At 60.6% G+C, this 97,775-nt stretch carries 85 protein-coding genes and 5 pseudogenes; 31 read left to right on the top strand and 59 right to left on the bottom strand.

Translation table 11 applies throughout. From position 1 onward, the window contains the following. On the bottom strand, positions 1-524 hold a 524-nt coding region (locus tag PTE30175_RS20945; protein ID WP_150699002.1), incomplete at its 3' end, for an ATP-binding cassette domain-containing protein. Between the two features lie 287 nt (positions 525-811). On the opposite strand from PTE30175_RS20945, the gene PTE30175_RS29000 reads away from it, so the two are divergent. Further along, positions 812-943 (top strand): hypothetical protein, encoded by a 132-nt coding sequence (locus PTE30175_RS29000; RefSeq protein ID WP_263596293.1) that lies wholly within the window; start codon positions 812-814, stop codon positions 941-943. A gap of 97 nt (positions 944-1,040) precedes the next feature. On the opposite strand, the gene PTE30175_RS20940 is transcribed toward PTE30175_RS29000, so the two are convergent. Beyond that, positions 1,041-1,895 (bottom strand): AraC family transcriptional regulator, encoded by an 855-nt coding sequence (locus PTE30175_RS20940; RefSeq protein ID WP_150699001.1) that lies wholly within the window; start codon positions 1,893-1,895, stop codon positions 1,041-1,043. A 185-nt stretch (positions 1,896-2,080) separates the two neighbouring features. Between PTE30175_RS20940 and PTE30175_RS20935 the strand changes: the two genes are divergently transcribed. Both PTE30175_RS20935 and PTE30175_RS20930 read left to right on the top strand, forming a co-directional pair. After that, positions 2,081-3,403, top strand: coding sequence for a tetratricopeptide repeat protein (locus tag PTE30175_RS20935; protein WP_150699000.1), 1,323 nt, complete (start codon positions 2,081-2,083; stop codon positions 3,401-3,403). Positions 3,404-3,734: 331 nt separating this feature from the next. After that, positions 3,735-4,991 (top strand): MFS transporter, encoded by a 1,257-nt coding sequence (locus PTE30175_RS20930; RefSeq protein WP_150698999.1) that lies wholly within the window; start codon positions 3,735-3,737, stop codon positions 4,989-4,991. 294 nt (positions 4,992-5,285) lie between these two features. Here PTE30175_RS20930 and PTE30175_RS20925 read toward each other — a convergent pair whose 3' ends face one another. After that, a complete protein-coding gene (locus PTE30175_RS20925) occupies positions 5,286-6,527 on the bottom strand; it encodes a polyhydroxyalkanoate depolymerase (RefSeq protein WP_150698998.1) in 1,242 nt (413 codons plus the stop codon). 65 nt (positions 6,528-6,592) lie between these two features. Between PTE30175_RS20925 and PTE30175_RS20920 the strand changes: the two genes are divergently transcribed. Beyond that, a complete protein-coding gene (locus PTE30175_RS20920; RefSeq protein ID WP_150698997.1) occupies positions 6,593-6,802 on the top strand; it encodes a hypothetical protein in 210 nt (69 codons plus the stop codon). Here PTE30175_RS20920 and PTE30175_RS20915 read toward each other — a convergent pair. Further along, positions 6,780-7,007, bottom strand: a complete 228-nt coding sequence (locus PTE30175_RS20915; protein WP_224788903.1) for a tripartite tricarboxylate transporter substrate-binding protein — start codon at positions 7,005-7,007, stop codon at positions 6,780-6,782. The genes PTE30175_RS20920 and PTE30175_RS20915 overlap by 23 nt on opposite strands. 176 nt (positions 7,008-7,183) lie before the next feature. Between PTE30175_RS20915 and PTE30175_RS20910 the strand changes: the two genes are divergently transcribed. The 6 genes and pseudogenes from PTE30175_RS20910 to PTE30175_RS20885 all read left to right on the top strand — a co-directional run. Next, the gene (locus PTE30175_RS20910) at positions 7,184-7,621 is read left to right on the top strand and encodes a LysR substrate-binding domain-containing protein (protein ID WP_150698995.1); all 438 of its coding nucleotides are present in this window, start codon (positions 7,184-7,186) and stop codon (positions 7,619-7,621) included. A gap of 107 nt (positions 7,622-7,728) precedes the next feature. Then, the gene (locus tag PTE30175_RS20905) at positions 7,729-8,391 is read left to right on the top strand and encodes a GntR family transcriptional regulator (RefSeq protein WP_150698994.1); all 663 of its coding nucleotides are present in this window, start codon (positions 7,729-7,731) and stop codon (positions 8,389-8,391) included. Between the two features lie 597 nt (positions 8,392-8,988). Beyond that, a complete protein-coding gene (locus PTE30175_RS20900; RefSeq protein WP_150698993.1) occupies positions 8,989-9,984 on the top strand; it encodes a D-2-hydroxyacid dehydrogenase in 996 nt (331 codons plus the stop codon). After that, entirely contained in the window at positions 9,981-11,183 is a 1,203-nt protein-coding gene (locus PTE30175_RS20895; protein ID WP_150698992.1) for a mandelate racemase/muconate lactonizing enzyme family protein, read from the top strand. The genes PTE30175_RS20900 and PTE30175_RS20895 overlap by 4 nt, the downstream gene beginning before the upstream one ends. Positions 11,184-11,315: 132 nt before the next feature. Next, positions 11,316-12,626, top strand: coding sequence for an MFS transporter (locus tag PTE30175_RS20890; protein ID WP_150698991.1), 1,311 nt, complete (start codon positions 11,316-11,318; stop codon positions 12,624-12,626). 8 nt (positions 12,627-12,634) lie between these two features. Further along, positions 12,635-13,665, top strand: a pseudogene (locus PTE30175_RS20885) (transposase); the annotation flags it as partial. 318 nt (positions 13,666-13,983) lie between these two features. Here PTE30175_RS20885 and dsdA read toward each other — a convergent pair. The 4 genes from dsdA to PTE30175_RS20865 form a co-directional block, all read right to left on the bottom strand. Then, on the bottom strand, positions 13,984-15,345 hold the full coding sequence (gene dsdA, locus PTE30175_RS20880; RefSeq protein ID WP_150698990.1) for a D-serine ammonia-lyase: 1,362 nt from the start codon (positions 15,343-15,345) through the stop codon (positions 13,984-13,986). 7 nt (positions 15,346-15,352) lie between these two features. Next, positions 15,353-16,882: an amidase gene (locus tag PTE30175_RS20875; RefSeq protein ID WP_150698989.1), complete on the bottom strand. Its 1,530-nt coding sequence runs from the start codon at positions 16,880-16,882 to the stop codon at positions 15,353-15,355. 89 nt (positions 16,883-16,971) lie between these two features. Next, the gene (locus PTE30175_RS20870; protein ID WP_224788901.1) at positions 16,972-17,898 is read right to left on the bottom strand and encodes a LysR family transcriptional regulator; all 927 of its coding nucleotides are present in this window, start codon (positions 17,896-17,898) and stop codon (positions 16,972-16,974) included. A 61-nt stretch (positions 17,899-17,959) separates the two neighbouring features. Next, positions 17,960-19,195 carry an MFS transporter gene (locus PTE30175_RS20865; RefSeq protein ID WP_150698987.1) on the bottom strand — a complete coding sequence of 412 codons (1,236 nt, stop codon included), beginning with the start codon at positions 19,193-19,195 and terminating at the stop codon, positions 17,960-17,962. An 820-nt stretch (positions 19,196-20,015) separates the two neighbouring features. Between PTE30175_RS20865 and PTE30175_RS20860 the strand changes: the two genes are divergently transcribed. Then, on the top strand, positions 20,016-20,750 hold the full coding sequence (locus PTE30175_RS20860; protein ID WP_150699007.1) for an IS6 family transposase: 735 nt from the start codon (positions 20,016-20,018) through the stop codon (positions 20,748-20,750). Positions 20,751-20,920: 170 nt separating this feature from the next. Then, entirely contained in the window at positions 20,921-21,832 is a 912-nt protein-coding gene (locus PTE30175_RS20855) for a LysR family transcriptional regulator (protein ID WP_150698986.1), read from the top strand. Here the strand turns inward: PTE30175_RS20855 and PTE30175_RS20850 are convergent. The 16 genes and pseudogenes from PTE30175_RS20850 to PTE30175_RS20775 all read right to left on the bottom strand — a co-directional run. Beyond that, a pseudogene (locus PTE30175_RS20850) lies at positions 21,824-21,991 on the bottom strand (integrase core domain-containing protein); the annotation flags it as partial. The gene PTE30175_RS20855 and the pseudogene PTE30175_RS20850 overlap by 9 nt on opposite strands. A 234-nt stretch (positions 21,992-22,225) precedes the next feature. Continuing rightward, a complete protein-coding gene (locus tag PTE30175_RS20845; RefSeq protein WP_150698985.1) occupies positions 22,226-22,927 on the bottom strand; it encodes a DUF6781 family protein in 702 nt (233 codons plus the stop codon). Between the two features lie 15 nt (positions 22,928-22,942). Next, a complete protein-coding gene (phbB, locus tag PTE30175_RS20840; RefSeq protein WP_150698984.1) occupies positions 22,943-23,689 on the bottom strand; it encodes an acetoacetyl-CoA reductase in 747 nt (248 codons plus the stop codon). A 46-nt stretch (positions 23,690-23,735) separates the two neighbouring features. Continuing rightward, a complete protein-coding gene (locus tag PTE30175_RS20835; RefSeq protein ID WP_150698983.1) occupies positions 23,736-24,920 on the bottom strand; it encodes an acetyl-CoA C-acetyltransferase in 1,185 nt (394 codons plus the stop codon). 49 nt (positions 24,921-24,969) lie between these two features. Further along, the gene (locus PTE30175_RS20830) at positions 24,970-26,592 is read right to left on the bottom strand and encodes a PHA/PHB synthase family protein (protein WP_150698982.1); all 1,623 of its coding nucleotides are present in this window, start codon (positions 26,590-26,592) and stop codon (positions 24,970-24,972) included. 103 nt (positions 26,593-26,695) lie between these two features. Beyond that, positions 26,696-27,676, bottom strand: coding sequence for a lipoyl synthase (gene lipA / locus PTE30175_RS20825; protein WP_150698981.1), 981 nt, complete (start codon positions 27,674-27,676; stop codon positions 26,696-26,698). A gap of 4 nt (positions 27,677-27,680) precedes the next feature. Further along, positions 27,681-28,532, bottom strand: coding sequence for an alpha/beta fold hydrolase (locus PTE30175_RS20820; RefSeq protein ID WP_224788899.1), 852 nt, complete (start codon positions 28,530-28,532; stop codon positions 27,681-27,683). Positions 28,533-28,545: 13 nt separating this feature from the next. Further along, the gene (gene lpdA, locus PTE30175_RS20815) at positions 28,546-30,312 is read right to left on the bottom strand and encodes a dihydrolipoyl dehydrogenase (RefSeq protein ID WP_150698979.1); all 1,767 of its coding nucleotides are present in this window, start codon (positions 30,310-30,312) and stop codon (positions 28,546-28,548) included. 16 nt (positions 30,313-30,328) lie between these two features. Then, positions 30,329-31,906 (bottom strand): dihydrolipoyllysine-residue acetyltransferase, encoded by a 1,578-nt coding sequence (locus tag PTE30175_RS20810; RefSeq protein WP_150698978.1) that lies wholly within the window; start codon positions 31,904-31,906, stop codon positions 30,329-30,331. Positions 31,907-31,928: 22 nt separating this feature from the next. After that, positions 31,929-34,607 (bottom strand): pyruvate dehydrogenase (acetyl-transferring), homodimeric type, encoded by a 2,679-nt coding sequence (aceE, locus tag PTE30175_RS20805; RefSeq protein ID WP_150698977.1) that lies wholly within the window; start codon positions 34,605-34,607, stop codon positions 31,929-31,931. 98 nt (positions 34,608-34,705) lie between these two features. Next, the gene (gene pntB / locus PTE30175_RS20800; protein WP_150698976.1) at positions 34,706-36,121 is read right to left on the bottom strand and encodes a Re/Si-specific NAD(P)(+) transhydrogenase subunit beta; all 1,416 of its coding nucleotides are present in this window, start codon (positions 36,119-36,121) and stop codon (positions 34,706-34,708) included. Positions 36,122-36,153: 32 nt separating this feature from the next. Further along, on the bottom strand, positions 36,154-37,773 hold the full coding sequence (locus PTE30175_RS20795) for a Re/Si-specific NAD(P)(+) transhydrogenase subunit alpha (protein ID WP_150698975.1): 1,620 nt from the start codon (positions 37,771-37,773) through the stop codon (positions 36,154-36,156). 262 nt (positions 37,774-38,035) lie between these two features. After that, entirely contained in the window at positions 38,036-39,349 is a 1,314-nt protein-coding gene (locus PTE30175_RS20790) for an MFS transporter (protein ID WP_150698974.1), read from the bottom strand. Positions 39,350-39,527: 178 nt separating this feature from the next. Beyond that, entirely contained in the window at positions 39,528-39,992 is a 465-nt protein-coding gene (locus tag PTE30175_RS20785; RefSeq protein WP_150698973.1) for a RidA family protein, read from the bottom strand. Positions 39,993-40,012: 20 nt separating this feature from the next. Continuing rightward, on the bottom strand, positions 40,013-41,227 hold the full coding sequence (locus tag PTE30175_RS20780) for a MalY/PatB family protein (RefSeq protein WP_191629158.1): 1,215 nt from the start codon (positions 41,225-41,227) through the stop codon (positions 40,013-40,015). A gap of 316 nt (positions 41,228-41,543) precedes the next feature. Beyond that, on the bottom strand, positions 41,544-42,743 hold the full coding sequence (locus PTE30175_RS20775) for a M20 aminoacylase family protein (RefSeq protein ID WP_150698971.1): 1,200 nt from the start codon (positions 42,741-42,743) through the stop codon (positions 41,544-41,546). Positions 42,744-43,045: 302 nt separating this feature from the next. On the opposite strand from PTE30175_RS20775, the pseudogene PTE30175_RS20770 reads away from it, so the two are divergent. Beyond that, positions 43,046-43,288, top strand: a pseudogene (locus tag PTE30175_RS20770) (LysR family transcriptional regulator). 262 nt (positions 43,289-43,550) lie between these two features. Here the strand turns inward: PTE30175_RS20770 and PTE30175_RS20765 are convergent. From PTE30175_RS20765 to PTE30175_RS20750, 4 genes are all read right to left on the bottom strand, one after another. Continuing rightward, positions 43,551-44,276 (bottom strand): amino acid ABC transporter ATP-binding protein, encoded by a 726-nt coding sequence (locus PTE30175_RS20765; protein ID WP_150698970.1) that lies wholly within the window; start codon positions 44,274-44,276, stop codon positions 43,551-43,553. A gap of 56 nt (positions 44,277-44,332) precedes the next feature. Continuing rightward, entirely contained in the window at positions 44,333-44,992 is a 660-nt protein-coding gene (locus PTE30175_RS20760; protein ID WP_150698969.1) for an amino acid ABC transporter permease, read from the bottom strand. A 46-nt stretch (positions 44,993-45,038) separates the two neighbouring features. Further along, positions 45,039-45,836 (bottom strand): transporter substrate-binding domain-containing protein, encoded by a 798-nt coding sequence (locus PTE30175_RS20755; RefSeq protein WP_150698968.1) that lies wholly within the window; start codon positions 45,834-45,836, stop codon positions 45,039-45,041. Positions 45,837-46,281: 445 nt separating this feature from the next. Continuing rightward, positions 46,282-47,241, bottom strand: coding sequence for a LysR family transcriptional regulator (locus PTE30175_RS20750; protein WP_150698967.1), 960 nt, complete (start codon positions 47,239-47,241; stop codon positions 46,282-46,284). 231 nt (positions 47,242-47,472) lie between these two features. Here PTE30175_RS20750 and PTE30175_RS20745 point away from each other — a divergent pair, with 231 nt between their 5' ends. Then, positions 47,473-48,657 (top strand): MalY/PatB family protein, encoded by a 1,185-nt coding sequence (locus PTE30175_RS20745; RefSeq protein WP_150698966.1) that lies wholly within the window; start codon positions 47,473-47,475, stop codon positions 48,655-48,657. Positions 48,658-49,430: 773 nt separating this feature from the next. After that, positions 49,431-52,937: a pyruvate carboxylase gene (locus tag PTE30175_RS20740; RefSeq protein WP_150698965.1), complete on the top strand. Its 3,507-nt coding sequence runs from the start codon at positions 49,431-49,433 to the stop codon at positions 52,935-52,937. Between the two features lie 238 nt (positions 52,938-53,175). Here the strand turns inward: PTE30175_RS20740 and PTE30175_RS20735 are convergent, their stop codons facing one another. From PTE30175_RS20735 to PTE30175_RS20700, 8 genes are all read right to left on the bottom strand, one after another. Then, positions 53,176-53,967, bottom strand: coding sequence for a substrate-binding domain-containing protein (locus tag PTE30175_RS20735; protein ID WP_150698964.1), 792 nt, complete (start codon positions 53,965-53,967; stop codon positions 53,176-53,178). Between the two features lie 185 nt (positions 53,968-54,152). Further along, positions 54,153-55,505, bottom strand: a complete 1,353-nt coding sequence (gene gorA / locus PTE30175_RS20730; protein ID WP_150698963.1) for a glutathione-disulfide reductase — start codon at positions 55,503-55,505, stop codon at positions 54,153-54,155. Positions 55,506-55,508: 3 nt separating this feature from the next. Then, positions 55,509-56,534, bottom strand: a complete 1,026-nt coding sequence (locus PTE30175_RS20725) for an alcohol dehydrogenase (RefSeq protein ID WP_150698962.1) — start codon at positions 56,532-56,534, stop codon at positions 55,509-55,511. 52 nt (positions 56,535-56,586) lie between these two features. Then, positions 56,587-57,750 carry a flavin monoamine oxidase family protein gene (locus PTE30175_RS20720; RefSeq protein WP_150698961.1) on the bottom strand — a complete coding sequence of 388 codons (1,164 nt, stop codon included), beginning with the start codon at positions 57,748-57,750 and terminating at the stop codon, positions 56,587-56,589. After that, entirely contained in the window at positions 57,744-58,112 is a 369-nt protein-coding gene (locus tag PTE30175_RS20715) for a cupin domain-containing protein (protein WP_150698960.1), read from the bottom strand. Before PTE30175_RS20715 ends, PTE30175_RS20720 begins: the two co-directional genes overlap by 7 nt. A 76-nt stretch (positions 58,113-58,188) precedes the next feature. Continuing rightward, a complete protein-coding gene (locus PTE30175_RS20710; protein ID WP_150698959.1) occupies positions 58,189-58,533 on the bottom strand; it encodes a carboxymuconolactone decarboxylase family protein in 345 nt (114 codons plus the stop codon). A gap of 66 nt (positions 58,534-58,599) precedes the next feature. Then, positions 58,600-58,881, bottom strand: coding sequence for a hypothetical protein (locus tag PTE30175_RS20705; protein WP_150698958.1), 282 nt, complete (start codon positions 58,879-58,881; stop codon positions 58,600-58,602). A 24-nt stretch (positions 58,882-58,905) separates the two neighbouring features. Then, complete coding sequence (locus PTE30175_RS20700) at positions 58,906-59,682, bottom strand: SDR family NAD(P)-dependent oxidoreductase (RefSeq protein WP_150698957.1); 777 nt, start codon at positions 59,680-59,682, stop codon at positions 58,906-58,908. A gap of 442 nt (positions 59,683-60,124) precedes the next feature. On the opposite strand from PTE30175_RS20700, the gene gcvA reads away from it, so the two are divergent. Beyond that, entirely contained in the window at positions 60,125-61,042 is a 918-nt protein-coding gene (gene gcvA, locus PTE30175_RS20695) for a transcriptional regulator GcvA (protein WP_150698956.1), read from the top strand. A gap of 47 nt (positions 61,043-61,089) precedes the next feature. Here the strand turns inward: gcvA and dsbG are convergent, their stop codons facing one another. Together dsbG and PTE30175_RS20685 are read right to left on the bottom strand one after the other, a co-directional pair. Beyond that, positions 61,090-61,860 carry a thiol:disulfide interchange protein DsbG gene (gene dsbG, locus PTE30175_RS20690; RefSeq protein ID WP_150698955.1) on the bottom strand — a complete coding sequence of 257 codons (771 nt, stop codon included), beginning with the start codon at positions 61,858-61,860 and terminating at the stop codon, positions 61,090-61,092. Between the two features lie 599 nt (positions 61,861-62,459). Beyond that, a complete protein-coding gene (locus PTE30175_RS20685) occupies positions 62,460-63,779 on the bottom strand; it encodes an MFS transporter (protein ID WP_150698954.1) in 1,320 nt (439 codons plus the stop codon). Between the two features lie 159 nt (positions 63,780-63,938). Here PTE30175_RS20685 and PTE30175_RS20680 point away from each other — a divergent pair, with 159 nt between their 5' ends. After that, positions 63,939-64,613: an FAD-dependent oxidoreductase gene (locus tag PTE30175_RS20680; RefSeq protein ID WP_224788898.1), complete on the top strand. Its 675-nt coding sequence runs from the start codon at positions 63,939-63,941 to the stop codon at positions 64,611-64,613. Positions 64,614-64,644: 31 nt separating this feature from the next. Here the strand turns inward: PTE30175_RS20680 and PTE30175_RS20675 are convergent. The 5 genes and pseudogenes from PTE30175_RS20675 to cuyB form a co-directional block, all read right to left on the bottom strand. Next, positions 64,645-64,852 (bottom strand): annotated as a pseudogene (locus PTE30175_RS20675) (IS21 family transposase); the annotation flags it as partial. Then, entirely contained in the window at positions 64,849-65,832 is a 984-nt protein-coding gene (locus PTE30175_RS20670) for a M14 family metallopeptidase (protein WP_150698952.1), read from the bottom strand. The pseudogene PTE30175_RS20675 and the gene PTE30175_RS20670, both read right to left, overlap by 4 nt. Positions 65,833-65,898: 66 nt before the next feature. After that, positions 65,899-67,227 carry an MFS transporter gene (locus tag PTE30175_RS20665; protein WP_150698951.1) on the bottom strand — a complete coding sequence of 443 codons (1,329 nt, stop codon included), beginning with the start codon at positions 67,225-67,227 and terminating at the stop codon, positions 65,899-65,901. A gap of 152 nt (positions 67,228-67,379) precedes the next feature. Continuing rightward, entirely contained in the window at positions 67,380-68,417 is a 1,038-nt protein-coding gene (gene cuyA / locus PTE30175_RS20660; RefSeq protein ID WP_150698950.1) for a D-cysteate sulfo-lyase, read from the bottom strand. Between the two features lie 20 nt (positions 68,418-68,437). After that, complete coding sequence (cuyB, locus tag PTE30175_RS20655) at positions 68,438-69,175, bottom strand: cysteate racemase (protein ID WP_224788897.1); 738 nt, start codon at positions 69,173-69,175, stop codon at positions 68,438-68,440. A gap of 157 nt (positions 69,176-69,332) precedes the next feature. Between cuyB and PTE30175_RS20650 the strand changes: the two genes are divergently transcribed. Next, a complete protein-coding gene (locus PTE30175_RS20650; RefSeq protein ID WP_150698949.1) occupies positions 69,333-70,298 on the top strand; it encodes a LysR family transcriptional regulator in 966 nt (321 codons plus the stop codon). A 21-nt stretch (positions 70,299-70,319) separates the two neighbouring features. Here the strand turns inward: PTE30175_RS20650 and fba are convergent, their stop codons facing one another. The 12 genes from fba to PTE30175_RS20590 all read right to left on the bottom strand — a co-directional run bounded on the left by fba (position 70,320) and on the right by PTE30175_RS20590 (position 82,752). Further along, complete coding sequence (gene fba / locus PTE30175_RS20645) at positions 70,320-71,360, bottom strand: class II fructose-bisphosphate aldolase (RefSeq protein WP_150698948.1); 1,041 nt, start codon at positions 71,358-71,360, stop codon at positions 70,320-70,322. An 11-nt stretch (positions 71,361-71,371) separates the two neighbouring features. Beyond that, a complete protein-coding gene (locus tag PTE30175_RS20640) occupies positions 71,372-72,601 on the bottom strand; it encodes a phosphoglycerate kinase (protein WP_150698947.1) in 1,230 nt (409 codons plus the stop codon). 9 nt (positions 72,602-72,610) lie between these two features. Next, a complete protein-coding gene (gene gap / locus PTE30175_RS20635) occupies positions 72,611-73,621 on the bottom strand; it encodes a type I glyceraldehyde-3-phosphate dehydrogenase (RefSeq protein WP_150698946.1) in 1,011 nt (336 codons plus the stop codon). Positions 73,622-73,625: 4 nt separating this feature from the next. Then, positions 73,626-74,345 carry a phosphoglycolate phosphatase gene (gene gph / locus PTE30175_RS20630; RefSeq protein WP_150698945.1) on the bottom strand — a complete coding sequence of 240 codons (720 nt, stop codon included), beginning with the start codon at positions 74,343-74,345 and terminating at the stop codon, positions 73,626-73,628. Continuing rightward, positions 74,345-76,354 carry a transketolase gene (gene tkt / locus PTE30175_RS20625; protein ID WP_150698944.1) on the bottom strand — a complete coding sequence of 670 codons (2,010 nt, stop codon included), beginning with the start codon at positions 76,352-76,354 and terminating at the stop codon, positions 74,345-74,347. Before tkt ends, gph begins: the two co-directional genes overlap by 1 nt. Positions 76,355-76,365: 11 nt before the next feature. Then, positions 76,366-77,250, bottom strand: a complete 885-nt coding sequence (locus PTE30175_RS20620; protein ID WP_150698943.1) for a phosphoribulokinase — start codon at positions 77,248-77,250, stop codon at positions 76,366-76,368. Between the two features lie 10 nt (positions 77,251-77,260). Then, positions 77,261-78,337 carry a class 1 fructose-bisphosphatase gene (locus tag PTE30175_RS20615; protein WP_150698942.1) on the bottom strand — a complete coding sequence of 359 codons (1,077 nt, stop codon included), beginning with the start codon at positions 78,335-78,337 and terminating at the stop codon, positions 77,261-77,263. 37 nt (positions 78,338-78,374) lie between these two features. Then, entirely contained in the window at positions 78,375-79,073 is a 699-nt protein-coding gene (gene rpe / locus PTE30175_RS20610; RefSeq protein WP_150698941.1) for a ribulose-phosphate 3-epimerase, read from the bottom strand. 1 nt (position 79,074) lies between these two features. Beyond that, positions 79,075-79,839 carry an HAD family hydrolase gene (locus PTE30175_RS20605; RefSeq protein WP_150698940.1) on the bottom strand — a complete coding sequence of 255 codons (765 nt, stop codon included), beginning with the start codon at positions 79,837-79,839 and terminating at the stop codon, positions 79,075-79,077. Positions 79,840-79,842: 3 nt separating this feature from the next. Then, positions 79,843-80,754, bottom strand: coding sequence for a CbbX protein (gene cbbX, locus PTE30175_RS20600; protein ID WP_150698939.1), 912 nt, complete (start codon positions 80,752-80,754; stop codon positions 79,843-79,845). 62 nt (positions 80,755-80,816) lie between these two features. Continuing rightward, the gene (locus tag PTE30175_RS20595; protein ID WP_150698938.1) at positions 80,817-81,236 is read right to left on the bottom strand and encodes a ribulose bisphosphate carboxylase small subunit; all 420 of its coding nucleotides are present in this window, start codon (positions 81,234-81,236) and stop codon (positions 80,817-80,819) included. A 46-nt stretch (positions 81,237-81,282) separates the two neighbouring features. Beyond that, positions 81,283-82,752, bottom strand: coding sequence for a form I ribulose bisphosphate carboxylase large subunit (locus PTE30175_RS20590; RefSeq protein ID WP_150698937.1), 1,470 nt, complete (start codon positions 82,750-82,752; stop codon positions 81,283-81,285). Positions 82,753-82,864: 112 nt separating this feature from the next. Here PTE30175_RS20590 and PTE30175_RS20585 point away from each other — a divergent pair, with 112 nt between their 5' ends. Next, a complete protein-coding gene (locus tag PTE30175_RS20585) occupies positions 82,865-83,824 on the top strand; it encodes a LysR family transcriptional regulator (RefSeq protein ID WP_150699005.1) in 960 nt (319 codons plus the stop codon). 52 nt (positions 83,825-83,876) lie between these two features. On the opposite strand, the gene PTE30175_RS20580 is transcribed toward PTE30175_RS20585, so the two are convergent. From PTE30175_RS20580 to PTE30175_RS20565, 4 genes are all read right to left on the bottom strand, one after another. Continuing rightward, on the bottom strand, positions 83,877-84,179 hold the full coding sequence (locus PTE30175_RS20580) for a DUF2818 family protein (protein WP_150698936.1): 303 nt from the start codon (positions 84,177-84,179) through the stop codon (positions 83,877-83,879). A 38-nt stretch (positions 84,180-84,217) separates the two neighbouring features. Further along, positions 84,218-84,544, bottom strand: a complete 327-nt coding sequence (locus tag PTE30175_RS20575) for a c-type cytochrome (protein WP_150698935.1) — start codon at positions 84,542-84,544, stop codon at positions 84,218-84,220. A gap of 113 nt (positions 84,545-84,657) precedes the next feature. Further along, the gene (locus tag PTE30175_RS20570; RefSeq protein ID WP_150698934.1) at positions 84,658-85,371 is read right to left on the bottom strand and encodes a hypothetical protein; all 714 of its coding nucleotides are present in this window, start codon (positions 85,369-85,371) and stop codon (positions 84,658-84,660) included. Then, complete coding sequence (locus PTE30175_RS20565; RefSeq protein WP_150698933.1) at positions 85,368-85,931, bottom strand: RNA polymerase sigma factor; 564 nt, start codon at positions 85,929-85,931, stop codon at positions 85,368-85,370. The genes PTE30175_RS20570 and PTE30175_RS20565 overlap by 4 nt, the downstream gene beginning before the upstream one ends. 393 nt (positions 85,932-86,324) lie before the next feature. Here PTE30175_RS20565 and soxC point away from each other — a divergent pair, with 393 nt between their 5' ends. The 12 genes and pseudogenes from soxC to PTE30175_RS20505 form a co-directional block, all read left to right on the top strand. Continuing rightward, a complete protein-coding gene (soxC, locus tag PTE30175_RS20560) occupies positions 86,325-87,677 on the top strand; it encodes a sulfite dehydrogenase (RefSeq protein WP_150698932.1) in 1,353 nt (450 codons plus the stop codon). Between the two features lie 10 nt (positions 87,678-87,687). Continuing rightward, positions 87,688-88,749, top strand: coding sequence for a c-type cytochrome (locus PTE30175_RS20555; protein ID WP_224788896.1), 1,062 nt, complete (start codon positions 87,688-87,690; stop codon positions 88,747-88,749). A gap of 89 nt (positions 88,750-88,838) precedes the next feature. After that, positions 88,839-89,312: a thiosulfate oxidation carrier protein SoxY gene (gene soxY, locus PTE30175_RS20550; RefSeq protein WP_150699004.1), complete on the top strand. Its 474-nt coding sequence runs from the start codon at positions 88,839-88,841 to the stop codon at positions 89,310-89,312. Between the two features lie 27 nt (positions 89,313-89,339). Beyond that, the gene (gene soxZ / locus PTE30175_RS20545) at positions 89,340-89,651 is read left to right on the top strand and encodes a thiosulfate oxidation carrier complex protein SoxZ (protein ID WP_150698930.1); all 312 of its coding nucleotides are present in this window, start codon (positions 89,340-89,342) and stop codon (positions 89,649-89,651) included. A 79-nt stretch (positions 89,652-89,730) separates the two neighbouring features. Continuing rightward, positions 89,731-90,180, top strand: a complete 450-nt coding sequence (locus PTE30175_RS20540; RefSeq protein WP_191629156.1) for a DsrE family protein — start codon at positions 89,731-89,733, stop codon at positions 90,178-90,180. Positions 90,181-90,233: 53 nt separating this feature from the next. Continuing rightward, complete coding sequence (gene soxA, locus PTE30175_RS20535; RefSeq protein WP_150698929.1) at positions 90,234-91,049, top strand: sulfur oxidation c-type cytochrome SoxA; 816 nt, start codon at positions 90,234-90,236, stop codon at positions 91,047-91,049. A gap of 18 nt (positions 91,050-91,067) precedes the next feature. Then, entirely contained in the window at positions 91,068-91,685 is a 618-nt protein-coding gene (soxX, locus tag PTE30175_RS20530; RefSeq protein ID WP_150698928.1) for a sulfur oxidation c-type cytochrome SoxX, read from the top strand. 35 nt (positions 91,686-91,720) lie between these two features. Further along, positions 91,721-93,433 carry a thiosulfohydrolase SoxB gene (gene soxB, locus PTE30175_RS20525; protein ID WP_191629157.1) on the top strand — a complete coding sequence of 571 codons (1,713 nt, stop codon included), beginning with the start codon at positions 91,721-91,723 and terminating at the stop codon, positions 93,431-93,433. 130 nt (positions 93,434-93,563) lie between these two features. After that, entirely contained in the window at positions 93,564-94,091 is a 528-nt protein-coding gene (locus PTE30175_RS20520) for a thioredoxin family protein (protein WP_150698926.1), read from the top strand. A gap of 122 nt (positions 94,092-94,213) precedes the next feature. After that, positions 94,214-95,998 (top strand): protein-disulfide reductase DsbD, encoded by a 1,785-nt coding sequence (gene dsbD, locus PTE30175_RS20515; protein ID WP_150698925.1) that lies wholly within the window; start codon positions 94,214-94,216, stop codon positions 95,996-95,998. Positions 95,999-96,145: 147 nt separating this feature from the next. Continuing rightward, positions 96,146-97,279, top strand: a pseudogene (gene coxB / locus PTE30175_RS20510) (cytochrome c oxidase subunit II); the annotation flags it as partial. A gap of 53 nt (positions 97,280-97,332) precedes the next feature. Then, the coding region (locus tag PTE30175_RS20505; RefSeq protein ID WP_191629155.1) for a cbb3-type cytochrome c oxidase subunit I at positions 97,333-97,775 on the top strand (443 nt) is incomplete at its 3' end.

Genomic DNA, 97,775 nt, shown 5'->3' with positions numbered 1-97,775 from the left:
TGCCCCCCTGAGAGCTGGCTCGGGTATGTATGCAATTTGCTTTCGAGCCCAAGGCGAGCCAGGTACTTTCGAGCCCGCTCGGTCGCATCGGCCTTCGAGAGACCACCTACCTTCATCGGGGCGAGAATGAGATTGCCGAGTACCGACAAGTGGGGGAACAGCGTGTAATGCTGAAACACCATGCCGATCTGCTTCTGCAGCATCGCGTCGATGCGCTTGCCGCGGCCCGAGTCGGCGCCGGAGATGTATGGCTTGCCTTGGAATACGATCTCGCCCCCCTGAATGCCTTCGAGCCCCATCATCACGCGCAGGAGCGAGCTTTTGCCGCTGCCGCTCGGGCCAATGATCACGAGCCGGTCGTCCGCGCTCATGTCCAGGCTCATCCGGTCCATCACGACAAGGTTCTCGCCGTAGGACTTGTAGACCCGTCGAAATTGAACGAACTCACCGCTCGTGGCAGGCGGGACGTCACGGGTGTTCGTGCGATTGGTCAGACGGCTAACCCCGATTTGAGGTGACTGCATGGATATGTCTCCAGCGAAACTAATCTCAGGCACTCGATTGCCGAACCGGAACGTCACTACCCGCGGAATCTGCATGCCTGCACCATCGGTCACACTTGGTTTCTTGAGCACCAGTCGGACAATGCTGCCTACCATGTATGCAGCATTGCATACATGGTAGGCAGCCGGCAATGCGACTGTCAACGCTTCAGCATTCAATTGAGGGAAATCCCCAATGTTTGGGGAAGGGCAGCCTGAATGTCACGGAAGAATGAGTTCGCCGCGCGTCGTGCGAAGACGGAGTTGCGATGAAAAAAAGCCACGACACCTTCCACGGCCTGTCGCCGTTCGTCACCTTCCGTGCTCCTGATCACGTGTTCCAGCAGCATCCGGTGACCCGCCACGCGCATCGGACCACGGAACGCTTTCATTTCCGGTGAACACGGGTCGAACAGCTGTATCTGCTCACACAGGCGGCGTACAACCCGACGCGCATGCGCGCGCAACTGCTTCCACCGATCAGCTTTGAGAGATACTTCAACTCGTCGACGACTGTGGAATCGCCACGGAAATTCCGTCGGGTAGTGACTGCACGCGGACTCCGCCGTCCTCCCTGCGTCCGCGCATGTAAGTCTGCGGACTGCAACCCATTTCCAGGCGAAACGCGTACACGAAAGCCGACGTGGACCCGTAGCCGAGTTCCATCGCCGTTCGCGTCACCCCTAAGCCTCCACCCAACAACTCGATCGCCCTGAACAGCCGCATGCGCCGCCGCCAGGAGCGCAAGCTCATGCCGGTTTCGGCAACAAAGCGCCGAGCCAAGGTCCGCGCTGACATCCCAAGCATCAGGCCCCACTCCTCCGGCCCGCGAGGGTCCGCTGGATCCGCGTATAGCGCCTCACAAAGCGCTGCAAGGGCTCCGCCGCGCGGCCATGGCAACGCTGCGGGAAGGGGGCGGGCACGCCGAAGCTGATCGAGAATGAGATGCGTGATGCGCCCAGCGTAGCCGTCACGATCCTCCTCCCCCTCGATTTCGGCTGCTTCTATGATGAGTGCCTTAAGCAAAGGGGAAACCCCGAATACGGTCGGATTCGCGGCCGGCAGACCATCGCCAGCGTCTTCGGCAATCCAGAGGCTGCGGAACTCCGCGCCCAGCAGCGATCCGACCCGGTGTCGGAGGCCGGTCGGGAGCCACGCTGCCTGCTCCGGTGAAATCACGAACGAACTGCCTTCTGCGGTCACCGTCAGCACTCCCGAAATCGCGTAGACGACCTGATTCCAGCAGTGGGCGTGTTCGGGAAAGCAATGGCGCGCAGGGATGGATTGCGCGCGCACGGTCATCGGGTTAGGCGGCGCCAGACCGTGCGGCGCCTCGATCGTCTCCCACGTCATGGCAATTCTCCAATTGTCATTTATTCTACATCGAATGTCAGTTAGTCGAGATACAGCCATGACGTAATTCGGTTTAAATGTTCGGGTATGGCGATCCTCCTTGCCCTGCCTTCGTACCGGATGGGAAAAAGAAGAACCGCCGAGCAGTGAAAGTCTTCCGTATTCCCGTAGGAGTAACCTGTTTTATGGCTTATACCGACCGCTACAGTCTTCAACTCTCGACGACCTCTGACCATGCCGCGGAGCGCTACCGGGCGGGGATCGACCTCCTTCTGTCGTTGTGGCCCGGTGCCGCCGAAACGCTGGAGGAAGCCATTACGGCCGACCCGGACTTCGCCCTCGCCCATGCGGCGCGCGCGCGCCTTCACGCCATCGGCGCCGAAGCCACTGAAGCCCGGGCGAAAATTGCGACAGCGGTGGAGATCGTGGCGCGCAACGGGACGGAACGGGAGCGGAGTCACGTGGACGTTCTTTCCCTCGCGATCAACGGACAATCGGCAAAAGCGCTCGCCAGTGCGCTGGCGCACGCCGACCGCTGGCCGCGGGACATCCTGATCCTTTCGCTGCCACTCGGTGCATTCGGCCTCCTTGCATTCTCCGGAATGGCCGACCACGATCAGGCACGCGTGGATCTCTGCGAACGCCACGCCCGGCACTTCGACACGGACGACTGGTGGTTCCTCACCTACCGTGGTTGGGCCCATGGCGAAAACGGCAACCTCCTGCTTGGCCGCTCTCTGACAGAGCGCGCACTCGAGTTGCGCAGAAACAATGTGAACGCCGCTCACGCGGTCTCACACGTGATGTACGAGGCCGGTGCGGGAGACGAAGCGGAGGCCTTCATCACAGGGTGGCTGCCCGGATATGACCGCAGCGGCATCCTCCACGGCCACATCGCCTGGCATGCGGCGCTCATCGCGCTCGAGCGCGGCGACACTGACCGCGCGCTCTCGATTTACAACGAGCATGTCGCACCATCGGCATCGACCGCGGTGCCGATCAACGTGGTGAGCGACACCGCCTCGTTCCTGTGGCGCATGCAGGCCTATGGGCACGCCGTCCCGGCGGGGCTGTGGGACGAAGCGGCGACGTACGCTTCGCAATACTTCCGCCAGGCCGGCTTCCCGTTTGCCGATGTTCACATGGCCCTCGTCGCGGCTGCGACCGGGGACAAAATCGCGCTTGAGCAGCGCGCCAACGCTTTGACGAACCTGGTCGAGGCGGGCAACCTGCCCGCTGGCCCCGTCGTCCCGGCGATTTGTCGTGCGGCCCTCGCATTTGCCGAGGAAGACTACGTGGGCTGCGTGACTCTATTGGAACCCGTCGCGAGCGAAGCCGTGCGCATCGGCGGAAGCGGTGCTCAACGAGAAGTGGTGGAAGACACGCTTCTGGTCGCCCTGATGCGCAGCGGTGAGGCTGCCAAGGCACAAGCACTTCTCCACAGGCGGCTGCGTCGCCGCCCGTCGCCGCGCGACACGCGCTGGCGCGATCAGCTCACTTCCGTGTGAGTGCGATGTCACAGATATGACTCGGCCACCGCAACGCGGCGCCCGCTCGCGAGCCCCGTCCATACAGGGCTCGCGGGGTGTCCGCAGGAGGCCCGATGAGAGAGTGTGCCGCCCGGCACTGACGCTTGGCGTGAGCCACCCCGTTTCTGCCAGTCGCGTCAACCGTAGCGCGCGAATTGGCGCTTCCGATCGAAGTGCACGAACTCGTGCCGATGCTCGATCAACGCACCTGCGTGCGGTGTCCTATTTCGGAAAATGGTATGAACATAGCCTCATCCGGCAAGAGCCTTCGCTTCGTTGATCGCACGAGCGTCACAAGGATGCACACGAGATGAACTCGACCGTATCGGTAAAGCAGGCGGGTTTGCAGCGCCTGCTCGTCAACGGGCTCGGGCCGGTTGCGACGATCTCGATCGCGCAGCTTTTTGGCACCGCACTGTGGTTCAGCGCGAACAGTACCGCTGGCGATTTGATGCGCATTTGGCATGCAAGTGCGGCCGATATCGGCTGGTTGACCAATGCAGTACAACTCGGATTCATTCTCGGCACGCTCGGCATATCATTGAGCGGCGGCGCAGACCGCTTCCGTGCAAGCGGAATCTTCGTCTGCAGCGCTATCGCCGGCGCCTTGTTCAACGTATGTTTTGCGTGGCTCTCGACAGGCCTCATCAGCGGGGCGGTGTTTCGGTTCTGCGTCGGCGTGTGCCTCGCAGGCATCTATCCGATGGGCATGAAACTGATCGTCAGTTGGGCACCGCACCGAACGGGCCAGGCACTCGCGCAACTGGTTGCCATGCTGACGCTCGGAACGGCACTTCCTCACGCGATGCGCGTCCTTGGCGCAGGCCTTCCGTGGCAAATGGTCATCACTGCGTCGTCCTTGCTTGCCCTCCTTGGAGCGTGGTTGATCGGTGCGCTCGGTGACGGGCCGCACACGCGCGCAAAACCCCGTAGCACCACGGAATCTGGTGCGGAGTCCGCGCCCTCGCCTTCTGTCCTTGGTGCGTTTCGGATCCGCTCGTTCCGAGCGGCAACGTTGGGGTACTTCGGTCATATGTGGGAACTCTATACGTTCTGGACTGCCGTACCGCTGTTGGTCGCGCGTACGTCGCTCGCGTCGGATTTCCCGGGCATTGGCGTATCGGGATTGTCGTTTTGCGTGATTGGTATCGGTGCATTGGGCTCCCTGATCGGCGGCGCCATGTCGCGTCACATCGGTAGTGCGAAAGTGGCAGTGGGGGCGTTGGGGATATCCGGGCTCTGCGCCGTGGTCTTTGCGCTTGGCTGGCGCGACCTGCCCACCAGTGCACTGGTGGTACTGATGATCGTCTGGGGCGCCTCTGTCGTCGCTGACTCCCCGCAGTTCTCCGCCTTGGCCGCACAAGCCTGTCCGCCCGAGTTGGTGGGCAGTGCATTGGCAATCCAGAACTCGATCGGGTTCGCGATCACGGTCGTGTCGATCGCCGCGACAACTGCATTGTTCGAGCGCATCGGGCTCGACGCGATGTGGCTACTGACTCCGGGCCCGGTGCTCGGCTTGGTCGGATTCACGCTGACATCCCGACGTGCGGGCGCGACGTCACGCTGATCGATACAGCCCCACTGTTCGACTGAGTCCCGAGTTCATCCCATTGAATACGATTCGCGGCGTAGTGCTAAGTGCCACCGCATCAGACCGTGCGTCTGCGTCACTCCCGGACGGCCTCGGGATCATCGACGCTCACGTTTCGGTATCCGAATTTTTAATTACCACGTCGATGAACCGCTCCAAAACCGATGGCTCGAGGCGCTGATTCGCGCCATGCCGGAACGCGAAATAGTCTGACGCACAAGCTGACAGAAGGACGGAGGCTCGTCTCCGTCTGTCTTGTCCAGGCGGCATTTACCGATGGTTGGCAATAAAGGCACGCAAACGCGGATAGATCTCCTCTCGCCAGCGGCGCCCTGAGAAGATGCCATAGTGGCCGCATCCCGCAGCAGTGATGTGCTGCTTGCGCGCGCCGGGAATGCCCGAACACAGGTCGTGCGCCGCCGCGGTCTGGCCGGCCCCGGTGATGTCGTCCAGTTCTCCTTCAATGGTGAGCAGGGCGGTCCCGCTGATGTCCTGCGGGCGCACCCGCTTGCCCTCAATTTCCCAGATCCCCCTGGCAAGCCGGAATTCCTGAAACACGTCACGGATTGTGTCCAGGTAATACTCGGCGGCCATGTCGAGCACGGCGTTGTACTCGTCGTAGAAGCGCACATGTGCCGCCGCGTCGTCCAGGTCGCCATCGACAAGGTTGCGGTAATAGTTGTAGTGCGCCGACAGGTGCCGGTCGGGGTTCGTTGCCACGAAGCCGGCGTGCTGCAGGAACCCCGGATACACCTTCCTGCGTTGCCCGGGATAGTTGGCCGGCACGGTATGAATCACGTTGGACTCGAACCATTCGAATGACTTGTTGGTCGCCAGTGCGTTCACGGCAGTGGGGCTGCGGCGCGCGTCGATCGGCCCGCCCATCATTGTCATCGTTTTCGGCGTCGGCTCGCCGGCCGATGCTTGCAACGCGATCGCGGCAAGGACGGGTACGGCAGGCTGGCAGACGGAGACGACATGCAGGTTGTCGGCGCCGATGTGGCGGATGAATTCCTGGATGTAGTGCACATAGTCCGCGAGGCGGAACGTACCGTCTTCAAGCGGCACCATGCGGGCATCGACCCAGTCGGTCACGTAGACCTTGTGGTGCTGCAGCAGGGTGCGGACGGTATCGCGCAACAGCGTGGCATGGTGGCCGGACAGCGGTGCGCAGACCAGCACCACCGGATCGTCCTTTAGCAGCCGGATGGTGACAGGATCGTCGGCGTAGCGCTTGAACCGCAGCAATCTGCAGAAGGGCTTTTCGACAATGACTTGCTCCACGACGGGAACTTCCCGCCCGTGGCATCGCACCGACCTGATGTCGAAGGGCGGCTTCTTGTAGTCCTTGCCGAGCCGGTAAAGCAATTCATAGCCAGCCGCCAGGCTGGTCGCGCCGGGCATCCGAGAAAGGGGGCTGACGGGATTGGCGAAGGTGCGGGACGTCGCCTGCGCCAGGGCAGTGAGCGGCAGCAGCATTGCGCTCTTGAGTTCGTGGAGTTGGTAAAGCATGTCGAATATTCTGTGAAAGGATCTGAACAGCGGGCCTGAGCCGGGCCCGCGGGGGGCGCGAATGTGTGCACCCATCGGGCCTGCAAGCCCGCGACTTCGAAGTTGTGGCGCTTGAGTTCTTCCATGAAAACGACGCACTCGAACTGTTCGACCTGTTCAGGCGGGCTGATGCCGGGTTCACTGTGGCTGTGGTGCAAGTCGAAGTCATCGGACAGCAGTCCGAGCACGAAGCGGTCCACCACATTGCGCAGTTCACGCACATTGCCCGGCCATGAATGGGGACAGCAGCAGGTCGAACTGGGCGTTCGCGATCACCGGAGCCGGACGGCCGAACCACCGCTCAGGCGACATGACCGCCAGCATCTTGATTTTGCCGTTGGAGACGAAGCCGGTGGAGCTGGCCCCCATAGCTCCGACATAGATATCAATCTGGCCACTGACCAGATCCTGCGTCATAGGGCTCCCTCCTTTGTAAGGCACATGGCTTTACGGTTCTGTGTTCGTCGAAACCTAGTTCAGGGTTGGCGTGGATCTCTCGGCGGATCGCAAGATAAGTATCAAGAGCGGAGCGAATTTGGTCGACAATCATTTGCGACTCGGTCGGTTGGGTCCTGCTAACAGCTATATGTTTCTGGCATGCGTGAGCACGTAAGGGGATGGTACGAATCGCCCGCCATACTGTAAAATGCTGTTTGCTGATGTCAGCCATGCCAAAAGGGTATCTACATGGACCTTCGCCCCCCCAGGATCTCGTGGACGAGGAGCTGATCACGGTTCCTGTCAGCATTGAGCGTCTTGACATTTTTACGCAGTTCTTGACTCCCGCCCAATGCCGGCCGAGACGCCATAGAACGGCGGAGACCACGGATCTGATGTTGCAGCTCGTCGCCGCCGGACGAGGCGTTTCCGTCCTGCCCGATTGGCTCGTACTTGAAGACGGGGCAGACCTTCCAATCCGCACCGTGCAGTTGGGCAGGCGAGGCATCAGGAAAAGCATCAATCTCGGCGTTCGCCGTGGTGAAGACGGGGTAGAGTACATTGCAGGGTTTTTGACATTGGCTCAGGAGATGGGGGACAGAGTTGTGCGCCCCTAGTCCATACACTCTGTTAGTCTGACGCCCCTTCTCGACCTAGGCGCAAAGCGCGACGCCGGTATCGGAATGGCGGGGAGCATAGACAAGGGACGCACAGGAGGAAATCCGTGGAAAATCACGTCGTCCATAACCCAGAGTCGGCTGGGCTACAAGAGCGGATCAAGACCCTGATAGTCAGCGGCGAATTCGAAATGGGCGAAAAAATCAGCGAGGATCAACTTGCGAAGCGATTTGCTACCGGCAAGGCAACGATTCGCCATGCATTGGCGGGCCTCGCAGCCGTTGGTTTGATTCAAGTTAGACCAAGGATCGGAACTTTCATCTTCTCCCTGGACGCATCTGAATTTGATCGATTAAATGAACTTCGAGAAATCCTTGAATGTGCAGCCGTTCGGATCGCCATGCGGTCAAATCATCAAATGTTTCTCATCGATCTTCGCAAAAATGTCGATAGGGCCGGCGCACTTAATTTTCGAGACAACTACTATCAAGCATACCGAATTCTGGATAGAGAATTTCATCGACTCCCGTTCGCCCACGCCAAGAACAAGTACCTAACGGATGCTTATGAGGCCATAGAAATAAAGATATGGGCCATGCGCAGCCTACTGACCTTCCCCGACGATCATTTCGAGAAGTCACTAGATGCCCACAGAACCATTGTTACGCTTTTGGAAAGTGGCAGAGTTGAAGACGCTTGCCAAAGACTCCAAACGCACATACAGAAAAGTTTTTCTACAATAGAGAAAAATTTACTTGGCTCGAACTAGGGATAATTTGCATTCTCGCCGCTCGACATGAATCACACACGGAATGTGGGCGAAGGGGGCGAAACACCCAAGGGACTGTAGCGCGAGGTTCGGAGCGTGCGCTTCGCATCACGCGGACTGAAATCATCGTTGCGATGAATATCCGTTATTTCAGATCACGGATCCGCCCTCCCTCGGCCGAAGGGGCGACGCAAAGCGAACGTATGCGACGTCCACCCGGCCTCTGAGCGCCTCGCGTTATCGTCCTTGGCTACAGTAAGTATTACCCGGCCGGATAGCGTCGCGGACCATGCTCCAAGACGCTGCCAAATCGCTCCATCTTCCGGAGAGGGTCTCCCTCCTCCATTCTGCGCAACAGAACCTCTATCCGCGACCCGCCGCCGCAATGGCGCCGACTCAACTACAAGACCAAGAAATTCCTGTCAATAGAAAGTTACGACACCCCTGACCTGTCAGCTTTCAGGATCGTCCGTTGACGCCGCCTTGGGCGGATCCCTACACTTTCCCCGTACTTGAAATACCAAGCGCGAACGCCGCTTGCACGACGCTGCTTTCCGCCTTGAATGGCAATTATTAATAAATTAGGAGTACATTAAAATGAAGGTGGCTTACTTGGTGTCTTTGGCGCGATCACTGGTGCAGGAGGCGCTACAAGATGAGCCATTCGAAATCATGCCGGCGGACAACGCCGCGGAGTTGGCTGGAGTGATCGCTGAGGCTGATGTGTTTGTTACGGTCGGGCCAGCGTACACGAAGGAAGTGGCAGATATCGTTAAGCAAGCCAAGAACCTTCAGCTCATCCAACTTACGACGGCGGGTTTTGAGAATTTGGTGAAGTACGGTTTCCCATCGACCGCAAGAGTCTCGAATGCGGCCGATGCCTGGTCGATTGCTGTGGCCGAACACGCAATGGCGCTCATTCTCGCGCTGAGCAGGCGCATTCCGGACGCGTTGCGTCAACAGGTGGAGAAGCGGTGGGAGCGCACCTATTCGGAATCCTCGCTATCCCTCTATGGAAAAACAATGGCGATCGTCGGATACGGCCGTATTGGCAAGGCGATCGCAGTTCGAGCGAAAGCGTTTTCGATGCGCGTCATCGCGGTAAGCCGCACGATCGGACAGGACGCGACCGTCGACGAGATGGTGGATGCCGTGGACTTCTGCAAGGCGGTCTCGCGTGCCGATATCGTGGTTGCGGCAATGCCTTCGACGCCCGATACGGTGGGCATGTTCGATCGCGATGCATTCTCACAGTTCAAGCAAGGTGCGCTGTTCATCAATGTGGCCAGGGGAGACGTCGCAAATCAGGCAGACCTGGAAGACGCGCTTCGATCCGGGAAGTTGGTCGGAGCGGCGGTAGATGTTGCGAATCCGGAACCGTTGCCGGCGGACGATCCGTTCTGGTCGGCACCGAATCTGATCATCACGCCGCATGTCGCGGGCTTCGTGTCAGACCTTGTTCCCGCCAATATCAGAGATATCGTCTCGGACAATTTGCGCAGACTCAAGAACGGCGAGAGCCTTAAAAACCCGGTTGCTTTCAATTATGACGAATCACTCATGCGGAATCGTCAGACCCAGGAGATAAAGTGAAAATCACGAAGATTGAAATTTTCGATTGCGAGGTCAATCGAAAGGACCCATCCATGACCAAGTTCAATCCTGTCATGGTCCGCGTGCATACCGATGAAGGTATCAGCGGGATCGGCGAGGTAGGGCTTGCGTACGGTGCAGGGGCCAAAGCGGCCGTGGGCATCCTGCGTGACTTTGCGCCGTTCGTTATTGGCCGAGACCCGATGAACGTCGAAGCGCTGTGGGAGATGCTTTTCCGGGCCACCTACTGGGGCGCTGGCGGCGGTCCGGTGATTTATGGCGGCATCAGTGCGTACGATATTGCGCTCTGGGACATCCGCGGCCAAGTCATGGGGCAGCCCATTTACCAACTGCTCGGGGGCAAGACGAACGACAATCTTCGCACTTACGCCAGCCAGCTTCAGTACGGTTGGGGGGGCGTACACGTGCAGAACGTGACACCGGAGCAATATGCCGACAGTGCGCGGGCTGCTATCGCGGAAGGGTACGATTCAGTCAAGGTGGATCCGCTGCAGATTAGTCGTGATGGCATCAAAACTGGCACCGGCAGGCTCAATCCGAAGAGCTATGGAATTCTGAGTTACGACGACGTTCAAATGGGCGTCGAGCGTATCGCCGCGATTCGAGAGGCGGTTGGGCCGAGCGTCAACATCATCTGTGAAATTCACTCGCTGCTTGGAACGAACTCAGCGATTCAGTTCGCGCGCGCGATTGAGCCGTACAACATCTTCTACTATGAAGAACCCGTCAACCCGCTGAATTCGAAGAACTTCGAGAAGATCTCCGCCAAGACGAACATTCCGCTCGCGACAGGCGAGCGTTCATACACGCGTTGGGGATACCGAGAGCTTCTGGAAAAGCAGACGTTGGCTGTTGTGCAGCCCGATCTTTGCCTCGTCGGCGGCATTACGGAGGGGAAGAAGATTTGCGATATGGCAAACGTCTACGATGCCACGGTTCAGGTTCACGTCTGCGGAGGCCCGGTCTCGACCGCTGCTTCGCTCCATCTGGAAGCCGTTATCCCCAACTTCATTATTCACGAGCACCACACTTACGCACTGAAATCTTGCATTCGCGAACTGTGCGTGAACGATTATCAGCCGGACAACGGGCAATTCAAGGTTCCCGATGCGCCGGGCTTGGGTCAGGCGCTCAACGAGGAAGTGGTCAAAGACTATCTGGCCCATACGATCGAGTGATCGTTTATCGCGCCGTCCAGCAACGAACTGGATGGCATGATGGTCGCCACGGAACTCCCTAGCTAGGGCACCGTGGCGACGCGTTGATGGATTCGGATGTCACATTCGATCCATCTCGTGGAGAAGACGTATATGTTATCGAATGAAGTAGTTGTTATGCCCGCAAAGCGGCCAACGCGCCAGCGCTACGTGTTGGCCGCGATTCTACTTGCTGTGCTGTTCTTTTCCTATATAGATCGGGTCAATGTATCAATATTGGTTGTGGACCCGGAATTTCTCGCGGCAATGGGTATCGCCAACGATGCGGTCCGGAAAGGTCTTTTGATGACGGTGTTTTTGACCGCATATGGTATAGGAAATGTCGTTCTCAGCCCGATTGGAGACAAAATTGGTGCCCGCAAGGGGATGGCCTTATCGATCCTGTTCTGGGCTTTTTCGTTGTTGATTGGCGGCGTGGCGACTGCGTTCATGACGATGCTGGTCTCGCGCATGATACTCGGCATGAGCGAGGGGCTGCACTTTCCGCTCCAGAACAAGTACGTGAAGGATTGGTTCCCGGTTTCGGAGCGGGGCAAGGCCAACTCGGTGTGGCAGGCGGGTCTGTCGGTCGCACCAGCATTGGCAATGCCGGTGTTCACGTTCATCGTCCACACCAGTGGCTGGCGATCGAGTTTCTTTATTCTGAGTGCTCTTGGGTTGATTCCTTTAGCGCTTGTATGGTTCATGACCACTGATACGCCGCGAGAGCACAAGAAAGTTAACGCCTTGGAGCTGGCTCATATCGAGTCGAGCTTGCAAGCGGAGAACGGATCGCTGGAGAATCGCGGCTCGTTTACGGAGGGAATCAGATCGTTCGCTCGCAATTACCGGTTCTGGCTGTTGGTCGCATACTATTCGCTCCATGTGTCCGTCTTTTGGGGAGCCTTGACGTGGTTGCCTACGTATCTCAAGGAGGCCAAGGGATTTTCGTGGAGCGCAATGGGTGCCCTTTCATCGCTTCCGTGGATCATGGCGCTTGCTACAAAAATCGCCGCGGGGTACGTGTGTGACCGCACCGGACATCGAGCGTCCTTGATCTTCGCCTCGATGGTGGTGGTCAGCGTCGGCGTGTTTTTCGGCGCCACGCTGAGTGACCCGTTGGTGTCCACGATCTTGCTGTCGTTCGGTATCGGGGCACTCGGCTTCGCACTCCCGCCAATCTGGACCATGCTGCAAGATATCGTGCCAAGCAACGCAATCAGTGTGGGCGCTGGCGTGATGAACGGTGTTGCAAACGGGCTATCCGCTCTCGCTCCGATGGTGATCGGTTTTGTCATCCATATGACAGGGTCATATGCCGACGGCTTGTACTCGCTCGTTTGCTGCAGTGTGCTCGCAGCTTGCATCATGCTGATCATGATGATCAAAGGCACCCAGCGAGTTCTTCAACAACCCGCGCAATGAGCGCAGCCGGGGCTACGCCTTCGACCACGGGCCGGCCGTCCTACCGCCCGGCGGTACTGCTCAAAATCTACATCTATGGTTATCTCAATCGCGTACAGTCGAGCCGGCGTCTCGAGCGTGAGTGTCAGCGCAATATCGAACTGATGTGGCTGACCGGTCGGCTCGCGCCGGACTTCAAGACCATTGCGGAGTTCAGGCGCGGCAACGGTGCGGGCATTCGCAACGTGTGCCGACGCTTCGTGATGCTATGCCGTGATCTGGAGCTGTTCGCGCAAGCGGTTGTGGCCATCGACAGCAGCAAGTTCAAGGCGGTCAACAGCCGCGACCGTAACTTCACGCCCAACAAGATCGAGAAGCGCCAGCAGCAGGTCGAGCAAAGCATCCAGCGCTACCTGGAGTTGGCCGTGACCGGGCGCAGTTGAGCAAGATGGCACAAGCCGCGCGCGACGCCATGGGCAAGAAGAAGGTTAAGGCGCTGGCAGACCGTGGGTACTTCAATGCCCCCGAGATCAAGTCGTGCGATGACGCTGGCATGGCTGCATTCGTGCCCAAGTCGCTCACCTCCGGCGCAAAGGCTGACGGCCGATTCGATCGGGCCGACTTCATCTACATCGCCAAGGATGACCAGTATCAATGCCCAGCCGGGCAGCGGGCAATCTACCGATACACTTCAATTGAGCGTGGTGACATGACACTGCGAACCTACTGGAGCAGTGCCTGTCCGAACTGCCCGTTTAAGAGTCAGTGCACGCCGGCCGACTACCGGCGCATCCGACGATGGGAGCACGAAGCAGTACTCGAGGCGATGCAGCGCCGGCTAGATCGCCAGCCCAACGCGATGACGGTACGGCGCCGCACGTTCGAGCACGTGTTCGGCACACTGAAGCACTGGACGGGCTCGACGCACTTCCTGACGCGTAGGCTCCGCCACGTCGCTACCGAAATGAGCTTGCAGGTGCTCGCCTACAACCTCAAGCGCATCATCAGGATTCTGGGATTCGCAAAAACGATGCGTGCCATGAGGTTGGTCGGGGTCTGATCCCGCGCATTGATGCCGTGCCCCCCCCCGCATCGTGCGCTCACGCTCGTCCTCAATACTCCGTTGAAGCGCCGCAGCAGGCTCCACCTGCGGCATCGCACTCAATACTCAATCGGTGGAATTGGGTGTTTTTACACGGCCTCGGCCATAAGCAGCCCTCCGCGAAACTCGGACGAATGACCGCTTCGGGTCTGACGTCAGCCTCTTCATGCGACTCAAAAAAATTTACGGTCAATCGAAGACCAGCCTTTTTGCCCTCTGAACACGACTGACATTGGGGTAGACCCAACTTGTCAGGTTAAGGCGTCGAACCCGATTTCAGGCCCCAACTAGTGCCTGCCGGCCTGTCTCGAGATAAACGCTCATCTCCGCTTGCGGCACCATGCCGCCGCCCGTCGCCCAGATTACGTGTGTCGCATCGCGCATGGCTGCATCGTCGTGGTTCATGCGCGCGCGATAACCTTGCTGCTCCTTCGACACCCGCGCAAAGCCCGGTGCGCCCGCAAGCGCGGACGGCTCCAGCCGAATGTCCTGCGTCTCGGCCATCAGCGCGAGCAGCGCGTACAGTTCACGGTCATCGACGGTGTAATAGCCGTCGATCATCCGCTGCATCGCGCGGCCGACGAAACCGGACGGACGTCCGACCGCGAGGCCATCGGCGGCCGTCACGTTGTCGATGCCGAAATCCTGCACCGCGAGCTTTTCGTGCAGTCCGGTAAGCACGCCCATCAACATGCAGGGCGAATGGGTCGGTTCCGCGAAAACACAATGCACCGCGTCGCCGAACGCGAGCTTCAGGCCGAACGCGACGCCGCCTGGACCGCCGCCGACGCCGCACGGCAGATACACGAAGAGCGGATGCGCCGCATCGACGCGCACGTTCGTCGCATCGAGCTGACGCTTCAGGCGCTCTCCCGCAACCGCGTAGCCCAGGAAGAGCGTCGTCGAATTTTCATCGTCGACGAAGTGGCACATCTGATCGTTCGAGGCAAGACGCCGTCCACTTTCGATCGCTTCGCCGTAATCGCCCGCGTATTCCACGACCGCCGCGCCATGCGCGCGCAAGCGGTCCTTCTTCCATTGGCGCGCATCGGCGGACATATGCACGGTCGTCGTGAAACCGAGCGTCGTGCTCGCGATGCCTATCGACATGCCGAGATTACCTGTCGATCCCACCGCAATGCTGTGCTCGCGAAAGAGCGCCCGGCATGTGTCGCTGGCGAGCACGCGGTAATCGTCTTCTTCCTTCAACAGGCCGTGACGCATCGCGAGTTGCTCCGCATGAAAGAGCACTTCGTAGATGCCGCCCCGCGCCTTGATCGAACCGGAAATCGGCAGATGACTGTCCTGTTTCAGCAGCAAACGCCGTGGGGTTTCGACGTCGTAGCGCTGGCTCAATGCTTTCGCGAACGCGGGCACTTCAGTCAACGGCGACTCGATGACGCCGCCCGCCTCGCGCACATCGGCGAAGGCTTGTGCGAGGAGCGGCGCGAATCGTTGCAGACGCGCGCTCGCATCGGCGATGTGCGATGCATCGAGCGGAATGTCGTGGATGGCGTCGGCCAGCGGCGCGGCAGCCGGATTGAACCACTCGACGGGTTGAAGCGCCATAAGCTCACGCAGGAGCGGAAAGTCGCGAAGCCACGCGTCGAGCGGCTTGCCATAAATGGAATCGATCATGTGCGGGTCAGACAGCAGAAGCGGAAGCGTTGGAAGCCGACAGGGCGTCGAGCATCGGCGGATGCGTGACGATGGACTTCAGGTCCACATCCGATGCGCGCAGCTTCGCGGCATCGGGAATCGGGCGACGCGTTTCGTCGGACGACGCGAATAGCGTTTCGAACGCGCGCGCCGCTTCGAGCAATGCGAGATCGCCACGGAACGGGCCGATCATCTGCAACCCGAACGGCATGCCGCGGTGATCAACGCCGCACGGCAGCGACAACGCTGGATTCGTCGTGAGCGTCACGACATACGTGAGCGACAGCCAGCGATAGTAGTTCTCCAGCGCGACGCCGTTCACCGATTTCAGATACGGCTGCGCCCACGGAAACGGCGAGACGGGCGTCGTGGGAGAAAGAATCACGTCGTAGCGGTCGAACAGCGTCTGGAAGCGGCGGAACAAGCGCGTCTGGTCGCCATGTGCGCGCACGCAATCCGCGAGACCCAGGCCGATGCCCATCTTATAGTTCGCGCGCGGATTGGGTCCGAGGGAATCGGGATCGGTCTCATACGCCTTTTGCAGGCCCGCGACGAAGGCCTCCGCGCGCAGTACGTCGAAGCAGCGATGTGCGCCATCGAAGTCCACTTCGATCGGCTCGCATATGTCCACCTCTCGGCGCAGAAAATCAATCTTGCGGTGGAACACGGCGCGGATTTCGTCATCCACTTCGCAGACGCCGAAATCCTCCGTGTAACCGATGCGCAGTTTCGACACGTCAGTGGGCGCGCGGCCGTCCATCGTTGGGCTCATCGCGAAGGGATAGCCGAGCGGGTCGTTGCCCGACTGGCCGACCGTCGCCGCGAGTTGCAGCCACGCGTCTTCGACGGTGCGCCCCATCGGCCCAACCACCGCAATTGGCGTCCATCCGAGCGGCTTGCGATCGCTCGGCACGAGTCCCGGCGAGGTGCGCAATCCGACCACGCCACACTTCGCCGCCGGAATGCGCAGCGAGCCGCCAGTGTCGGAACCGCTGGCAAGCGGCACCATGTCGAGCGCGAGCGCGGCGGCCGAGCCCCCCGAGGAGCCGCCCGCGTTCAGGCGCGGATCGAACGGATTGCCTGTCGCGCCCCACACGGGATTGAAACTATTCGCACCCGCACCCATTTCTGGCACGTTAGTCTTGCCGACGACGATCGCGCCCGCTGCGCGCAGCCGGCGCACCAGCGTGTTGTCGTGCGTGGGCACGTTCGCGCGATAGAGCGGCGAGCCATACGTGGTCAGAATGCCTTCTGTCTCTTCGAGATCCTTGATGCCGATGGGCAAGCCGTGCAAGGGACCTACGGCATCGCCGCGTGCGAGGGCGGCGTCGGCGGCGCGGGCTTCAATGCGCGCGCGTTCAAAGCTCGTCGCCGTGATGGCGTTGACATACGGATTGAGCGCTTCGATTCGCGCGATGCAGGTATCGAGCAATTCGACGGCGGAGATTTCGCGCGCCTTCAATAGCGCACGCAGCGCGACGGCACTACGACGTGTGAGTTCGTGACGGTCGTTCATCGGGCAGTCCTTTAAGCGGCAATGCAAGAGTCCGCTCAATGTAGACGACGAGAAAAACGACCGCTAGTGATGTTTATCGAACGGTCAGTTCACTTTTGGTCAACGCGCACGGGCGGCGAGAGTTCGCCGCTCAGGCGTTCGATAAACGATTGCAGAAGAGGTGGCAACGCGCGCCGCGCGAGGGTTTGAATTTCGATGGCGCGTTCACTCGTCGTGAGTTCCGGCACGGGCAACGCGACGAGCTCGCCGGACGCGAGACGCGGACGCACGAAAAGCTCGCCGCTGAACGTGACGGCGTCACTTGCGAGCGTGAAACCGAGGAGCGTTTCGAGCGTCGCGCTGCTGAGCACGCTCTTGCAAGCGACGCCTTCGCGGCTGCAATAGATATCGATCAGCTTGTGCAGCGTCGAATGAATGCCCGGCAAAGCGAGAGGATACGCCAGCAACTCGCGAAACGACACCTGAGACGATTGCGCTAGCGGATGAGACGACGCGACGATCGCGAACACGGGTGAAGGCGCGGAAAACGTGACCTGAATGTCCTTTGCAGGACCGAAGCTGAACGTGAGGCCGATGTCGCATTCAGCTTCGCGCACGCGTTGTGTGACGCCGGCGGCCGTATCGACGACGACTTCGAACGATGCCGGCGCTACAGAGCGACGGAAATCCGCCATCGCGCGCGGCAGGAAGGTGGCCGAGAATCCTTCCGTGCATGCAATGCGGATTGTGCGCTCCGCTTCGCCGCGAAGCGCATCGATTTCCAGCGAAATCTGTTCTGCGTCTAGCTGCGACCGGCGCGCGTACGCGGCGAGCATTTCACCCGCTTTGCTCGGCACCATGCCGCGCGATTGCCGCACAAAAAGCGGCGCGCCAAGTGCGCCTTCGAGCCGCGCAATCTGGCGGCTCACGGCGGATGGCACGACGTTCAGCCGGCTGGCGGCATCGGCGACGGAGCCGGCGTTGACCACTTCAAGGAAGTAACGGACGGCAGCTTCCTGAAGAATGCGGGCGCTCATGATGGATCGATGGGAGGACGCGGAATGCCCCATCATAGCGCCTGTTTGCCTAATAAAGCGATCAGGCCTCTTCGGCGGCGCCGAGGCGCGCATCGGCTTCGGGCGACAGGCGGATCGACAGGCTGGTAACGAGCGCGAACGCCGTCGCCACGATCAGGAAGCCAAATACGGCGTTGTAGTTGCCCGTGATCGAGACGAGCAGGCCGATGACCGCTGGCGCGATGAATCCCGCGACCTGTCCGCCGAAGTTGACCATGCCCGCGCCCGTGCCGATGAGTTTTTGCGGCAGGAATTTGGCCGGCAACGCGAAAACACCGGCAAACACGAACGACTTGAAGAAGTAGACGATCGACTGATATGCGATGACGCCAGTCACCGTTTCGGCCGTGTACATCTCGTAGAGAAAAAAGCCGGAGATCGCGCAGCACGCAGCCATCAGCCACTTTTCGCGGCCATCGAACCAGCGAGTGAGAATCCACCCGCCGAGTGCCGTCGATACGCTCGCCGCGACGAACGGCAACGGCGTAAGCATGCCGACCGCTTTGAGATCGAGATGACGCTCGGTCAGGAGATACGCGGGCATCCACGCATCGAGTCCTTTGTTGACGATTCCCATGCCGAACCATGTCAACAAAATCTTCCACATGAGCGGCATCTTGAGGAGCGCGCGTGTTGCCGCGCCGTCGATGCGTACGGAACGGCCAGCCGAATCGCATTTCTGGTGCGTGTCCTTCACTGCGAACAGATAGAAGAGCGCGAAAACGAGCCCAGCGCCGCCTGCGACGACAAACGCATGACGCCAGCCGAAATACAGGATGAGAGGCGCGATGGCGAGCGGCGCGATGAAGCTGCCGACATAGTTCGACGACATCAGGAGCGCGGACATCTTGGGGCGATCCGCCCGCGCGCACGATTCGGTGACGCCCTTGACCGCTGCGCCTGGATAACCGCCTTCGCCGAGACCGAAGATAAAGCGGATCGCAATCAGTGAGGCTAGCGACCACGCGAGACCGGTCATCAACGTGAACAGGGACCAGAACGCGACCGATACGACGATGACCTTCTTGCTGCCCCAGCGATCCGCGATCCATCCGCCAGGGATCTGCATGGCAGCGTAGCTGATATAGAACGTGCTCATGACGACGCCGAGCGCGCCCGAGCCGACATGGAACTCCTTGCCGATGGCAACGAGCGACAGTGCGATCGCCGCACGATCGATGTACGAGATGCAGTAGCCGAGATAGAGCAACGCGGATACCACGAGGCTGGCGCGCCTGCTTTTATTGGGGTCGATCATGCTGAGCATCTGCCGATAGGGAAAAGACCGGGCTCGCGTCGGCCGTGCCGAGCGCTCCCACCGCGATTAGTCGGATTGATTTTAAGTAGCCGAAAATAGGCCGACAATTGACATATTCAGATTCCTCCGTTCGCGAAAACTCACCTGAGAAGCAGGATCGGCCGGGGGTCCTGGCGTAGTTTCGCTCCTGAATAAAAGTCACAGGAGCGTGCGCCGATGGTCACCTCTGCGTCGGCGTCATCAACGAGTCGCCCGATAGCACGCAGTTCGCGTCGTGTGCTGAATGCCATCGGGATCTGAATCGCGCGCCTCGCCAAAGCAGGCATGCTGGATGCCAGCGCAGCATGAGCGACGTCGCTTAACTGTTACCTAAATGCCGGATCGAGGGTGGACCATTTGTGGACGCTACTTTCCGGACGGGCACTCGCGACGTAGTTCGCCGGCCGGCTGCGGCGCTGAATCAAGGTACAGCCCGTTCGCCAGTGACAGACCTCGTGGGACGAGGCGACGCACGTGCAGCATGTCTTGGGACGCATGCTTAGCAGACGTTCGTTATTGGAGCCGAAAGGCTCTGATGGGTCGATTGTTGCCCCTCGAGCTCCTCGATCGCGAGTCCCATCGCGGCGCGACATGCCCCTGGGCGTCCACGTTCCGCGCGCGCCGGGCAGTTTCAGTAAATTCGCGTCCTTGCCACGCCGCAGCGCGTTCGCCGAATGGGAAGCGCGTCCTCGCGTTTCTGACGTCAGAAGGGCTAATACCCGTCGCAGGCTGCCAACGCCGGCACTGTCACATTGCTGAGATGGTCGGGTAATATCGTGTGATGAGGAATGCAAAATCGCTTTACCACGGTCATCGCTTTCCGGCGACGGTCATCAGTTACGCGGTGCGCTGGTATTTCAGGTTTCAGCTCAGCCTGCGTGATATCGAAGACCTGCTGTTCGAGCGCGGGGTTATCGTCAGCTACGAAACGGTCCGACGTTGGTGCGATAAGTTCGGTGCGTGCTTCGCACATCGTGTGAAAGCGGCGCGTCGCAAGCCCGGTACCGCATGGCACCTTGACGAAGTATTTGTGACGTTGCGCGGCGAGCCTTACTTGTTGTGGCGCGCCGTCGATCAGCACGGTGCGGAACTCGATATCCTGCTACAGAAGCGCCGCGATAAGGCTGCAGCGAAGCGGTTTTTCCAGCGCGTGCTTGCCTCGTGCGTTGAGGCACCGCGCAAGATCGTGACCGACCAGCTGCGCAGCTATCCGGCGGCGAAAGCCGAGATTCCCGCACTGGCTCACGTCAAGCACGTCTTCGTCAAAGCCAGAACGCGGATCAATAACTGGGCTGAAAACAGTCATCAGCCGACGCGAGAACGCGAGCGACGCATGCGTGGCTTCCGCGATCCTGAACGCGCGCAGGCTTTCTTATCGAGCTTCGGTCCGATCCGGCAGCACTTTGCACTCAAGCGACATCTGCTGCGCGCCGCGCTCTATCGCAAACAGCTCGCCAGACGCTTCGACGCCTGGCATCGCTTCACTGAAATCACCGGAGATCCGTCCTCTTTCTGAGCAAATGCGCATCCTCTCCGCTAATGCGTCGTGCGCTCCTTAACGTGACAGCGCCCTGCTAACAGCTATATGTTTCTGGCATGCGTGAGCACGTAAGGGGATGGTACGAATCGCCCGCCATACTGTAAAATGCTGTTTGCTGATGTCAGTCATGCCAAAAGGGTATCTACATGGACCTTCGCCAGATGCGCTATTTCGTCGCTGTTGCTGAATGCCGGAGCATCAGTGTGGCGGCGCGGCTCGTGCATGTGGCGCAGCCTGCGCTTACCCGGCAAATGCAGGCTCTAGAGGACGAGTTGGGTACGTCCTTATTCGATCGGACCACGCGTGGGGTCAATTTGACCGACGCAGGCAAGCAGTTGCTGTCGGACGCAACGAGGATCCTCGCCGACACTTCTGCTGCGATGGAGCGCGTCACGCGAGCCGGCCGTGGCGAGATTGGGCATCTTTCCATAGCACTGCCTGTAAGGCAGACGCTTACGTCGGAAATAGGGGAGATACTGAGGAGCTTTCGACAAGAAGTTCCAGGTGTCTCGATAACGTTGAGGCACCTCTTATCTGAAGCTCAACTGAAATTGCTCTCAGCCGGGCAGCTGGACGCTGGATTTCTTCTTTTCAGGGATCCGGCTGACCCAGCGTTTAGTGGGATTCCCGTATGTACTCAGAAGATATTGCTGGCGTATCCATCAGACTGGCAATGGGAGCGCGGCAAACCGCAATCATTGCGTGACCTCAACGGAGTCGATTTCATTTGGATAGAGCGCAATGCGGCTCCAAATTGGCATGATGAGTTGATCCATTGTTTCTTCAACGCAGGCTTTGTTCCGAAAATATCCGCACTTGGCGTTGACGCAGGCTCCATGCTTACGCTCGTATCGGCAGGCATGGGATGTACGGTTGTGCCGGAGACGGCGCGTAACCACGCTCCCAAAACGGTGGCGTTCATGGAACTTTCGGACCTGAACGTCGTACACAAGTGGGAGTTCGTATGGCGTGTCGACAACTGTTCATCGGTGTTGCAGCGGCTCGTCAACGTGGTCAGTGGATTTGCCCCTGTGCCTCCGGACACCGCCTCACACTAAGGTTGATGAATCGGTCCTGCGCCGGAACTCGCGTGGCGAGCGGTACATCAGCGCGCTATGAGGGTGCTGCTCGTTGTAATGCTCAAACGCAATGGCGAGATTGCGTGCGGCAGTCGCGGCATCGGGCTTCGGCATGAAGGCCACGTAATCGCGTTTCAGCAACGAATCCCAAGGGCCGATCAGATGTTTGTCCAAGTGGTTCCATTTTTGTCGTCGACGCTGGCGAAGTTTGTGAAATCCGTCATTCAGGCACGTAGCAGGGTCAAAAGGGTACTCGGGTCTGCCGAGTACCCTATACGGAATATTCATGCTGCACGCATGCGCTCGGCCAACGGACCGGAGTTCGTCAGCGCATCCTGGAGTGGATCGCACAGGCCGGTATCGCCACCGTGCTTAACGATCCTGGCAAGCCGTGGCAGTCGGCGTAACAGCAGTGTTTGTCTGTTGCAGAGCTTCAGACATGCCAATGAGAACGCCACTGACCAGCGTGGAATAGCTGTCAAACATCACCTGGGATGCGCGCAGACCCAATGCTTGCCCCTCCTTCAAGCTCTGTAGATTCTTCTGCGCGCTGTCCATCAGTTGCTGGATCGCCGCACTCGCCTGCACCCCGGTTCCGGTGCCCTTACTCTGAGTGGCCTTCAAGACCTGAGTCCACGATGCCTGCAACTGCTCGCCGGCACTCTCGGTGAATTTCCTCACTACTGCCAGCAACGTCCCCTCCAGCTTGTCGAGATCGGCCAGCGCCTTTTTGGCCTGCGACTCACGCAGGGTGGCGCCCTGCTCCACCATCTGGCCCAAGGCGCGGCGGTTGGCCTCGACGGCTTGTACCAGCGCGCTGTCCATGCCTGTCACGGCCTGGCCCAGCAAGGACTCCACGTCCACTCCCTTCAGAGGATTGACCGCCGCACCAGACGATGCGGCCTTGGCAACCGTGTTCACCACTTGCCTGATGTTGGTCAGCGTCAATTCGCGGCTTTGCAGAGCCTTCAGCGTCGCGTCATGCACCGCCTTGCGAATGGCCTCACCCTGCTTGGCGGTTGCTTCGCTGAACTTGTCGATCAGCGCATCCTGATCAATACCGTACTTGAACATGGTTGCTTTCTCCCCTTATTGCATGTGCTGCCCGCCATTGATGGCGATATTGGCACCCGTTACGAAGGCGGCTTCTTCCGAAGCCAGATAAATGATCAGGCCAGCGACCTCTTCCGGTTTGCCGAGCCGGCCCACCGGGATTTGCGGCAAGATCTTGCTGTCCAGCACTTCCTTCGGGATCGCGGTCACCATCTTGGTGCCGATGTAGCCCGGCGAGATGGTGTTGACCGTCACGTTCTTCTTTGCCACCTCAAGCGCCAAAGCCTTGGTGAAGCCATGCACGCCGGCCTTGGCGGCCGAGTAGTTGGTTTGACCGAACGCGCCCTTGGAGCCATTCACCGACGAGACGTTGATGATTCGCCCCCAGCCGCGTTCGACCATCTGGTCGGCCACCTGCTTGCTCATATTGAAGAGGCTGTCCAGGTTGGTGCGCATCACGTCGTCCCAGTTGACCCTGTCCATCTTCTTGAAGGTCATGTCGCGCGTGATGCCAGCGTTGTTGACCAGCACGTCCACAGCGCCGAGCGTGGCCCGCACGTCTTCAACCGCGGTGGCGCACGAATCGTAGTCGGCCACGTCACAAGGAACGGCGACGATGTCGTAGCCCTTGTCGGCCATCTGCGTCACCCATTCCTGATGGGTCTTGTTGCCGGGCGAATAGGTCACGGCGACCTTATAGCCCGCGTCGACCATCTTGGTCGAGATCGTTTCGCCCAGGCCGCCCATGCCTCCAGTGACCAATACCACGCGTTGATTGCTCATGTAATTTCTCCTTGTGTGTTGTGAAAGAAACCGATGCGACTTGGACTCAAGCACGCTCGAGGGCCAGCGCCACGCCCATGCCGCCGCCAATGCACAGGCCGGCCAGGCCTTTCTTGGCGCCGCTGCGCTGCATTTCGTGCAGCAGCGTCACCAGGATGCGGCAGCCGGAGGCGCCGATGGGGTGGCCGATGGCGATGGCGCCGCCGTTGACGTTGACCTTGGCTGGGTTGGCGTCCAGCAGCTTGTTGACGGCGCAGGCCTGCGCGGCGAAGGCTTCGTTCAGCTCGAACAGATCGACGTCGCTCACGTTCCAGCCGGCGCGCTTCAGGGCCTTCTGCGAGGCCGACACCGGGCCCAGGCCCATGGAGGCCGGATCCAGGCCGGTGGTGGCGAAGCTGGCGATGCGCGCGAGCGGCGTCAGGCCCAGGGCGGCGGCCTTCTTGGCGGTCATCACGACCACGGCGGCGGCCCCATCGTTGATGCCGGAGGCATTGCCGGCCGTCACGCTACCGGCCTTGTCGAAGGCGGGCTTCAGGCCCGCCAGGGCTTCGGCGTTGGTCTTCTTGTTGATGAACTCGTCGGCGTCGAAGACGACCGGGTCGCCCTTGCGCTGCGGAATGACGACGGGGACGATCTCGTCCTTGAACTTGCCGGCGGCCTGGGCGGCGGCGGCCTTCTGCTGGCTGGCCAGGGCCATGGCGTCCTGCATTTCGCGGGTGATGCCTTCCTGCTTGGCCACGTTTTCGGCGGTAATGCCCATGTGGTAGCGGTTGTACACGTCCCACAGGCCGTCGTTGATCATGGTGTCGACCATCTTCCAGTCGCCCATGCGCTGGCCGTCGCGGCTGCCCATCAGCACGTGCGGGCTGGCGCTCATGTTTTCCTGGCCGCCGGCGACGACGATGTCGCTGTCGCCCGCCAGCACGGCCTGGTAGCCCAGCATGACGGCCTTCAGGCCCGAGCCGCACACGGCGTTGATGGTGAGGCCCGGCACTTCCTTGGGCAGGCCGGCCTTGATGACGGCCTGGCGGGCCGGGTTCTGGCCCGCGCCTGCCGCCAGCACCTGGCCCATGATCACTTCGCCCACCTGGTCGCCGGTGAGCTTGGCGCGTTCCAGCGCGGCCTTGATGGCGATGCTGCCCAGTTCGGTGGCCGCGATCTTGGCCAGTGAGCCGCCGAACTTGCCCACGGCGGTGCGAGCTGCGGAAACGATGACGATATCGTCGGACATGGAAGTCTCCTTCTTCATTGAGGTTGGAATCAAAGAACTGCGACGCTGTTCACGTCGCCTTGGCTTTTACATAGCGCCCCGGTGCAGGTTCAATGGCGGGGAATTCGGCATTGCCGGCTTTTTTGGGGACCTTGACCTGGGAGCCGGCGCGCGAACTCAGCCATTCGCTCCACTCCGGCCACCAACTGCCTTCGATGCTTTGAGCGCCTTCCAGCCAGGACTCTGCGTCTGGCGCGAGGCTGCCAATCCAGTGGTTGCGCTTGCGCTTGGCGGGAGGGTTGATCACGCCGGCAATGTGGCCGCTGGCGCCGAGCACGAAGCGTGTCTCGCCGCCCAGCAACCGGGTGCTGGCATAGGCAGTCTTCCAGGGCACGATGTGGTCCTCGCGCGATGCGTAGACAAAGGCCGGCACATCGACGCGCGACAGATCCACTGGAATCCCGCACTGCACCGTGCCGCCGGGCTCCCGCAGCCGGTTCTCCAGGTAGGTATTGCGCAGGTACCAGCAGTACATCGGCCCCGGCAGATTGGTATCGTCTCCATTCCAGAACAGCAGGTCGAACGCGGGTGGCGCCTTGCCCTTCAGGTAGCCATTGACCACGTAGGGCCAGATCAGGTCGTTGGCCCGCAACGCGGCAAACACCTGGGCCAGCTCACGTCCATGCAGCACCCCGCCACCGCCAATGGCGGCCTCGCGCGCCGCCACCAAGGTCTCTTCGACCATCAGGCCGAGCTCGCCCGTGTCCGAGAAGTCGAGCATGGTCGTCAGCAAGGTGAGGCTGGCCGCGGGTTTTTGTCCGCGGGCGGCGGCGACGGCCAGGGCGCTGGCCAGCAAGGTGCCGCCGATACAGAAGCCCAGGGCATTGACTTGGTCGGCACGGCTGATCCGGCTCGCGACCGCCAGCGCCTGGAGCACACCATGCTCAACATAGTCGTCCCAGCGCAGATGACCCTGCTCTTGCGTGGTGCTGCGCCAGGAGACGAGAAAGACGGTATGTCCCTGTGCCACCGCATGGGCCACCAGCGAATTGTCGGGCTGCAGATCGAGGATGTAGAACTTGTTGATGCAGGGCGGAACGATCACCAGGGGGCGCTGGTGCACCTTGGCCGTAGTGGGCGCGTACTGGATCAGTTGCATCAGTTCGTTCTCGAACACGACGCTGCCCGGGCTGGTGGCAACGTCGCGGCCGACCTCGAAAGCCTGCTCGTCCGTCATGGACACCCTGCCTTTGGCCAGATCAGCGAGGAACAACTGCACACCTTCGACCAGGGAAGCGCCGCCGCTGTCGATCGCAGCCTTGATCGCTTCGGGATTGGTCGCCAGAAAATTCGCAGGACTCATGGCATCCACGACCTGGCGAAGCGCAAAACCGCACTGAGCCTTGCTACGCTCATCCATCGGGGCCGCATCCAGTGCCTTTCGCATTAAGGCGGCAAGTTGCAAGTAACCCTGCGAAAACTGCGCGAACCGGGGATCCTGCTGCCACGCATCGCCGGCGAAGCGGCGGTCAGGCCCAACGGATCCTGTTGGCATCAGAGCCGACGACCACAAATTTGCCATCTCCTGCATACCCTGCTGCCAGACCTGCAGCGTGGAAACGGCGTTCGCCTGCGCCTCGGTCCAAGCAGCTGGCCATTGTGCGGCGCCCGGGCCGGACTTGGGTTCATTCATGGTTGTACCTCCGTGGAGCTTGCCGTCGAGGGCTCACTGGGTTTGAGGATGAAGCGGCCCCACCTATCGAGCGCAGCTTTCGAGAATCCGTGGGGATCACCATTCAATTGACCTCCTCGGTTGCGCCTGCGTGCTCGCAGGCTGCAACGCCCACCGCATGGGCTTGCACATCGGCGTGGTAGCTGGATCGCACGAAAGGACCGCATGCGACACTGGAAAAACCCAGGGCACGGGCTTGCCCGGCAAGCGCTTCGAACTGCGCCGGCTCGACATAGCGTTCGACACGGAGGTTGCCAGGACGCGGTTGAAGGTACTGACCCACGGTCACCATGTCGATGCCGTGCAGGCGCATGTCCCGAAGAACATCCAGCACTTCGGCATCGGTTTCTCCCAGACCGAGCATCAGTCCTGATTTCGTCGGCACGTCGGGGCAGCGCGCCTTGAACGACCGAAGCAGTTGCAGCGAGTGCCTGTAGTCGGCGCCCGGCCGTGCCTGCTTGTACATCCGGGGAACCGTCTCGATGTTGTGGTTCATCACGTCCGGCGGATCGGCCGCGAGAATGTCAAGCGCAATAGTGGCGCGGCCGCGGAAGTCCGGGGTCAATACCTCGATGCGGGTATCCGGCGATTGCTGGCGTATGGCGCGAATGCACGCCGCAAAATGCGCAGCGCCGCCATCGCGCAGATCGTCGCGATCCACGCTGGTGATCACCACATATTTCAGCCTCAACCGGGATACGGTGTCTGCAAGGTGCTGGGGCTCCAATGGATCGGGCGGCATCGGACGACCATGTGCGACGTCACAGAAAGGACAGCGGCGTGTGCACAGGCTTCCCAGCACCATGAAGGTGGCCGTGCCCTTGCCAAAGCACTCGCCGATGTTGGGGCACGAGGCCTCCTCGCACACTGTGTTCAGCTCCGCCTCGCGAAGCATGCGCTTGACCTCGCGGAAGCGCTCGCTTTGCGAGACACGGACCCGAATCCACTCAGGCTTGGAAACGGATGGCCCTGCTTCCACTTTGATCGGGATCCACGCGGTCTTCGCGTCGCCGCGCTGCGCTCCCGTTGAGACATGGCTGTTCATTGTTCTAGCACTCCATTTTGGGCATTGACCACAAGACGGGCGGGCTCCCCCCTCCAGCCAGGTTCCCACCAGGCGGTGTATCCGGCAAGCTCAGTGCTGCCCTGATGCAATTGGTAAATGCAATGGGTTGGTCGGCATGAACCCAATGCCCGGCGTTCTCAACGACATCAACATTGACCTGCGGGAACATCGGCAGGAATTCGGATCCGTCGTGATGCACCACATAGTTCGAATGCTTGCCAGCAATGACAGTGGTGGGGCACTCGCAGCGCAGATCCAGGAGCTCTTTGGGAAAAGCACACAGCCCCGACATGGCCGCACTGATGCCCAGCAGGTTCAGGCGCCAGTCAAAGTGATCGCCGCTCACCATCAAGTTCTGCATCAAAAAGGGCGCCACGCTCGGATCGGGCACGAACTGCCCCAGGAGCCGCTGCACGTCGGCGCGGCCGGTCGCGACAGTCAGGTCGACCCTGCGCATGGCGTCGGCAAACGGTGTCAGGGTGTCGGCGTAGGACACGGGGGCGATATCGACGACGATCAGGCGATCCACCAGCTCGGGGGACGTCAATGCCAAGGCCATGGCAGTCTTGCCGCCCATGCTGTGCCCCAGCACCGCCGGTCGCTCCAATTCCAGGCGCTCAATCAACTGCTTCACGTCGTCGGCCATCGCCGGGTAGTCCATGGCACCCGACCACGGCGACGCACCGTGGTTGCGCAAATCCACGCTGACCACGGTGTGCGTTGCCGCCAGCTCGCGCGCAACGCGGCGCCAGTTGCTGCGCGACCCGAACAGGCCGTGCAGCAGTACCAGTGCCGGCCCGCTGCCGACGGTTTCGAAAGCCAGATCGAGTGCCACGCCGATGCTCCCCCTACTTCTTCTGAGGCGGCAGGTCAGTGCAATGACCTTCGAACACCTCCGCAGCCATACCGATCGATTCACCCAGCGTTGGATGCGGATGGATCGTCTTGCCAATGTCATCGGGATGGCAACCCATCTCAACCGCCAGACAGACTTCGCTGATCAGGTCGCCGGCATGCGTGCCGACGATGCCACCGCCGATCAAGCGGTGCGTCGCCTCGTCGAAGAGCAGCTTGGTGAAGCCCTCGTCGCGGCCATTGGCAATTGCGCGGCCCGAAGCCGCCCACGGGAACACGGCCTTGCCGAATTTGATGCCCTCGGCCTTGCACTGCTCCTCGGTCTTGCCCGCCCACGCGACCTCCGGATCGGTGTATGCCACCGACGGGATCTGCCGCGCGTCGAAGAAGGCAGCTTCACCGTGCGCAGCCTCGGCGGCCACATGCGCTTCATGCACCGCCTTGTGAGCCAGCATGGGCTGGCCCACGATGTCGCCGATCGCGAAGATGTGCGGCACGTTGGTGCGCATCTGCTTGTCGACGTTGATGAAGCCGCGATCGGTGACGGCCACGCCCGCTTTCTCGGCGCCGATCTTCTTGCCGTTCGGGCTGCGACCAACCGCAACCAGCACCACGTCATACAGCTGCGGCTCCTTCGGCGCCTTCTCTCCCTCGAAACTGACCTCGATACCTGCCGCCGTGGCTTTGGCGCCCACGGTCTTCGTCTTGAGCATCACATGCCCGAAACGAGGGGTATTGACCTTCTCCCACACCTTGACCAGATCGCGGTCGGCCCCTTGCATCAGACCATCGAGCATTTCCACGACGTCGATGCGCGCGCCCAGCGTCGAGTACACGGTGGCCATCTCCAGGCCGATGATGCCGCCGCCCACCACCAGCATGCGCCGGGGAATCGACTTGAGCTGGAGCGCCCCGGTGGAATCGACCACGCGCTCGTCCTCGGGCATGAAGGGCAATTTCACCGCCTGGCTACCGGCTGCGATGATCGCCTGGGCGAACTTGACCACCGTCTTGCCGCCATCGGCCGCGACCACTTCGACGTGGTGCGGATCGAGGAAGCTGCCGACGCCCGTCACGACCTCAACCTTGCGTGCCTTGGCCATACCGGCCAAGCCGCCGGTCAACTTCTTGATGACGCCATCCTTGAAGTCGCGCAGTCCATCGATGTCAATTTCCGGCGGGGTGTACTTGATGCCGTGGCGCCCCAGGTTCTTGACTTCGTCCATCACCCCTGCGGTATGCAGCAGCGCCTTGCTCGGGATGCAGCCGACGTTCAGGCAGACGCCGCCCAGGGTCTGGTATCGCTCGACGAGAACGGTCTTCATGCCGAGATCCGCGCTGCGAAAAGCTGCCGAATACCCACCCGGGCCCGCGCCGAGCACGAGCATCTCGCACTCCAAGTCGGCTTTGCCGCTGTATGTCGCAGCGCCGGGGATAGGCGCAGCAGGAGCCGGTGGCTGAGCCGCCTTGGCTGGCGCTGCGGCTGCCGGAGCTGGCGACGGTGCCGCCGCACCTGCACCGCTGGCTTCGACAACCAAGATCACTGAGCCTTCGCTGACCTTGTCGTTGACCTTGACCTTGATCTCCTTGACGACGCCCGCGTGCGTCGACGGAATCTCCATCGAGGCCTTGTCGGACTCCACCATGACCAGGCCGGTATCGACGGCGATCGTCTCGCCCGGCTTGACCATCACCTCGATCACCGCGACGTCCTTGAAATCACCGATGTCCGGTACTTTGACTTCCACGAGTTGTGCCATGGCTTACGGCTCCCGTTCAAAACATGATGCGCCGCATGTCGGCGAGAATATTGGCGAAGTGGACGTTGAAACGCGCGGCTGCCGCGCCGTCGATGACGCGGTGGTCCCACGACAGCGATAGCGGCAGCGTCAGCCGCCAACTCGACGTCTTGCCGTCGCTCGAGTGCTGCTTCCAGTAGCTCTTGCAGACACCCATGATCGCCACCTCAGGGGCATTGATGATCGGCGTGAAGTAGATGCCGCCGATGCCGCCCAGCGAGCTGATAGTGAAAGTCCCGCCGGACATCTGATCCGGCTTGAGCTTGCCGTCGCGTGCGAGCTTGGCCAGTTCCGACATTTCCTTGGCGATCTCGGGGATCGTCTTCTTATCGACGTCGCGGATCACCGGAACGACGAGACCGTTGGGCGTATCGGCGGCAAAGCCGATGTGCCAGTAGTTCTTCGTCACCAGCGCGTCGCCGTCGAGACTGGCATTGAACTCGGGGAATTTCTTTAGCGTCGCCACCGCCGCCTTCATCATGAACGGCAGCATGCTGACCTTGACGCCCGACTTCTCCAGCTCCTTGTTCATCTGCACGCGGAACTGTTCGAGGTCGGTGATGTCAGCCTCGTCGTGTGTCGTGACGTGCGGAATGACCACCCAGTTGCGGTGCAGGTTGGCAGCGCTGATCTTCTTGATGCGCGACAGCTCCTTGCGCTCGGTCGGACCAAACTTGGCGAAGTCGACCTTGGGCCAGGGCAACAGGTCGATGCCGCCAACGCCTGCGCCGGCCCCGGAGGACTTCGGCGCTGCCGATTCCGCGGCCTTGCCGCCGCCCTTGGCATACGCTTCCACGTCAGCCTGCACGATGCGGCCATGGTCGCCAGTGCCCTTGACCTTGCCTAGGTCAACGCCCAGCTCACGCGCCAGCTTGCGCACGGCCGGGCCGGCGTAGGCGAGTCCAAAGGCGGCTTCATCGATACCGCCGCTGGCGGCGGGTGCGGACGCATGCACGCTGGGTGCGGACGCCGCAACCGCTGCCGCCGCTGCGGGAGCCGGTGTCGTCGCACCGGTCGACAGCACGATGATCACGCTGCCCTCGCTGACCTTGTCGCCGAGCTTGGCGCGGATCTCCTGCACCGTCCCGGACAGCGGCGCGGGCACGTCCATCGTGGCCTTGTCGGATTCCAGCGAAACCAGCGGATCCTCCGCCTTCACGGTGTCACCGACCTTCACGAAGATCTCGATCACCGGCACGTCCTTGAAATCGCCGATATCGGGCACCCGTACTTCGGCGAGGCCCACCGGCGCGCTCACTGCTGCAGGCGCGGCGCTGACGCTCGGCTTGGCTGCCTCGGCTGGCGCGCCGGCGGCACCGGCATCGTCGAATCTCATGATGACGCTGCCTTCGCTAACCTTGTCACCCACCTTGACCGCGATCGACTTGACCACGCCGCCGCGCGGCGCGGGCACATCCATCGTTGCCTTGTCGGATTCCAGCGAGACCAGCGGATCTTCCGCCTTTACGGTGTCGCCCACCTCCACGAAGATCTCGATCACCGGCACGTCCTTGAAATCGCCGATGTCGGGTACTTTGATGTCGTTGTTGCTCATGTCGTAGTTCCTCGCAGCGGTATCAGACGGTCCAAGGGGCGGCGCACTCGGTGTCCAGCCCGTACTTGGCGATCGCCTCGGCCACCACCGCTGGCTTGATCGAGCCTTCGTCGGCCAGTGCCTTGAGTGCAGCCACCGTCACGTAGTAGCGATCGACCTCGAAGAAGCGGCGCAGCTTGACGCGGTAGTCGCTGCGGCCAAAGCCATCGGTGCCCAGCACGACGTAGCGCCGCCCGGCCGCCTGCACGTACTCGCGGATCTGGTCCGCGTAGTTGCGCATGTAGTCGGTCGAGGCGATCACCGGGCCCTCGTTCCCGTCGAGGCAAGCCTCGACCCAGCTCTTGCGGCGGGCCTCCGTCGGGTGCAGCAGGTTCCAGCGCTCGGTTGCCATGCCGTCGCGGCGCAGTTCGTTATAGCTGGTGGCGCTCCACAGGTCAGCGGTCACGCCCCAGTCGCTCTGCAGCAGTTCGGCCGCGGCGATCACCTCGCGCAGAATGGTGCCACTGCCCATCAGCTGCACGCGCAGGCCCTTCTTGGCTTTGCCACCCGCTTTGAGCTTGTAGAGCCCCTTGAGGATGCCTTCCTCGGCGCCCTCACCCGCGTCGGCCAGGCCTGGGTGGGAGTAGTTCTCGTTCATCAGGGTGACGTAATAGAAGACGTCTTCCTGCGCCTCGTACATGCGACGCATGCCCTCGCGGATGATGGTCACGACCTCGTAAGCGAAGGTTGGGTCGTAGGAAATGCAGTTGGGAATCGTGCCGGCCAGGATGTGGCTGTGGCCGTCCTCGTGCTGCAGGCCCTCGCCGTTGAGCGTGGTCCGCCCAGCAGTGCCACCCAGCAGGAAGCCACGGGCTCGGATGTCGCCCGCCAGCCATGCCAGGTCGCCCACGCGCTGCAGTCCGAACATCGAGTAGTAGATGTAGAACGGGATCATCGGCACGTTGTTGGTGCTGTACGAGGTGGCCGCGACGACCCAGCTGGACATTGCGCCGCCTTCGTTGATGCCCTCCTGCAGCACCTGGCCGTCCTTGGACTCGCGGTAGTACATCAGCTGGTCGGCGTCCTGCGGCTTGTAAAGCTGGCCCTGCGAGGACCAGATGCCCAGTTGGCGGAACATGCCTTCCATGCCGAAGGTGCGCGATTCGTCGGGGACGATCGGCACGATATTCTTGCCAATGACTTTGTCGCGGACCAGGGTACCCAGCATTTGCACAAAAGCCATCGTGGTCGAGATTTCGCGCTCGCCGGTACTGTCCAGCAGGCGCTGGAAGGCGGACAGCGGCGGGATCGTCAGCGCGCTCGACTTCTGGCGGCGCTGTGGCAAGTAGCCGCCCAGCGCGGCGCGGCGCTCGTGCAGGTACTTCATCTCGGGGCTGTCTTCCGGCAGCTTGATGAAGGGCACCTTGGGCAGGTCCTCGTCGCTCACGGGGATCTGGAAGCGGTCGCGGAACCCGCGCAGCGCGTCCTGCGTCATCTTCTTGGCCTGGTGGGCAATCATCTGACCCTCGCCCGACTCGCCCATGCCGTAGCCCTTGACCGTCTTGGGCAGGATCAGCGTCGGCTGACCGGTGTGCTTGACGGCCGCCGCGTAGGCGGCAAACACCTTCTCCGGATCATGGCCGCCCCGTGACAGGTTCCAGATGTCCTCATCGCTCATGTCCTCGACCAGCGCCTTGGTTTCCGGATAGCGGCCAAAGAAGTGCTCTCGCACATAGGCGCCGCTCTTGCTCTTGAAGTCCTGGTATTCGCCGTCGACGCACTCCTCCATGAGCTGGAGTAGCTTGCCGCTCTTGTCCTTCGCGAGCAGCCGATCCCAGCTGCTGCCCCACAGCACCTTGATGACGTTCCAGCCGGCGCCGCGGAAGACCGATTCGAGTTCCTGCACGATCTTGCCGTTGCCACGCACCGGGCCGTCAAGCCGCTGCAGGTTGCAGTTGATGACGAAGATCAGATTGTCGAGCCCTTCCCGGCCAGCCAGCGAGATCGCGCCGAGCGACTCGGGCTCGTCCATTTCGCCGTCACCCATGAAGGCCCAGACCTTGCGCGGCGCAGTATCGGCGAGGCCGCGGCCCTGCAGGTACTTGAGGAAACGCGCCTGGTAGATCGCCATCAGTGGGCCCAGGCCCATCGAGACCGTGGGGAACTGCCAGAAGTCGGGCATCAGCCACGGATGGGGGTAGGAGGGAATGCCCTGCCCGCCGGTCTCCTGGCGGTAGTTGAGGAGCTGCTGTTCGGTCAAGCGCCCTTCGACGAATGCACGGGCGTATATGCCTGGCGAGCAGTGGCCCTGGATATAAACAAGGTCGCCACCATGCGAGTCGGTGGGTGCATGCCAGAAATGGCCGAAGCCGATGTCGTACAGCGTGGCCGCGGACTGGAAGCTGGCGATGTGGCCACCCAGCTCGGACGATTCCTTGTTCGCGCGCAGGATGATCGCCAGTGCATTCCAGCGGATGATGGAGCGCAGGCGGTGCTCGATCGCGCGGTCGCCGCTGCTCTTTTCTTCCTGCGCGGGGGGAATGGTGTTGCAGTAGGCCGTCGTCAAGGAGCGCGGTATGTACACGCCGTCGCGCCGCGCTTCGTCCACCAAACGGTTGACGATGTAGTTGGCACGATTCGCCCCGCGGTGCGCCTGGACCGCCTTCAAGGCATCCAGCCATTCGCTGGTTTCTGGGATATCCGTATCGTCATTCAGGCTCATTGAAGTCTCCTACTTTGCTCGTACTGCTTTTGTATGAAAGGCTCTCTCTTGCGGCACCATGCCAATGTCCTGGCGCACGCTCTGGGCACACACAGCGTTTACGCCTTGAGTGCCCCCAGTGCTTCGTCCAGCATCTTCTTCGCATCGCCGAACAGCATGCGGTTGTTGTCCTTGTAGAAGAGCGGGTTGTCCACGCCTGCATAGCCCGAGGCCATGGAGCGCTTCATCACGATCGAGTGCTTGGCCTTCCAGACCTCCAGCACCGGCATGCCGGCGATGGGGCTGTCCGGGTCTTCCAGGGCGCTGGGGTTCACGATGTCGTTGGCGCCGATCACCATGGCCACGTCGGCCTCGGGGAAGTCCTCGTTGATCTCGTCCATCTCCATCACGATGTCGTAGGGGACCTTGGCTTCGGCCAGCAGCACGTTCATGTGGCCCGGCATGCGCCCGGCCACCGGGTGGATGGCGAAGCGGACATCCACGCCCTTTTCGCGCAGGGTCTTGGTGATTTCATAGACGGTGTGCTGGGCTTGGGCCACGGCCATGCCGTAGCCGGGCACGATGATCACGCTCTTGGCCTCGCGCAGCATCTCGGCCGTCTCGGCCGCGCTCACCGGCACCACTTCGCCTTGCGGTTCGGCAGCCTTGTCGCCCGTGGCCGCCTTCTTGGGCGCACCCGAGCCGAAGCCGCCCGCAATCACGCTGATGAAGTTGCGGTTCATCGCGTTGCACATGATGTACGACAGGATGGCGCCCGACGACCCCACCAGCGCGCCGGTCACGATCAGCAGGTCGTTGTTCAGCATGAAGCCGGTGGCGGCGGCCGCCCAGCCCGAGTAGCTGTTGAGCATGGACACCACCACCGGCATGTCGGCGCCGCCGATGGCCATCACCATATGCACGCCGAACAGCAGTGCAATCACGGTCATCACGACCAGGGCCGTCATGCCGGCGCCGGACGCATGCGCGTTCAGGAACTGCTTGCCGAACCAGATCACCACCAGCAGCGCGGCCAAGTTGAGCCAGTGGCGCCCGGGCAGCAGCAGCGGCTTGCCGCCGATGCGGCCGGCGAGCTTGCCGAAGGCGATGAGCGAGCCCGAGAAGGTGACCGCGCCGATCAGGATGCCGATGTAGATCTCCACCTCGTGGATGGCCTTCTCGGCGCCGCTGAACTGCACTGAGCTATCGACATAGCTGGCGAAGCCCACGAGGCAGGCCGCCAGGCCCACCAGGCTGTGCATGAGCGCGACCAGCTCGGGCATCTGGGTCATCTTGACGATCTTGGCGGCGTAGAGGCCGATGCCGCCGCCGATGACCAGCGCGATGACGATCCAGGTGATGCCCGAGGGGCTGACGCGCGGGCCGAAGACGGTGGCCAGCACGGCCAGCGCCATGCCGATCATGCCGAACAGGTTGCCGCGGCGCGAGGTTTCCGGGTTGGACAGGCCGCCCAGGCTGAGGATGAACAGAATGGCGGCACCGAGGTAGGCCACCGTGGCGAGACTTTGGGACATGTGCGTCTTTCCTTGCTTGTTCTTCTTATGGCTTATTTGCGGAACATGGCGAGCATGCGGCGCGTGACAGCAAAGCCGCCGAACATGTTGACGGCCGTGAGCACCAGCGCAGCGAAGGCCACCCACATGATCAGTCCGTCAGGCCGTCCATTCGCGCCGGCTGCACCTCCCATTTCAGGCGGCGCGATCTGCACCAGCGCACCGATGGCGATGATGCTGGAGATGGCGTTGGTCACGCTCATCAGCGGCGTGTGCAGCGCGGGCGTCACGTTCCACACCACCATGTAGCCGATGAAGCAGGCCAGCACGAACACCGTGAAGTGGCCCAGGAAGGCAGCGGGCGCATAGGCACCAATGCAGGCGAACAGCACGGCCGCTACCGCGAAGACGAAGACCAGCGACTTGACCGACATGGGCGCGCCGGCGCCATGGCCGTGGCCGTTCTTCTTCTCAGCCACCGGGGCGGCCGCTGCCTTGGGTGCGGGCACAGGAGCCTGCTTGAGCGGCGGGGCGGGCCAGGTGATGGCGCCGTCCTTGACCACGGTGAGGCCGCGGATCGCATCGTCCTCCATGTTGACCACGGCCACGCCATCCTTGGCCTTGCACAGCTCCTCGGTCAGGCGCAGCAGGTTGGTGGCGTACAGCGTGGACGACTGCTTGGCCAGGCGCGATGCCAGGTCGGTGTAGCCGATGATGGTCACGCCATGGCGCACCACGGCCTCGCCGGGCACGGTCAGCTCGCAGTTGCCGCCCTGCTCGGCGGCCATGTCCACGATCACGCTGCCGGGCTTCATGCTCTGCACCATCTCGGCGGTGATGAGCTTGGGCGCCGGCTTGCCGGGGATCAGCGCGGTGGTGATGATGATGTCGGCATCCTTGGCCTGCGCCGCATACATCTGGCGCTGCGCGGCCCGGAAGCCCTCGCTCATCACCTTGGCGTAGCCGCCGCCGCCCGAGCCGTCTTCCTCGTAGTCCACCTTGACGAACTCGCCGCCCAGCGACTTGACCTGGTCGGCCACCTCGGCGCGCGTGTCGTTGGCGCGCACGATGGCGCCCAGGTTGGCCGCGGTGCCGATGGCCGCCAGGCCCGCCACGCCGGCGCCGGCGATGAAGACCTTGGCGGGAGGAACCTTGCCCGCGGCCGTGATCTGGCCGTTGAAGTAGCGGCCAAAGGCATTGGCCGCCTCGATGACGGCGCGGTAGCCCGATACGCCAGCGGTGGAGGTGAGCGCATCCATCTTCTGCGCGCGGCTCAAGGTGCGCGGCAGGCAGTCGATGGCCAGCACCGTGGCGTTTTTGGCGGCGAGCTGCTGCATCAGCTCGGGGTTCTGGGCGGGCCAGATGAAGTCGATCAGCGTGCCGCCTTCGCGCATCAGCGCCACTTCGTCAGGGCACGGCGGGCGCACCTTGAGCACGATGTCCGAGGCGGCCCACACGGCTGCGGCGCCGTCTATGATCTCGGCGCCGGCGGCGCGGTAGGCGTCATCGCTGAAGTTGGCGGCCTCGCCGGCGCCGGATTCGACGGCGACCGTAAAGCCCAGCTTGATGAGCTTTTCGACGACGTCAGGGACCGTGGCGACGCGTTTTTCCAGCGGGAAGGTTTCTCTGGGCACGCCGATGCGCTGCCCCTCGGGCCGTGGCCTCGTCTCCATGAAATGTCTCCTATTACGCACCGATTGCACGATGCGTCCGGTTTTAGCAATCCAGCGCAGCACTCTTGGCGAGTACCTGGCCCCACGTCATTTCCGAACGCTGTATTCCAGCAGTTCGGAGAATGGCGAGTGGGCCGGCCATTTGCTCAGTATTTACCGGAATTATTTAGAATTCAAAGTCATTTACTTGACAAATGACTTTGACTGCAGCACGACGATTATTCCACCGCCATAGAGAGGACTGGGATGCAGTCCTGCAGATTTACAGCTTTTGCGCCGCAAGAATGCCAGCCAAGACACCCCCCATCAATATGATGCCCATGATGAAATACAAGGCGGAGCTGAAATTTCCAGTCACGCTGATGGAAAGCCCTATCAATACTGGCGAAAGTGCTCCAAAACCCACGGCAATGCCATTCAATGTTCCAGCCGCCGAAGACATTGCGGTCTTCGGAACCAATTTCTGAAGCAAGGTGAAAATACCCGGAATTTGCGCGGATGAAGCCCCAATGCCAAGTGCAATAACTATGGCGGCGGTGTAGTTATCCTGAATAGTCACCCCCAGGTACACTCCCGCAGCGCAGAGCAATGCCGACAATGCCATGACGGGCGCATTTCTTCCCGTGCGGTCGATGATTACGCCTGCGACGATCTTGAACAGAAAACCAAGAACGAATGGCAGCGACGATATCCAACCCATGGCTTCCCAGGAAAATCCACGCTCCTTGTTCAGATAAGTTGGGAGCCACGTCGCAATACCCCAAGACAAAATCGAATTTGAAGCAAGAATTAGCAGTAGCATCCAAAAGCGATAATTTGAGGCGTATGTTTTTGCCAACTTGAGAAACGGTTCTTTTACTGGCGCACCCTCGCTGCCGTCACCGTTCTCCTTAGCCAGATTTTCCTCTATGTATTTCCGCTCTTCCTCGTTCACTCGCTTGTGCGCGCGGGGCGTATCGGCCGTAAAAAACAACAGCAATACCAGTGGAATAAGACTGAGCGCTAAAGAAAAGTGGAAAGTTGATTCCCATGAGTGCGCTGCGACAAGATAGGTGAAAATCGGCAAGGCAGCCGCCGGAGCGAGCGACTGCCCAATAAGCCAAGCGGTATTTGCTCTGCCACGCTCTTTCGGTGGGAACCAATTTTTGACGAACGTGTTCTGCATGGGATAGTAGAGGCCCTCACCAATTCCCAATAGCACACGTGTGGCCAGCAAGATGCCAAAAGTACTTGCCATACCGCCGATCAATAGAGAAGCGCACATGATCACATAGGCAACCACCATGGCTCTGCGGGAACCTAAATAGTCGCCGAGCGGACTCAAGACAACATTGGAAATCCCATAGGCCCCCAGAAACAGACTCATCATCAGCCCAATTTTCACTGGCTGCCCGGCAATGCCCATATCGGCAAGAAACCGAGAATTCGCCGCAATGACTGCGATATTGACTCGATCCAGATAGGCAACTGAAATCCCGATAAACAGGATTACTACGAGGAAAAACCGTTGTCTTGTCGGTTTTCTCTGATCCAGAGCGGGCATGCTCGCTTCAGATATATGAAGATTCTGGCTCATATTTGTCTCCACTCCTGGTGATTCGTTCTGATCGCACTGGTCACAGAATCCGTGAGGGTTTGGAGCAAGCAATGCACGGATCCCATTGCTTGCTGTGCTGCTGCCTCTTATCCACGCCGCGGTTTTCGGCAGGGCAGCTATGCTGGTCTGGAGCGCTGGACTGCTCCATCTGGTCACATCAGGCGACTTCAAACGTCGCTTCGACTTCCACGGCCGCGTTCATCGGCAAGGCTGCAACGCCCACTGCAGATCGGGCGTGTTGACCCTTGTCCCCGAGCGCAGAGACGAACAGGTCCGAAGCGCCGTTGGCAACGACGTGCTGCTCGCAGAAGTCCGGAGCAGACGCGACGAAGACGGTGATCTTGACGAGGCGCTGGATACGCTCAAGATCTCCAAGAGCCGCCTTGGCCTGCGCCAGCACATTTGCCGCGCACCATTTGGCAGCGAGCTGCCCTTGCGCTACGTCGAGCTCGCTGCCAAGGAGGCCTCGCGACATCAACTGGCCATCCTTCAGGGGCAATTGCCCGGAGGTGACGAGCGTATCCCCCACGCGAATGACGGGCACGTAGCTGGCTACACCCTTGGCGGGCGTGGGCAGTTCCACGCCGAGCTGCGCCAGGCGCTTTTCAATCGTTTCGCTCATGCGATGGTGCTCCCGTCAGTTCAAAGCTCTGTAATCGCCTGGGTGATGCGGCGAATCGCCTCATCGACCGTGGAGCGCGGGCAGCCCAGATTGGCGCGCATGTAGCCGTGGCCTTCGGCACCGAACTTTTGCCCCTTGTCGAGCCAGACCCTTGCCTTGGTCAGCATGAACTTGTTGAGCACATCTGCGTCCATGCCGAGCCCGCGGCAATCCATCCAGGCGAGATAGAGCGAGTCCGTCGGCAAGACCTTGAGTTTCGACGTAGCGCCGTTGATCGCATCGCGGAAGTGCGCGTGGTTCCCACGCAGATACTCCAGCATGTCGTCCACCCAGGACGCGCCGTGCGCATAGGCCGCTTCCGCAGCTACCATGCCCAGGGTGTTGACCAACGGGAACATGTTCCGGTCGTATTGCCTCAGCAAGTCCTCGCGCAGGCGCCGGTTGGGGACGAAGACGTTCGCGCTTTGCAGGCCAGGCAGGTTGAACGTCTTGCTCGGCGCAGTGCAGGTGATGCTGTTCTGCGCGAATTCCTCGCTGAGAGAAGCAAAGGGAATATGCTTCTTTTCCGGATTGATGATCAGGTCCTGGTGAATCTCATCCGAGATCACGAGAATTCCGTGACGCCGGCAGATTTCGCCCATGGTTCTCAATTCGCTCTCAGACCAGACATTGCCCGTCGGGTTGTGGGGGTGGCTGAGAATGAAGATCTTCGTGTTGCCCTGAATCGCCGCCTCAAAAGTCTTTTCGTTGAAGCGATAGCCTGATTCCGTGCGCTCCAGCGGGGCATAGGCCAGATGACGACCATTCATCAAGACGTCGCCGTGGAAGTGGCCATAGACGGGCGGCTGGATCAGTACCGAATCGCCCGGCGCGGAAAAAGCCTGCATGGCAGTCTTCAGCGTCGTGATGATACCCGAGGTCTGAATGACCCATTCTTTCGGGACATCCCATCCGAAGCGCTTGGCCTGCCAGCCTACGACCGCTTCGACATAACTGGCAGTGGCACCGCCGGGATAGCCAAAGATGCCATGCTCCACTGCGTCATGGAGGGCGTCGATGACGGGCTGGGGAGCGCGGAAATCGGTATCGGCCACCCACATCGGCAGAGGATCGGCCGCAAATTCATCCGCGGAAAGAAGTTTCTGCCCGAAGGCCCACTTCATCGAGTTGGATTTCTTTCGATCAAAAACTTCGTCGAACACGCAGCTATTTCTTTGACCAGAATTGGTGGGCATAGCGAAAGAAAAAGAATTCACAATCACTCCATTTTTCAATGAAAAACCCATCCTTTTTTGCGAGGATAGCGGCGTTGCCTCATGGGAGGAATTGGTACATTTTCAGCGGGGTAGGACACCACAAGACTGACAAGCTATGTCGGAAATGTTTGCGCCCACGACATGGGGGGCCAGTGCGCAAGCAGCGATGGCGCCGCTCAGCGATTTGAGGATCAAACGCTTGTTCACCTTGCGAGTCATGTCCATGTCTCCTTCTGTTGTGGTTTCGTCGATATGCTCAGCGGGCTGCCGAATACGCCTTGCCGGGAAGCGCGCACTAGCGCTGCGCCTGGGTTTCAAACCAGCGGCGCGCCAGTCGATTCCAGAATCGGGCGCCTAAATCCAGGTTGTGGTCGTTGAAGTCATAGCCGGGGTTGTGCAAGCCCACACCTGGCTTGCCGTCCGCCCCATTGCCGATCCACCCATAGGCGCCAGGAACCTGCTGCAGCATGAATCCGAAGTCCTCTGCAGTCATTGCGGGAAGCACGTCGGTGTGCGCGTTATCGTTGCCCACCATCTCGCGCATGACCTCGCCCATGAACACCGCTTCCTTTTTGTGATTCGTCGTATTGGGGTAGCCACCAGACATCAGAACAACTTCGGCCGCAGCGAAATGCGCCTCGGCAATATGGCCCGAAATGCGATGCAGGCCGTCGATCAGGAACTGCTGCGATTCCTTGGTCAGATTGCGGCAAGTACCATAGATGCGTGCTTCATCCGGGATAATGTTCGGCGACGTGCCGGCGTCGATCTTGCCTACGGTGAGTACTGCTGCGTCCAGTGGATCGGTGCCGCGCGACACCAGTGTCTGCAACTGGGCAACGATGAAGCAAGCCACCGGGATTGGGTCGATCGTCGTGTGCGGCAGCGCTGCATGCCCTCCCTTGCCGCGCACAATGATCTCGAACTTCATCGCAGCGGCCATGATCGGGCCCACGCGCACACCCATCTGCCCCTGCGGTAGCGCGGGCCAGTTGTGCAGCGCGAAAACGGCTTGGCAGGGAAATTGATCGAACAGCCCCTCGTCCATCATTGCGCGCGCGCCTGCGCCGCCTTCCTCGGCAGGTTGGAAGATCAAGTGCACCGTGCCATCGAAGTCGCGGTTGGCCACCAGCAGTTCGGCCGCGCCCAGCACCATGGCGGTGTGTCCGTCATGTCCGCACGCGTGCATGCGGCCTTCATATCTGCTCGCATGCTCGAACAGGTTGATCTCCTGCAGCGGCAACGCATCCATATCAGCGCGAATGCCCAAGGCCGGGCCCGGATTGCCGGCACTGCGGCCCTTGCCGTGGATGCTGGCCACGATGCCAGTGGCGCCTAGGCCGCGCACCATCGGAATGCCCAGCGCTGTGAGGTAGGCAGCGATCCTGTCGGCCGTGCGGCTTTCCTCGTACTTCAGCTCAGGGTGCATGTGCAGATCGTGACGAAAGGCAGTGAGCTGATCGATGTTGAGGATGGCGTCTTTGTCGAGATACATGTGGCGATCCGCAGAAGGGATAGATTCAACGGCAGCGTTTAACGCAAACCGATCAACGCGAAGGCACAGCGCCTGACAGAGGACTCGATGCGAAGTCCTCGCGAACAGGTGTGTCGGGCTCGCGCGAAGCCGACAACTTCCATGCACATCTAGGCACTTGAATCATCTCCATCACTCCTTTTGCTCTAGGATCTGTCGAAGTTTTTCGACACTTTCCAAGGCATGACGCTGAATGATAGAAATTAGTCGGCATGTCGTAAAATACCTTTTTAACATCCAACCGATGCCGGGAAGGTATAGCGATGGATCTGCGCCAATTGCGCTATTTCCCTGCCGTGGCGAAGCATGGGAGCATCAGCATCGCGGCCCAGGCGGTGCACATTGCGCAACCCACCTTGACGCGTTAGATCCAAGGGCTCGATGACGATCTGGGCACGCGTTTGTTCGAGCGAACGACGCGTGGCGTGAAATTGACGGATGCTGGAAGCCAGTTGCTAGTAGACGCAAGCAAGCTACTTGACGATGCAACTGCAACAAGAGAGTGAGCGCAGCGCGCCGGCCGCGGGGAATTCCGGCATCCCACACACCTTGCCGATAAGTGGCAAAGAAGACTGCGTCCGGGCCTTGGCTGCAATCACACACTCGCAGCCAAGGCGCGGAAACGAAATGTCATTTCAGAGGAAGTGAATTTCGCACCCATTACAGTCGCCGGGAGTCCCGCCGCGACTCGCAGGTCAGCTCCACCGGGGCGTCACCTCGGTGCGACTCCGGTGGCGGAACGTCGGGAATTGCAGGATCTCGCTGATGTCAATGCAGGACCTTTGCCAGGAAGTCCCGGGCGCGCTCCGATCGAGGTGCACCGAAGAAACTATCCTTTTCACAGTCCTCCACAATTGCGCCCCCGTCCATGAAAAGGACCCGGTCTGCGACCTTTCGGGCGAACCCCATCTCGTGGGTCACGCAGACCATCGTCATCCCCTCCTGCGCGAGCTCGATCATGACGTCCAAAACCTCATTGACCATCTCGGGATCGAGTGCGGACGTCGGCTCGTCGAAGAGAATCGCCGTCGGATCCATTGACAACGCCCGCGCAATGGCAACACGCTGTTGCTGCCCGCCGGACATCTGACCGGGATACTTATTGGCATGCGCCTTGAGGCCCACCCGATCGAGCAGCGTCAGCGCCTTTTCGTCGGCTTCGCCACGAGACCTCCCCAGGACCTTGACCTGCGCCAGTGTGAGGTTCTGAAGGATGCTCATGTGCGGGAACACCTCGAAATGCTGAAAAACCATACCCACTCGCGCACGTAGCGACGTGAGGTTCGTTTTCGAGTGACCCACGCTGATGCCATCGACCGTGATAGTACCTTCCTGAAAACCTTCCAGGCCATTGATCGTCTTGATGAGCGTCGACTTCCCTGAACCCGATGGCCCGCAGACCACTACCACCTCACCCTTCTGAACAACTGTCGTGCAGCTATCCAGCACACGGAATTGGCCATACCACTTCGAGACGTTATTGATGTCGATCATATTGCATTACCCGATTCGAAAATTTGTTCAATTATCGACAGCAGCCCGTGTGCCGCCTAGTGTCGGGCCCGCAAAGCAAAATGCCCTTCCAACCGATGCTGAACGACAGACAACAGAGAGCTCAATACCCAGTAAAGTGCCGCCGCGGCAAGATACAGAGGCAATGGCTGAAACGTCGTCGCGATGACTTCCTGAGCGGAGCGAAGCAGCTCTGTCACCGTGATCACGGATACGAGCGACGTATCCTTGATCAGGCTGATCAGCGTGTTTCCCATGGAAGGAACAGCAAGACGTAGCGCTTGAGGTCCGATCACGTGCCGGAGCGTCTGGAAATAGCTCAGCCCCAAGCTATGCGATGCACTCCATTGTCCGCGGGGGATTCCGAGAATCGCACCGCGCATGCTTTCCGAAAGATATGCCCCCGCGTTCAATGTCAGCGTCAGAATCCCCGCCGTCGTTGGCGACAACGAAATGCCGACATCTGGCAGGCCGTAGTACACGACAAACATCTGCACCAATAGCGGCGTACCGCGCATGACACTCACATATGCCTGAGCAACTCGATCCAGCACGCGATTGCCGCTGATTCTCATCACCGCGGCGCAGACACCGACCACCAGCCCGAACACCATCGCCGCGACCGCGAACTTTATGGTCAACAGAGTCCCCATCAAGAGAACAGGGCCCGAATTGAACACCAGATTGAATCGTTCCATCTACGCTTTCTCCGACGTACGGCACGTCTTGCTGTTGGGCAATACGTCAGTTACCAAGCGGCTGCGTGACATCCGTGCCGAACCACTTCTTCGAGATTGCGGCGAGCGTGCCATCCTTCTTCATGGAAGCCACCGCGTCATTCACCGCAGCAGAGAACTTGGGATTTCCCTTCCGGTACGGGATGCCGATTTCATTGCTCGTATTCTTCAGGAGTCCACCGCCGCGCACGAGCACGGTCGAGGTCTTGATGAGATAGGGCACGAAGAGCCGGTCATTCAGGTAGGCGTCAGCCCGACCGTTCACGAGATCGCCAAGCGCTTCCGACATCCCCGGATACGTCTGCACAATGATGCCGGGAACCGACTTGGCCAGGTCGGCGAAGTTCGAACCCAATGTAACCGCCACGCGCTTTCCCTTCAGTTCTTCAAGGGTTCGGTATTCCTGCTTGTCGTCCTTCTTTTCCAGAACCTGGACTGCCGAGTAGGCGTAAGGGGGACTGAAATCGAGAGACTGACGTCGCTGCGGCGTAACGGATACCTGATTTGTCACAACGTCGAACTTCCCGGCCTGAAGGCCGCCGATCAGGCTCGACCATTCCGACGTAAAGAACTGCGGCTTGACACCCAGCTTTGCAGCCACCGCCTTGGCAACGTCAACGTCAAAGCCCTGCAACTCGCCATTCGTGTCGCGATAATTAAACGGAGGGTAAGTTCCCTCCATCCCGATCATCAGCACGCCTCGAGCCTTGACGGTGTCAAGCAGGTCTTCCGCATGTGCTCCGATCGAGGCGCACGCCGCAGTAACTGAAAGAATTGCGAAAAGAAGGGCCTTCTTAACCTTCATGGTCCTGTCTCCGGTGGTAACCTACTGAGGCTATCGATGAACGGTGAGTCCGTTACTGATCTATCAACCGAGCATTCCAAATGTCGCGTGAGATGTCCGGCCTTTCCAGGCAGGTCATCTCCGCTACTCGCAACATCTCCGTGTGATTCTTCGGATTCGATGTCCTGTTCGCGTTTCGCACTCTTCGCTGATGCCTAGATCTGGTCGCACCGCCTGACGCGCTTTCGACGCGAACTGGACGGTACGAACTAAGTATCACTAGCCATAAACTTCAAGGCAATTGACTTTTTCGCGCCTCAGCCGAGAGTTTTCTTCACAAATCGACCGCACCTCCAGCGATGTCCTTGACCTGCTTACGGCGCTTTGCGACACCAACGGCATGGCTCGCGCAGCGACGTGAGCGGAGGCCGAGAAGTCTGTCCAGACCGCGCGGAGTTTCGCTGACTTACGCCGCTTCGTCGTCGAACGGCGGAAGGTCAACCGCCTCCCGCAATGCCCTGTCCCAGTGGGGTACCGCGCCTACATCGTCGACCACAAAGTCGATAAAGCTCCGCACCAACGCATTCGCGTATTTCGACCGGTAGTACATCGCGTATAACGTATGCGTAATTGCCGACCGGTATTCGGGCACCACCACCCGCAGCGCACCTTGAATGATGTCGGGGGAAACGAGATAGGTTGGCAAACACGCCACGCCATGTCCATGCAGCGCAGCCTCACGAAGCGCCAGGCTGGAGTTCGATTCCAGCGCTGTCTTGACCGCTATTTGTTGTGTGTTTTCCCCTCTCCGAAACGACCATGCTCCACCCAAGGTCATTGTCGGATACACGAGGCATCGGTGCCGTACCAGATCAGTCGGTGCGCGAATCGGCTCATTCGAGTCGAGGTAATCGGGTGCTGCGCAGTAAACCCAGTGAATGGTTGCCAGCTTCCGCGCGGCGTATCCGAAATCGGTCCTGCTGGTTATCCGGGCCGCCAAGTCGTAATTTTCCTCAACGAGGTTGGACAGCCTGTCGTCCAATGCAATGGATGCGGTGACTTTCGGATTGCCATCGAGATAGCGGCCCAGTATCGGCGTGAGTTGCTTTGATCCAAAAGCCATGGAGCAAGTTATCCGCAGATTTCCCTCCGGATTCTTCGACTGGCGCGCTGCATCCAGCGTGGTTTCGAGATCAGCCAGGATGTCGTTGGCCCGCTCGAATATGATTCGACCGCTGTCCGTCAAGGTCAGATTTCGCGTCGTCCGCTTGACCAGCAGCACTCCGAGCTGATCCTCCAGTTGCGCCAGGCTCTTGCTGACAGCCGAAGGCGACAGATTCAAGTCTCGGGCGGCGGCGGAAAGACTCCCCAGCTCCGCAATCCGGACAAAGACGGCGATCTGCGTGAACGATGCGAAACGTTTCATGACTGCAGCCCGAATGAAATTCAGAAATACCCACACCAATAATCCGATGCGAACGCCACTTTCGAGCGCACGGACTTCCCGGCGATACAGGCAGGCATCCAGAGTAATCCTAGTTCACGCAAGTCCATTCGTGAAAATCCATCACAGGTGCTTGCACGCATCGGCGCTTATTTCCCTCTACACAAGTTGGCAGAATGCATATTCGTACTCCCGCCCCTACCCAATTCCAAGATGAGCAACTTCGACGAAATCATTGACCGGCGCCATAGCAACTCCACGAAGTGGACAGCCGGTCGGCTGCGCCTTACGGCTGATCAGGCCGCAGCTGACCCGCTGCCGATGTGGGTTGCCGATATGGACTTCCGCATTGCGCAGCCCATTGCGGATGCACTGCACCGTGAGGTCGAGATGGGCGCGCTCGGATATGGCGGCACCCCCGACTCCTATCTCGAAGCCGTTGTCGACTGGCAGGCTCGACGTTTCGGATGGCACCCGAAGCCGGAGTGGATCACCCGATCGCCCGGCGTCGTCAGCGCGCTCAACATGGCCATCCAGGCGTTCACGCAACCGGGTGACCATGTGCTGGTCCAGACGCCCGTGTATTTCCATTTCATGCACGACGTCGTCATCAACGGCCGGCGCGTTGCACGAGCACCACTCGCTCTCGACGCACAAGGCAGGTACCACTTCGATCCCGAGGTTTTCGAAGCGGCGCTGGTTCCCGGAACCAAGCTGTTCATCCTCTGCAACCCGCATAACCCCACCGGATATGTGTGGACACAAGATGAACTGATGACGATGGCCTCGATCTGCGAGCGCCATGGCGTTCTCATCGTCTCCGACGAAGTCCATCAGGACCTGGTATTCGGCGCAGGCAAGCGGCATATCCCTTTTGCGACGCTGGATCATGCTGCCGCCGAAAACTCGATCGTCTGCACGGCCCCGAGCAAGACATTCAATATCGCCGGCCTGCAGTGCGCGAACATCATCATTCCCAACCCGCGACTCCGCCACGCATACCAGGCTCAATGCGAAAAGAACGGCGTTTCCGGCGCGAACACCATGGGCACCGCTGCGTGCGAGGCCGCATACCGACACGGCGAGTCATGGGCGGACGCCATGCTCGCGTACGTGCGTCGCAACCAGCAGCACTTCGCGGCACGAGTCAAGGAAATCGGCCTGCCGCTGAAAGTTACTCCGACGGACGCGCTCTACCTCGCGTGGATCGACTTTCGGGAGCTCAACATGCCTCCCGCGAAACTGCACGATTTCCTGCTGCGCCAGGCACGACTGTGGCTTGATCACGGCCCGAAGTTCGGGACGGAAGGCGAAGGATTCATGCGCATCAATCTCGCGTGCCCCCTCAGCCTTGTCGACGAAGCCCTGCAGCGACTTTCCAGCGTGCTTTTGCGCTGAAGCAAATCCAGAGGCCGTGCGCCCCGCAAGGCGCATGAGTCTGCGCCGGGTCGTCAGCGTCAGAGCATCTTCCTGTCGGCCCGGCAACTCCGCTTGGCGCTATCGGTGCCGCCGTGAAGCACTTTCACACTGTGGCCAGCACATTTATGAACGACAAAATCTATTGCCTGAGCAGCCCCCATGTGCTGCGGCGCACGACCAACGCGCGCACTCCTTCTTCCGCATTTTTGCGCCATTGTAGTTAAGCGGCCCTTGGGATTCACGGTGGATTTTCTATCTATCCACCAAAGAAAAACTTTACTGCTCACATCCCTGTCGCTGTTCGCAGGTTCGAAGACTCGACGGCTTCGGTGCCAAGCACCCGGAAATAGAGACCGCCCAGCTGGAACCAAGGCGGCCCCGTACCCGGCGCGCCTGTGAAGATTATTCAAAAGTAATTGGACCACTTTTCATGGATTTATTGGGAAACCACCAATAGGATCCGTCCTGCAAGCCTGATTACACTTACAGGTTTGAGATGTGATCGCCCTTCACTAGACAGCCGCCCCCCACCAAACGGCGTATCAGCGCGAAGCATCCTGTCGCACAACCCGACAAGCACCGTCTGCACCGTTGCTGCGATCACGTCGACACGATTGGATCCGACACTGAAAGCACCGGGCAGGCCGTGATGAACGGGGCACGTCTACATCCACTTCGCCTGCTCGAAAGGGCCGCCGCCCATCGAGCCATCAACCCTTTCGCAGAACATCAACCTAATCGCAGAGGTGAACATGCAGCCTGTCGATCCGATTTCCTCTCAGCGGATCAAGTCCGTCCTGATTGCCAACCGTTCCGAGATCGCAATTCGTGTGATGCGCGCCGCAGCGGAGATGAATATGCGCACGGTCGCGATCTACTCGCGTGAAGACCGGCTGGCGCTGCATCGCTTCAAGGCGGACGAAAGCTACGTAGTGGGCGAAGGCAAGAAGCCGCTGCAAGCCTACCTGGACATTGAGGACGTGTTGCGCATCGCCCGCGCCGCCAAGGTGGACGCCATTCACCCAGGCTACGGCTTCCTGTCGGAAAACCCCGATTTCGCCGAAGCCGTGATGGCCGCCGGCATTGAATGGGTGGGGCCGCGCCCCGAAGTGATGCGCACGCTGGGCAACAAGGTGGCGGCGCGCAATGCCGCCGTGGCTGCGGGTGTACCCGTCATGCCCGCCACGCCGCCGCTGCCGCCGGATCTGGACGAGTGCAAAAGGCTCGCCGCCGGCATCGGCTACCCGGTCATGCTCAAGGCCAGCTGGGGCGGCGGCGGGCGCGGCATGCGCGTTATCAACAGCGAAGGCGATTTGCCCAACGCGCTCGCGGCGGCCCGGCGCGAAGCGCTGGCGGCCTTTGGCAACGACGAGGTCTACTTCGAGAAGCTGGTGCAGCATGCCCGCCACGTAGAGGTGCAAATCCTGGGCGATCGACACGGCAACGTGGTGCATTTGTTCGAGCGCGACTGCACCGTGCAGCGCCGCAACCAGAAAGTGGTGGAACGAGCGCCTGCGCCCTATCTTGATGACGCCCAACGCCAAGCCCTGTGCGACAGCGCCATCCGCCTGATGAAGTCCGTGAACTACACGCACGCCGGCACGGTGGAGTTCCTGATGGACGCCGACAGCGGGCAGTTCTACTTCATCGAAGTCAATCCACGCATTCAGGTGGAGCACACAGTGACCGAGCTGATCACTGGTGTGGACATCGTCAAGGCGCAGTTGCGCATCAGCGAGGGGGGGCGCATCGGCATTACCGACGACATCGGCGAAGACGACCCGGCGCACCGGGCCAGCGGCGTGCCGGAGCAGAGCCGGATCAGCTTCAACGGCACGGCGCTGCAATGCCGTATTACGACCGAAGATCCGGAGAACGGCTTTCTGCCCGACTACGGGCGCCTTTCGGCCTACCGAAGCGCCTCGGGTTTCGGCATCCGGCTGGACGCCGGCACGGCCTACGGTGGAGCGGTCATTACGCCGTACTACGACTCACTGCTGGTCAAGGTCACGGCTTGGGCACCGACCGCGCGAGAGTCGATACAGCGCATGGACCGCGCGCTGCGCGAGTTCCGCATTCGCGGCGTCGCCTCCAATCTGCAGTTCCTGGAGAACGTGATCAACCACCCGGACTTTGCCGCCGGCACCGTGACCACGCGTTTCATCGACAACACGCCGAAACTGCTCGAGTTCGCCAAGCGGCGCGACCGCGGCAGCAAACTGCTCGGCTTCATGGCAGGCATCACCGTCAATGGCCATCCGGAAATGGCTGGGCGCAAGATGCCTGAGCTGCCGTTTCCCAAGCCCGTGCTGCCGCGCGTGGACCAGAACGTCCCCATTCCGCCCGGCTCACGCGATCGGCTGAGAGAACTGGGCCCGCAGCGGTTCGCGCAGTGGATGCTGGACACCAAACCGGTTCTGATGACCGACACGACAATGCGCGATGCGCACCAGTCCCTGTTCGCCACGCGCATGCGCACGGCCGACATGCTGCCCATTGCGCCGTTCTATGCGCGTGATTTGTCGCAGTTGTTCTCCATGGAGTGCTGGGGTGGCGCGACCTTTGACGTGGCCATGCGCTTTTTGAAGGAAGACCCGTGGCAACGCTTGGCCCAGTTGCGTGAGCGCGTGCCCAATATCCTGTTCCAGATGCTGCTGCGCGGCGCCAACGGCGTAGGCTATACCAGCTACGCCGATAACGTGGTGCAGTTCTTCGTCAAGCAAGCGGCCTCGGCCGGGGTGGACTTGTTCCGCGTGTTCGACGCGCTGAACTGGGTCAGGAACATGCGCGTGGCCATCGATGCCGTGCTGGAGGCGGGGGCGCTGTGCGAAGGCGCCATCTGTTACACCGGCGACCTGTTCGATCCCGCGCGCGGCAAGTACGACCTGAAGTACTACGTGGGCATTGCCAAGGAGTTACAGCAAGCCGGCGTGCACATCCTGGCCATCAAGGACATGGCGGGTGTTTGTCGCCCGCGCGCCGTGGCCGCATTGGTCACGGCCCTGAAGGCGGAAACCGGTCTGCCCGTGCATTTCCACACCCACGACACCAGCGGGATCGCCGCCGCCTCGGTGCTGGCGGCTGTGGATGCCGGCTGCGATGCCGTGGACGGTGCGCTGGACGCCATGAGCGGCCTGACTTCCCAGCCCAACCTCTCTGCCATCGCAGCGGCGCTGGCACATACCGAGCGCGATCCCGGCTTGTCGCCCCACGCGCTGCACGCGGCATCCACCTACTTTGAGGGCGTGCGGCGCTTCTATGCGCCGTTCGAGAGTGATATCCGCTCCGGCACGGCCGACGTCTACCGCCACGAGATGCCCGGCGGTCAATACACCAACCTGCGCGAGCAGGCGCGCGCCATGGGGCTGGAACACCGCTGGACCGAGGTCTCACAGGCCTATGCCGACGTGAACCAGCTGTTTGGCGACATCGTCAAGGTCACTCCCACGTCCAAGGTGGTGGGCGACATGGCCATCATGATGGTGGCCAACGACCTCACGCCGGGCCAGGTGGCCGATCCGGCGCACGAGGTGGCTTTCCCGGAGTCGGTGGTGTCACTGTTCAAGGGCGAGCTGGGCTTCCCGCCCGACGGCTTGCCGGCCGCGCTGTCGCGCAAGGTGCTCAAGGCCGAGCCGCCAGCGGCCTACCGCCCGGGCGATCACCTGCCTCCCGTGGATCTCGAGGCCGCGCGTATCACGGCAGCGCAGGCGAGCGGCATCCCCGTGGACGAGATAGATGACCGGCAATTGGCCAGCGCGCTCATGTACCCCAAGGTTGCCAGCGAATTCCACCAGCATCTGCAAAGGCATGGCGACGTTTCCGTCCTGCCCACGCCCACTTTCTTCTATGGCATGAAGCCTGGCGACGAAGTGGCGCTGGAGATCGACGCGGGCAAGACACTCATGGTGAGCCTGCAGACCATCCACGAGGACAAGGGCATCGCCAAAGTGCAGTTCGAGATGAACGGCCAGTCGCGCATGACCAGCGTGGCACGGGCGGGTGCAACCGCTGCCGCCCAACGGGAGGTGGCCGAACCCGGCAATCCACTGCATGTGGGGGCCCCCATGCCCGGTGCCATCGTTACTGTGCCGGTGACGGCGGGGCAGACCATACAGGCAGGCGCCACGCTGCTGTCATTGGAAGCCATGAAGATGGAGTCTCATCTGGCGGCTGAGCGCGATGGCGTGATTGAGCGCGTCCTGGTCAAACCGGGTGACCGGGTGCAGGCCAAGGATTTGCTGATTGTGTGGAGAGCGTGAGTACCGCCGCGTGCACGCTCGCCTCCCCTGCATCCGCAATGCAACCCAAGAGGTAACTCCTGCCCAGGCCGGAACCACACAGGTCCGGTCTCGAGGGCAGGAGTTGCCTTCAAACGCTCAGGCAGCATGGGTATCGGGCCGTCTCGGCTCGATACCCATGCTGCCCCTCATCACGCAACGAACCCGCCAACAGCGTGTTCTTACTGTGATGCAAAGCTTCGCATGACCGCAGGAAAGGCTAGTTCTGCACCCGCTTGCTTTCGGCTTTCCGGCCGGTCATCCAGCCCCAGCGGGAAAAAATTGCCTCTCCCTCCTTGGCACGCAGGAAATCAACAAACTGCCGGGACGCGGGATTCTCCTCGCCGCGTTTGGTAACTGCCACGCCCGCATCGCGATAGATCGCGTAGCGCGGCTCGATCTGCACCGTCTCGGCAAGCGACGGATTGGACACCTGCCAGATATTCCAGATGAGCCACACGTCGATGTCGCGCTGGGAAATCCAGGTTTGGCGGGCAATCGCGCTGTTTCCCGCGTAGCTCACAATATTACGGCGCATCGCCGCGATGGTGTCGATGTCGCCGAGGCGGCCTGCCACGTCTTCCCACACGCCATTCTGTCCTGCGCCATTGACCACAAGCACCTTCACGCCCGGCTTGACCACGTCCGCCAGACCGCGGATATGGCGAGGATTGCCGGGACGAACGAGTATCGCCATTGGGCGCAGATACAGCGGCACGGGTGCTTGCGGCGTCAACTGGTCGCCCATGGCGACGACGAAGTCCGACATCATCGTCTCTGAACCGCTGAAGATCACATCGGCATCGGCGCGCGCGTGATCAATCCATGATGGCGTCGGTCCGGCTGTGACGTCGACGTGCGTGCCGGTCCGCTTTTCGAATGCCTCAGCGGCTTCCTTCATCGCCGGGGCTGGACCGCCAGGCCCATACACGTGCAATACGGATTGGGAAAATGCGTGCAGCGACGAGATTGACAATGCGAGGGCCGCAGCAGTGCGCACGACGATGTTCATGGTAAAAATTCTCCGCGTAGTTCAGTTGAACCGGCTCCGCTAGCCGGCTTAGGCGCCCGCTACAAGCGCGGCGCATTTCTTCGATACTCCTGACCATCAACACGCCCCGATTCCATCAACCGGGCATTTCAAATGCCGCGTGAGATGACGGTTCAAGAACAAACCAGAGGTGGGGACCGTTCCCACTACGTCATGGTCACAAACTCCTCTGCTGCTGTTGGATGAATGGCGACCGTGTTGTCAAAGTCCCTTTTCGTCGCGCCCATGTTCAGCGCTACCGCAAAGCCCTGCAGCATCTCATCCATGCCAAACCCGATACCGTGTATGCCGACGATCCGTTCCTCTTCTCCCACACATACGAGCTTCATGCGGGCCGGCTGGCGGCGTTGCGTCACAGCCGTGTACATCGCGGTGAATGACGATTGGTATACCGTGACTTCGGCATCACCATACTGCTCGCGAGCCTGAGGTTCGGTAAGGCCCACCGTTCCGATCGGCGGGTGACTGAACACTACGGTCGGGATGTTTTGGTAGTCGAGATGCTCGTCAGGCTTGCCGTTGAACAGCCGCTCCGAAAGGCGCCGCCCCGCGGCCACCGCCACCGGCGTTAGTTCGACCATTCCCGTGACGTCGCCGACCGCGTAGACACCCGGCACGTTCGTGTTCTGGTACTTGTCAACCGTCACGTAGCCACTTTCGTCCACCTCAATACCCGCCGCCTGCAGATTGAGGGCAGCCGTGTCCGGCTCACGGCCGATCGCCCATACGACGCAATCCACTGTCTGACAATCGCCGTTCTCGAGCTGCAGCGTCAGGCTGCCATCTGTGTTCTTGATGACGGCTGTCGGAACTGAGTGGGTGTGCAGCGTGGGCCCTTCCGACTTCATCACCTCCGCCAAGGTTTCGCGCAAGAGCGGATCGAAACGGCGCAGCGGCGTGTCCTTCCGCACAAAAAGGTGCGTCTCCGAGCCCAGTGCATTGAGCACGCCCGCCAGCTCGACGGCAATGTAGCCGGCACCCACCACTGCTGTGCGCTTCGGCAACTCAGTCAACTCGAAAAAACCATCCGAGTCGATGCCATGTTCTGCGCCGGGGATGTCGGGACGGGACGGTCGGCAGCCGGTGGCGATCAGGATACGGTCGGCGGTGATTCGCTCATGACCGACTTCAATGGTGCGGGCGTCGACGAATCTGGCGAAGCCCGTGATCACGTCCACCCTGTTCCTGTCCAGCGCCGTCTCGTAGGACGCATGGATCCGCCCGATGTAGGCGCTTCGGCGCCTCACCAGACCCGCCCAATCAAAGCGATTCACCGTGGCATCAAAACCGTAGTCCGGGCCGTAGTGGCGAATGGCTTCCGCAATTTGCGCGGCGTGCCACATGACCTTCTTGGGCACACACCCCACGTTGACACAGGTGCCACCAATCTCCTTTGCTTCGATCAATGCGCATTTTTTTCCATGCATGGTGGCCCGGTTGACGGAAGCGATGCCACCACTTCCACCACCGATCGCAATGTAGTCGTAGTGCTTTGTCATTGATTACTCCGACTTCATGGTCAACACCATGCGGAATTTGACGTCACCGGACCGCATTTTCTTGTAGGCGTCGAATGCCATCTCCAACGGCATGGTCTCGATCCGCGGGCGGATGCCGGCGAGGACGCTGAAGTCCAGCGTCTTCTCACTTTCGTAAGGCGAGCCCGTGACCGACCCCAGCACGCTGCGCTCGCCGACGACCAGATGGCCAGTCGATACAGGCAGCGGGTCTTTGCCCGCGCCCAACACGACCAGCCGCCCCTGCGGCGCCAGGCCGGGCACCAGGGCGGACACGGCAGCAGGGTTGCTGATGGTGGTAACGATGGCCTGCGCGCCACCCATGCTCTGAAGCCTGGCGGCGGCGTCCTCCTTGTGGGTGTCGATGTAGACGTGTGCCCCCAGCGCCAGCGCGTCCTCGGCGATGTCGGCGCCCCGCCCCACCGCGACGACCTTGAAGCCCATACGATACGCATATTGAAGCGCCATGTGCCCCAAGCCGCCGATCCCTAAGACGGCCACGATATCGCCCGCCTGCGCGCCCGACTTCTTGAGCGCGTTGAAGGTGGCGATTCCGGCACAGAGAATCGGCGCGGCTTCCTCGGCGTTCAGCTCGTCCGGGATAGAGACTAGCGCCGTGCTGCGGGCCAGCATCATTTCCGCATAGCCGCCGTCACACGTAGCGCCGACGAACGGCTGGTTCTGGCAGAGCTGGAATTGGCCCCGACGGCATTGCGCGCATTCGTTGCAGTGGCCGCCCAGACGCCCCACGCCCACGCGCTGGCCCACTTTCCAGATCGAAGGCGTACCTGAGCCGATGGCAGCGATGCGCCCGACGACTTCATGGCCGGGAACGCGCGGGGGCTGCAATGCCGGATCTGCGCCTTCGATATCTCCGGTGTCCGCGCCGCAAATACCGCATGCTTCCACCGCTATCAGCACCTCGCCGGCGCCCGGCGCCGGCGTCTGGCGATCCACCAGTTCGAGGAATCCGGGCTTCGTCACCTGCATGGCTCTGTAGGTTTTCTTCATGGTCCTATCTCCAAAATCGTCGGCGTTGCCGTCCGATCGCATCGGCAACTGATTATTGAATTGCGCCCGACAGCAGGCGGTCTTGTGGAGTGACAACTTCAAGCAATTCCCGCACGCCCAGGCTTGCAGCCTCGATAGCGCCTGCAACATAGCCGGGGAATTGTGGAGACCACTCGCTGGCGATGCCTGCGATCCGGCCCTGCCAGACTCCCTCTTTGGCGACGGTCGGCGGTGCGGTGCCGTGCTGGGCAATGGCGTCTAGATCGGTCGCGTTTGCCGTGTACGGGTCGCTCGCCCAATCCTTGATGAACTCGGCCTTTGGCGTAGCGGCCTGCGGGCCGAACAGCCGCGTGAGCTGCGTGCGGCAATGCGATCTCAACACGCCGTCGGGGATGGCGCTGCGAACACGAGCCGGAACACTGAAGAAGCCGAACAGCGCAGCGCTACCGTGAGCCGTCGAGGCGTCATGAATCTCCGAGAGCGGTCCCCTGGCGCTTCTGCCTTCACCGGAAAGCCCTTGCGCGCGCCAGAACGGGGTCTCGTAGACAGCAACGTATTTGGCGTGCCGCGCCATCCACGTCCCCGTGTCGCGCCATTTCCGCGCGAGCTTGTCCGGCAGCGCGGGCGTGAATCCGATGGTGGCGGTCACAAGTCGCGGCGGAACGGCCAACAGCACGTATTGGACACAATAGGACGTAAGCTGCCCGCAGGAGTCCTCGGCATCCAACTCGACGTGATGGTCGGCGCAGCGCAGGTGCCGCACCTGCCGGTCGCTCACGAGACGTGCTGGCGACAGTTCCCGGCGCAGGGCGTCGATCAGCGCTCCCATTCCGCCGACCAGGCGCATCGACCGCGGCGACGTGGTGTAGCCGTGCATGCGCGATGGCTGTTCGTGCGGCGATCGCTCGATCATCATGTCGCCGGTTTCGCACTGTTCGAAGCGCTCAAGGCCCAGGTTGCGGATGACGCGGTCCAACTGGGGTTGGAACGCAGGCCAGAACCACGTTGGCCCGAGATCGAAGCGATCAGGATCATCGGACGCATCGCAAACGCCAGAAACAGACACGCCGCTGACGGACATGGACTCGATGCGACCGCCAATCGTGTGGCGCGCCTCCAGGAGCACATAATCCTTGATGCCCTGCTGCTCAAGGAGGAATGCTGCGTACAGGCCGCTGAGGCCGCCGCCGCCGATCGCGATCCGAGCGGTCACCACGGGGCCACCCCTGCCACAACGCCGGCAAGATGGCCGGTGTTCAGGTACACAGTGGCTCCGTTCTCGGCGGCGACGATGTCCGGGTATTCACCTGCAGGCAGGCGTATCCAGCTACCGCGGATGTACCGCTGCCCATCGGCGAAAAATTCGCCGGCGAGCACCAGAATTTCTTCGCCGCCAGGGTGCTGGTGGCGAGGGAAACAGGAGGCGGGCGCGTACCGCACAATACTCGTGGCGCGCGCCTTCTCACCGCCCAATCGGTCAAGCAGTATGCGCTCAACGCCGCTCTGCGGAGAGTCAACCCACTCGTACTGGTCAGTCGCGACAACGGCCCGGCGCGTGAAGTCTGCATTGACGAACATGCCGTTTTTCCAGTTATAAATGGGAGACCGGCCGGCTTGTCATCAGCGGATGCTTGGCCGGCGGTCTCCGGGAAGGTTACTTGTTCGGCAGCGTAGCGTACGTATCGAGGACACGTGCCGAATAGGTCAGCGCCGCGCCAGCGTTCAGCGCAATCGCGACGCCCAGCGCTTCGGCGATTTCCTCCGCCGTGGCACCCAGTTCGGCCGCACTCTGAGTGTGAACGGAGATGCAGCCATCGCAGCGCGTGGTCACAGCCACCGCGAGCGCGATCAGCTCGTGGATCTTTGGCTCCAGCTTGCCGCGCTTCGCGGCAGCGTCGCTGACCGTCTTCAGCCCGCTCATCACATCGGGGTTGAGCGCCGCAAAGTCGCCCACACGCGCCCGCAGTGCATCGCGGTATTTGTTCCAGTCGTGCATCATGTTGGTAGCTCCGATTGACTACTGTGAAGCCGGGCGCCGTTGCCCGACGCCCAGCGAAGGATGGCGTCATACGGCCAGGTAGATGCGCACATCGGGCGCAGCGGCAAGCAGCGGCTTGAGCTCACCCACAACATCCGCGGTAAACAAATCGCTTTCCAGGTAGGCTTCCGCGCTTTTCACGCTATCGAAGCCATGCAGCACTTGCACGTCCTCATCACGCACCAGCAGTTCCTTCGATTTCGCGCCCGCGATCGTGTTGAGGAACGGGGCCTTGTACTTCTGATAGATGCCAGCGGCGGCGGCACGGTTGGCGGTGGCGATCGTCAGGATGATCTGCAGATAGACCATGAATTGGCTCCTATGGGTTGGGGGTTAAGCATGACGCCCGGCCATCACGCCGCCGTCAACTGGCAACACGGTGCCGGTGATCCACGAAGCGCGCGCGGAGGCCAGGAACAGGATCGCTTCGGCAACGTCGGCTGGCTGGCCATTGCGTCCAAGCGGATGGAAAGCGTTGAACGTCGGCAGGGTTTCCTTGACCTGCTCGGCAGTCATGAACGTGTTGTAGACAGGGGTTTCCACCACTGCTTGCGCGACGGTGTTGATGCGGATGTTCGAAGCGGCCAGTTCAATTGCCAGATTGCGCGTAAGGGCGTGCACACCCGCATTGGCGGCCGAATACGCGGCCGACGGCGTCGCGCCGATAGCCTGCAATGCCCAGAGCGAGCCGGTCTGCACGATGGCGCCGCCGCCGCGCTGCTGCATGGCCTTCGCGGCAGCCTGCACCATGAAAAACTTGCCCTTGAGAATCGTATCGAGGAACCAGTCGTACTCTGACTCATTCACATCGAGGAATGCCTTGGGCCGGAACACACCAGCGTTGTTGACGAGGATGTCGACGCCGCCGAACGCCTCGGTCGCCAGCGCGACCAGTGCGGTGGCCGTCGCAGGCTGCGCGATGTCGCCCACGTAGTAGCGCACCTTGGCACCGGCAGAATCGATGTCAGCGGCGGCCCGCTTGAGCTTCGCCTCGTCGCGACCGCCGATCACGACACTGGCACCAGCTTTCACGAGGCGGTCAGCCACTTCCTTGCCGATGCCGGAACCGCCTCCGGTGACGATGGCAACCTTGGAAGAGAAACTATTCATTAACACTCCTGTTGGCGACATTGAGCGGGTAGCTTCGCGTGGAAAGATCAAGAGTTCAGCTACACACGACAACGATATTCTTCGCCCGTTATCGCTAAGCCGCAAATGAGATAATCTGTGTAACGCGGAAATAAAATCTTTATCGCCCACCCGATCATGCAAGCGTTGGACTGCACGGTCCCGCTGGCGCCAATACAAGACGGAGTCGCACCTCGAGGACACCCCGACGCCTCACGTTCGCGAACGCAAAGACCTGGCAGTGAGATGCCACCCCAGTTAGTAGCAAATCTTTCCCGAAGCCCCCCCTCATTGCGCGGGACGCAAGCTGTCACCGTCGTCAGATTGGCTTAAAAATTGCCAATTCGATTGAAATTTTTAGTGTGGCCGCCGGTCCCGGCAATTGCTATATTCTTTGTATACGTCAAAGAAAATCTTTCTCGCCATGAAAGCGCCCATCTTTCTCAATGCGCTACGTGCGTTTGAAGCCAGTGCGCGTCACCACAGCTTCTCGTCCGCTGCTGCCGAATTGAACGTGACACCTGCCGCGGTAGGCCAACTCGTCCGCTCGCTGGAGGAGTGGCTGGGCACGCCACTGTTTCACCGCGGGACGAGCGGCCGCTCGCGATTGGTTCCGACCGAAGCGGCGGAACGCGCGTTGCCGGACATCCGCGGCGGCTTCGATCGGCTTTCCCTGGGACTACGGCAATTGCAAGAAGGATCGAGGGGCGGCGTGCTAACGGTCACAGCCAGCCCCGCGTTCGCCGCGAAATGGTTGCTGCCGCGGATCGACAAGTTCCATGCCCTTTGCCCGGAAACCGACGTTCGTCTGGATACGAACCTCAAGTTGATGGATTTCGTGGCTCAAGACATCGATATTGGCGTGCGATACGGCCGAGGCTCCTGGCCCGGCCTGGTGGCGGAAAAGCTAATGAATGAGCAGATCTTCCCGGTATGCTCTCCCGCATGGCTCGCCAGGAATGGCGGCCTTACATCACCGCATGACTTGGCCGGGAAGGCGTTGATACACGACCTGTCGGTGGACACCCACATTGGCTTTGCCTCATGGAATGACTGGCTTGTGCGGGCAGGCGCAGCTGAGGTGGACGCCAGTCGCGGCATGCAGGTTAACAACTCCGCCGCAGTCCTCCAAGCGGCCATTGATGGTCATGGCGTTGCGTTGGCTCGAAGCGTCATGGCTTGCGATGACGTGGCCTCGGGTCGGCTGATTCCCTTATTCCCTGAAATAACGCTGGCATCGGAGTTGGCTTACTACATTGTCTACCGAGGGGAATGCGCTTCGCTGCCAAAATTGGTGGCGTTCCGAGATTGGCTGTTGCAAGAGGCGGTATCTGAGTGCTGAGCATTTCACCCGTGCGCAGCATGGCGCAGCGACCTCAAGCACTGTTGCTATCGCGGGCCCATCACGGCCGAAAGTTGCGTGCCTTGGGGAAAGCCGCTCAACATTTCAACCTTCCCGTCAGCAGATTTGTAGATCACGCCGGGCGTTCCTTGAAATCCCAAGCCTTCCATGAGCTTGAGGTTCCCGCTCAACGTACGCTTTACGTCATCGGAAACCGTCGTGGCCGGGGAAACACCCCCTTTGTCAAAGTCGCGCTCATTTTGCTCGAGGGCAGCAGACGGATTACTGGAACTCAGGATAGTCGCCGCCTTACCTTCGCTATCGGGGCGGATCACGCCCACAAGCAGTTCGCGAAGCTGCACCTTGCCCGACTGCACCCAGGGCCGCGCAGCTTCCCACAAGCGATGGCACCACGGACAATTCGGGTCGGTGATGACATAGACCGTGCGGGGCGCGTCCTCGCGACCGTCACGAATCCACCTTGCCGACTCAAGCTGTCGCCAGGCCGCATTCCCCATCAGCCCGGCCACCAGTTCATCAACGACCTTCGTGTCCATGGGCTCCCCGTTGCGGTCAACGCGGGCGCCAATAATGACATCGCCATCCTTGGTAACGTACACCGCGACGGGATTCTGTCCTGCCACGCCAGCGAAACCGCGCAGGCCACCATTCACCTTGAACTCATGCAGGTTGCTGACCCCGCGCGACTCAAGCGCCGCTAGCACAGGGGGACGTCCACTACTTGCTGCATTCGACAGGAGTGCGACGAAAACCGCGATCGATCCACATAGGGCAACCGGAACTACATATCGATTCATGTTCATTTCTCGATGATGGGTTATTGATTCGCGCCGGCACGACAGAACCCACCCTGCAGCCGGGAACAGCGCAGGGACATTCGCGTAGAACTTGTGCCCCGTCGAGCCCCGGCTTAGTCCTGTACGCCAGCACGTCCGAATGGTGGCCGGATGCCACCGGTGGCGCATACGACTGTCGAATTGGCGCCGTCCGGCGCTTGTGCCATGGCTAGACGCAGAACGTGGCTATTGAGACCATTCATGGCCCGGTCCTGGCGATAAAGTGGATGGGGGATTGGCGGCAGAAAATTAATGCTGCCCGCACTACATAGATCACCATTGTTTCTGGTTTCCCCGGACAGCCGCAACCGAGATAAAGTATCCCCCATAGAAAGAAAAACTTTCCCTTTCAAAATTGCCTGTGAGACGGAGACTGTGCGGGGCGTTCGAAGCAGGCGGCCGCCAAAGATCGATCTCACGTTCCCACAGAATGAGATTAAACACGTCGCTCTCGCGTCATTCCGACGCTTATTCAACCTTCAGAAAGAATGGGGGCACTTAGCGGGACAGTGCCGGCGAAGCCGTGCTCCAAGCCGCTAATTGCCCTCGTTTAGTTACGGTCAGCTATGCGACGCGTCCCTCGAATATTCTCGCGGCAGCGCCAGAAGGATGAGAAGCGCGGCGATCAGGGCCACTCCGGCTATCGCATATAGCCCCAGAGTCGTGCTTCCGGTCATGACACGAATCTTCCCCACCAGGTACGGGCTGATGGCTCCGCCGAGGTTTCCAATGGAGTTGATCATTGCGATGCCGCCAGCAGCGGCCGGGCCGGATAGAAACTTCGGTGGCATCGTCCAGAAGACCGGGAGGCAACCGAAGACGCCCACCGCGGCTAGCGCCAAAGAGGCAATTGCCAACGACGTGGTGTCCCCAAAGTATCCGGACAGCACGTAACCGATGCTGGCAACCATTACGGTAAGTCCAAGGTGAAGTCGGCGCTCGCCGGTTCGGTCTGAGTGTCGCCCAACGATGACCATCGACAGCGTGCCAGCCGCGAACGGAAGTGCGGTAAGCAGCCCGATGATCATGGGGTCAGCGATGCCAGTATTCTTGATGAGTTCGGGCATCCAGAATGTGATTCCGTACATCCCGATAAGTATGAATAGAAAAATCACGGAGAGTAAAAGCGTGGCAGGTTGGCGAAGCGCAACCCGGAAATCGTGAGTGGCGTGAACGGGCGCCTCTTGTGTCAGCCGGCTCTTGACAGCGGCGCGCTCCTCAGGGGTTAGCCATTTTGCATTTTCCGGCCGGTCATCGAGCCAAACGAGAACAGCGAAACCGAGAAGTACCGTCGGCAGCCCCTCCAGGAGAAACAGCCACTGCCAACCTGCCCAGTTGAATACCCCATCAAACCTTGTCATGATGAAACCGGCAATCGGCCCACCCAATACCCCGGACACGGGGACCGACGTGAGGAACAACGCGTTGATCCTTGCACGACGTTTGGCAGGGAACCACCACGTGAAGTACAAAATAACGCCAGGAAGAAATCCGGCCTCGGTCGCCCCAATGACAAAGCGAAGTACGTAGAACCATGTCTCACTGGTTACCATCATCATCGCGGCCGAGGCCAGTCCCCATGAGATCATGATTCGAGCGATCCAGCGCCGCGCCCCGACACGCTCCAGAATGATGTTACTGGGTATTTCGAACAAAAAGTATCCGATGAAGTAGATCCCTGCCCCCAAGCCATTGGCCGCGTCAGACAATCCCAACGAGTTCTGCATCTGCAGCTTGGCGAAGCTGATGTTGACTCTGTCAAAGTAGGCAAAAAGGAAGCAGACGGCCAGGAATGGAATCAGCCGCCATGTTGCCTTCCTGTACGCAGACGCCTCGGGGGTTAGCGCATCTTCAGTTACAAGAGCTTCCGTTCGGATCATTGCTTGTCTCCTTGATATTTTCGAGTCACCGTGCCACTTGTTGGATTCGAAGGTGACCTCGTTACTGCATGCTTCCCGGATGAGATGAAGCTCGATGAATCCCGGAGTTATGGACCAGGTTCATTTCGCAGGGATGCAAGGGGCCAGTGCACTCAAGAAATGAGCGCACTGGTTGCCACCGGCGGCCGGCCGTCACCGCATCCGGCGCTTCCCGGCCACGAACATTGCATCACCTCCAACGAGGCGTTTCATCTGGAGGCCCTGCCAAAGTCGATCATGATCGGCGGCGGCGGCTATATCGCGGTCGAGTTCGCGAACATTTTCCATGGACTAGGCGTTAAAACCACGCTGGTCTATCGCGGGACGGAAATCCTGAATCGTTTTGACATGGATTTGCGCACCAGTCTGCATGAGGCCATGTCGAAAAAAGGCATCGAGATCGTCTGCTGCGCGGTTGCCGAAGAGGTGGTGCGTCGTGACGATGGCCGTCTCGATGTGCGGCTGAACAATGGCGAGACGTGCAAAGTTGACCAGTTCATGCTGGCCATGGGGCGTTCGCCCAACACAGAGGGGCTGGGGCTTGACGCCGTCGGCATTGAGACCTCGGCGACCGGTGCCATACTGGTCGACCGCTATTCGCGCAAGGCTGTCGGAGCCCACATCATGGGACCAGATGCCGGTGAGATGGCGCAACTACTCGGTATTCCGCTGAAGGCCGGCGTCACAAAGGACGATTTCGATCGCGCTATGGCGGTGCATCCGACTGCGGCCGAGGAACTCGTCACCATGTACAAGCCGAACTATCGGGTAAGAAAAGGCGAGCGGATCGACTGATCTAGTCCGCCGTACGCCCGCCGTAGCCCCCCGCGTTTGAGTCACTGTCGCGAACGTACGCCTCGAACGAACCAAGCTTCGTGGGCCGCGGCTCATGCCGTTTGTGGCGCGGTACCGCCTCGGCCGACAGATACCGCGCCACGGTGTTGCCGGAAATGCCCAGGTGCCGTGCGAGCGCTCACGCGCTCCGATAAACCTTGGGCGTTGTCCACATGAATTTCCGTGCACCGTTCGCTCAGCGTTCGATAAGACGCCCCAGTCGCATGACCGTAACATTGACGCCGAGGTGGCGCAGCGATGGCTGCACGACCACGCAGTTGTCATAAGGCGTGGCTATCACCTCGCCTCCGTCTCGGGCGATCTCAGTACCGGCCTTCTCAATGACTTCGAGCCCCGTGAATGGCTGTGAGAATCGGAAATCCATCGAACTGGCGACCACTGCCTGCGTGATCTCGATGAACTTCTGACGCGCCGGACGCGCCTGCGTCAGGTACTGCGCCAAATCGGCTTCGGCCACCACGCCCGCATGCAGCAGGAAACGCGACGCCGCATCGAGTGCGACCTCGCGCGAGACCGTGGCGAAGTGCTGCCCGGTCTCGATCAACAACGCATTGCGTGCACTGGCCGGATCACCGAAGCCGCCATAGTCGCGCATACGTGTGCCATTAGGGTGCCCCTTGTCGATGACCACGTGCTCAGGTAGACCGATCTCGGCCGCTAGCGCGATCGCTTTCTCGAGCGGCCCGGTCATCATCAGCGGCGCCGAGACCTCGTGCATCGAGTGAATATCGAGCAACAGATCGACCGTATCGAGCAGCGGACGCATGGCGCGGGCACGCGTCAATTCGCGGCTGTTGCGCGGGCCGTCGAGCGCGCGCATCGACCACACGCGGTTCATGTCCTCGTCGAGGTACCGGGTGGCATCGGCATTCTCGGCGCTGAATCGCTCATAGGCGCCGACATTGCCGAAGCCGAGCGAAAGCCGCCCGGCGACGGGCCGGATGCCGGCGGCGAGCAGCGTCTCCACTGCGATGGCGCCGCTGACCTCGTTGCCGTGCGTGAGCGCCAGCACCATCACATGCGGGCCCGGCAGGCCGCTGTCGAACGAATGCAGGTAGTCGATACCTGTGTTGCCTTCGCGCCAGCGCGCAATATCGGGAAAGGACACTTCGATCGGATAGGCCGGCAGCGCGGCGCGGATGGCTTCGATTGTGGTCATGGACGACTCCGTGGAACGCATTCAGGAGGGGCGGCTGCGGTAGTCGCGCGCCGCCCCGGACGAGGATTAGGCCGTGGCGGCGCTGCGCGCGACCGTCATGCGGCGGCCGAGCGCAACGACCGCGGCAACGCTCAACGTCGCAGTGGCCATCACGTAGAAGCTCGGCGCGAGCTTGCTGTGCGTGGCGTCGATGAGCCAGGTCACGATCAGCGGGGCGAAGCCGCCGAAAAGCGTGACCGAGAAGTTGTACGACAGCGCAAGGCCGGTGCCGCGCGTGCTGGTCGGGAAAATGTCGGCCAGCAGGGCCGGAACCGGCGCGAGGCTGGCGGTAATCAGCAGGCCCACCACCGTCTGCACTGCGAACAGCGCCCCGACCGTCGGAAACCGGTTGAGCAGCACGAACAGCGGATAGGTGGTTGTGCCTACGAGCAACAGCGCCCAAAGCATCACGCGCAGGCGGCCAAAGCGATCGGACATCGCTCCGACGACTGGCGCCGCAACCGTCTCAATCGCGCCGGTGACCACCGCGCCCAGGAATGAAAACGTGGCTGCGATGTGAAGCTGCTTTACCGCGTAGGTCGGCATGTAGACCTTGTGGACGTAGTTGAATGCCGTGGCGGCGGCCACCACGCCCGCGCCCAGCAGCAAGTTGCGGCGGTTGCGCACGAATACTTCGCGCAACGGCGACTTCTGCTTCTGTGCCGTGCCGAGCTTCTTGAAGTCGGCTGTCTCGTCGATGTTTCGACGGATGTAGAGGCCGACCGGGCCGATCAGCAGGCCGACGGCGAACGCCACGCGCCAGCCCCAGGCATTCAGTTGGTCGAGCGAGAGCAGCGCACTCAGCAGTGCCGCGACGCCGGCAGCGAGCACAGTGGCGAGGCCTTGGGTGGACATTTGCCAGCTCGCGAAGAAGCCACGGCGCTTCGGGTCGGCGTGCTCGACCATGAATGCCGTTGACGCACCGAACTCCCCGCCAGTCGAAAAGCCCTGCAGCATGCGCGCGACGATGATGATCAGGGGCGAGGCCAGGCCAAGCTGCTCATAGGTCGGCGCGAACACGATCATCGCGGTGCCGAGCATCATCAGGGAAATCGAGACGGTGAGCGAGGCCTTGCGCCCGGCGCGGTCGGCGTAGCTGCCGAGCACGATGGAGCCGAGCGGGCGGGTGACGAAGGAGATACCGAACGTGCCAACTGAAAGCAGCAAGGAGGTGGTGGCGTCGTGAGAGGGGAAGAACAACTTGCTGATCACGATGGCGAAATAGCCGTAGATCAGCAAATCGTAGAACTCGAGCGCGTTGCCGATGCTGGCGGCGCAGATCTCGCGCCATGGGCTGTGCGGCGCCGGAGCGGCCGCACTGATGTTATTCGTGCGGCCTGAACTGTTTAAATGCATTGTTGTCTCCTGGAATGGGCGCGCGCCTTCTTTTGAAGCGTGCGCCCGACCATTTCCGGGTACCTATGGCCCCGGCTATCTTATCGATTGCCGTTGCGTAGATCAGACCACGCTCGTACGGCTGGCGCTGAGAGCGGGTCGCGGCGATTGAATCATTGCCGGCTCACCCTAGTATCGGCAGAAGGGGCGAGCGTCGTTTCGAATGCGTCGATGTAGCCGAACAGCGCCGCGCTGCCGCCCGTGTGGACGAACACGATCGTTTCGTCCGATCCGAAGTAGCCTTGCCGAATCAAGTCGATCAGCCCTGCCATACCCTTGCCGGAATACACGGGATCCAGCAGCAAGCCCTCGGTTCGCGCGGCAAGGGTTACGGCCTCGACCATGCCCGCCGTAGGAATTCCGTAGCCGTCGCCTACATAGTCGCAGTTAGCCACGACTCGGTCGCGTCGAACCACATCACCCATGCCGAGGCGATCGGCCGTCTCGCAGGCGAGCTTGTACACGTTGGCTTCCTGCGCTTCTCTTGGCGCGCGCACGCCGATACCGAGGACATCGATACCGCTGCGCATGCCCTCGAAGCCTGCGACAAGCCCGGCCTGAGTGCCAGCGCTGCCGGTTGCGTGGACGACGCGATCGATCCTGAGTTGCTGCTCGTTCGCCTGTGCGACGATCTCCAGCGCGCAGTTCACGTAACCGAGCGCACCCAAGCTGTTCGATCCGCCACCGGGAATGATGTAGGGTTTGCCACCCAGCGCCAGGACCTCTTCGGCAACCTCTACCATCGCGGCATTCATGTCCGTGCCAGCGCCATACGTGCGCGTCGGCGCCCCTAACAATCGATCGAGAAACACATTTCCGGAATACCGGTAGTCGCGCGCCTCGTTTCCGGTGCGATCCTCGAGAAGAATGATGCAACGCATGCCAAGGCGGGCCGCTGCCGCAGCAGTCTGGCGCGCGTGATTCGATTGCGTCGCGCCTTGCGTGATGACAGTGTCCGCCTTCACCGCGAGCGCGTCCGCCATCAGGAATTCGAGCTTGCGTGTTTTGTTGCCACCGGTGGCCAGGCCGGTGCAATCGTCGCGTTTGATATACAACTTCGGTCCGCCAAGGATTTTGCTCAGCCTGGGCATCGGTTCGAGGGGCGTATTCAGGTGGCCGAGCTTTACGCGTGGAAATTTGGTGAGATGCATGAATTGCCTCTAGTGGTGGATCAATAGGTGGTTGGAATAGCTTCGATGCGACGCGCATACCGTACGCATCGCTCAGCCAGGTTCGACGTGGCGTCGACCATGGGAGCGCAAAGATCGCCGTCTTTCAGGGCGAGTGGGACTTCGGTGCATGCGGCGATGAGCACGTCCGCACCGGCCGCAATCAACGCACCGCCAAGCGCCTTCATGCCGGCCCGCACGGCGTCCGAGACGCCACTCGTCTTGATTTGGTAGAGCAGCGCCGCGAAATCGGCTTCGTAGTTTTCCGGTGGTTCGATGGTTTGCCTGCCGCGCCGTGAGAGCGCGGTCTGATAGAGGCCGGCATTCAGGCAGCCAGGCGCTGCCAGCAAGCCGACGCGACGGGCCGAAGGGTGCCTTCGAACACAAGCGTCGCTGGCCTCTTCGACCATACTCACAAATGGTATCGACACCGCGTCCCCTATGGCGCTTTCGAACGCGTGTGCGGTATTGCATGCCATCACGAGAAAATCTGCGCCGCTGCGCTGCAAGCCGCGCGCCGTCTCAGCTATGGCGCTCGCCGGAGATTCTCCTGTCCCGCGGATGGCGTGGTTGCGATCGGGAATCTTCGGGTTCGAATCGATGAGTACCCGCAGGTGATCCTGCTCCGTCGCCACAGGCGTGGCAGCCGTGAGTTTTGCGAGAAAATCGGCAGTTGCCATCGGGCCCATGCCGCCGATGACGCCGATCACGAGCTCGCGACTTTCGTTCATCTTCGCCATCTACGCCTCCATATTTCATGCATAGGGTTGATTCTATGCGTCGCCAGCGCGAGAATCCAATGACGCTTTTGGCGCGAACTATGCCGGAACCGAATAGTTTTCCGGACGCCGACAGAGCGTTCGCAAGCCCCTATTGACAACGGGCAACGGCATCGCAATGCTCGCCGCCTCCCGAACAGATCGCTTGAGTGTTCCCTATATGGAATTGAAATGGTTGGAGGATTTTCTGGCTGTCGCCAAATTGCGGAACTTCTCTCAAGCATGCGTGGCGCGGCACGTGACGCAGTCTGCGTTGAGCCGACGGATCAAGGCGCTGGAGGTTTGGTACGGCGTCCCGCTCATCGATCGCAGTTCGTACCCCGTCACGCTGACAAAGGAAGGAACGGCTTTCGCGGCGCTGGCGGAACAGATCGTGGCCGACCTGTACCGGAGTCGTCGTGAGGCGCTTGCCTCGCGCGAGGCAGCCGGACGGACGCTCAAGTTCGCCATGCCGCATTCACTGGCGGTCTATTTTTTCCCGATGTGGTGGCGAGAGCAAAGGCGCGACTCTGAACACCACGCGGCAGTCGTCGCCGCGGATCTGGACGAATGTATCGACTTGCTTTTGGGTGGCGCCTGTCAATTCGTCCTCTGCTATCGCCATCCTCGCGTCCCGAACCTGCTTGCCGAATCCTCGTTTCGAGGTGTGCGAGTCGGGGAAACCACCCTGGTACCGGTATCCGCAGTTGACGCCCATGGCAATTCCCGCTTCCTCTTGCCGCCGCGCAACGATGAAGCCATGCCGTTGCTCGCATACTCCAGGGAATCGTTTCTCGGCAAAGTCACTGCAACGTTGCACGCCGAATTGGAAGCGCATTTCCCGCTGGTTTTGCGTTATGAGAGCGCGTTGGTCGAAGCACTGAAAGTGGAAGCGTTGCTCGGTGAAGGTGTCGCATGGCTTCCAGAGGACATGATCGAGCCCGAGCTGCGCGCAGGGACGCTCCGTATCGTTGGCGACGCCGACAGCACAGCGCGGCTCGAAATCTGGCTGTTTGCCTCGAACGCCTCCGATTCAGTCAGCCTTGCCGATGAGCTTGCATTCCTGCGCCAGCTCAGGCGCGTCGACGATGCCGGCATTGCATGACATTGTCGTCCGTGGAGCAGATTACTTTTTGTAGCGGGACACCATCCTTTCGAGCGCAACAGGCTTGATTCGCGACGCTTGGGCCGCACAGCCAAATGCCTCAAACCGTGCTTTGCAAACATCTTTCGCCGCCTTCCTTGCAGCCGCGATGACCTTGCGCGGATCAAATTCGCTCCGGTCGTCCGTCAACGATTTTCGCATGGCGCCAGTCATCGCGAGACGGATGTCAGTATCGATATTCACCTTGCGCACCCCGTTCTGAATACCGCGCTGGATTTCCTCGACAGGAACGCCGTAGGTTTCCTTGATATCGCCGCCGTATTGACGAATGATCGTCAACCATTCCTGCGGCACGGAACTGGATCCGTGCATGACCAGATGGCTGTTCGGAATCTGCTCGTGGATAGCCCGAATTCGCTCAATGTCCAGGATATCGCCGGTCGGTTTGCGGGAAAACTTGTAGGCACCATGACTGGTGCCGATCGCAATGGCGAGCGCATCAACTCCGGTGCGGGCGACAAAATCCTTTGCCTGCGCCGGGTCGGTCAGCAACATGTCGTGTGACAGCGTGCCCACTGCCCCGGAACCATCTTCCTCACCCGCAGTACCGGTCTCGAGCGAACCGAGGCACCCCAACTCGCCCTCCACCGACACGCCCACCGCATGGGCCATCTCGCACACGCGACGTGTTACCTCGACGTTGTACTCGTAATCTGATGGCGTTTTCATGTCTTCGCAAAGCGAACCATCCATCATCACGCTGGAAAACCCGGAGCGGATCGAGGCTTGGCACACATCCGGACTGGCGCCATGATCCTGATGTACCACAATGGAGATGTCAGGGTGCGTCTCGGCGGCGGCCAACACCATGTGGCGCAAATATGCCTCGCCGGCATATTTGCGCGCACCGGCAGATGCCTGCAGGATCACCGGGCTGTCAGTTTCCTGTGCGGCCTCCATGATGGCCTGGATCTGTTCGAGATTGTTGATGTTGAACGCCGGCACACCGTAATTGAACTCCGCCGCGTGATCCAGCAGTTGACGCAATGAGATGATGGCCATGATTGCACTCCTTAACGTGATTGATGAGCGATCCGATGCTGTGCAGCGGCGGCACGATGCACGAGAATGTCAACAGCAGGAAGGGTCTTCCCTTCGAGGAATTCGAGGAAGGCGCCGCCACCCGTCGAGATGTAATCCACGCGATCAGCGACCGCGAACTTTGCGATCGCCGTCAGCGTATCGCCCCCGCCGGCAATCGAGAAAGCCGGGGAGTCGGCGATCGCTTGTGCCAACGCCCGGGTGCCATTGCTGAACTGGTCAAACTCGAACACCCCTAGCGGACCGTTCCATACAATGGTTCCGGCGTCCTCCAGGGGCTCGATCAACTTCGCCGCAGTCTTTGGGCCAACGTCGAGAATCATGTCGTCCGGTTCCACATCAGCAGCATCTTTGACGGTCGCAGTCGCCGTTGCGTGGAACTCCTTTGCGCAGATGACGTCCACCGGAATCGGCACCGAAGCGCCGCGTCGATCCATCATTTCGATGATGCGGCGGGCATCTTCTACCAGGCCGGTCTCGACCAGCGACTTGCCAACCCGGAGGCCGGCGGCCAGCATAAACGTATTGGCGATACCCCCACCAACGATCAGATGGTCCACCTTGGTGGCGAGCGACTCCAGAATGGACAACTTGGTCGAGACCTTGGAGCCCCCCACAATCGCCACCAGCGGGCGGATGGGTTGATTCAGCGCTTTGCGCAATGCTTCCAGCTCGGCCATCAGTAGTGGGCCAGCGCATACGGCCGGCGCATATTTCGCAATGCCGTGAGTGGTGGCTTCAGCGCGGTGTGCCGTCCCGAACGCGTCATTGACGTAGACATCGCATAGCCTGGCCATCTTTTGCGCGAGCTCATCGCTATTTTTCTTTTCCCCGGGGTTGACGCGGCAATTCTCCAGCAGCACCACCTGTCCCGGCGCGACCTCGAATCCGCCGGCCACCCAATTCCGGACCAATCTGACGTCACGTCCAAGCAATTCGGTCAACCGCGCGGCAACCGAGGCAAGAGAGTTTTCCGGCGCGGTATCTCCTTCTGCCGGACGCCCCATGTGCGAGGTCACCATCACAGCCGCGCCGGCTTCAAGTGCCACCACGATGGCCGGGACCGAAGCACGGATGCGTGTGTCGTCCGTGATGTTGCCTTTATCGTCCTGCGGCACATTCAGATCCGCACGGATGAAGACACGCTTTCCGGTGAGTTGCCCCTGAGAACTCAGCTTTTCGAGTGTATCGACGATCGGCATAAGGTTTTCCTATCGTGCGCTGGCAAATGCCGTCACCACATCGAGCATGCGATTCGAGAAGCCCCATTCATTGTCGTACCAGCTCGACACCTTGACCAAAGTGCCCGACACTTTCGTCAGGGATGCGTCGAATATCGACGATGCCGGATTGTGGTTGAAGTCAACCGAGACCAGCGGCGCATCGTTGTATTCGAGAATGCCGCTCAACTCCCCCTGCGCCGCGCCTTTCAGGATCGCGTTGACTTCCTTGACTGTGGTTTCGCGTTTAGCCACAAAGGAGAAATCGACGAGAGACACATTCAGCGTCGGCACCCGCACGGCAAAGCCGTCCAGTTTTCCGCTCAGTTCCGGCAGCACCAGGCCCACGGCGGAGGCAGCCCCGGTCTTGGTGGGAATCATCGACATCGTGGCCGATCGTGCCCGACGAAGGTCTTCGTGATATACGTCCGTCAGTACTTGGTCATTGGTATAGGAGTGCACCGTCGTCATCAATCCCGAGACGATGCCGAGAATTTCATGTAGTGGCTTGATCAGTGGGGCCAGGCAATTAGTAGTGCAAGAGGCGTTGGAAATCACGGTGTGCTCAGCCTTCAGAATCTCGTGATTGACGCCGTACACAACCGTAGCGTCAACATCCTTGCCGCCCGGCGCGGAAATCACGACCTTTCTGGCGCCGCCCGCCAGGTGGGCGCTGGCCTTGTCCTTACTGGTGAAAAGCCCGGTGCACTCGAGCACCACGTCAACCCCCAACGCCCCCCAAGGCAACTGGGCCGGATTGCGTTCGGCCAGCACGCGAATCCGATCGCCATTGACAATCATCGCGTCCCCGTCAACGGTCACGGTCCCTGGAAAGCGTCCGTGAGCAGTGTCGTATTGAGTCAGATGCGCATTCGTGCTCGCGTCGCCGAGGTCGTTAATGGCCACGATCTCGATATCATGCCGTTTGCCACCTTCGTAGTGCGCCCGCAGAACGTTACGTCCGATGCGGCCATAGCCGTTGATTGCCACCTTGATTGCCATACGTCTAATTCCTCCGAAGGTTATTGTGTCTGGAAGCCGTCAATGGGTTGCCCCAGGTCAGAAAATCCGGCAGATCTTCCAATGAACCCAGCACGCCGTCGCAGCCGAGGGATTCCGGGCCGCCCGGTCCCGCGTAGCCATAACGCATGATGAAGACTGGAATGCCAGCCGCACGCGCGGCAGCAACGTCGACACCGGAATCGCCCACCATTACGCTCCCGGCAACGCCGGATTCGAGCATGCGGCACGCGTGGTGGATGGGACCGGGATCCGGCTTCATCTGTGCGATCGTGTCGCCTCCGACAAGCACGTCAAACGCGTTCGCGAGCCCTGTCAGGTCAAGAAGTTGCGATGCGAGACGCTCCGGCTTGTTGGTCACGCAGGCGAGGCGGTAGCCACCTGCGCGCAAAGCGGCCAGCCCCGCCGGCACGCCGGGAAATACGCCGCTGAAGCGCCCGTTCAACACGCGGTAGTGCCGGTGAAACAACGCTTCGGCTCGATATTGCTCAACGGACGGTTCCAGCCCGCTGGCTTCGAGCGTGAGCCGGACCAGATTGGGAACGCCCCTGCCGATAAAGCCGGCGACCGTTTTGAACTGCAGTGGCTTCATGGACAGGTCCTCCAGCATGCGGCCGGCGGCTTCGACGATGTCCGGCGCCGTATCCACGAGTGTGCCGTCCAGATCAATCAGTACCGAATTGCATATCGTTTTGCCGCACCCCATCACGGCCTCTCTACAAGCGACCTGGCCACCTCGGCAACCCGGGCTGCCGTCAGGCCAAAGTGTTCGTATAGCTCAGCCGCTGGAGCGGACTCGCCGTAAGTGTCGATACCGAGCGAAGCCCCCCGACAACCAACCACACCGCGCCAGAACCACGTAACTCCGGCCTCCACGCTGACGCGCGGGATATCGACGGGCAGAACTGTGTCGCGGTAGCCAGTCTCCTGTGCGAAGAACACCTCCACGCACGGCATGGATACCACGCGTGCGCCGATGCCCGAGCCGGCAAGCACCTGCGCGGCCTGTGCGGCAATCTCCACTTCCGACCCGGTCGCGATCAATACCACGTCCACCCTGGCCGCATCGCGAAGCACATATCCGCCGCGCTTGACCGCTTCGATCTGCTCGGCGCTCCGTTCGAACGGTGTCAACGCCTGACGCGACAGGAGAAGGCAGCTTGGACCGTTATCACGCTGCACGGCTGCAAGCCATGCAATCGCCGTTTCCACCCCATCGCAGGGTCGCCATACCCGATTATTGGGAATCAATCGCAAGCTTGACGCATGCTCCACCGGCTGGTGCGTGGGGCCGTCTTCACCCAGTCCGATGGAGTCGTGCGTAAGCACATGAACCACGCGCTGTTGCATGAGTGCCGCCATACGAATCGCATTGCGCGAATAATCGGAAAACGTCAGGAATGTGCCACCGTATGGAATCAGACCGCCATGCAGTGCTATCCCGTTCATCACCGCTGCCATACCAAACTCGCGTACCCCATAGCTCAGATAGTTGCCTTTCCCATGATGGTTCACCCAGACTGAGGCCTCGACGTTGGTCAGATTGGACCCGGACAGGTCGGCCGACCCTCCGAACAGTTCTGGCAAGCCTTCCAGCAAAGGCTCCAGCACCAGTTGTGAAGCCTTTCGCGTAGCAATCTTCTTGCGCAGGGCAGACGATGGATCGCTCAGGAGCTGCATTACGCCATCCTCGAGATCGAGCGGGAGCGTCCCTTCGCACCGGCGCAACAACTCCGCCGCGAGATCGGGGTATGTCTTGCAGTAGCGGGAAAAGCGCTCACTCCAGGCGCTCTCCAACAAGGCGCCTTGCCCCCTGCCGTCCCATTCCCTGGCGATGTCGTCCGGCACATCGAACGGCGCAGCCGTCCATCCCAGTGCGCTACGCATGGCGGCGATTTCCTCGTCCCCAAGCGGGGCCCCGTGCACGTCATGCCCGCCCGCCTTTCCGGGCGCGCCGCAGCCGATCACCGTACGGCAGCAGATGAGCGAGGGTTTATCGCTCCCCTTGGCCTTGCACACGGCTTCGTTGAGCGCCAGCATGTCATGACCGTCCACGATCCTCACATCCCAGCCGTAGGCGGTGAAGCGCTGGGCGGTATCGTCGGCGAACCATCCTCGCGTCTGCCCGTCGATGGAAATCCCGTTGTCGTCGTACAGACAAATCAGCTTGCGAAGCCCGAGCGTACCGGCCAGCGAAGCTGCCTCATGACTGACGCCCTCCATCAGGCAGCCGTCGCCGAGAAACACATACGTGGTGTGGTCAATGATCTTGTGGCCTTCGCGATTGAAGGTGGCCGCCAACAGGTGCTCGGCAAGCGCCATGCCCACTGCGTTGGCCAATCCCTGTCCCAGCGGGCCTGTGGTGGTTTCCACGCCGGGCGTCACGCCCACTTCCGGATGCCCCGGAGTGCGCGCATGGAGTTGTCGAAAGCGCTGCAGTTCAGTGACCGGGAGATCGTAGCCGCTCAGGTGCAGCAAGGCGTAGAGCAACATCGAAGCATGACCGTTGGAAAGCACGAAGCGGTCGCGGTTGAGCCACTTCGGGTTGGCCGGGTTATGACGCAGGTGTCGACGCCACACCACTTCGGCCATCTCAGCCATACCCAGCGGTGCGCCGGGGTGTCCGGACCTGGCCTTCTCGACCGCGTCGGCAGACAGGATGCGCAAGGCGTTGGCGCATTGGGCCGCCATCGGTAAACGATTTGGGGCATTCATCGCGTGATTCCTCAAAGGGCGCCCAAAGCGCGCTTGCGGCGCTCCATCATGCGCAGTATGAACGGGGTGAAAATCAACTGCATGGCCAACTCCATCTTGCCGCCGGGCACGACGATTGTGTTGGCCCGCGACATGAAGGAGTCGTGCACCATGCTCAGCAAATACTGAAAGTCGATACCCTTCGGATTGGCAAAGCGGATGACCACCATACTTTCATCCGGCGCGGGAATTTCCCGAGCGATGAACGGATTCGATGTATCGACGCACGGAATGCGTTGAAAATTGACATGCGTCCGGGAGAACTGAGGGCAAATGTAGTTCACATAATCGGGCATGCGGCGCAGAATGGTATCCGTAACAGCCTCGGTCGAATAGCCACGCTGTGACTTGTCGCGCCACAGCTTCTGGATCCACTCGAGATTGATCACGGGAACCACCCCGATCAGAAGATCCGGATGGCGCGCGACGTTGACGCTTTCGGTCACGACTCCGCCGTGCAGCCCCTCGTAGAAGAGGAGATCGGTGTTGTCCGGCACAGGCTCCCATGCAGTGAACGTACCCGGCTCCTGTCCGTACGGCTCGGCTTCGCTGACAGTGTGCAGGTAACGCCGCTGCAAACCTGCCCCCGATTCTCCGTAGGTGCGGAACAAATTCTCGAGTTCGCCGAACAGATTGGTGTCAGGCCCGAAATGACTGAAATTCCTGTCGCCGCTTTCCTCCGCCTCGGCCTGCATGACCTTCATTTCCCGCCGGCCGTAGCGATGGAAACTGTCGCCTTCGATCACCACGGACTTCACGCCTTCACGGCGAAAGATGTTCGCAAAGGTGCGAGTCACCGACGTGGTACCTGCCCCGGAGGATCCGGTGATTGCAATGATGGGATGGCGTTCAGACATGGTTGTGATCTCAGGCAGGAAGACGGAACAAGCCTCGCTCGTTGAACAGCGGATTTTCTAATTCGCCGGCAAACGGTTCAGTGTGGTAGCGCTCAATGCGCTCAACCTCCTGCTTCGAGCCGAAGACGACACCAATGCGTTGATGCAGTCCTGTCGGCTCGACAGACAGGAGCGCTTGGCGGCCTGTGCTGGCGCGCCCTCCGGCCTGCTCAATGATGAAGGCGATCGGGTTGGCCTCGTACAGCAGCCGCAGTCTCCCCGGCTTTCCGGGATCCTTGGTGTCACGCGGGTACATGAACACTCCGCCTCGCATCAATATGCGATGAGCTTCCGCAACCATCGAGGCGATCCATCTCATATTGAAATCTTTCCCGCGGGGGCCCGCCGCACCCGCCAGGCACTCATCGACATAGCGCTTGACCGGCACTTCCCAAAACCGACTATTGGAGGCGTTGATTGCGAATTCCCGCGTTTCCTCGGGCACCCGCAGATCGGGATGCGTCAGCACGAACTCGCCAAGCATCGGGTCCAAGGTAAAGCCATGGACTCCTTCGCCGATGGTCAGCACCAGCATGGTGCTCGGTCCGTATATCGCATACCCCGCCGCCACCTGAGACGTGCCCGGTTGCAGGAAATCCTCCTCGCAAACGACATCGGTGCCCTCGGGCGCCCGCAGTATCGAGAAGATGCTGCCGACCGATACATTCACGTCAATATTCGACGAACCATCGAGCGGATCGAACGTCAGCAGATATCTGCCACGCGGATATACCTCGGGAATCTGATAAGGCTCCTCGAGTTCTTCCGAGGCCATACCTGCGAGATTCCCTCCCCATTCATTGACCTGCAAGAAGACATCATTGCTGAGTACATCGAGGTTTTGCTGCTGCTCCCCCTGCACGTTGAGTGCCCCGCCAGCGCTACCGTGCATATCGCCAAGCGCACCACAGGCGACCGTGCGCGAAATTCTCTTGCAGGCCACTGCGATATTGAGAATCAGGCTGTTGAAGTCGCCTGTCGCATCCGGATGGCGCCGGCGTTCCTCAATAAGGAACTGTGTCAGTGTGAAATGCTGAGCCAGTGACATGATGTGTCTCCAATTTTCCCGTTTCTTGTTCGCTCACTCATCGCGCAGCGATCGCTCGTTCGCGCAAATGTCGAATGACGGATTGATAGCCCCCGTCCGCGTCAGCAGCGCCGAATACCGCGCTGCCGGCCACGAACGTATCCGCGCCTGCGCGGGCAATGTCGGCGATGTTCTCGGCGTTCACACCGCCATCGACTTCGAGCAATACGGGATTCCCGCCCTGCATCAGATGCCGCACGATGCGCGAGCGGACCTGGCGCAATTTGTTCAATGTGCCGGGGATGAACTTTTGCCCGCCAAAGCCGGGGTTCACTCCCATGAGCAACACCATGTCCAGCTTCTCGAGCGTGTAGTCGAGGAATCCCAGTGGGGTGGCCGGGTTGAATACCAATCCCGCCTTGCACCCATGGTCGCGGATCAGTCCGAGGGTCCGGTCGACGTGCCGGCTGGCCTCGGGATGAAACGTGATGAAATTCGCGCCGGCCTTGGCAAACAGCGGGATCATCGCGTCGACCTGCTCCACCATCAGGTGCACATCGATGGGGATGGACACATGTGGCCGGATTGCCTCGCACACCAGCGGCCCGAACGTCAGGTTCGGCACGTAATGGTGGTCCATCACGTCGAAATGAACGAGGTCTGCGCCGGACGCCTCTATCGCACGGACCTGCTCGCCCAATCTGGAGAAGTCCGCAGACAGGATCGACGGTGCAATTCGAATCGATTCGCTGTTCATGTCAGGTCGCCTCGAAAAGCACGCCGTGCTGCCAGCGGCACAGGGCAGCAAGATCTACCCAGCGGTGGTCCATGCCCGGCAGATGCTCGCCCAGTGGTTGCTCCGGGTCACCCAGGTGGGGCAGCACCACCAGCGCCCCGTCAAAGCGTTGGTGTTCGGTGTATGCCGTCGGCGTGATGATGGTCGGAATGCCGGCGGACGTTGCCGCGCGCAGGCCGTTCCAGGAATCCTCGAGCGCAATGCACTCATTCCCCGACAGCCCGAGCTCGTCCAGCACGGCGTAGTAGACGTCCGGGGCCGGCTTCTTTCTCGGTGCAGTAACGCCATCGCAGATGGACACAAAGCGTCTGCGCCAATCGCGCCCTAACGGTTCGCATAGCAATGCGTCGAGATTGGCCGGCGTGGTCGTGGTCGCAATTGCAAGCGGCAGGTCCGCCGCGTTCGCTTCGTCGATCAACCTGCGAATGCCGGGTCGCAACGGCAATCCGAAACTGCGGACCCGATCGGCATAGTGACGCGTCTTGATTGCATGGACCGCATCGATGATTTCCCGGCACTTCGGGCCGAGCGCTTCCTCGGGCTCGATCGTGCGCCAGAAGTGCAGGACACGCTCCTTGCCGCCGGCCACGTTCAGCAGGCTCGTGTACAAGGCTTCGTCCCAGTACCAATCCAGTCCGACCTCAGCAAAGGCCGAATTGAAGGACTCGCGGTGTGCCGTTTCGGTATCCGCGAGTGTTCCGTCGACGTCGAAAATCAATGCCTGCATGTCTTACTCCTCCCTCTGCGCCCGCGTAAAGACGCGGCTGGCCAGCAGATCGGCCGGTGTGATCGTGGTGAGCGCCGAGTCGTCCGTTACCACATCGGAACTCCTGAGGAGCCGCGAAGCATGTCGCAGTCGAGCTCGATCCAGTGCGTTGCGCACGCTGCGGGCATTGGCGAAATGCGGCTGTGCCATGCGCCGCTCAAGGTAGTCGGCAAACACCATTCGGCTCCGCTCGTCAAACCGGTACTGCATGGACTCGAGCATCAGGTCGCTGATACGCAGCAGTTCATCGACGTTGTAGTCGGGAAAATCGATGTGATGTGCGATGCGGGAGGACATGCCTGGATTCGACTCATAAAAGCGGTCCATGCGGTCCTTGTAGCCGGCAAGAATGACCACCAGGTCCTCCCTGTTGTTCTCCATCACCTGCAGCAATATCTCGATGGCTTCCTGACCGTAGTCGCGCTCGTTCTCAGGGCGATAGAGGTAATACGCCTCGTCGATGAAGAGCACGCCCCCCATCGCCTTTTTCAGTACCTCCTTGGTTTTGGGGGCCGTATGGCCGATGTATTGCCCCACCAGATCGTCGCGCGTCACGGCGACGAGATGACCCTTGCGCACATAGCCCAACTTGTGCAGGATCGCTGCCATGCGCATGGCCACGGTCGTCTTTCCGGTACCGGGATTGCCGGTAAAGCTCATGTGCAGACTGGGCGTGCCCGCGCTGAAACCGCGCGCCGCCCGCAGCTTGTCGACCAGCAACAGCGCCGCGATATCGCGTATGCGGGATTTGACGGGTGCCAGTCCGATCAGCTCGCGGTCTAGACCGGTCAGCAACTCCGCAATTCCGGATGCCGCCAGCGATGCTGACAACGTTGCAGGCGGCTGTAGTTTCTCAATGGCTTCTGGCGCGGACATGCCCGCCTCCGTCGTGGACGATTGAACTCGGGATGACAATCACGGCCTTGACCAGCCGCCCCTCAATACCGCTCTCCCTCTGGCCGGGCTTGTACCGCATAGCTCTCGGCGGCGTACCGGATCCGGCGGCCATCGACCTCCTGACGCACGAGCCGGAATCCCGGTTCATGGGGCGGCCGATTGACGATGAACGACATCACCACGGACTCGACGGTGTGCGTCGCGTCGAATGCCGTCACCCGGATGTAATGGTTGGGAAAAGTTTTACGGGCGTTGTGAATCTCGAGGAGGATGCCCGCCGCGTCGCGCAAATCGAACATCGGCAAGCCGAACATCTCCCAGTAGGTATTTCGCGGGTGGGGATCGTCCGTGTATTCGATACCGACCGCCCAGCCTTTGTTGAGGCAATACTCCAGCTGACTGGAGATCTGCTCGTCCGTCAGGTCCGGAAGGAATGAAAACGTTCCCTGTGTGATGCGCATGATGTCCTCTCGTACGGTGTTCTTTCGATGGATTGCTTTCGCAGCGTCATGCGACCGATGCGGTCGGTACGAAATCCGACGTGTCCGTCGGCGTGTAATTGAAGGAAATGTCGCCCCAGGTGTCGAGCGCGGCTTTCAGCGGCGAGCACCACCGGGCGGCGTCCCGCAGGATCTCGGGCCCCTCGTTCTTGATGTCGCGCCCTTCGTTGCGTGCAAGCACCATGGCTTCGAGCGCCACGCGATTCGCGGTGGCACCCGCATGGATGCCCTGCGGATGCCCGATGGTGCCCCCGCCGAACTGCAACACCACATCGTCGCCAAACAGGTCGAGCAAGTCGTGCATCTGGCCGGCGTGAATTCCGCCCGACGCCACGGGCATCACCTTGCGCAGTGACACCCAATCCTGATCGAAGAAAACGCCTCTCGTCAGATCGGCCTTGGTGACGGCATCGCGGCACACGTTGTAGTACCCCTGCACAGTCAACGGATCGCCCTCGAGCTTGCCCACTGCCGTTCCCGCGTGCATGTGATCCACGCCGGCCAGGCGCAACCACTTGGCGATAACGCGGAACGACACGCCATGATTTTTCTGACGCGTGTACGTGCCGTGGCCCGCGCGGTGCAAGTGCAGGATCATGTCGTTCTGGCGACACCAGTTGCTCAGCGACTGAATGCAGGGCCAACCGACGATCAGGTCGACCATGATGATGATCGAACCCAGTTCCTTGGCGAACTCTGCGCGCCGGTAAATCTCCTCCATGGTGCCGGCGGTGACGTTGAGATAGCTTCCCTTGACCTCGCCTGTCGCCGCTGAAGCCTTGTTGACTGCATCCATCACGAAGAGGAAGCGGTCGCGCCAGTGCATGAAGGGTTGCGAGTTGATGTTCTCGTCATCCTTCAGGAAGTCCAGTCCGCCCTTGAGCCCTTCGTAGACCACACGCCCGTAGTTTCTGCCCGACAGTCCGAGTTTCGGCTTGGTCGTCGCGCCCAACAGGGGGCGACCGAACTTGTCGAGCCGCTCGCGCTCCACGATGATGCCGGTGGGCGGGCCTGCAAAGGTCTTGATGTAGGCTGCCGGGAAACGCATGTCCTCCAGGCGCGCCGCCTTGATTGGCTTGAAACTGAACACGTTGCCGATGACCGAAGCGGTCAGGTTGGCGACCGAGCCCTCTTCGAACAGCGACAGGTCATAGGCAATCCAACAGAAATACTGGCCAGGCGTATTTGGCACCGGATCGACGCGATATGCCTTTGCCCGATACATGTCGCATGCGGTCAAACGGTCGGTCCACACGACCGTCCAGGTCGCGGTGGACGATTCCCCGGCCACCGCGGCAGCTGCCTCCTCCGGCTCCACGCCTTCCTGCGGCGTAATTCGGAACAACGCAATGATGTCGGTATCCTTGGGTTCGTAATCGGGCGCCCAATAGCCCATTTCCCGGTACTTCAACACGCCCGCGTCATAACGCTTGCGCTGCTTGGCAGGTGTTACGTTGGTGATTTCCACAGCATTCATTTGGATGCCTCTCTCTCGAATTGAGTGGTTCGGTAAGCAAACATTAATGGAATTGAATCGCTGCGTGAAATCAGATATTCTTGCCTTCGATATAAGGAATGCCTTAATCGTTATGTCGCTCCTGCGCTCATTAACCCTTCGCCAGTTGCAGATCTTCGTCGCTGTTGCACGACACGCAAGCGTCGTGCGCGCAGCAGCGGAACTGCACCTGACGCAGCCCGCGGTGACGATGCAGGTCAAGCAGCTCGAATCCGTGGTCGGGTTTCCTCTGTTCGAGCGCGTTGTACGCCAAATGACGCTGACCGAGGCTGGCGAGCGAATGCTTCACCATGCGCTGCGCATTCTTGGCGAGGTCCGCGACGCCGAGGATGGCCTGCGCGCAATGAAAGGCATCGAGGTCGGTTCGGTGTCAATCGGCCTGATCAGCACTGCAAAATATTTCGCGCCGAAGCTCCTTGCTCAATACGCGGCACGCTACCCTGGCGTGGATATCCAGCTTTCCGAGGGCAATCGCGAGACGCTATTGCGCCTTCTGCAAGACAATGTGATCGATCTGGCGTTGATGGGTCGCCCGCCGCGCGAGCTCGATTCCGTGTCGGAACCGATCGCGCCACATCCTTACGTCCTGGTCGCATCGACCGGGCATCCTTTGCACCACGCAAAGCGTTTCGACTTGCAGGAGCTGCGAAACGAAACTTTTCTACTGCGAGAGCCCGGCTCCGGCACGCGCGCCGTTACCGAGCAGATGTTCAAACATCACCTTTTTTCTCCAGCGAAAACGGCCACACTCGGGAGTAACGAAACGATCAAGCAAGCCGTCATGGCCGGCATGGGAATCAGTCTGCTTTCGCTGCACACTTTGGGCCTGGAATTGCGCACTGACGAGATTGCGCTGCTCGACGTCAACGGCACACCGATCGAGCGCGTCTGGCATATCGTCCATATGACGAGCAAATGGCTGTCGCCGGCGAGCCAAGTTTGCCGTGCGTTCCTGCTGGAACACACAGCCGCGTACCTCGAGCACGAATTCGCCGGACTGCTGCCTGAGCGCGACAAAGGTTTGAGGGAGTGATCAATGCCGGCGACACCCGGTCCCGGAGCGAATTACCGGCACCTGATTACCATCACCTGCGCCGCCTGAGGTATTGATAACCGAAAGTGGGAAACGCGAAGGTCAAAAAAAGGCTCGCCGTGACAGCGTAAAACGCCCAATCCTGCGGAAACGCGTTACCCAAGCGGGATTCAATTACCCGGCCGAGTATCCCCACCGCGAAATAAGCGGCAATCAATTCCAGTAGCCGCAGCCAGATGCTTTTGATGGGCCGCCCGATTGGCAATACACCGAACAGACGCTGGTTCGCGAATGGCAGATTGGCTCCAACGAAAGCCAACAGGATCACGAACCACCCTCCTGCAGATAGATTCATGGCAGGTGTCATCAGCGACGCACCGACTTCGCCATCATCTATTTCGCGGACGCATCTGCCAGCACCCAATCGACCAGGGTCTTGGTGTCCGCGTCACTCAGTTGCGGATGGGCGGGCATGGGCACCGGGCCCCAGGCCCCCGAGCCACCGGACTTTACTTTCTTGATCAGCTTGTCCTCGGCGCTCTTGTCGCCTTTGTACTTCGCGGCAATCTCATGAAAGGACGGGCCGACCATTTTCTGATCCACAGAATGACATGCAGCACAGTCACTCTTGCTCATGATCTCTTTGGCCTTGGTTGCGTCAGCCGCGTGGGCGAGCGACAAACTCGTCATGAGCAACGATGCGATAACCGCGTATTTCATGTCTCCTGCTCCTTTCCTGGTAGGTCTCAAATGCAACATGGATGAAGAATCAGCTTCTGTCCTGCGCCGGCCGAAGCCGGATTCCGTGCTTCCTTCCGAACTCGCCGAACGCTCTATACCTTGACGTATTCCCAACCCTGCCTAAGTCGCATGACGACTTGATCTACCGCGGTCGGGGCGATTGCCGTACCAGGCAAAAGTTGGACCACAACGCCCTTGTTGTTCAAACTTTCAATAGCGTTTTCACAAGCGATAAACCTGAGATTCCGGTGCGCCTGTTGCATACCCCTGATGCGCGACGCGTAGGGAGAAACATCCGCCCTGAGCAAATCAAGCCCGTCTTTGTTGGCCAAAACTTCCACCTGAACCGCATGCGGAGACCGCCCCGCGTCGCTCAAAAGCAGTTCAGCCCTGTCCAGAACCGTCTTCAGCTTCGCCGGATCCGCCGAATCGACATGCAGTACGACTTTTTGATTCTCGACAACACTCGCGCTTCGCGCCGACAGCTGAAAACCTCCCGGCACATTCCCGTCGCCTGGTGGGCGGGCGAACCAACCGCCCGCAGCGCTGACCACGACGAGCAAGAGTGTGGCAACCGCGTGCTCCATCCGAAACGCGGGCCAGCGGGTGGTTCTGCTCTCTACACGCGGCGGCTTCTCGTCGCGAAAGGCATGTTGGACCATGGCCTTGACACGCCACAATTCGAAAATCCGCGCTTCAAGCGCCGGGTCCTCCTCCATCGCGGCGATCATCCTGCCGATTTCGACCGTATCGAGCTGATGGTCGACGAATGCGTTGAGCAACTCGTCTGAAATTTCGTGCGTCATTTGAACCTCACAATGTTCGCTGCCCTGCTCGTCGCGCTTGTCTGCGCCGTGCGCAACAGCTTCGTTGTCAGTGCCTGCCGCGCGCGGGACAAGCGGCTCATGACCGTGCCCACGGGGATATCAAGAATCTCTGCCACTTCCGAGTAGGAAAACTCTTCCAGGTCAACCAGGGTGAGAACCTGCCGCTGTCCGGGAGGCAAGGCAGCGACCGCCGCCCTCACCCTGTTGACGACTTCATTCTGGGCACACGCGTCTTCAGGCGTCAGATCGCTGGCTAGATTCAGCTCGTCGATCTCGTCGATGTCCTCCATATCCACGTGCTTGCGGAAATGGTCGCGCCAGCAGTTGGTGAGGATGCTGAAGAGCCAGCCATCCAACGCCTTCAAGTCGCGCAATTGACTCGACTTGCGCAGCGCCTTCGACAGAGTTTCCTGCACCAGATCCTCCGCCACAGTGCGATTACGGCACCAGGCAAATGCAACCCGGTACAGCCGAGCGCGGCTTTGCTCCAGTCTGTCGTGGAATTCCCTGGTACGGCCCAGGAGCCCAAGAATATTCATCGCTAGCGTCTCGCCCTGATGACGACCCCCTCCACTACTGAAGACGGGCGCAGGCGGCAAATTATTCCATGCAAATCGCCGGTTTCTTCGCCGAAAAAAAATGGAATAAGAAGAAAAATCCTGCCGTCTTATCGAGCAGGAGACATCAAAATGCGCCGCCGGAAAGGTAGGCCGCTGATACGTACAACGCCTTGCCAATAGTACTCCCTCGGGAGAACTCAAACGTATGGGGCGGCGTACGGCGCGGGTCGCAATGCGATGGCAACGAATTTGGCCGTGCTCGCCAAGACGAATTGCTGCGGCACAGCAAACAAGCAAAGAGATTGACACCCCGAACCTGGGTGGGGATGAAGCCCACCTTGGCCGGATGGCGCATGAACGAAAGGAGGAGCAATGTCAGACTTCAGTACGAGACCTGGTCGCCTTAAGCCCGCGCCAGAGAATTTCTTGTCGTCCGACGAGATCGCGCAGGTGCAGTCAGGGCGGCGGGATTTCTTGCGAAGGAGCTTGGTGCTGGCAAGCGGCGCGGCGGCCGCTGCAGTAGCCGGGGGTCCGGCAGCGGCTGAAGGCGGATCGGTTGAGGGAGATCCCGCGATTCTCAAGCTCCCGCCCTGGAGCACCACACTCGGCAAAGCCGTCGCCACCAACCCGTACGGCATGCCCTCACCCTACGAGAAGAATCTGGTGCGCAGGCAAAGTCCGGGGCTCACGCAGGTCTCGCAAGCTTCAGTCGCATTTACGCCTCTGCAGGGGTTGTTCGGGATCATTACGCCCAGTGGCCTGCACTTCGAGCGGCACCATCAGGGATGGGTTGACATCGACCCGAGCCAGCACCGGTTCATGGTCAACGGCCTTGTCAAGCGGCCGAAGGTGTATACGATGGACGATCTCATGCGATTGCCATCGGTCTCCCGCATCCACTTCATCGAGTGTGGTGCCAATAGCGCGATGAACTGGGGAAACGTGGCTGTGCCCACGGTGCAATACACCCACGGCATGCTCTCGTGCAGCGAATTCACCGGCGTCCCGCTGTCGGTGATCCTCGATGATTGCGGCTTCGATCGAAAGCGCGGGAAGTTCATTCTTGCCGAAGGCGCAGACGGCTCCAGTGAGACCCGCACCATTGCCATCGAACGAGCCCTGGACGACGTGATCGTGGCTTGGGGGCAGAACGGTGAAATGCTCCGCCCGGAGAACGGTTACCCACTTCGCCTGGTGGTGCCTGGCGTACAGGGGGTGTCCAACGTCAAATGGCTGCGACGCATCAAGGTCGGCGATATGCCTTTCGGCGCCAAGGACGAAACCGTCGCCTATGCCGATCTTTTGCCAAGCGGTCTGCAACGGCAATACACCTCGATCCAGGAATGCAAGTCGGTCATCACTTCTCCGTCCGGCGGACAGATATTGCTGGAAAAGGGGTACTTCAACGTCACCGGGCTCGCGTGGTCGGGTCGGGGACGCATCAAGCGGGTGGACGTCTCCGCTGACGGCGGTCGAAATTGGCGAACGGCGCGTCTTGAGACGCCCGTCCTGACCAAGGCACTCACCCGCTTCAACATCGACTGGGTCTGGGACGGCAAACCCGCCATCCTGCAAAGCCGTGCCATCGACGAGACCGGGTTTGTGCAGCCAACAATGAAACAGCTGCGCGAGGTACGCGGCACGAAGTCGACCTACCACAACAACGGCGTCCAGTCCTGGATGATCGCGGAGTCCGGCGAGGTGAGCAATGTCGAGGTTAGCTAATACCGGTTTCGTGTTTGCGCTGGCGCTGCCTGCGCTGACCCTTCTTGCCGGTTCTGCCGTCGCGCAAACGGCCCCCCATTCCGGGATCGGCCGCGCTGCCACACCAGCGGAGATCCAGGCGTGGAACATCGACGTGCGCCCGGATTTCGAGGGCCTTCCGAAAGGATCCGGCACAGTGGCCCATGGGCAAACCATCTGGGAAGGCAAGTGTGCCACCTGCCACGGCACCTTCGGCGAAAGCTCCGAGGTGTTCGGTCCGCTCGTCGGCGGCACGACCAAGGATGACATGAAGACCGGCCGCGCAGCAACGCTGGCAAGTCCTCAGCCGCTTCGCTCGACGCTGTCCAAGGACTCGACGCTCTCCACGCTGTGGGACTACATCCACCGTGCCATGCCGTGGAATGCACCCAAGTCCTTGAGTAACGATGACGTTTACGCCGTTCTGGCATATCTGCTGAATCTGGGTGACATCGTACCGCCCGATTTTACGTTGAGCGATCAGAACATCCGCGACGTGCAAAAAATGATGCCAAACCGAAACGGCATGACGCGCGATCACGGCATGTGGGACATCAAGGGCAAGCCCGATACACATAACGTCGCCTGCATGAAGGATTGTGCGACGGACGTGAAGATCGTGTCTTCCCTACCCGATTCGGTACGCAATTTCTGGGGCAACCTGGCTGATCAGAATCGTCCCTTTGGTGAGGCGCGTGGTGCGGAGACTACCAAACCGCCGGGCACGAAGCCGCCCCTGGTCTCACAGCTCTCGCCAGCCGCTGCAGCAGCAACATCGGGCGGTGGCTCGCCGGCGAAGGCCTCATTCAGCGACCTGGCGAGCAAATCCGGGTGCCTCGCCTGCCATGGTGTGAGCAACAAGATCGTAGGTCCGGCTTTTCAGGACGTTGCCGCCAAGTACAAAGGTGACACGAATGCCGAGGCACAACTGATCACCAAGGTCACGCACGGCGGGTCCGGCGTCTGGGGTGCGGTACCCATGCCCCCGCAAGGTCAGATCAAGCACGACGACATCAAGATGCTTGTCCAGTGGGTCTTGTCTGGCGCGCACTGATTGCCTTGCGCACCAGGTTTTCACCAGCGACTCGTGGCCTGCCATCCATCGGGATGCCGTTCCACGAACAAAGAAGGAGGAAGATGACGATGAATGCAATGCGCAGAAAGGCTCTCAAGACCACCGGGAGCATCACCCTGCTTGGAACGTTGCTGGCCGCAGGGGTGTTCAGGCCCGTAGTCGCGTTTGCGGCGGCAACCTGGAACAAGGCAGCGTTCGGCACAACCAGTGTCGACGACACCATCAAGCAGCTTGGTGGCACGAGCGCGGCTGAAAGCAAGGACATCACGCTGACCGCACCAGACATTGCCGAGAACGGCGCCGTAGTTCCGATCTCGGTGACAAGCATTCTGCCAAAGATTACGTCCATCTCGATCCTGATCGAGAAGAACCCGAACACGCTCGCAGCAAGTTTCAACATTCCGGAGGGAACCGAACCCAACGTCAACACGCGCGTGAAGATGGGTGAAACCTCCAAGGTTCACGCGCTTGTCCAGGCCGACGGCAAATTCTATGTGACGTCGAAAGAAGTCAAGGTGACCCTGGGCGGCTGCGGCGGCTGATCTGAAAAATTCGAGGAGAAATACATCATGGCAGATCCGATGCGAATTCGCGCGACCCTGCAGGGCGACGCGGTGGATGTGAAGGTATTGATGGGCCACATCATGGAAACGGGGCAGCGCAAGGACGCCAATGGCGCAGTGGTACCCGCGCACTTCATCCAGATGGTCACCGCCACCTGCAATGGCAAGACAGTGCTTTCTGCGCAGTGGGGACCGGCAGTGGCCAAGAACCCGTACCTGGCGTTCAAGTTCAAGGGCGCCGCCAAAGGGGACAAGCTCCAGGTCACTTGGGTCGACAACAAGGGCGAGACGAGAACCGACGAAGCCGCGATCAATTGAAGCGGCACGAAGCGTGGGCCGCACCGCAGGCTGACTCTCGAAGCGTCCCGGGATCAGACACATCCGGAAGGAGAATGCAATGGGCGATTTCTTCAAGATTTTTAGGGCTGCGTTGATTGGCTGCCTTGTCATCCTGGCGGTGCCCGCCTCGCAATCTGCTGCAGGCCTGTCAAACAAGCAGGTGAAGGTTGTGTACCACCTGAGTGAAGGCATCGATCAAGCCGCGTCCGCTTTGCACAAGATCCGCAATCATTTAGACGTCGATCCCAACGCAAAGATCACAGTGGTCGCCGTCGACTATGGCGTGGACTTCCTTCTGGAAGGCGCGAAAGACAAAAACAACAACCCGTTTGATGCCACGGTTCAGACGCTGGTGAGCCGAGGTGTGGATTTTCGCGTTTGCAACAACACGCTGATCGGCCGAAATATCGACAGGCACAAGGTGATCCCCGAGGCGAAGATCATCCCCGCCGGCATGCCGGAGATCGCCAGGCTGGAGGCTGAAGGTTACGGGTACATCAAGCCGTGATCGGGTAATCATGCGCTACATACGTTGTCTGCATCATTGAGGAGGGAGATTTCATGCGCAAACCAGGCTTCACCCTCGTGGCCTTCGCCGCACTTGGCGTGTTCACCTGTATTGGAACGGCCATGGCCCAAGACTCATCAGGGGACGCCACCGCCCAGTATCGCGAGATGCTTGAGGACGGGAATCCCGCAGACCTTTGGGTAACACGTGGTGAGGGATTGTGGAAGGAGAAGCGCGGGCCGAAGCAGGTGAGTCTCGAGCATTGCGACCTCGGGCTGGGTCCGGGCGTAGTCAAAGGCGCATATGCGCAACTGCCCCGCTATTTCAAGGACACCGACAAGGTACAGGATCTCGAGTCTCGCCTGGTGACCTGCATGGTGACGCAGCAAGGTTATTCGGAAGCGGAAGCCAAAAAGAATCACTTTTCCAAGGAAGACGGCCAGTCGGACATGGAGGCGTTGGTAGCCTACATCGCCGACACATCGCGTGGCGCAAAAATAAACGTACCGCAATCCCACCCGAAGGAGCGGGAGGCTTACCGCGTCGGTGAGCAAATCTTCTACTACCGGGCCGGGCCGCATGATTTTTCCTGCGCCACGTGTCATAGCGAATCCGGCAAGCGGATCCGCCTGCAGAGCCTCGCCAACCTCACGGACCCCAAGGAGGCGGCGCCAGTGTTCGGCGCCTGGCCGGCATACCGGGGTTCGCAAGGTACGGTGCGCTCCATGGAGCATCGCATCTATGACTGCCTGCGCCAGCAGCGCATGCCGCCCGTCGAATACGGATCCGATCTGGTCACGGCGCTCACCGTCTATCTGGGCAAGAACGCGAACGGCGGAATGATGAACGCGCCTGGAATGAAGCGCTAAGGAACGGAGATCGATGCGATGAACAAAGCACTCATGCATGCGCTTGCAGCGTGCGGAATCGCCCTGGCCTGTGCGACCACCGTGCACGGTGAAACCAGTCTCGACCCATCTGCCGAAAAGGTGGTGAAAGCCGGATTCGCCGAAGCGTCCCCGGAATGGCAGGCGCGCCTCACGCAAGACCAGGTCCAGGCGTTGTGCAGCAAGAGCCATAACAATTTGCCTTCCGAGGTCGCAAAGAAGCTCGAAAAGGCCCAGCTTGCCACTATCGTGTATCCGACGTCCGGCAAGCTTCTAGGAGATTGGCGCGAAGGCGAAAAGATTGCACAGGAGGGTCGCGGCCTGCAGTTCTCCGACAAACCGGACGGTCCGGTGGGCGGCAATTGCTACGCATGTCATCAACTCTCGCAGAAGGAGATCGCTTACGGGACGCTCGGACCAAGTCTCTATCACTACGGGAAGCTACGCGGCAATTCCGAAGGGGTCGTGAAATATACCTACGGGAAGATTTACAACTCGGAGGCGTACAGCGCGTGTTCGAACATGCCGCGCTTTGGGCACAACAAGATTTTGAACGAACAACAGATTAAGGACCTGGTTGCGTTGCTACTCGACCCGGATTCTCCGATCAACAAGTAAGACGGCATTCGCCCCCGCAGGAGTAATACATGGCCATGAATCGTAGGGAATTCGCTCAAATGCTGGCGCTTGGCGCTGCGGCGGGTCTGATGCTGGATAGCCCCTTTGCGGCCACCCCGGACTCAAACTTTTATGAATTGCCGCGCTTCGGCAACGTGAGTCTTTTGCACTTTACCGACTGCCACGCGCAACTCCTGCCGATCTACTTTCGCGAACCCAACGTCAACCTTGGTGTGGCCCAGGCGAGCAAACAGCCGCCACATCTGGTCGGGGAGGCCCTTCTCAAGCATTTCGGCATTCCCGCTCGCAGCCGTGACGCCTACGCATTCACCTACCTGGACTTCAACCATGCCGCACAGGTCTATGGCCGAGTCGGCGGCTTCGCGCATCTTGCGACGTTGATCAAGCGCATCAAGGCAAGCCGCCCGGGGGCCCTGGTGCTGGATGGTGGAGATACCTGGCAAGGTTCCGGCACATCCCTGTGGACCAAGGGACAGGACATGGTCGATGCCTGCAAGCTGCTCGGCGTGGACATCATGACTGGGCACTGGGAATTTACGCTCGGCGCCGAGCGCGTCAAGCAACTGGTCGACAACGACTTGAAGGGCAAGATCGACTTCGTCGCGCAGAACGTGAAAACCAACGATTTCGGCGACCAGGTCTTCAAGCCGTACGTGATTCGGCAGATCAACGGCGTTGCGGTGGCCATCATCGGGCAAGCATTTCCCTACACCCCGATCGCCAATCCGCGCTACATGATTCCGGACTGGAGCTTCGGCATCCAGGACGAAAGCATGCAGCAGGTCGTGGACGAAGTCCGTTCGAAGGGTGCCCAGGCCGTCATCGTACTATCGCACAACGGGATGGATGTGGATCTCAAGATGGCCTCGCGCGTGCACGGCATCGACGCGATCATGGGGGGGCATACGCACGACGGTGTACCGGCACCGACGATCGTAAGGAACCGTGGCGGCCAGACGCTCGTGACCAATGCGGGTAGCAACGGGAAATTCCTGGCCGTGCTGGATCTTGATGTGAAGGGCGGAAAAGTCACCGACTATCGCTACAAGCTCCTCCCCGTGTTTGCCAATCTGCTGCCCGCAGACCCGGCGATGGATACGCTCATCAACAAGATTCGAGCGCCATACGAAGGAAAGCTGAACGAGCATCTTGCCACGACCGAAGGTCTGCTCTACCGTCGAGGCAACTTCAACGGGACATTCGACCAGTTGATCCTGGACGCACTGCTGGCGGTAAAGGATGCCGAAATCGCTTTTTCGCCCGGCTTCCGCTGGGGCACCACGTTGATGCCCGGCCAACCGATCCTGATGGAAAACGTCCTCGATCAGACCGCGATCACTTACCCGTACACCACCGTCACGGAAATGACCGGCGACACGATCAAGACCATCCTCGAGGACGTGTGTGACAACCTGTTCAATCCCGACCCCTATTACCAGCAAGGCGGCGATATGGTGCGGGTGGGCGGACTCCAATACACGTGCACCCCGAGCGCAAAGGCCGGTGACCGTATCAGCGAGATGCACCTCAACGGCAAAGCGTTGGAAGCCGGCAAGAAGTACAAGGTCGCCGGCTGGGCCCCCGTGTCCGAGGAGGCCAAGAGCACCGGCGGCGAGCCGATCTGGGATCTCGCGGCGAAGTATCTGCGTGACCAGAAAGTGATCAAGCCGCGTGCGCTCAACCTGCCCAAACTCAAGGGTGTCGAAGGCAATCCGGGCATCGCATGACGCCTCGTTCGGGCATGGCGACCCGCAGTCGATCCAGGGATCTTGCAATTCCCGGAGAGCGCGTGAGGAAGCCCGGTTATCAACAGTTGTAAGGGGCGGCAATCTGCCGATTTCATATCTGGTCTGCAACATGACCGCACAGTTGAATCAGAACCACGTGGGGTGCCTTATGGACAGTCATACACGGCTTTGGAAGTTTGCCATTCCATTTCTTTCACTATTGGTTGCGGCGAGCGCTTATTCGGCGCCGCCAATCACCCTCGCCACCGATCTTCAGAGCGACGCCAAGCAGGTAACGGCACATGACGCCGTATTCCTGCTTGTCTTCAGTCTGCCGGGTTGTCGCCCCTGTGAAGAAATCGAGACGAACTATCTTTCCTCGCTGCAACGAGATCCCCGCTACCACGGCAAGGTATTGATCCGAATGGTCGATGATCTTGCCGGTGATCGCAGACTGGTGGATTTCACCGGAGCCCAGTTATCGCAGCGCGATCTGGCCGCGAAATACAAGGCCCGCCTCGCGCCAACACTCGTCTTCGTCGACGCAAAAGGCAACAGCGTTGCTGAACCCCTCATTGGCGGAGACACGGCCGGATTCTATGGAGCATACCTCGACGCGTCGCTCAAGACAGCAATGAAGACGATTCGCCACGACTAGCAATCCGCTGCAGAACATACCCGTGGCCGAGAACTCGTGAGCCCCCCTTGCGGGGCTCGCCGCTGACCTCCGCCGCCCATGTCTTGTGGCCACCTTCAACATCCATGTATGCGTAGGAACCCATGAAACGCATTATTCTCTTATGGACCATCGGCCTGTGGCTGACGCTGCAAGGGGTAGCGCTGCACGCACGGGATTTCTTGTCGCCGGAGCAGGCCTTCCAGCTCTCCGTTGACACTTCCAATCCCGGGGAGACGCGCCTTACCTGGCAAATTGCGAAGGGATATTATCTTTATCGCGATCACATGGTGATCCACCAGACGCCCGCAAACTCGGTGGCTTCCGTCGACCTGCCGTCAGGCATCAAGAAGCACGATGAGAACTTTGGCGATACCGAGGTGTACCGCGACTCGGTTACCGTGCGTGTTGCAACCGCGGATGCCAAGCAACTCGATGTTCAATGGCAAGGCTGCGCCGACGCGGGTGTTTGTTACCCGCCGCAACAACAGACTTTGCCCCTCACCGCGATTTCCGCGAAATCCGGTAGCAGCAATGCGCAGATGCCATCGCCCGGCGCCGCAGACAGGGACATCAACAACAGTGAAGGTCATTTCACCGGATTGCTCGCAGGGACCGGGTGGGCAGGTGTCTTGACGGTCTTCTTCGGCATGGGGATTTTACTTGCGTTCACCCCATGCGTATTGCCGATGGTGCCGATTCTCTCGAGCCTTGTTGTCGGCAGCCAGGTCAGCCCACGACGTGCATTTGCATTGTCGTTGAGCTTTGTACTGTCGATGGCAATGACCTACGCGGCGCTAGGGGTTGTTGCCGCGTTGGCCGGCGCGAACCTTCAGGCCTTTCTGCAAAACCGCTGGACCGTTCTCGGCTTCGGCATGATTTTCGTCATCCTCGCACTCGCAATGTTCGGGGTATTCGAACTGCAGCTTCCCTCCGGGCTGCGACAACGGCTGGCCGATGCCAGTCAACGCCAGCGTGGGGGCACGCTTGCCGGCACCGCCGCGATGGGCTTTTTGTCCGCACTTCTGGTCGGACCCTGCATGAGCGCCCCCTTGGCTGGCGCCCTCCTCTACATTGCACAGACCGGTAACACCGTCCGGGGCGGGCTCGCGTTGCTCGCACTCGGCTTCGGCATGGGCGTGCCGCTGCTTCTCGTCGGGACCGCCGGTGGGCGTCTCCTGCCTCGGCCGGGCCCCTGGATGAACCGAACCAAGGTCGGCTTCGGCTTCATCCTGTTGGCTACGGCCATCTGGATGGCCCAACGCGTGGTAAGCGCCCCGCTTGCACTGGGCCTGTGGGGAGCATTGCTTCTCGCAATAGCCTGCGCATTGGCGTTCACGTCAGGCGCAAACAATCGCACCGCGTTCAGTCTCGTCGTGCCGCGCTATTTCGGTCTGCTTCTCGGCCTTTGGGGTGGCGTCATGCTCGTAGGGGCGGCTGCAGGCGCGGATGATCCGTGGCGCCCGCTCTCCTTCGGCAATCAACCCGGCGCGGTGACCACCAAGGCCGCCACATCGAGTTTCGTCACCGTGGGCAACGCCAATCAATTTCAGCAGCAACTATCAGCCGCGAAGGCAAGCCATCAAGCGGTTCTGGTTGATTTCTCAGCGGACTGGTGCGTCTCGTGCCACGTGATCGACCGTACTGTCTTCGGCGACGCTCGGGTGCAACAGGCGCTCTCGGGAGTCCGGCTGGTTCGCGTCGACGTGACCAGGAATTCACCCGATCAGCAGGCATTGATGCAGCGCCTCCAGGTCATGGGGCCGCCCACGGTGATGTTGCTTCAAAGCAGTGGCGAAGAGCAGCGCAGCCTGCGGTTTGTCGGGGAATTCGGCGCCGATGACCTACTGGAGCACTTGGTCCAATTGCGTGAGCGCGAGGGCGCGTGAGGGCGAACTACTGCGACGCCCGGCACTGCGCACGACGCTCGCACCTCGGTTACGCCAGCGGCGATCGGTCGGATTTGATCTGGAACTTTGGCAAAGGAAGCTATGAATACATTGAGGAAAGTCGCGGCGACCTTGGTGGCAGGCGGCATGATGCTCGCCGACAGCCCGGCAATGGCCGTGGGTGACGCACCGGGCGGGCCGGCGGTCAACGAACTCAACTTCCAGCCTCCAGTTACCAAAGTCGCCGAAGAGTTATACAGCCTGCACACGATGATGCTGATCATCTGCCTGGTGATCTTCATCGGCGTATTCGGCGTGATGTTCTACTCGGTGATCAAGCACCGCAAGTCGAAGGGCCACCAACCTGCCAGCTTCCATGAAAGCACCACCGTGGAAGTGATCTGGACGGTCGTGCCGTTCATCATCGTCATCGCGATGGCCCTGCCCGCGACGCGTACCGTGGTCGCGATGAAGGACACCACCAACGCCGACGTCACCATCAAGGTCACCGGCTACCAGTGGAAGTGGGGCTACGACTACCTGAAGGGCCCGGGCGAGGGCATCAGCTTTCTCTCGACGCTCACCACGCCGCGCGAGCAGATCAATGGCCTGCAGCCCAAGACCGACACGTACCTGCAGGAAGTCGACAATCCGCTGGTCGTACCGGTCAACAAGAAGGTGCGCATCATCACCACGGCCAACGACGTGATCCACTCGTGGTACGTACCGGCCCTGGGCGTGAAGCAGGACGCGATTCCCGGCTTCGTGCGCGACACTTGGTTCAAGGCCGAGAAAGTCGGCGAATACCGCGGCTTCTGTACCGAACTGTGCGGCAAGGAACACGCGTTCATGCCGGTGGTCGTCAAGGTCGTCTCGGAAGATGACTACGCCAAATGGGTCGACCAGAGGAAGAAGCTGATGGCCGCCTCCGTCGACGATCCGAACAAGATCTACACCCTGCCGGAGCTGATGGAGCGCGGCCAAAAGGTCTACGCGTCGAACTGCGCGGTGTGCCACCAGCCCAACGGCCGCGGCGGCGGTGCGTTCCCGGCGCTGGACGGCTCGAAGATCGCCACCGGTCCTGTCGCGGATCACATCGGCATTGTCCTGCACGGCAAGAACGCCATGCCGAACTGGAGCCAGTTGAACGACGTGGAGCTGGCCTCGGTCATCACGTTCGAACGAAATTCGTGGGGAAACAAGACCAGTGAAATCGTACAGCCGGCGCAGGTGCGGGATGCACGCGGCGGCAAGAGCGCCGACGCCGGAAGCGCGAGCTCGAAGGGCTGAGCGCCGGCCGTGCGGATTGACATGATCAACGACGGAGATTGGGTATGACATCGACCACTCACGAAGCCACGGCGGGTCACACGCACGCCCACGACCATCCGCTCGGCTGGCGCCGGTGGCTGTTCGCGACGAATCACAAGGACATCGGCACGATGTACATGGTGTTTTCGTTCGTCATGCTGCTCTCGGGCGGCGTGATGGCACTGCTCATCCGTGCCGAGCTGTTCGAGCCGGGCCTGCAGTTCATGCGTCCGGAGTTCTTCAACCAGCTCACCACGATGCACGGCCTCGTGATGATCTTCGGCGCGATCATGCCGGCGTTCGTCGGCTTCGCAAACTGGATGATTCCGCTGCAGATCGGCGCATCGGACATGGCCTTCGCGCGCATGAACAACTTCAGCTTCTGGCTTCTGCCCGTGGGCGGTCTGCTGCTGCTGGCGTCGTTCCTTGTGCCGGGCGGCGCGACCGCGGCCGGCTGGACCATGTA

The sequence above is a fragment of the Pandoraea terrae genome (assembly GCF_902459695.1).
Lineage (GTDB): Bacteria > Pseudomonadota > Gammaproteobacteria > Burkholderiales > Burkholderiaceae > Pandoraea > Pandoraea terrae.
The sequence above is the reverse complement of the archived record's forward strand: the minus strand, read 5'-3'. Positions and strand labels throughout refer to the sequence as shown.

Excerpts from the sequence above, each read along its gene's own strand:
- PTE30175_RS29000 (WP_263596293.1), top strand. The coding sequence starts at position 812 with ATGAAAAAAAGCCACGACACCTTCCACGGCCTGTCGCCGTTCGTCACC.
- PTE30175_RS20940 (WP_150699001.1), bottom strand. The coding sequence starts at position 1,895 with ATGACGTGGGAGACGATCGAGGCGCCGCACGGTCTGGCGCCGCCTAAC.
- PTE30175_RS20935 (WP_150699000.1), top strand. The coding sequence starts at position 2,081 with ATGGCTTATACCGACCGCTACAGTCTTCAACTCTCGACGACCTCTGAC.
- PTE30175_RS20930 (WP_150698999.1), top strand. The coding sequence starts at position 3,735 with ATGAACTCGACCGTATCGGTAAAGCAGGCGGGTTTGCAGCGCCTGCTC.
- PTE30175_RS20925 (WP_150698998.1), bottom strand. The coding sequence starts at position 6,527 with ATGCTTTACCAACTCCACGAACTCAAGAGCGCAATGCTGCTGCCGCTC.
- PTE30175_RS20910 (WP_150698995.1), top strand. The coding sequence starts at position 7,184 with ATGGTACGAATCGCCCGCCATACTGTAAAATGCTGTTTGCTGATGTCA.
- PTE30175_RS20900 (WP_150698993.1), top strand. The coding sequence starts at position 8,989 with ATGAAGGTGGCTTACTTGGTGTCTTTGGCGCGATCACTGGTGCAGGAG.
- PTE30175_RS20890 (WP_150698991.1), top strand. The coding sequence starts at position 11,316 with ATGTTATCGAATGAAGTAGTTGTTATGCCCGCAAAGCGGCCAACGCGC.
- dsdA (WP_150698990.1), bottom strand. The coding sequence starts at position 15,345 with ATGATCGATTCCATTTATGGCAAGCCGCTCGACGCGTGGCTTCGCGAC.
- PTE30175_RS20875 (WP_150698989.1), bottom strand. The coding sequence starts at position 16,882 with ATGAACGACCGTCACGAACTCACACGTCGTAGTGCCGTCGCGCTGCGT.
- PTE30175_RS20870 (WP_224788901.1), bottom strand. The coding sequence starts at position 17,898 with ATGAGCGCCCGCATTCTTCAGGAAGCTGCCGTCCGTTACTTCCTTGAA.
- PTE30175_RS20865 (WP_150698987.1), bottom strand. The coding sequence starts at position 19,195 with ATGATCGACCCCAATAAAAGCAGGCGCGCCAGCCTCGTGGTATCCGCG.
- PTE30175_RS20860 (WP_150699007.1), top strand. The coding sequence starts at position 20,016 with ATGAGGAATGCAAAATCGCTTTACCACGGTCATCGCTTTCCGGCGACG.
- PTE30175_RS20855 (WP_150698986.1), top strand. The coding sequence starts at position 20,921 with ATGGACCTTCGCCAGATGCGCTATTTCGTCGCTGTTGCTGAATGCCGG.
- PTE30175_RS20845 (WP_150698985.1), bottom strand. The coding sequence starts at position 22,927 with ATGTTCAAGTACGGTATTGATCAGGATGCGCTGATCGACAAGTTCAGC.
- phbB (WP_150698984.1), bottom strand. The coding sequence starts at position 23,689 with ATGAGCAATCAACGCGTGGTATTGGTCACTGGAGGCATGGGCGGCCTG.
- PTE30175_RS20835 (WP_150698983.1), bottom strand. The coding sequence starts at position 24,920 with ATGTCCGACGATATCGTCATCGTTTCCGCAGCTCGCACCGCCGTGGGC.
- PTE30175_RS20830 (WP_150698982.1), bottom strand. The coding sequence starts at position 26,592 with ATGAATGAACCCAAGTCCGGCCCGGGCGCCGCACAATGGCCAGCTGCT.
- lipA (WP_150698981.1), bottom strand. The coding sequence starts at position 27,676 with ATGAACAGCCATGTCTCAACGGGAGCGCAGCGCGGCGACGCGAAGACC.
- lpdA (WP_150698979.1), bottom strand. The coding sequence starts at position 30,312 with ATGGCACAACTCGTGGAAGTCAAAGTACCGGACATCGGTGATTTCAAG.
- PTE30175_RS20810 (WP_150698978.1), bottom strand. The coding sequence starts at position 31,906 with ATGAGCAACAACGACATCAAAGTACCCGACATCGGCGATTTCAAGGAC.
- aceE (WP_150698977.1), bottom strand. The coding sequence starts at position 34,607 with ATGAGCCTGAATGACGATACGGATATCCCAGAAACCAGCGAATGGCTG.
- pntB (WP_150698976.1), bottom strand. The coding sequence starts at position 36,121 with ATGTCCCAAAGTCTCGCCACGGTGGCCTACCTCGGTGCCGCCATTCTG.
- PTE30175_RS20795 (WP_150698975.1), bottom strand. The coding sequence starts at position 37,773 with ATGGAGACGAGGCCACGGCCCGAGGGGCAGCGCATCGGCGTGCCCAGA.
- PTE30175_RS20790 (WP_150698974.1), bottom strand. The coding sequence starts at position 39,349 with ATGAGCCAGAATCTTCATATATCTGAAGCGAGCATGCCCGCTCTGGAT.
- PTE30175_RS20785 (WP_150698973.1), bottom strand. The coding sequence starts at position 39,992 with ATGAGCGAAACGATTGAAAAGCGCCTGGCGCAGCTCGGCGTGGAACTG.
- PTE30175_RS20780 (WP_191629158.1), bottom strand. The coding sequence starts at position 41,227 with ATGCCCACCAATTCTGGTCAAAGAAATAGCTGCGTGTTCGACGAAGTT.
- PTE30175_RS20775 (WP_150698971.1), bottom strand. The coding sequence starts at position 42,743 with ATGTATCTCGACAAAGACGCCATCCTCAACATCGATCAGCTCACTGCC.
- PTE30175_RS20765 (WP_150698970.1), bottom strand. The coding sequence starts at position 44,276 with ATGATCGACATCAATAACGTCTCGAAGTGGTATGGCCAATTCCGTGTG.
- PTE30175_RS20760 (WP_150698969.1), bottom strand. The coding sequence starts at position 44,992 with ATGGAACGATTCAATCTGGTGTTCAATTCGGGCCCTGTTCTCTTGATG.
- PTE30175_RS20755 (WP_150698968.1), bottom strand. The coding sequence starts at position 45,836 with ATGAAGGTTAAGAAGGCCCTTCTTTTCGCAATTCTTTCAGTTACTGCG.
- PTE30175_RS20750 (WP_150698967.1), bottom strand. The coding sequence starts at position 47,241 with ATGAAACGTTTCGCATCGTTCACGCAGATCGCCGTCTTTGTCCGGATT.
- PTE30175_RS20745 (WP_150698966.1), top strand. The coding sequence starts at position 47,473 with ATGAGCAACTTCGACGAAATCATTGACCGGCGCCATAGCAACTCCACG.
- PTE30175_RS20740 (WP_150698965.1), top strand. The coding sequence starts at position 49,431 with ATGCAGCCTGTCGATCCGATTTCCTCTCAGCGGATCAAGTCCGTCCTG.
- PTE30175_RS20735 (WP_150698964.1), bottom strand. The coding sequence starts at position 53,967 with ATGAACATCGTCGTGCGCACTGCTGCGGCCCTCGCATTGTCAATCTCG.
- gorA (WP_150698963.1), bottom strand. The coding sequence starts at position 55,505 with ATGACAAAGCACTACGACTACATTGCGATCGGTGGTGGAAGTGGTGGC.
- PTE30175_RS20725 (WP_150698962.1), bottom strand. The coding sequence starts at position 56,534 with ATGAAGAAAACCTACAGAGCCATGCAGGTGACGAAGCCCGGATTCCTC.
- PTE30175_RS20715 (WP_150698960.1), bottom strand. The coding sequence starts at position 58,112 with ATGTTCGTCAATGCAGACTTCACGCGCCGGGCCGTTGTCGCGACTGAC.
- PTE30175_RS20710 (WP_150698959.1), bottom strand. The coding sequence starts at position 58,533 with ATGATGCACGACTGGAACAAATACCGCGATGCACTGCGGGCGCGTGTG.
- PTE30175_RS20705 (WP_150698958.1), bottom strand. The coding sequence starts at position 58,881 with ATGGTCTATCTGCAGATCATCCTGACGATCGCCACCGCCAACCGTGCC.
- PTE30175_RS20700 (WP_150698957.1), bottom strand. The coding sequence starts at position 59,682 with ATGAATAGTTTCTCTTCCAAGGTTGCCATCGTCACCGGAGGCGGTTCC.
- gcvA (WP_150698956.1), top strand. The coding sequence starts at position 60,125 with ATGAAAGCGCCCATCTTTCTCAATGCGCTACGTGCGTTTGAAGCCAGT.
- dsbG (WP_150698955.1), bottom strand. The coding sequence starts at position 61,860 with ATGAATCGATATGTAGTTCCGGTTGCCCTATGTGGATCGATCGCGGTT.
- PTE30175_RS20685 (WP_150698954.1), bottom strand. The coding sequence starts at position 63,779 with ATGATCCGAACGGAAGCTCTTGTAACTGAAGATGCGCTAACCCCCGAG.
- PTE30175_RS20680 (WP_224788898.1), top strand. The coding sequence starts at position 63,939 with ATGAGCGCACTGGTTGCCACCGGCGGCCGGCCGTCACCGCATCCGGCG.
- PTE30175_RS20670 (WP_150698952.1), bottom strand. The coding sequence starts at position 65,832 with ATGACCACAATCGAAGCCATCCGCGCCGCGCTGCCGGCCTATCCGATC.
- PTE30175_RS20665 (WP_150698951.1), bottom strand. The coding sequence starts at position 67,227 with ATGCATTTAAACAGTTCAGGCCGCACGAATAACATCAGTGCGGCCGCT.
- cuyA (WP_150698950.1), bottom strand. The coding sequence starts at position 68,417 with ATGCATCTCACCAAATTTCCACGCGTAAAGCTCGGCCACCTGAATACG.
- cuyB (WP_224788897.1), bottom strand. The coding sequence starts at position 69,175 with ATGGCGAAGATGAACGAAAGTCGCGAGCTCGTGATCGGCGTCATCGGC.
- PTE30175_RS20650 (WP_150698949.1), top strand. The coding sequence starts at position 69,333 with ATGCTCGCCGCCTCCCGAACAGATCGCTTGAGTGTTCCCTATATGGAA.
- fba (WP_150698948.1), bottom strand. The coding sequence starts at position 71,360 with ATGGCCATCATCTCATTGCGTCAACTGCTGGATCACGCGGCGGAGTTC.
- PTE30175_RS20640 (WP_150698947.1), bottom strand. The coding sequence starts at position 72,601 with ATGCCGATCGTCGATACACTCGAAAAGCTGAGTTCTCAGGGGCAACTC.
- gap (WP_150698946.1), bottom strand. The coding sequence starts at position 73,621 with ATGGCAATCAAGGTGGCAATCAACGGCTATGGCCGCATCGGACGTAAC.
- gph (WP_150698945.1), bottom strand. The coding sequence starts at position 74,345 with ATGGGGTGCGGCAAAACGATATGCAATTCGGTACTGATTGATCTGGAC.
- tkt (WP_150698944.1), bottom strand. The coding sequence starts at position 76,354 with ATGAATGCCCCAAATCGTTTACCGATGGCGGCCCAATGCGCCAACGCC.
- PTE30175_RS20620 (WP_150698943.1), bottom strand. The coding sequence starts at position 77,250 with ATGTCTGAACGCCATCCCATCATTGCAATCACCGGATCCTCCGGGGCA.
- PTE30175_RS20615 (WP_150698942.1), bottom strand. The coding sequence starts at position 78,337 with ATGTCACTGGCTCAGCATTTCACACTGACACAGTTCCTTATTGAGGAA.
- rpe (WP_150698941.1), bottom strand. The coding sequence starts at position 79,073 with ATGAACAGCGAATCGATTCGAATTGCACCGTCGATCCTGTCTGCGGAC.
- PTE30175_RS20605 (WP_150698940.1), bottom strand. The coding sequence starts at position 79,839 with ATGCAGGCATTGATTTTCGACGTCGACGGAACACTCGCGGATACCGAA.
- cbbX (WP_150698939.1), bottom strand. The coding sequence starts at position 80,754 with ATGTCCGCGCCAGAAGCCATTGAGAAACTACAGCCGCCTGCAACGTTG.
- PTE30175_RS20595 (WP_150698938.1), bottom strand. The coding sequence starts at position 81,236 with ATGCGCATCACACAGGGAACGTTTTCATTCCTTCCGGACCTGACGGAC.
- PTE30175_RS20590 (WP_150698937.1), bottom strand. The coding sequence starts at position 82,752 with ATGAATGCTGTGGAAATCACCAACGTAACACCTGCCAAGCAGCGCAAG.
- PTE30175_RS20585 (WP_150699005.1), top strand. The coding sequence starts at position 82,865 with ATGTCGCTCCTGCGCTCATTAACCCTTCGCCAGTTGCAGATCTTCGTC.
- PTE30175_RS20580 (WP_150698936.1), bottom strand. The coding sequence starts at position 84,179 with ATGAATCTATCTGCAGGAGGGTGGTTCGTGATCCTGTTGGCTTTCGTT.
- PTE30175_RS20575 (WP_150698935.1), bottom strand. The coding sequence starts at position 84,544 with ATGAAATACGCGGTTATCGCATCGTTGCTCATGACGAGTTTGTCGCTC.
- PTE30175_RS20570 (WP_150698934.1), bottom strand. The coding sequence starts at position 85,371 with ATGACGCACGAAATTTCAGACGAGTTGCTCAACGCATTCGTCGACCAT.
- PTE30175_RS20565 (WP_150698933.1), bottom strand. The coding sequence starts at position 85,931 with ATGAATATTCTTGGGCTCCTGGGCCGTACCAGGGAATTCCACGACAGA.
- soxC (WP_150698932.1), top strand. The coding sequence starts at position 86,325 with ATGTCAGACTTCAGTACGAGACCTGGTCGCCTTAAGCCCGCGCCAGAG.
- soxY (WP_150699004.1), top strand. The coding sequence starts at position 88,839 with ATGAATGCAATGCGCAGAAAGGCTCTCAAGACCACCGGGAGCATCACC.
- soxZ (WP_150698930.1), top strand. The coding sequence starts at position 89,340 with ATGGCAGATCCGATGCGAATTCGCGCGACCCTGCAGGGCGACGCGGTG.
- PTE30175_RS20540 (WP_191629156.1), top strand. The coding sequence starts at position 89,731 with ATGGGCGATTTCTTCAAGATTTTTAGGGCTGCGTTGATTGGCTGCCTT.
- soxA (WP_150698929.1), top strand. The coding sequence starts at position 90,234 with ATGCGCAAACCAGGCTTCACCCTCGTGGCCTTCGCCGCACTTGGCGTG.
- soxX (WP_150698928.1), top strand. The coding sequence starts at position 91,068 with ATGAACAAAGCACTCATGCATGCGCTTGCAGCGTGCGGAATCGCCCTG.
- soxB (WP_191629157.1), top strand. The coding sequence starts at position 91,721 with ATGAATCGTAGGGAATTCGCTCAAATGCTGGCGCTTGGCGCTGCGGCG.
- PTE30175_RS20520 (WP_150698926.1), top strand. The coding sequence starts at position 93,564 with ATGACCGCACAGTTGAATCAGAACCACGTGGGGTGCCTTATGGACAGT.
- dsbD (WP_150698925.1), top strand. The coding sequence starts at position 94,214 with ATGAAACGCATTATTCTCTTATGGACCATCGGCCTGTGGCTGACGCTG.